Consider the following 111,444-nt stretch of genomic DNA (forward strand, 5'->3'; position numbering starts at 1 on the left):
GGGGGGGGGGGGGGGGGGGGCCCGGATCGCGGTGGGCGGCGTTGTGGCCACCGTGGTGGGGGGGGTGGGGCGCGTCGTGGACGGTGAGGGGCGGGGGGTGACGCGGGGGGGCGCGGACGGCGTGCGGGACCTCGGGGGCGGGACCGGGACGGCCGGGGCGCCGGACGGGGTGGCGCGGCGGCGGACGGCGACGGGGACCACGGCGTCGCCATGGCCGGCGGACGCAACGGGGGCGACGGGGGTCAGGGTCGGCCGGTTGGTGCCGGGGATGCCCGGACGGTGCCCGGCGCGGTCCGGGTCTCCCGCGGGACCGTCGGGGGCGCCGACGCGGGGCACGCCCGTGACGCCGTGGCCCGGGAGCGCGCCGGAGAGCGGGTCGGTGGCACCGCGGATCTCGTTGACGAGCACTAGGGCCGTGGTGACGATCGCGATCGCCGCCACAGCGCCCGCAAGTAGCCGAGGACGTCGCCGCGGCCCTTTGGCGTCCGGCATGGGAAACCCGTCGCCGTCCAGCAGACCGGCCCGGCGGGCCACGAACCGGCGGTACGGCACGAGCTCCGGGTCGATGAAGCAGCTCATGACCCGCACCCGCAGGGTCTCGGGCAGCACGGGCGCGGGCAGCAGCGCGAAGACCTTGGCCGCGGACACCTGCCGCTCCTCGTCCGGGGCGCAGTCGTCGCACTCGGCGACGTGGAGGAGCAGCAGGGCGCGCCTCTCGTCGTCCAGGTCGCCGCCGTCCTGCTCCTCCAGCAGCGCGTCACGGTCCGCGCAGACCCCCGCGGGCGCCCGAGCGAGGAGCTCGGCCGTGACAAGGTCCTGCAGGCGCAGGGAGGCGGTGTCACGCAGCTCCTCGGCGTGGTCGGGCGGGACGCCGAGCACCGCGGGGAGCTCGGCCTCGGGGATGCCGTGCCGGTTGAGCAGGTCGAGGACCTCACGCTCGTCCTCCGGCATGCCCTCGACCGCCGCGATGGCCACCTGCCGCAAATCGGTGTCGCCCCCCGCTGCGGACGCGGGCATGCCCGGCACCGTGGCGTCCCTGTCCGTCGCGGGCAGCACCTGCCGGCGGCGCACGCACTCGCCACGGGCCAGGGCGTACAGCCAGACGCGGAACCGGTCGTGGTCGGCGAGCGCGTGGACGTGCGCCTCCGCCGCGATCAGTGTGTCGCGCAGCGCGACCCCGGCACCGTCGATGTTCTGGAGCATGGCCCAGGCGTAGCGGTAGACGCCCTCGGCGTAGGTGTCGTAGAGGGTGGCGAGAGCACCGGGATCGCGGGCGCGCAGGGCCTCGACCAGGACGCTGTCATTCATGTCACCGACAGTAAATGCTCGGTAACTGCTCGCTCCAGCGTTTCCTGCCCGCCGGCCGATGTTGTGTTAATACCGTAATGAACGAGCGCCAAACAGCTCGTGGTGATTTTCTCCGCTACCGGCATCAGCGCGGCGAAACGGTGATTCCCCTTATGGCACGTGAGACCTGGCGGATGGTGATATCGCCATGTATGAACCCCGAATAGGGCATGGCTTTCCCCATGACATTGGTAATGAATATAATTCATGGTCTTACACCGTCACGGCAGCGCGTGCAACCCCGCGTCCGCGCATCCGCGCAGCAGCCGCTCCAGGCCGAACGCCTCCACCGGCCCCACCGCGCCCGGCCCGGCCACCCCTCCGGTCGTCGCGGCGATGGCGCCCCACGCGAGCACGCGGGCGGTCACGTCGTACGGATCGCCGCCGCTGAGCTCCACGGACGCCAGCCGGTTGCCCTCCCCGTCGTACGCCTCGGCCACCACCATGGTGGTGAGACCGGGCACGGCGGGCATGTCATCGCGGTCGGCCGATCGGATCACCCGGTCGGCCACCGCCTCGGTGACGCGCTTGGCGCCCGGGATGGCCGCGATGTACGGGGTGGCGCGGGCCATCACGCCGGCGGCGCGGGTGAGGCCGCCGAGCCAGCCCATATAGACGTTCACCTCGCGCAAACCCGAATGGGTGCGCGGGAGCGCGAAATGCTCCAGCGCGCCGATCGACAACCCCGGCCGCCTGCGGCCGTTCACGAGAAAAATTCGGGTACGCCCGTGCTGGTGCAGAATTCGGCCGTCCCTGAAGCTGTACATCGGCTCAAGCACCGCCCCGAGTGCTGACGCACGGGTTCCGGTGCTGGCCCGCCGGGCGATATTTCCCTGCACGAAATAGCCGATGTCCACCCGCACCGCGTCGTCCCCGGCCTTCTTCAGGGCCAGTGCGGCGGCGACGTTCCCCGGCACGTAGTCGTAGCCGAACGCGGTGATCAGCGTGGCGCCCGCCGCGGCGGCGGCCGGGCCGTACCGCTGGAAGACCCGCCGGATGAAGGTCGGCTCCCCGGTCGAGTCGAGGTACACCCCGCCGGCCGCGATGGCCGCCTCGACCGCGGGCTCCCCCCAGCGGGTGAACGGCCCCACGGTGGAGATGAGCACACCGCCGGGCCGCACCAGCCGCCGCACCGTGGCCGGCCGGTCGACGTCGGCCACCGCGGTGGGCAGTTCCACCGGAAGCGAGGACGCCAGCGCCTCCAGTCGCGCCGGGTCGCGGCCCGCCAGCACCGGCTGGGCGCCGTACGCCAGCAGGGCCCGCGCGGTGAGGCGCCCGGTGTACCCGGTGGCGCCGAAAAGGACAATCCGGGGGGACGTCATGTAAGTACCGTAACTCCCCAGGGATTTCAAGATCCATAGCGGGGCGGCAGGGTCGCCCCGCGAAGCCGCGACCGCCGGTCCGGCGCTCACGGCCGGTGATCCTCCGGCATGGCCTGATTCCCCCGGTCGTTGGCGAACGGCGGGGTCTTCGGTCTGGCCGTCACCACCGGGACCGTCCCGCTCAGCGCCAGTTCCTCGTACGGCCGGGCGCTGGACCCCCAGGTCCGCGCGGCGATCTCGGTGCGCGCCACCGGCCCCACGCCGTTCAGGCCCTCCACGGTGAGCACGAACCGCCGCGGCGCGCCCGCGCGCACGTCGTCCACGTAGGTGCTCGCCCCGCCGAGCAGCCTGCCGTCCTTGTCCCGCAGCAGCGCGGTCACCACCAGGCTGGTCGCGGCCTTCTGGTACGGGTTGGCCACCGCCCCGGTCACGAGGTAGGACCCGTTCCCGAGCTTCTCGGTGTTGGCCGCCGAGATCGGGAACGGCACGAACGCCGACGGGATGCGCGCCGCCCGCCGCCATCTGGCCTCGGTGAAGGTCAGCTTGACCTGCACCGGCCTGGCCGAGGCGACGGCCTGCCCGCTGAACTTCAGCGCGCCGGAGGGCGGTACGGCGTCGAGCGGCTGCTCGGTGCGCACGACCTCCTTGCCCGCGGCGTCCTTGCCGACCACGGTGGCCGCGACGTTCTCGCCGAAGTGCCACCGGTTGGGGTTGCTGACGACGCCCGCCCAGGTGACCACGAAACCGCCGGTCCCCTGGGTGACCGACGAGGTCTGCTCCTTGATCACGAGCGGTTTCAGGGCCTTCTTGGGCGCGGGCTCGTCCGCGCCGCACCCGGCGAGCAACGCCGCCACCGCGGCGAGCCCGAGCCCGAGTCCGCGTGCTGTCGTGTTTCGACTACGCTGGGTCACAAGGCCGTCATAACCCGGTTAGTCGGGCGTGACTCCTCCGACACGCGCGAGCCAGGCGAAGTTTTACGGTTCCAACCCGACTAAACCACCCAGCCTGGGTTCAGCGGTCAGCGGCGGCGCACCACCCGGGCCTCGTCCCACACCGGCTCCGGCGACTCGTACACCCGGCCGTCGGACCCGAACACCAGGTACCGGTCGAAGTCCGCGGCGAACCACCGGTCGTGCGTGACGGCGAGCACCGTGCCCGCGAACTGGTCCAGGCCCTCCTGCAGCGCCTCGGCGCTCGCGAGGTCGAGGTTGTCGGTCGGCTCGTCCAGCAGGAGCAGCGTCGCGCCGGACAGCTCCAGCAGCAGGATCTGCAGCCGGGCCTGCTGGCCGCCGGACAACGTCTCGAACCGCTGATCGGCCACGCCGCCGGCCAGCTCGTAGCGGGCCAGGGCCTTCATGGCCTCGTTCTTCAGCCGGGCGTGCTCGGTCATGACGATCTCGCACGGCGTGCGCCCGCGAAGGTCCGGCCGGGCGTGCGTCTGGGCGAAGTGGCCGGGCACGACCCGCGCGCCGAGCCGCATCGTGCCGTCGTGCGCGACCGGCTCGCCTCCGACCAGGCGCAGGAAGTGGGACTTGCCCGAGCCGTTGGACCCGAGCACCGCGACCCGCTCGCCGTACCAGATCTCCAGGTCGAACGGCCGCATCAGCCCGGTGAGCTCCAGGCCCTCGCAGATCACGGCCCGTTTGCCGGTACGGCCGCCGCGCAGCCGCATGCTGATCATCTGGTCCTTCGGCGCCAGCTCGGGCGGCCCGGCCTCCTCGAACTTGCGCAGCCGCGTCTGCGCCGCGTGGTAGGCGGGGGCCATGCCGTCGTTGTACGTCGCCTTCTGCTTGAGCATGGTGACGAGGCGCTTGAGCTTGGCGTGCTCCTCGTCCCAGCGGCGGCGCAGCTCGTCCAGGCGGGCGTTGCGCTCGCGGCGCGCCTCGGCGTACGTGGCGAAGCCGCCACCGTGGATCCACACCCCGCCGGACTCGACGGTGACGATGCGGTCGGCGGCGTTGGCGAGCAACTGCCGGTCGTGCGACACCAGCAGCACCGTCTTGTCGGTCTCGCGCAGCGCCTGCTCCAGCCACAGCTTGCCGGGCACGTCGAGGTAGTTGTCCGGCTCGTCGAGCAGCAGCGTGCGGTCCGGGCCGCGCAGCAGCGCCTCGAGCACCAGCCGCTTCTGCTCGCCGCCGGACAGCGTGTTCACCTCGCGGTACTTCACGTTCTCGTACGGCGCCCCGAGCGCGGCCATCGTGCAGGTGTCCCAGAGGACCTCGATGTCGTACCCGCCGGCGTCGGTGTAGTCGGTGATCGCCTGGGCGTAGCGCATCTGCGTCTTGACGTCGTCGCGCTCCATCATGGCCAGCTCGGCGTCCTCCAGGCGCCGCGCCGCCTCACGCACACGGTCCGGTGCCACCGACAGGAGCAACTGGTGCACGCTGCTGCCGTCGCGCAGACCGCCGATGAACTGGCGCATCACGCCGAGCCCGCCCGAGCTGGTGACGCTGCCCTCCACGGGGCGGATGTCGCCCGCGATCAGTCGCATCAGCGTGGTCTTGCCGGCGCCGTTCGGGCCGACCAGCGCGGCCTTCACCCCGTCGCCGATCCGGAAGGAGACCTCGTTCAGCAACGGGCGCCCGTCCGGCAGCACGTAGGTCAGGCGGCCCACCTCGACATGGCCCACGACGATCCCCTCCACTGCGTCCTCGCGGAGAGTACCTAGAGCGACCGGCTCAACGCACCTGGATATCCGCTGCGGGTGCGCGCAAACCGTCGAAGACGATCTCCGCCGCACGGGCCTGCACCTCGGGGCCCGCGTGCTCACCGGCCCTGGAGACGCCGACCATGAGCGCGAGCAGCTCGGCGACCCCCACGTCGGGCCGTACGGCGCCGTCGCGCTGCGCCCGGACCAGCAGCCGTTCCAGCGCGGCACGCATGCGGCCGCCGAACTCCGCGGTGGTGCCGCGGACGTCCACACCGGCCTCGCCCAGCGCGTCGGTGTAGGCGTTCTTGCCGGCCGCCTGCCGCACGACGTGGGTGAAGAAGCCGAAAAGCGCGGCCCCGGCGTCCCCTTCGTCCGCCAGCGTGTCGGCGTGCTCGGCGAGGCGGCGCAGATGGTCCACCAGGACGGCTTCGAGCAGCGCCTCCTTGGTGGGGAAGTGCCGGAACACCGTGCCGATGCCCACCCCGGCCGCGCGGGCGACCTCCTCGGTCGAGGCGCCCGTGCCCTTGTCCGCGAACACCTGCTCGGCCGCCGCGAGGACCCGCGCCCGGTTGCGCCGGGCGTCCGCGCGGAGCGGCCTGCCTTCCGACGTCATGTCCCGATCCTAAGCCGCGCCGCCCGCGGCCCTCCCGGCGCGGAAATTCCCTTTTCCTGCGCTCTCCCGCGCCGTAGGCTCGCGGGCATGCGCCGACGACGACGTTGATCCACACCTGAGGCGGGCCTCGCCCGCCGGTTGTACGCCTACACCTTTCTCAGCGAGTTCGTGCTGCTGTACCCGGTGTACGCGTTGCTGTTCGCCGAGCACGGGCTGTCCACGGCCGAGATCTCCTCGCTGTTCGCCATCTGGTCGATGACGTCGTTCATCGTGGAGATCCCCTCCGGCATGTGGGCCGACGTGTTCTCCCGCCGCCGCCTCGTGGTGGCCGGGCCGCTGCTGACCGGTGTGGGTTACGGGTTGTGGACGTTCCTGCCCTCCTACCCCGCGTTCGCGGCCGGGTTCGTGTTGTGGGGCGCGGGAGGCGCGCTGAGCTCCGGAGCGCTGGAGGCACTGGTCTACGAGGAGCTGGACCGCCTCGGCGCGGCGGACTCCTACGCGCGGCTCATCGGGCGCTCGACCGCCATCGGCACGACCGCCGTGCTGGTCGCGACCGCCGTCGCCGCGCCCGTCCTGGCGGTGGGCGGCTACGCCGCACTCGGCATCGCCAGTGTGGCGGCGCTGGTGGCGTGCGGGCTCATGGGGCTCACGCTGCCGGAGTCCAGGACGCCGGGCGAACGCGGCGAGAGCTACCTGGCGGTGCTGCGCGAGGGCCTGCGCGAGACACGGCGCAGCCCCGCCGCGGCCGGCGCTCTCGTGCTGGTGATGGTGCTCATGGGTGTCGGCTCGCTGGACGAGTACATCCCTCTGCTCGCCGCCGCGACCGGCGTGGGCGAGGCCACCGTGCCGCTGCTGATCCTGCTGGAGACCGCCGCGGTCACCGCCGGCGGGTGGTTCGCCGGCCGGGGCACCCGCTGGACGGCGCCCGCGCTCGCCGCCGCCGCGGTGTGCCTGGCCGCCGGGGCGTGGAGCGGGCATCCCGCCGGGCTGGCGCTTGTCGGGGTGGCGTACGGCGCCTTCCAGTGGGCGACGACCAACGCCGAGGCGCGGCTGCAGGACGCCATCGGCGACCGGGCGCGGGCCACCGTCACGTCGATCTCGGGCTTCGGCGCCGAGGTGCTCGCGGTGCTGGCGTTCGCGGCGTTCGCCCTCGGCTCCACGTGGAGCGGCCCTGGGCCGCTGTTCGCGCTGGCCGCCCTGCCGTACCTGCTCGTCGCGGCCACCCTGTGGCGCCGGCGCGGCCACGGGGCATGACAGGATTCCCCTCATCGAAAATCGCTGGGACGCGTGTCCCCTGGGGAGGCCACTGTGGATGACGATGACTACGTCCCCGTCGGTGAGGCCCTGAGCGGTCTGACGGTCGCCCCCCTGCCGGACGGCTGGACGGCGCTCGGCGCCATCGTCCTCGTCAAGTGCTTCGACGAGGAGGGGCGCTCGTCGTGGGCGTTCCGGCGTACCGACGGGCTGAACGACGAGGAACTGCTCGGCGCGCTCACCGTCCGCACCGACCTGCTGCGCCGCGAGCTGCTCGACGCCTACACCGGGGACGACGACGAGGACGAGGAGTGAACCCGGTCAGCGGGCCTCGGTGACCATGCGCAGGCCGAGGGCGATCAGCACGACGCCCGAGATCCGCTCCAGGCGCCGGCGCACCGAAGGGCGGTCGGCGACCAGGCGCACCCGGCCGATCAGCCAGATGACCGCGCCGTACCACAAGGTGTCGACCACCACCCAGACGACGGCGAGCAGGATCAGGGTGGCCGCGACGTCCGCGCCGGACGGCACGAACTGCGGCAGGAACGACATCGCGAACACCGCCGCCTTGGGGTTGGCCAGCACGGTGCCGAGGCCCAGCAGGTAGGACCGCCACCAGCCGTCCCTGCCCCCGGGGGCGGTGTCCGTGCCCTCGGCCTCGCCGGGCCCCTGTTCCGGCGAGGGACGGCGGGCGGCGCGCAGGGACCGCACGCCCATGACGAGCAGCGCCGCGGCCCCCGCGATCCTGATCACGTCGTAGGCCACCTCGGACGCGGCCACCAGCGCCGACAGGCCGGACGCCGCGGCGAGGGCCCACAGCAGCACTCCTGTCTCGTTCCCGAGCGTGGCGGCGAACCCCTCGGCGCGCCCCGAGCGCAGTGTCTGGCGCAGGATGACCGCGGTGCTGACCCCGGGGATCATGGCCACGAGCACGCACGACCCGACGAACGCGAGCAGGAACATGCGACCATCGTGCTGACCCGCTCCCGCGGCCGGCAACGGGTTTGTTGACGGCACGTCCACGGGTATCTATCTTTAGTAAAGTTTCCTAAGAATTAGCCATGCACGACGGCGACCTCGCCGGCTCCGCCGCGGCGGGCACGGGACCACCGGGCCCGCCCACGCCCCCAGGAGTCCCGCATGACCACGAGAAACACCAAGAGAGCGGTATCCGCCTCCGTGACCGCCCTCCTCGCCGCCGCGCTGGTGGCCGGCACGGGACCCGGCGCCGCCGCCGTACCCACCGGCTGCACCGTGCAGTACAGCGCGGCCGAACGCTGGGCGAGCAGCTTTTGCGCGTCCGGCACCGGCGAGCACCGCGTGCGTGTGCTGCAACGGCACTTCCTGCCCGAGGTCGGCCTCATCCCGATCATCGGCCCGTGGCAGTCCGCCGGCGTCGTGTCGTACACCACCATCTCGGCGCACACCATCGTCAACGTGTGGGCCGAGACCCGCTGACCTCGGCGTTCCGTCCCACGCGGGCGGCACGCCGTCCCGCCGAGGGCCGTCCCGGCTCCGCCGCGGACGCGGAGCCGGGACGGGGTTCTCAGCAGTAGCCGAGCATGGTGGTCAGGGCGGACTTCTCCGCGCTCTGCAGGCTCAGGCCGTAGTAGTACTTCACCTGGATCCAGGCGCGGGCGTAGGTGCACCAGAACGCGGTGCGCGACGGCTTCCAGGTGCTCGGGTCCTGGTCGCCCTTGGCCTGGTTGACGTCGTCGGTCACGGCCCACAGCTCGGGCCCGCCGAGGTCGTTGGCGTACGCCTGCCGCCGGGCGGTGGTCCAGTTCCACGCCCCCGAGCGCCAGGCCTCGGCCAGGGGCACCATGTGGTCGATGTCGACGTCGGAGGCCTGGCGCCACGTGGCGCCGTCGTACGGGCTGTACCAGCTACCGGACGTGGCGGCGCACGAGGAGTCGGTGACCACGCCGGTGCCGTCCCGCTTGAGCACGGTCTCGCGGGTGTTGCAGGCTCCGGAGATGGTGATCCAGTGCGGGAACAAGGCGCGGTCGTAGGTGGACTGGTGGGACTCGGCGGCGACGGTGAGCGTGGCCAGGCGCTGGGCGGCCGTGCTCGCGGAGGGGATGTTGGGCGGCGTCGCGGACGCCGGCCCCGCGGTCAGGGTGAGGGTGAGGACCAGGGTGGTGAGGGCGGCGACGACGCCGGTGAAGCCTCGCTTCACGAGCTTCTCCTTGCCGTCCGCCGTTCCGGCCGGTGGGGGGGACCGGCAGGGAACGGAACGGTCAGACAGCTCGGAGAGTCGCTAACTTCCTAAAGTGACGAAATATCAGACATTGATTGGTCAGAGATGTCAGATTTAGAGAAAATCGCCCTTAACCCGACGAACGGCACGCATGGCCTGCCACGATGCCCCTTCACCCCCCACCTCCCACCCGCGGCACCCCCAAGTACGGCACATGAAGATCTCGTAAACGCAGGTAGACCCCTCCCCTCTGGCCACCGCAGCCCCGATCGTTCATCGTAGAAACCCATACCAAGGCGGACGAGGAGGACGGCATGGACGACTACGGCGTCACCGGTTCACGCGTCGACCTGGAGATGACCGTCCCCCTGCCACTCACCCGCGTCTGGGACCTGATCACCGAAGTCCCCCGCATCAGCGACTGGAGCCCCGAGTGCCGCCACATCGGCTGGCTCGGCCCCACCCCCGCCGAACCCCGCGTGGGCACCCGCTTCCAGTGCCGCAACCTCCGCCAGGACGCCATCTGGACCACCACATCGACCATCACCGAACTGAACCCCCCACACACCTTCGCCTGGGTGGTCCTCGACGACCGCGACCACTCCCTCCCCTCCTCCACCTGGCGCTACGACCTCACCCCCACCGACTCCTCCGCCCAAACCCGAATCCGCCACTCCTTCGTCCACGGCCCCGGCCGCAGCCTCCTTCGCGACTACATAGAAGCCAGCCCCGAAATAGCGTCGGTAATCCTCGAGGTCCGCCTCACCGAACTCCACACCCACATGACCCAGACCCTCAAGGCGATGATCGCCTCCGCCTGAACCCGGACACCCGCCTCACGTCAGATCGCCGAGGTGGAACGACCGTCACGTCCGGCGGACACGTCCCCGAGGTCGGACAGCAGCCTGCGGGTCGTCTCGCGCAGGTCGCCGAGACCGGTGTAGGAACGCTCGTGGTCCGCCAGATCGGTGGTCATGTTCGGCCGCTCGGACACGTGCCAGAGCGCGAGGATGGGCTTGCCAAGCGCTTTGGCGTAACCGGCCTCGATGTTCAACCCCACCCGTTTCGAGCCCGCGCTGGTCGTCAGGTCGAGCAGGACGGCGTCGGCCAAGGCGATGCGCCTGAAAGCGGCCTCGAGCACTCGCTTGATGGACGCGCCCTCCGTGTTCCACTTCTGTTCGTCGCGGATGTGGGCGTACGTCGTGGCGCCGGCGTCGAGCGCCCCCAGGGTTATCAACTCCAGGCGTGTCCTTAATTGGGCGAGATGTTCGCCTTCCAATGCATAGCAGATGAACACCGACCTGGTCATCGAACCCTCTCGAACGCGTAGTGAGCCAGCGCCAACCCTACTCTTTTCTCCACCTCGGGCAGATCGAACTTCAGGCGACCGAGCAGAATGATGCCGAGGAGCGAGTAGAAGATTTCAGAAGAGCCGAGCGTTTTGATGTTCCCGGGCAGGGAATCGTATTCGAACAGAGATATCTCTCGTAGCGACCGGCGATCCCTGCCGAACCTGCCGCGGCCGTGCACGATGGACTCCTCCAGTCGCACCAGCGCGGGCAGGTCGAATCTGTCGGCGACGAAACGTGACTTGAGGTCCGCGAAGAGATAGGCCACGTCGTACAGCGCGGGGAAGCGCTCGCGCATCTTGCCGTAGTCGATGATGCCGAACCCGTCGCCGCCGAAGAGCACGTTGCCCGCGTGCAGGTCACCGTGGATCGGGGAGACCGTGAACGCATGGTGCTCACGTTCGAGGAACTCCTCGATGCGCCGTACAGGATCGGTCATCACACGGCGGTCGATCGCCATCATGCGGCCGTCCCTTGCCACGCTGAGCCTGGTGAGCAGCGCGTCGTAGTAGTCGTCCCGCACGGCGACCAGGCGGCCGTCCAGGTGCAGCACGCGGCCGGGCATCACCTCGTTCAGCAGCACCTCGTCGTCGCCGGCGAGCTCCACGTCGACCTTGGAATGCTCGGGGACGGTGTAGGCCCGCAGGACGCGCCGGCGCAGGTCCACCTCGGCGATGCGCACCTCGGCGCGCAGATGCCGGTCGGACGCCCCGCCCGAGCGGTAATGGATCGCAGAGTCCCCGGCGCTGTAATGGGAGACCTGTACGCGGTACTCGGCGGGCAGGAATTCGTTCGCGTACCTGCGCACGCTGCCCGCGTCCACCGGGCGGCCGTGTTTGTACAGCACCTCGTGAAGATGGGCGGCGAGCAGCCGCCCGAGCCTTTCGCGTACCTCGTCGAAATCGTAGTGCACAGGCCGGAAAAGGCTGGAGACATTGTCGATTGTGTCCTGTAATCGCATGCCGAGGTGGTGCTGCGCGTCCTGGTAGAGGATGCCCGCCATACCGTCGGCTCCCACCCCGCCGCGTTTTATCGTCATGAACGCCGCGGTGCCGCGCTGCCTCACGAACCTGTCGAAATTCTCCTGCTCGGTCTGCAGCTCGTGCTCCAGCCCGATCTTCAGCACCGACACGTTGGAGACCCGGAACTCCCCGGGGCTCTCGTGCTCACGCACCTCCAGCACCGTGGCGCCGGACTTTCCGGCCCTGAACACCCGGTGGAGGGATATGTACGTCGAGCCGTTCCCCTGGAAGAGCTTGCGCGCGATGCGCTCCACCCGCTGCCGCACCGGCTCGCTGAACGTGGCGGCGAGACTCCCGCCCCACACGATCTGCACGTCGCTCTCACCATCGTCCAGGGCGTACGGGATGAGGGCCCGCACGTTGGCGAGCAGCTTGGTGAGCGCGATCTCCTTCTCGGCCTCGGATCGGTAGACCCGGCTGATTCCGTTCTTCACCCGCTCCGGGGCGGCGTCGAAGATCGCGGCCATGAATTCCTGGAGCCACGCGCTCTTCTGCCCCGGCATGTCACGCAACAGGGACAGCTTGTGCAGCACGAAGTCGTCGTTGTCGTTGACGTCGATGTAGCTGTGCACGCTGTCCATGCGGTCCATCCCCGACTCCATGAACAGGTCGGGGAAGTCGTCGAAGGTGGTGAACGGAATGACGTGCCCCATGTCCCGCAGTACCTCGTCGAAGCACTGGGCGATCAACTGGTGCTTGTTCCCGCCGATCAGGTGGTCGGGTGCGACCTCTTCGATGGCCGCCAGGCACTTGGGGACGAACAGGATGTTCGGCGACGCCCACGCCCGGTTCTGCTGCTCGATGAGCTTCTTGACGGCCGGAGACCCCTCGTCGTAGAGCCGGGAGTACCGCGTCTGGATCTCGCGGAGCCGGGACTGCGGCAGGTCGAGCTCCGGAGTGCTGATGATCCGCAACCGCGGTTTCCCGAAGCCGAGGTAGTTGAGATAGAAGCCCTTGGTGAGCTCGGTCTCCTCTTCCAGCCTCGTGCGGATGGTGCGGTTGCGCCGCTCGTGCTCGTCGTACGGGATCAGGAGCAGCACGACATTGTGCCCGTCGAGCAGGATGCGGTACAGGACATTGAGCATCTTCAGATGCCCCAGATGGAACATCAGGCGCGGGCGGGCGTGCAGCAGATACGTGACCGGTTTGTTCCCTGCGGGGCTATTTATCGCGTTCATCTCAGCCGGTGGGTTCCCCGATTTCGGCGTAGAAGGCATCGATCATGGCGTGGATGGTTCTGGGGGCTACCTCTGAATAGCGTACGGCGGTGCCCCAGGCGTGCTTCTTGAAATAGTCGGGGGTCACGTGGAAGTCGGTGTAGTCGAGGAGCCGGTCCTCGGGGTGGCCTTCGGCAAGGAGGGTGGTCCACAGGGCGGAGCCTGGCATGGGTTTGAACATGAAGAGGCGGGGGCGGAACAGGGGGGCGGTGGCGTGGAGGTGTTTGGCGAGGGTGAGGGTGGAACGGATCTCGGCGCGGGTCTCGCCGGGGAAACCGATGATGAAGTAGGCCTTGACGGATATTCCGGCGGCGGACAGGGTCGCGACCAGGCGGAACAGGTCTTCGTCCTTGGCGGCTTTTCCCATCGTGCGGCGCAGGGCGGGGGTGCCGGATTCTATGCCGAAGGAGAGTCTTCTGATTCCGGAGCGGGCCATGCGGGTGATCTGGGCCGTGGAGAGGGAGCGGAGGAACTGCAGGGGGAAGTTGACCTCCCACTGGAGGCCTGGGTGGTGGTGGTCGATGAGGTCGAGGAACTCCTCCAGGTCGGGGTGGCCGTTGAAGGGGAGGTCGTCGACGATCTGGATGCCGCCGAGGGTGTGGCGGGGGATCAGGTCGCGTAGTTCGCGGTGGATGGAGGGGATGGAGCGGCGGCGGTAGACGGTGCCGTTGCTCTTGCAGCTGCCGGCGCAGAACTTGCAGGTGAAGACGCAGCCGCGGCTGATGGAGATGTCCATCCACCGCAGGCCGTCGCGGAGGTACGGCTCGGTGGTGAGGAAGCCGCGGTCGGGGACGGGGAGGTCGTCGAGGTCGAGGGGGCGGGCGCGGCCGGTGTCGACGACGGCGCCCAGGGCGTCGCGGAAGTACACGCCGGGGACGGTGACCGGGTGGGCGCCTTTCAGGATCTGGATGATTTTGTCCTCGCCGTCGTCGCGGACGAAGATGTCCACGCCGCGCAGGCGGGCGGAGAAATGTGACGGGCGCATGGTGGAGATGTGCGGGCCGCCCGCGATGACGGTGATCGGGCCTTCGATCATCGCGGTTATGGTCTCGACGATCGAGAAGTTGATGGAGAACACGTTGAACCCGACCGCGCGCGGGCTTTCCGCGTTGATCAGGGCCGCCGTCCCCGCGGGGGTCAGCTGCCTTTCCTCCGCGTCCAGCACCGTCACGTCGAAGCCGGCGTCGCGGGCCGCGGTGGCGACGTACAGGAGGCCGACGGGCGTGGAATAGGACGAGGTGTACCGGGGATATCTGGAGTAATCGTGGATCGGGCTGTTGACCAGAACGAGATCCGGCATCCGTGGCCTCGACGTCAATAGGCGGAAGATCGCGGCACGTTCGTTTTCCACTTTCGGCGGGAAATGCTACACCAGCGCATCCGGCGCCCTCCATGATGGGACGCCGGATGTCACCGGTGCGGGACAGGCTATTTCTCGGTCATTCCTTGACGAGCAGGCTCCGCAACCGCGCGACCGCGGCGGTCTCCGCCTCCCAGACGGCCGTGAGCCGGGGGGCCAGGTCGGCGAACAGCGCTCCGGGGTCGGCGAGCGGTGGCTTGTGGTCCACGGCGGCGCGTATCTCCCACAGTTCCGCGGCGTCGGCGGGGCTCGCGGTGCCGTCCTCGGCCAGGGACTCGCGCAGGGCGGCGGTGAGCTCCCGCATGCGGGCGAACTCGGGCACGTCGGCGGGGAGCGCGGTCTCGGCGAGGTCGTGCCAGAGGGTGTGGGCGTGCCGGAAGTCCTCGGCGACGGGGGCGAGCGGCAGGCCGGTCAGGGGTGCCGCCTCGTCGAGGGCGTCGGCGAACAGGTCGCGCAGGTTGCCGCCGTCCATGCCGACCGGTTCCACGCCCTCCCACAGCGACAGCAGTGCCCCGGCCAGCCCGCGGCCGTCGGCGAAGACGTTCGGCCAGCCCTTGGCGGCCCGCCGGTCGGTGAGCATGCGCGACCACTTGCGCCACGCGGGCAGCGAGAAGGAGTCGGAGGTGGCGCTCAGGTGCTCGGCGCAGTCGCGCAGGCCCGCGAGCGCCGCCGCGGCGAGACGTCCGTGGTCGATCTCGGCGGGCCGCAGGACGTGCGTGATGTTCTTGTACGAGGACACCCGGGCGCGGGCGGCGTCCATGCGTTCCCGGGGGACGCGGATCGGGGCCTGCCCGCGGTCGTCCACGTAGACGCCGGTGTCGTCCCGGCGGTAGACGATCACCGGGTGCCCGCCGTACCCGTCGAGGTGCGCGGGCAGGTGCCAGTACCCCACGTGGTACCGGTCGGGCACCACGAGGCACGGGTGCCCGGCGTCCAGTTCGGCGGTGAGGCGGGCGGCGGCGCCCTTGGCCCCGGACGTGGTGTGGACGTCGAAGCCGACGCCGAGGCGGTCCAGGGTCTTGGCCGTCCAGCGGTCGGGGTACTGCCACTGGTTGCGGAAGCCGAGCACCAGGTGGCGGGCGCCGTCGTGCTTGAACTCCCACAGGATGTACCCGGCGCCGAGGCCACCCCCGGCGAGGAAGACCAGCGGCTCGCTGATCGCGACGCCCTGGTTGGCGAGCACGCCGGTGATGACCGCGCTGTTCGGGTGGCGCCCGCTGTGGAAGGTCCAGTTCCCGTCGGCGCGCCGCGCGGGACGGCCGGCGATGTGGCGCAGGGCGGCGGTGTAACTTTCACCCGTCTTGGCCATGCGTGCCCTGACGCGGGCCTTGAGTTGCTTCTTTCCGGTCATGGTGACTCCGCTCGCGGCCGTCGCCGACCCAGCCCACGCCTGCCGGTCGGCTCGCCGCGACGATGGTCGGCATGCCGGTGCAGCAGCGCTCCCGAGGCGCGTTCGTCCCCTTTGCCTCCGCGGACGGCGGGCCGCGTGGGTGCCCGCTGAAGGAGGTTCGGCGTGGGAGTCCGCCGCCGGAAAGTCTAGGGACGGGCGCGGCCTCGTGACAAGGAGCCGGGCGTCCGGCGGATCGGGCATCACACCCTTTCAACACCGAATGTGCTGAAATTTTCACATGAGGACAAAGGTCTATTCTCGTCTCGCCTGCAGCGATAAGGTTCGAGCACGAGAAGCCACGTGACCGGCCCTTCTGAGACCCGGTGATGGCTACCTACCATCCGGGGAAGTGGGAGCGCTCCCATCCCTCCCCCCGGACGGAGTATTCATGTCTCGCAGAAGGTCCCTGGTCGCCGCCATCGTGACCGCGGCCGCCACGGCCGTGGCAGGGGCGGCGATCTTCACCTCCGCCGCCCAGGCCGCCGACTCGGTGTTCTACGTCGACCCCAACACGGGCGCCGCCCGGTGGGTGGCCGCCAACCCCAACGACAGCAAGACCGCCGTGATCCGGGACCGGATCGCCGCCGTCCCGCAGGGCCGCTGGTTCGCCAGCTACAACCCGAGCGCCGTGCGCAGCCAGGTGGACTCCTACGTCGGCGCGGCCGCCGCGGCCGGCAAGATCCCGATCGTGGTCATCTACGAGATGCCGAACCGCGACTGCGGCGGCCCGAGCGCGGGCGGTGCCCCGGACCACGCGTCCTACCGCGCCTGGATCGACCAGGTGGCCCTCGGCCTCGGCGGCCGTCCCGCGACGATCATCCTGGAGCCTGACGCTCTGGCGATCATGACCAACTGCATGAACGCCTCCGAGCAGAACGAGGTCAAGGCCTCGATGGCGTACGCCGGCAAGAAGTTCCGGGCCACGTCGTCCCAGGTCAAGGTGTACTACGACATCGGCAACGAAGCGTGGCTCAACGCCGGTGAGGCCGCGAACCGTCTCAACGGCGCGGACATCGCCAACAGCGCCGACGGCATCGCTTTGAACGTCTCGAACTACCGCACCACCTCCGCCAGCGTGTCGTACGCCAAGAGCATCATCTCCGCGACCGGCGTCTCCCGGCTGAAGGCCGTCATCGACACCAGCCGCAACGGCAACGGCCCCCAGGGCAGCGAGTGGTGCGACCCGCCCGGCCGCGCCACCGGTATCTGGAGCACCAACCAGACCGGCGACTCCGCGATCGACGCCTTCCTCTGGGTGAAGCCCCCGGGTGAGGCCGACGGCTGCATCGCCGCCGCCGGGCAGTTCGTGCCGCAGCGGGCCTACGACCTGGCCATGGCCGCGCCGTCGCCCACCGTCACCCCGACGCGCACGCCGACCGTGACGCCCACTGTGACACCGACCGTGACACCGACCGTGACGCCCACCCCGACCGGGGGCGTCGGCTGCTCCGCCGCCTTCCGGATGACCAACTACTGGTCGGGCGGCTTCCAGGCCGAGGTCACGGTGCGCAACGGCAGCCAGGCCATCCGCGGCTGGCGGGTGCAGTGGACGTTCCCGAGCGGCCAGACCATCACGCAGGTCTGGAACGGCACCAACACCGGCAGCGGCAGCAACGTCTCCGTCACCAACGCGAGCTACAACGGCAACCTCGGCGCCAACGCCACGACCACGTTCGGGTTCCTCGCCAACGGCAACGGCCAGAACGCGACGCCGGCCACGATCACCTGCACCGGCACCACCTGATCCCGTCCCTCACGTCCCGGGCCCTCGCGCACCGCGCGGGGGCCCGGCCCATGCGCAGCGATTCGACGGCAAAGCGGCCCCCATGGACCGGTAAGACACCGACCTGGTTTTGGCGTGGGGATGGGCCTGCGATTGCAGCCGCACCAAATTGGCGGATACCGTCAAATGGTACGTGACCTGCTCTTTTGCCATCGGAGGGAGTCGCCTTGAGGGGCCGGCGGGTGTCGCTTCTTCCGGATTCCATACGGACGCGCACCACTGTCGCCGTGGCCGCGTTGTCGTTGCTCTTCCTCTCCGTGATCGGCGCCAGTCTCGACTTCCTGGCGCTCGACCGCGGCGAGGCCGCCGTCTTCCAGGAGGCGCAGCGCGCCGCCACCAACTGGCTCGGCACCTTCCAGCCGGGCAGCACCCCGCCGCCCACCGCGGAGGGCCGCATCAACCTGCTGCAGCTCGTCGACTCCCAGGGCCACGTCGAGCTCGCCACCCCGGCGGCGGCCGGGCGCCCGCGGCTGGCCACCGTGCAGCCGCCTGTGGACAACCGAGTCGAGGACCGCGTCGTGTGCCCCCGGCACGGCCCGTGCCTCATGATCGCCGCCATCCGCGTGCCGCCGCTGGAGACCCGTGAGATCTGGCACGGCGACCCCCACTTCATCTACGCCGGGATGGTCCAGCCGCCCCTGCTGGCCTCGCACCTGCTGGAGTCGCTCACCGCCGCCGGGGTGCTGCTGCTCACCGCCCTGATCGCCTGGGGGAACTGGTGGGTGGGCGGGCGCACGCTGCGCACCGTGGAGGGCATCCGCTCGACGATGGCCGAGATCACGGTGAGCGACCTCAGCATGCGGGTGCCCCAGCCCCCCGGCCGCAGCGAGTTCGCCCATCTCGCCTGCACCGCCAACCAGACCCTCGACCGGTTGGAGGAAGCGGTGAAGCAGCAGCGCCGGTTCGCCTCCACCACCTCGCACGAGCTGCGGACCCCGTTGACGGGCCTGCGCACCAGCTTGGAGGAGGCAATGCTCTACCCCCGTGAGGTCGACCCCCGTCAGACCATCAGGGACGCCCTGTCGGTGACGCAGCGGCTGGAGATGATCGTCGACGACCTGCTGGTGCTGGCCCGGCTGCGGGCCGGCGACCCGGCGGCGCACGAGCCGCTGGACCTCGGTGCGCTGGTCAGGGACGAGGCGGCGGCGCAGACCGGGGGCCTGCCGGTGGAGGCCCACGTCACCCGCGACCTGGTGGTGCGGGGCAGCAGGATCCAACTGATCCGCGTCGTCGGCAACCTGCTGGCCAACGCCCGTCGGCACGCCGAGAGCCTGATCGAGGTGACCGCCGAGCGCGTGGACGGGTACGCCGTGGTCACGGTGACCGACGACGGCGCGGGCATCGCGCCGGCCGACCGGGAACGGGTCTTCGAGCGCTTCGTCCGCCTGGACGAGGGACGGCGCCGCGAGCCGGGCGGCAGCGGGCTCGGCCTCGCCATCTCCCGCGACATCGCCCACGCCCACGACGGGACGCTGCGGATCGAGGACTCCCCGCGCGGCGCCCGGTTCGTGCTGCGGCTGCCGCTGATGGATCCCCCGCCCGGCCGGCCGCTCTCCCCGGGCGTCCCCGCGTGGCGGGCCTGAGATGGGCGAGGACGTGTTCGGCGAGCAGGACGTGACGGACGAGCTGATCTCCGCGTTCAACGCGCGGGACTTCGAGCGGGCCGCGAGCTTCTTCGCCCCGCGGGCGAGCTACGTGTGCCCCGGCGGCGTCGCCGAGGGCCGCGCGGAGATCGCCTCCTTCCTCGCGCTGTACCCCGTGGGACTGCCCGACATCATGGTGACCCCGCACGCCAAGACCACCTGCGGCGACCTGGTCGTCCTGGAGTGGACCGTCACCAGCACCCACACCGGCCCGTTCCTCCTCCCCACCGGCGACCACGTCCCCCCGACGGGCCGCCGCGTCGCCGTCCGCGGCTGCGACATCCGCACCATGGAGAACGGCCTGATCAGCAGCCAGCGCGTCTACTACGACCAGCTGGAGATGCTCACCCAGCTCGGCGTGTCCCTGCCCGTCCCGGAGGACCCCGCTACGGCGCCGGCCGAACGGCGACGGTGACCGAACCGCCCTCCAGGGCGCCGAGCCCCGTGAAGGTGAACCTCCCGCCCGCGACCGTCACCCCGGCCGGCGGCTCCCCCGCGACCCCGGCCACCGGGCGGTCCCAGGTCACGGTCAGTTCGGCCAGGTCGCGCCGCGGGTCCGCCACGGTCACGGTCGCCGTTCCCTCGCCGCTCTCCCGCACCAGGACGGCGCAGGGACCGGAGGCGGTGAGGGCTCCCGCCGTCCCGGCGTTCCAGAAGTTGACCGCGGTGATCCCGAGGGACGGCACGTGGACGGCTTGCGCTCGGGAGGTGTTGGCGAGCACACGCATCCACCCGGAGTCGGCGGCGCGGGCCCGGGTGTCCTCCAGGCTCGCGCCGGGCAGGAGCACGTAGACGTAGCCGGCGCCGCTCGGATCCTCGCCGTGGTCGAGCAGGCAGGTCACGTAGTGGCGGGTCACCCCGCCGCCGGTGCGCGGCTCGCGCAGCGTGCGCAGCGGTGGGCGTCCCGGCAGGACATAACCGCCGTGCCCCTCGACGTGTGCCCAGCCCTCGCCCACGGTGAGCGCGGCGGCGGTGCGGCGGTTGTCCACGACGGTCTCGACGCGGGTCCCGTCCCGCGAGGTGATGCCGGCGCCGAGGCAGATCACGGCGTCGTCGAGGAACACCCAGGACTTGAACGCCTCCAGCGTGCTCTCCAGGCCGTACAGGTGCTGGCCGGCCGTCGCGTACACGCCGTCGGTGGCGCCGCCCACCCAGCGGGCGGGTGGGCAGGTGTCACCCCAGGCCGCGCCGGCGCCGTCGGGCAGCCGCCGGGTGGAGACGGTGGTGCCGGGCAGGCGGTAGGGGTCGGCGGTGGTCCAGAAGGAGTCGGAGTACTGGTCGCCGTGGCCGGCGGCCCACCAGTAGAGCATGCCCGAGCCGGTGTGCCAGCCGCGCAGGTTCTCGCCGTTGCCGTGCTCGTAGTGGCCGACCCGGTCGGACGCCATGCTCAGCGCCGCGCACCAGCCCGGGCGGCGGTGCACGGCGCGGGCACTCATCGGGAACAGCCGGTGCCCGGCGGGCTCGGCCGCGGCGGGGATCGTCCTGTCGGCCAGGATCGCGGCGAGGCGCGCGTGGAAGGCCAGGTCGTCGCGCTCGGCGGCCCGGAGCATCGGCCGGACGGTGTCCCGCGCCGCCCACCCCTTGACCATGGCCTGCCAGCGGGCCCGCTCGGCGGGGGAGGCCGCGTCGCCGAGCAGCAGGATCGCGGCGGCGATCTGCCGTCCCCTGCGGTGGTCGCCGTACGGCTCCCTGGCCACGCCGCGCCCGCGCACCAGGTCCATGCAGAAGCCGTCGTGCACGAACGGCGCGAACGACCGCTCCACCATGGCGAGCACCCGCTGGTCGGCGATCTCCCACGGCGAACCGCGCAGCACCGCGAACAGCGTCGCGACGCCCGACAGCAGCGACGCGCCGTAGGCGCCCTGGTAGGGGATGGTCGTGTGCTGGATGAAGGACCCGTCCCGGTAGAACCCGTCGCCCTCGCTGGTGACGGGGAACACCGGGGCGAGCGCCGCGACGGCCAGCGCCGCCTTGCCGTGGTCGTCGCCGAGCATGGCGCGCAGCAGCGTCACGAGACACAGGTCCACCCGGTTGGCGGCGGTGCTGGTGCCGCTGTAGGAGGAGAGGCGGCGTTCCGGGACGAAGTGATCCACCGCGTCCCGCAGCTCCGCGGCGGGCCCGGCGGCGAGGTGCGGCCCGATGAGCAGCGCCGCGTCAAGCAGCTTCCTCGGCACCCCTATCTGCCAGTGCCACCAGTTCCCCTCCTGCTCGGCGCCGGCGCGGTACACCCGCCGCCGGTAATGGTCGACGCCCGCCGCCACCGCCGCCCCGAGCCCCGCGTCCCCGGTCAGCCCCGTCCCCGGCAGCACGTACGCCCGCGCCATGACCAGCAGCCGCGCCGGGGCGGCGACGAACGCGGGGGAGCCGAGATCGGGCCACAACGCCGCGCCGTCCGGCACCATGGTGTCCCGGTACGAGGCGGCCCGCCGCCCGAGGTCCGCCAGCCGCCGCCGGTACGGCTCGGCCGCGGCGTCGAACGGCGCTCCCGCGGTGACCTCCCGCCAGCGCCGCCGCAGCCGGACGAAGGAGTCGTCCGGCGTGTGCGCCGCCTCCGCCGGCACCACCGCCCCGAGCGCGCCCGCCGCCGCCACCACGCCGGCCCGCAGGAACCACCGCCGGGGACGTGCCTGTTCCGTCACCGGTCCACGGTAGGAGATCAGCCGTGGCGGAGCACCGCGATCCCGTACCGCTTGCCCTGGTCGATGCCGCGTTCACGATGAACAGACCTGTCTGCTCATATCGAGTTCCTTATCGGATCGAGCAGGTGAATCCATAGTTCACGGGCTTCACCTCGTTTGACACCAGCAGATCATCACCTTACGGTACTGAGACGTACTAGACAGATCGGTCTATAGGAGTCGCGGTCATGACCACCACAGCGCCCGGCGTCGTCACGAGTGCCGGATCGAGGGCGGCGCACCGCAAGCCGCCGGGGTCCACCGCTCCCTTGCTGTTGCTGGCGTCGGTCACGGTGTCGCTGCTGGCGGCGTCCAGCGCGCCGACGCCGTTGTACGCGGTGTACCAGGCGGCGTGGGGATTCACGCCGATCACCACCACCGTGGTGTTCGGGGTGTACGCCGTGGCGGTGTTGTCGGCGTTGCTGGTGTTCGGGCGGGTGTCCGACCACGTCGGGCGGCGGCCGGTGCTGCTGGGGGCGCTCGCGGTGCAGGCCGTGGCGATGATCGTGTTCACCACCGCGGACGGGGTCACGGCGCTGCTGGTCGCCCGGGTGGTGCAGGGGCTGTCCACCGGGGCCGCCATGGGCGCGATCGGGGCGGGCATGCTGGACGTGGACCGGGCCCGCGGCACGATCACCAACGCGGTGGCGCCGGGCATCGGCACCGCGACCGGGGCGCTGGCCTCGGCGCTGCTCGTGCAGTACGCGCCCGCGCCGACCCACCTGGTGTACCTCGTCCTGCTCGCGGTGTTCGCCCTCCAGGCGGTGGGCGTGCTGCTGCTGCGCGAGACGGCTTCACGTGAAGCGGGCGCGCTCGCCAGCCTGAAGCCGCAGATCTCGCTGCCCCGCCAGGTGCGCGGCCCCGTGCTGATCGCCGCACCGGTGTTGTTCGCCGTGTGGTCCCTGGCCGGCTTCTACGGCTCGCTCGGGCCCGCGCTCACCGGCACGATGATCCACTCCCACCCGGCGGTGTACGGCGCGCTCGGCCTGTTCGTGCTCGCCGGCGTCGCGGCGCTCGCCGTGCTGCTGCTGCGGAACGCGCCGACCCGGGCCGTGCTGTACGCCGGCATCGTCACCCTGATCGTGGGCGTGGGGGTCACGCTCGTCTCCATCCAGGTGGGCTCGCCGGTCGGCTTCTTCGCGGGCAGCGCGATCTCGGGCGTCGGCTTCGGCAGCGGCTTCCAGGGCGGGATCCGGCTGGTGATGCCGCTGGCCCGCACCCACGAGCGCGCCGGGGTGCTCTCCCTGCTGTACGTCGTGTCCTACCTCGGCATGGGCCTGCCCGCGGTGGTGGCCGGGGTGCTGGTCGTGCACGCCGGCGGGCTGCTCGGCACGGCCCGCGAGTACGGGGCCGCGGTCATCGTGCTCGCCGCCGCGGCGCTGCTCGGCCTGCTGTCCACCCGCCGCGCGACCGGACCGGCGCCCGCGCCCGCCGGCTCCTGACGTAGCGTTCGTAAAGCAGAACCTCGTTCGTGAGAAAGGAATCCGGTCATGACCCGTCAGGTGCTGATCCCGGGCCCCGATCACCCCATCACCGTCGAGCCCGGCAAGACCCGCGTCGTCGCCCGCGTCGGTGACACGGTCGTCGCCGACACGACGTCCGCGCTGGTGCTGCGCGAGTCGACCTACCCCCCCGTCCAGTACATCCCGCTGGAGGACGTGGACCCGGACCTGCTGCGTCCGAGCGACACGCAGACCTACTGCCCGTACAAGGGCGAGGCGTCCTACTACCACCTGGCCGTCGGCGGCCGGGAGCTCACCGACGCCGTGTGGACGTACCGCACGCCGTACGACGCGGTGAGCGAGATCGCCGGTCACGTCGCGTTCTACCCCGACCGGGTGAGCGTGACGGAAGAATAGTGTGAACAGATCTGCCTGAAGGAGCCGAGCCATGCCAAGGACCGCCGTCAAGCCTTCGGCACGCGAGCGCATCCTGGCCGCCGCCAATGAGCTCTTCTACCGCGAGGGTGTGCAGACCGTCGGCATCGACCGCATCATCGAGCACGCGGGCGTCGCCAAGGCCTCCCTCTACAACACCTTCGGCAGCAAGGACGAGCTGGTCCGCGCGTACCTGGAGTCCCGCCACGCGAACGTCAGCGAGCGCGTGACCCGCGCGCTGACCCGCTTCCGCACCCCCCGCGAACGCCTGCTCGGCGTGTTCGACGCGCAGGGCGAGCTGTTCACCGAGCCCACCTACAACGGCTGCGCGTTCGTCACGGCGAGTGCGGAGGCCGCGCTCGGCAGTTCCGCGCGGCAGGCCGCCGAGAAGTACCGCGGGTGGGTCCGCGGCCTGTTCACCAGGCTCGCCGAGGAGGCGGGGGCGGCGGACCCGGACGACCTCGCCCGCCGCCTCCACCTCCTTTACGACGGCGCGAGCCTGTCGGCCCGCATGGACCGCGACCCGTCCGCCTCGACCACGGCCCGCGCCGCCGCGGCGGTGCTGCTGGACGAGGCCCTCAGGCGCCCGCCGTCGTCTGGATCGACTTGATCTCCAGGAACTCCTCGAGGCCCTGGCGGCCGAACTCGCGGCCGTTGCCCGACTGCTTGTAGCCGCCGAACGGCGCCAGCGGGTTCCAGTGGCCGCCGTTGACGTCCACCTGGCCGGTGCGCATCCGCCGGGCGATGCCGAGGGCCCGCTCCTCGCTGCCGAACACGGCGCCGGTGAGGCCGTACATGGTGCCGTTCGCGATCTCCACGGCCTCGTCGTCGCCGGTGTACGGGATGATCGTCAGCACCGGCCCGAAGATCTCCTCCTGGGCGATCACGGAGTCGGGCGCGACACCGGTGAAGATCGTGGGCCGCACGTACGCGCCCCTGGTGAGGCCCTCGGGGCGGCCGGGCCCGCCGTACGCCACGGTGGCGCCGTCCGCGACGCCCCGCCGGATGTAGCCGTCCACCCTCTGCCGGTGCTCCTCCGAGGCCATCGGGCCGACGCGGATCGCCTCGTCGGACGGGTCGCCGACGGTGTACGCGGCGGCGGCCGCCACGGCCATCTCGGCGATCTCGTCGTGCCGGGAGGCGGGGACGAGCATGCGCGGCCACCCTCCGCACACCTGGCCGCCGTTGGTGAAGGCGAAGGCCACCCCGGCCTCGACGGCCTGGGAGAGGTCAGCGTCGTCGAGGATCACGTTGGCGGACTTGCCGCCGAGCTCCAGCGCGACCCGCTTGACGGTGCCCGCCGCGACGGCCCCGATCCGCCGTCCCGCCCGGGTGGAGCCGGTGAACGACACCATGTCGACGCCGGGATGCGCCGTGATCGCCTCGCCCACCACAGGGCCCGTGCCGTACACGACGTTGAACACGCCCGGGGGCAGGCCCGCCTCGGCGGTGATCTCGGCGAGGATGCCCGCCGTCAGCGGGGCGATCTCCGACGGCTTGAGCACGACGGTGTCGCCCGCCAGCAGCGCGGGCGCCACCTTCGAGACGATCTGCTGCAGGGGGAAGTTCCACGGCGTGATGGCGCCGACGACGCCGATCGGCTCCCGCACGACCAGGGAGTGGCCGACCCGCTCGGTCCAGGCGAAGTCGTCCGCGAGCCCGGCGAAGGCCTCGGCCACCAGGACGGGGAAGTTCGCCTGAGCCATGCGGGAGAGGGAGATGGGGGCGCCCATCTCACGGGTGATCGTGGTGGCGATCTCCTCGGCGCGGCTCCGCAGCCCCTCGGCGACACGCCGGACCGTCGCGGCACGGCCGGCCGGGGCGGTGGCGGCCCAGCCGGGGAAGGCCGCCGTCGCCGCGGCCACGGCGGCGTCGACCTCCTTGGCGGTGCCCGCGGGCACCTGGGCCACGACCTCGTCGGTGGCGGGGTCGATCACGTCGATCACGCCGGTGGACCCTGTGATGGCTTCGCCGCCGATCCAGTGGACCGGGGCGTCAAGTGCTGTCTTGCTCATGGAATCGACTGTGGCGGCAGGGCGCGGCGGGAGGAATGTCGCGCGTCGCCAGGGGTCGCCGATCCAGGGACCGGGAGGGCATGGCTATGGGGAGCGGGGGCGGGAAGCATCCGTGACCAGGCATTTGTTGGGAGAGGCGAGAGGGGGACACGTGGACAGGGCACGGCTCGCCGACTTCCTGCGCAGCCGCCGCGAGGCGCTGCGGCCCGAGGACGTCGGCCTGCCCGGCGGCGGGCGGCGGCGCACCGCCGGGCTGCGCCGTGAGGAGGTGGCCGTCCTGTCGGACATGTCCGTCGATTACTACAGCCGGCTGGAGCAGCGGCGCGGCCCCCACCCGTCCGAGCAGATGCTCGCCGCCCTCGCCCGCGGCCTGCGCCTCTCCATGGAGGAGCGCGACCACCTGTTCCGCCTGGCGGGACACGCCGTCCCCGGCCGGGTCGCGCGCGGCGACCACATCAACCCCGGCATGATGCGCATCCTCGACGGCCTGGAGGACGCCGCGGCCCAGGTGGTGAACCACCTCGGGGAGACGTTGCGGCAGACCCGCCTGTCGAAGGCGCTGATCGGCGACCAGAGGGTGTACACCGGGCTCGCCCGCAGCGCGCACTACCGCTGGTTCACCGACCCCGCCGCACGGGCCCTCCACCTCGAGGAGGACCACCCCGCGCACAGCCGCCTGGTCGCGGCGAACCTGCACCACGTGTACACCCGCGACCCCGGTGACCGCCGCGCGGCGGCGATCGTCGAGGCCCTGCTCGCCGCCAGCCCCGAGTTCGCCGCCCTGTGGCGCGACCACCCCGTCGCCGGGCCGTACTGCCCGCCCGAACGTGTGCGGCACCCGCAGGTCGGGGTGCTGGAGCTGCACTGCCAGATCCTGGTGGACCCCGACCAGTCCCAGCTACTCGTGGTCCACACCGCGTCGCCGGGCACCGAGAGCCACGAGAAGCTCCGGCTGCTTTCCGTCATCGGCGCGGACCACCGCTGAGAAAAACGGTTGCCCGTTGCTGGGAGCATGAACGGCATGGACCGCCAGTCGCTCAGTGCCATCGCCCACCACGATCACCCGATCGCCGCCCCCGTCTTCCCGGAGAACCTCGACCGGCTGCTGCGCCGCGCGGCGCTGCCCGAAGGCGCCCGCGTCCTCGACCTCGGCTGCGGCGAGGCCGAGTGGTCGCTGCGTGCGCTGGAGCTGTACCCCACGGCCGTCGCGGACGGCGTGGACGTCTCCGCCGAGGCCATCGCGTCCGCCGGGCGGGCGGCGGGTGCCCGTGACCTGTACCACCGGCTCGGCCTGCACCACACCCCGGCCGAGAAGTTCACCGCCGCCGAGCCGTACGACCTGGTGCTCTGCGTCGGCGCCACCCACGCCTTCGGCGGGCTGGCCAAGACCATGGAGGCCGTCGCCGGCTTCCTGCGCCCCGGCGGGCTCGCCGTGGTCGGCGAGGCCTTCTGGGAACGCCCGCCCGGCGCCGAGCTCGTCGAGACCATCGGCGACTACCCGGACCTGCCCGCCACCGTGGAGACCGTCGAGGACCTCGGCTGGCTGACCGTCTACGCCCACACGAGCACCCTCGCCGAGTGGGACGACTACGAGTGGTCCTGGACCGGCACCCTCGCCCGGTGGGGCGCGGACAACCCGGGGCCGGACGGCGACCAGGCGCTGGCCGCCGCCAAGGAACACCGCGACCTGTGGCTCACCGGGTACCGGGGACAGCTCGGCTTCGTCACCCTGTTGCTGCGGCGGCGGTGATCCCGCCGAAGATCTAACCGTCCTTGGGTTAACCGCGCCGCCGTCCGCGGCATCACGCGGCTATGGCCGTGACCCGGGACTGGAACCGGCGGCGGGCGGCGAAACGGGAACGGCTGGCGGCGGTCCGGCCGTACACCGAGGGCGGCGTGCTGGACGCCGCCCGGACGCGTGACGCCCTCCAGGCGCTGCTGCGGCCGGGCGACCGGGTCGCGCTGGAGGGCGACAACCAGAAGCAGGCGGACTTCCTCGCCGAGGCGCTCGCGAGCTGCGACCCGGACGTGGTGCACGACCTGCACCTGCTGATCTCGTCGATCAGCCTGCGCGAGCACCTGGACGTGTTCGAGCGCGGCGTGGCCCGCCGCCTGGACTTCTCCTACGCGGGCCCGCAGAGCGTCCGCATGGCGCAGTTGCTCGCCGACGGCCGGGTGGAGGTCGGGGCGATCCACACCTACGTCGAGCTGTACGCCCGGATGTTCGTCGACCTCACCCCGGACGTCGCGCTGCTCTGCGCGGAGCGGGCCGACCACGCGGGCAACCTTTACACCGGCCCCGCCACCGAGGACACGCCGACCATCGCCGAGGCGGCGGCGTTCCGCGAAGGCGTCGTCGTGGTCCAGGTGAACGCGCTGGTGGACGAGCTGCCCCGGGTGGACATCCCGGGCGACTGGGTCGATCTCATCGTGGTGAGCCCCCGGCCGTTCGCGCTGGAGCCGCTGTTCACCCGCGACCCGCGCGCCATCGGCCAGGTCGACGTCCTGATGGCCATGCTGGCGCTACGCGGGGTGTACGAACGGCACGGGGTGGCGACGCTCAACCACGGGATCGGCTACGACACCGCGGCGATCGAGCTCATCCTGCCCACCTACGGCGAGGAACTCGGCCTGCGCGGCCGGATCTGCCGGCACTGGACGCTGAACCCGCACCCGACGCTCATCCCCGCCATCGAGAGCGGCTGGGTGGAGTCGGTGCACTGCTTCGGCGGGGAGCCCGGCATGGAGCGCTACGTCTCCGCCCGCCCGGACGTGTTCTTCACCGGCCGCGACGGGTCGCTGCGGTCCAACCGGGTGCTCTGCCAGCTCGCCGGGCAGTACGCGGTGGACATGTTCATCGGGTCGTCGCTGCAGATCGACGCTTCGGGCAACTCCTCGACGGTCACCGAAGGACGCCTCACCGGCTTCGGCGGCGCGCCCAACATGGGACACGACCCGCACGGCCGCAGGCACCCCAGCCCGGCGTGGCTGAGCCTCCCGGCCGGGGAGCCCCCGGCGCGGCGCGGGCGCAAGCTGGTCGTGCAGATCACGGAGACGTTCCGTGCCGGCGGCACCCCGGCGTTCGTCGAGACCCTGGACGCGGTGCAGGTGGGCGAGGACACCGGGATGCCGATCCCGCCGGTCATGATCTACGGCGAGGACGTGAGCCACGTGGTGACCGAGGAGGGCGTGGCCTACCTGTACCTGGCCACGAGCCTCGCCGAACGGCGCGACGCGCTGGCCGCGGTCGCCGGCGCCACCCCGGTCGGGCGGACCGTGGACGAACGGCGGGTCGAGGCGCTGCGCCGCGACGGCCTGGTCGCGCTGCCCGAGGACCTCGGGGTGGACGTCCGGCGGGCCGGACGCGCCCTGCTCGCGGCCCGCAGCGTCGAGGACCTCGTCGCGTGGTCCGGCGGCCTGTACGACCCGCCCGGCCGCTTCAGGAGCTGGTGATGGTCGCCGGGGGGCCGGAGACGGTGGCGGGGCTCCTGCCTCCCGCCGCAGGCCCGCCGTCGCGCGCGGACCTGCTCGCCGGTCTCGCGGTGCGCGCCCTGCGGGAGGAGGCCCGCCTCGGGCCGAAGCCGGGCCTGGTCGACGGCCAGGACAACGGCGCGCACGACGACATGGACCTGCCGCTGCTCCTGGCGTCCGCCGAGGCGCTGCGCCCCGCCTTCCGTGCCCTCGCCTCGGCCCGGTCGCGCGCGGAGGTGGGCCGCATCGGGCGGGCCGGTGAGCGGGCGATGTTGCGGGCCACCGGCGGGGTGAACACCCACCGGGGGGCGTTGTGGGCGCTCGGGCTGCTGGTCGCCACCGCCTCGCGGTCCCGCGGCGAGCAGGAGGCCGCCCGCCGCGCGGGCCGGCTGGCCGCCCTGCCCGACCCCTGCCCTCCCGAGGGGCCGGTGTCCCACGGGGAACAGGTGTGGCGCCGGTACGGGGCACGCGGCGCCCGCGGGGAGGCCGCGAAGGGGTTCCCGCACGTCGTCGGGGTCGCCCTGCCGTGCCTGCGCCGGGCCAGGGCGGCGGGGCTGCCCGAGGAGACCGCACGGCTCGACGCGTTGCTGGCGGTGATGAGCCGGCTGCCCGACACCTGCGTGCTCCACCGCGGCGGCCTCGCCGGGCTGCGGGCCGTCCGGCTCGGCGCGGCACGGGTGCTGGCGGAAGGGGGCGCGGGCTGCGGGCCCCTCACCGAGTTCGGCGAGCTGCTGCGGGCACGGCGGCTGTCGCCGGGCGGCAGCGGGGACCTGCTCGCGGCGGCGTTGTTCCTCGATCTGGTGCCGTGGGAGGTGTCCGCGTGCGGACCATGAGCTTCGAGTTCCCCGGAGGCCCGGCACCCGCCCGGCGCGCCCACGTCGGGGTGGTCGGCTCGGGTGACCTGGAGGTGCTGATGACACCCGCGGCCGGAGCTGCCCGGGTACGGGTGCGGACCAGCGTCGACGGGTTCGACGAGGTGTGGCGGGTGGTGCTGGGGCGCTTCTTCGCCCGGCATCCGGTCGCCGCCGTGTTCGAGCTGAACGACGCCGGGGCGACCCCGGGTGTCGTGGCGCTGCGGCTGCGGCAGGCCGTCGAGGAGGGCCGGTCGTGACGGCCGCCGACTGGGCCGCCATGCTCACCCGGACCAGCTTCATCGAGCTGGACGCCCGTGCGCGGGCCGCCGGGCTGCTGGACGCCGGGACGGCGCGGGAGCTGTGCGGCCCCTTCGACCGCGTCGAGTCGCCGTGGCTGGAACCCCAGGGCCTGGTCCCGCAGGCCGACGACGGCGTGGTGGTGACGAAGGGGGAGCTCGGCGGCGGGCCCGCGGTCGTGATCGGCGTCGAGCAGGCCTTCCAGGGAGGCGGGATCGGTGAGGTCTCCGGCATGAAGATCACCGAGGCGCTGTCGCTGGCCGCCGAGGACAACCGGGCGGGCGTGCCGACGGCCGCGGTGCTGCTGCTGGAGACCGGGGGCGTGCGGCTGCAGGAGGCGAACCTCGGGCTGACGGCGGTGGCGGAGGTGTGCTCGGCCGTGCTGGAGCTGCGTGCCCTGCGGCCCGTCGTCGGGGTCGTCGCCGGGGCGCTCGGGTGTTTCGGCGGCATGAGCATCGCGGCCGGGCTGTGCACCTCGCTGATCATGACGAGGGAGGGGCGGCTGGGGCTCGACGGTCCCCAGGTGATCGAGTCCGAGGCCGGCGTCGAGGAGTTCGACGCCTCCGACCACGCGCTGATCTGGGCGATCAACGGCGGCGGCCAGCGCACCGCGACCGGGCTTGCGGACGTCCTGGTCCTCGACGACCTCGGCGCCGTCCGCACCGCCGTGATCGACGCCGTACGGCGAGGCGTGCCGGAGGTCCACCGGTCCGCGCGGCTCGGCGAGCTGCGCGCCCGGCTCGCGGCCGTCGACCCGGAGCGCCCCCCGGAGCCCGCGGACCTCGCGAGGGTGTGGGGCCACGACCGCCCGCCCGCCGGTGCCCGCGAGGACATGGCGGCCATGACCGGCCCACCCTCCGGTGGCCCCCGCGGGGGAGCGGGGAGCCGCGGGCTCGCCTGGACGCGTGCGCTCGCCGACGGCGACGTGCGCGCCGTGGTGCCGTCCGTGGTCATCGCGGACGTCGTGCTGGGCGGCGACACGGCCCGCCTCGTCGCCGTCGTCCCCGACCCCGCGAGCCCCTACCACCGGGCCCGGCGGGGCGAGGTGGGGCTGCGCGAAGGGCTCGCCCTCGCCGAGACGGTGACCGGCGTCCGCACCGAGGACGCGCACCTGCCCGAGGAACGGCGCCGGCCGGTCGTCGCCGTCGTGGACGTGCCCAGCCAGGCGTACGGCCGGGTCGAGGAACTGCTCGGCCTGCACCACGCGCTGGCCGCCGCCGTGGACGCCTACGCCACGGCACGCGCCGCCGGGCACCCCGTGATCACGCTCGTCGTGGGCACGGCGCTGTCGGGCGGGCTGCTCGCGCACGGCTACCAGGCCGGGCGGGTGCTCGCCCTCGACGACCCCGGGGTGACGATCCACGCCATGCACAAGGAGGCCGCGGCACGGGTGACCCTGCGCACCGTGGCCGAGCTGGACGAGCTGGCGCGGCGGGTGCCGCCGCTGTCGTACGACGTGGCCGGCTGGGCGGGGCTCGGGGTGTGCGACGGCCTGCTGGACGTCGAGGACGCCGGGCACCCGGGCGCCGGGGACGTCCGCACGGTGAAGGACGCGCTCACCGCCGCCGTCGCGGACGCCCGCCGCGGGCCCCGCGACCTGAGCCGCCGTCGCTCGGCACCCGCCCGTGCCGCCTCCCGCCGGGCCTGCGAGACCCTCGCGGGGCAGTGGCGATGACCGCCCGCCCGCACGACCTGCCGAGGTTCACCGGGAGCACCGCCCTCGGCTGGGCCGTCGTGACCGTCGGGCGGCAGTGGCGATGACGGCCCGCCCGCACGACCTGCCGCGGTTCACCGGGAGCACCGCGCTCGGCTGGGCCGTCGTGACCGTCGGGGAGCAGTGGCGATGACGGCCCGCCCGCACGACCTGCTGCGGTTCACCGGGTGCGCCGCTCTCGACGGGCCGGTCCCGGGCTGGGCCGCCACGATCCTCGCCACCTGCCCCTGGGCGGTGGTCCGGCGGGCGCCGCACCCTCCCGGTTTCGTGCCCGTGGGCGTGCGCGGCCCCGAGCGCCGGCAGCGGCACGCCGCCCTGGTCCCCGTGGACGCGATCACGAGCCTCGTCCCGCCCGAGGAGCTGACCGGGCGGCGCCCCCGCTACGCCCTGCTCGGGCTGATCCTCACCGCCGCCGCCCACGTGCTCGCCTTCGAACTGGACGGCGCCGCCTGGGGGCCCATCGGCGGCGTCGGATTCGAACTGGCCACCGGCCGGCCGGCCACCCACCCCGGCAGCGACCTCGACCTGCTGATCCGCTCCCCACACCGGCTGGACCGCGACCAGGCCGCCCGGCTGGTGGCGGCCTTCACCGCCCTGCCCGGCCGCGTCGACTGCCAGGTCGAGACCCCGTCCGGCGGCGTCGCCCTCACCGAATGGGCCCGCCCCCACGGTCCCGTCCTCACCCGCACCACCCACGGCCCCCGCCTGCTGGACGACCCATGGGCACCCGCGTAAGGGTCGCGTTCCTGTACCCCGGTCAGGGCGCCCAGCGTCCCGGGATGCTCCACGACCTGCCGCGCCACCCGGCCGTCGCCGGGACACTCGCCGAGGCCGAGCGTGTCCTGCCCGGCTCGTCGCGGCGGGACGGCGCGGAGGAGCTGGCGTCCACCGTCGGCGCCCAGGTCGCCCTCTGCGTCGCGGGGGTCGCCGCGACCAGGGCCCTGGCCGCCGAAGGCGCCACCCCTGACGTCGTGGCCGGCCACTCGGCGGGCGGCTTCCCCGCCGCCGTCGCCGCCGGCGTCCTGACCTTTCCCGAAGCGCTCCGGGCCGTGCACCACCGCGCCACGCTGATGCGCGACGCCCACCCCACCGGGTACGGCATGACCGCCGTCCTCGGCCCGACCGTCCCCCAGGTCCGCCGCCTGATCGCCGCCGTCTCCACCGCCGCCGACCCGCTGTACCTCGCCGTCGTCGACTCCGGCCACCAGACCGTCGTCACCGGCACCCTCGGCGCCCTGGCCCGCCTCACCCGGGCCGCCCCGGGCTACGGCGCCCACCGCGTCCAGCGCCTGCCGATCCCCGTGCCCTCGCACTGCCCCCTGCTCACCCCGGTCGCCACCGCCATGGCCACCCACCTGGCCTCCGTCCCCCACCGTCCTCTGACCACGCCGTTCATCGCCAACTCCACCGCCCGCGTCCTCACCACCCCGGGCGCCGTCCTGCACGACCTGGCCTGGGGTGTCGCCACCACCCTCCGGTGGCACGACGCGACGGCCCTCCTCGGTGAACTGGGCATCACGTTGTTCCTCCAGTCACCCCCCGGCCACGTCCTCACCCACCTGCTTCCCTCCTCCCGCACCGTCGCCCTGGCGGACACCCCACTCCGTGACGCGGCCCTGGCCGTACGCCGGGCCAGGGACGCTAACCCGTGGCACGGACGCGGACATCCCTGAGCACGCGCCGCACGAAGTCCTCGTCGCCCGCGGCGGCCAGGTAGAAGCCGTCGCGGCAGGTGCTCGCCACGATCGGATGGCGCGTGTCGAGCACGACCCGGGTCCTCGGCGGTCGTTCACAGCCGGGGATCGGGGCCACCACCAGCATGCGGGGGCTCAGCCCGCCGAGCCACAACTGCGGGCCCACGAGCACGCCGTCGCGGACCTCGCCGGGCCGGGACAGCCGCAGCGGGCCGCCTCCGGACAGGGTGAGGAAGCCGTCCGCGGTGACCGTGCCCCGGAGGTTGCCCGCCCATGCCTTGCGCTGCTCGAACGCCATGCCGGCCCGCTCGTCCTGCAGGGCGAGCCGCCAGTCGCCGAACGCGAAGAGCAGGACCGGCCCCGCGGTGCGCACCCCGGGCGGGCCGGGCCACAGCGTCACGTTGGGGGCCAGGTGCCGCAGCATGGGGCGTCCGGCGGCGGTCTCGGCCTCGCCGTACAGCGGGGCGGTGAGGGAGCGGAACTCGCCGTCCACGGTGCCGCCGACGGACGGCCGTACCCCCATCGAGGCCAGGTTCAGGCGGGCCGGGTACACGAGCTCCGCGCGGGCGCCGTGCGGGAACGTGACACGCGACGTCCTGAAGCCACCCGCGCCGTCCGCCTCAGGGTAGACGGCGTTGGGGGTCACACTGATCGCGTTCCGCACGGACTTCGGGGTGGCGACGGGGGCGGGACGACTCGTCTCCCTGCCGTTGAGCACGCCGATGAGCGACACCGCCACGAGGGCGGCGAGCCCTACCAGTCCCACCCAGCGGGGTCCGCCCGGCCCCTGCTCGATGACGTCGGCGTCGGCATGCTCGGCGGTCAATCGGGCCCACCTTCGTCGTACGGCACTCGCCACCAGTCCAGACCACCGGCCGCCGCCCGCGCAAGACCGCGCGCACCCGGGTGAGGCGGCGCACCGGAATGTGGGGCAGCGCACCGCCGCCGTTAACTTTCCTGACAGCCGGACGACCGTCTCCCCCATTTACCGTCGGCGAGGCTGCACTCCCTCCAAGGAGGTCTCGTCGATGGAACGTCGTCATTTCCTTCGTGCCTCGGTGCTCGGTGCGAGCACAGTGGCCTTCTCCGGCAGTCTCTGGCAGGGCGCCGCCCTCGCCGCCCCCGCCCAGAACGCCACCGGTCCTTACGGCGCGCTCCTCGCCGCCGACTCCAACGGAATCCAACTGCCGGCCGGCTTCACCAGCCAGGTGATCGCCCGCTCCGGCCGGACCGTCCCCGGCACCTCCTACACCTGGCACAACGCCCCCGACGGCGGCGCGTGCTTCGCCGACGGCACGGGCTGGATCTACGTCTCCAACTCCGAGATCAACCCGGGCGGCGGCGCCTCCGCCCTCCGGTTCAACTCCAGCGGCACCGTCACGTCGGCGTACCGCATCCTGTCCGGCACCCGCACCAACTGCGCGGGCGGGAAGACGCCGTGGAACACCTGGCTGTCCTGCGAGGAGGTCAGCCTGGGCTTGGTCTACGAGACCTATCCCTTCGGCGGCACCGCCGCCGTGCAACGCCCCGCCATGGGCCGCTTCAAGCACGAGGCCGCCGCCGCCGACCCGGTCCGCAAGGTGATCTACCTCACCGAGGACGAGAGCAACGGCCGTTTCTACCGCTTCATCCCCACCACGTGGGGCAACCTCTCCTCCGGCACCCTCCAGGTGCTCGTCGCGGGCTCGGGAACCTCAGGTTCCTTCAGCTGGGCGAACGTCCCCGACCCCGACGGCTCCCCCACCGCGACCCGCAGCCAGGTCTCCGGCTCCAAGTCCTTCAACGGCGGCGAGGGGTGCCACTACGCCAACGACACGGTCTGGTTCACCACCAAGGGCGACAACCGCGTCTGGCAACTGAACCTCAACAACAACACCTACGAACTCGCCTACGACGACAGCCTTGTCTCCCCCGGCACCGCCCCCCTGACCGGCGTCGACAACGTCACCGGTTCCGCCTCCGGCGACCTCTACGTCGCCGAGGACGGCGGCAACATGGAGATCTGCCTGATCACCCCCGACGACAAGATCTCTCCCTTCCTGAGAATCACCGGCCAGAGCTCCTCCGAGATCACCGGCCCCGCCTTCAACCCCGCCGGCAACCGCCTGTACTTCTCCTCCCAGCGCGGCACCTCGGGCTCCTCCTCGGGCGGCATCACGTACTGCGTCACCGGCCCCTTCCGCTGATCCCCGCCGCACGGCGAAGGCCCGTCACCGGCGACGGGCCTTCCCGCTCACAAAACCATTGGACAATCCAAATGTCGCACGACAATGGTGGAGGACATGCGACAGGAGGAAATCTGGGACGTCGAAGCCGCCCAAAACTATGACACCCCCGGCACCGGAATGTTCGCCCCCGAAGTCCTCGGCCCCGCCGTGGACCGCCTCGCCGAACTGGCCGCAGGCGGAAACGCACTGGAATTCGCCATCGGCACCGGCCGCGTGGCCATCCCGCTCGCCGGACGCGGAATTCCCGTCACCGGCATCGAACTGTCCCCCGCGATGATCGCCCAACTGAGAACAAAGGCCGACGAGCAAACGATCCCTGTGATTACCGGCGACATGGCCACCGCCACGGCCCCCGGCCGGTACACCCTGGTCTACCTGGTCTTCAACACCATCTCCAACCTGCTCGCCCAATCAGAACAGGTGGCCTGCTTCCGCAACGCGGCCCGCCACCTGACCCCCGGCGGCCGCTTCGTCATAGAACTCTGGGTCCCGGAACTTCGCAAACTCCCTCCCGGCGTACAAGCGTCTGTCTGGCGCTGCGACCCCGGCTACATAGGCCTCGACACCTACGACTTCCTCAACCAGCACGTCGTCTCCCACCACTTCAAGTTCGACGCCACCCAACAAGCCCGCTTGTTCCGCACCCCCCACCGCTACATCTGGCCCTCGGAACTCGACCTCATGGCCGAGCTGGCCGGCTTCGAACTGGAATCCAGGCACGCCGACTGGACCGGCTCCCCTTTCACCGCCGAATCGCGTTCCCACGTGTCCGTCTATCGCATTCCGACGGACCACTAGCGGCTCAGCCGCGCCGGGAGGCGTGAGGCGTCGGGGTGACCGGCGTCTAGTCGAGCCAGATCACGATGCCGGTGAGGCCGTTGAGTACCGCCGCGACCCCGGCCCGGACGGCGCGGGCGGCGCGCTCGGGGGTGAAGGTGGCGGGGTCGTACGCCGATGACATGCCGAGGCCCTCGCCGCGGAAGGAGGCGCCGGTCCAGTCGGCGGCGGTGACGTTGGCCGTGGGCTCGGCCAGTTCGGCGCCGACCACGAGGAACTGCTGGTCGAGGTGGCTGGGGGTGACGAGGGCCAAGGGGTCCACGAGGTCGTTGCCCGCGGTGATGACGAGGTCGGGCGCCAGGCCGATCGCTTCGCTGATGCGTTGGACGTACTGGTCCGGCGACGTGGCGGTGAGGGTCCTGAGGCGGACGTGCTCGGACTCGGCCCACTCGGTCACGGCACCCGCCAGTGTCCTGGTCTGGGCGTCCTTCCCCGCGGTGAGCAGCACCACGCGGTAACCCTCCGACGGGCGGACGCCGTCCCAGGAGCGGGGGCGCGGCGTGATCGTCGCCTCGGGGGCGGGCGGTGCGGCGGGGTCGGAGAAGCCCGCGCCGAGGGTGCCGACGGCGCTCGGCTCGGCGTGCGGCTCCGACCAGTCGTCGCCTGAGCAGCCGCCGGCCAGCACGGCGGCCGCGACCGCCGCCAGCACGGCGGGCAGAAGCCGTGAGCGCATAGGGATCGTCCTTCGGGGTGTGCGTGAAGTGCGCCTACTTCCTACCGCATCGCCGGTGGTCATCGACGCGACGGCCGTCTTCGCCGGGTGCGCTTCTTCGCCGCTTAACAGGCGAGCCACTGTTCGTTCATCTGGGCCGAGCAGATTTGTCCGCCGACCGAACAGGAGCTATATGTCCCGCTTTGTCCGCTACGGTGCGGCGGTCGCAGCCGTGGCCGCGGCCGTTCTGCTCAGCGCCGCGCCCAGCCTGGCCCACGGCTTCACCTCGACCGTGTACGTCGGCCTCACCTCGCCCGGGACCGGACACGTCCGCACCGAGCTCGGGCTGGAGTACGACCTGCTGGTCGTCTCCGCCGCCGACGCCGAGAAGGACGACCCGCTGTTCCGGGCGGGTACCGCGGCGTTCGAGGCCGGTGACTCGGCGGCGCAGGCCGCGGCACTCGGCGCCCACGCCGGCTCGGTGGTCGCGTACGTGACCGACCGCTTCGGCGTCACGGCCGGGGGCGAGCCCTGCACCCCGGCCCGGGCCGGCGGCTTCACGATCGAGCGGCGGGAGGACGTCCCGTACGCGCGGTTCGCCCTCGACTACCGGTGCCCGGAGGCCGACGCGCACGAGGTGCGCAGCGGGTTGTTCCCCGACGCCGAGCGCTATGTGCGCGACACCAAGACGGTGGTCACCTACGACCTCGACTTGACGTCAGGAAGCGCCGCCCTCGACGCCGGGCATCCGTCGTTCTCCACGCGGCAGTCGTGGGCCGAGCGGTTCTGGGAGTTCTTCCGGCTCGGCGCCGAGCACCTGCTCACCGGGCTCGACCACATCCTGTTCCTGCTGGCGCTCATCGCGGGGTCACGCCGCCTGCGCGAGATCGTGCTGGCGGCGACGACCTTCACGCTGGCGCACTCGGTCACCTTCGTCCTCGCCGCCCTCGGCCTCGTGCGGGCGCCCGCGTCGTTCGTGGAGCCGGTCATCGCCCTCTCGATCGCGGTCGTCGCGGGCTGGCACCTGTGGCGGATCTGGCGGCGCCGGTCGCACGCCACGGATCTCGAGGACGCCGGCCGCCGGCACCTCGGCCTGGATCGCGCGGGCTGGACGCGGCTCGCGGTGGTGTTCTGCTTCGGCCTCGTGCACGGCCTCGGCTTCGCCGCGGCGCTCGGGATCGACCAGGCCTGGTCGTGGACGCTCCTGTGGTCGCTGCTCGTCTTCAACGTGGGCATCGAGGCCGTCCAGCTCGCCGTCATCCTGGCCGTCTTCCCGCTGCTCGCCGTGCTGCGCCACCGCCGTCCCGTCCCGGGGTTGTGGGCGACGGGAGCGCTCGCCGCGGGTGTGGCCGTGATGGGCCTGGTGTGGTTCGCGCAGCGGATTCCCGGCCTTTGAGACGCCTCACAACTTCCGGCAGGCGCCATGGCACGCCCGCCACGAGTTCATCTGCAGGACACGAACCTCCGAAACCGTTGCAAAGCTCATTTTTCCCTCAAATGGACGGAAACGTAATGAAGTTCGATATTCGCCCACAGAACGCCGGAGGGCTCCGGCGGCGGGTGGCTGTGGGCGCCACGGCGGCGGTCATGGGGATCTCCGCGGTGGTGGGCAGCAGCCTGATGACGGCGGTCCACGCCGACGCCGGCACGACGGCCACCGGCATCATCCTCGGTGTGGGGGCCACCGAGGCGCAGCGCGTGGTGTCCTGGTACTCCTCGGCCGACACCGCGCAGGTAGTCCAGGTCGCGCCGACGTCCAAGCTCTCCCACGGGCAGTTCGGCAAGCACACCGTCACGTACCCGGCCACCAAGGCCGCGAACACCGTCAACGGCGGCTACAACGCGCACGTCACCCTCGACGGGCTGAAGAAGAACACCTCGTACTCCTACCGCGTCGGCACCGAGGGCGCCTGGTCCCCGACCTACACCTTCAGGACGCAGGACTTCAAGGGCGACTTCGACTTCCTGTTCTTCGGCGACCCGCAGATCGGCTCGTCGGGCGACACCGCCAAGGACGGCGCCGGGTGGCAGGACACGCTGGACGTCGCCCTCGCCGCCAACCCGAAGGCCGAACTGCTGGTCTCCGGCGGCGACCAGGTCGAGAGCGCCAACAACGAGCCGCAGTGGAACGCGTTCCTCGCGCCCGACAAGCTGCGCCAGTACCCGTGGGCCGCCACCATCGGCAACCACGACGTGGGCGGCAAGTCGTACGAGCAGCACTTCTGGACGCCGAACACCGACCGTTCCGCGCCGTACTACAACGGCGACGCGGCCACCCGGTCCGGCGGCGACTACTGGTACGTCTACAAGGACGTGCTGTTCATCGACATCAACAGCAACGCCTACGCCGCCGGCGCCGACGCCGCGCACATCGGCTACATCACCGATGTCGTGAAGGAGCACGGGGACGACGCCAAGTACACCGTCCTCGTGTACCACCACTCGATCTACTCGCCGGCCAGCCACGCGAACGACAACGACGCCAAGCTGCGCCGCCAGGACTTCCCGACCGCCTTCTCGAACCTCGGCGTCGACCTGGTCCTGCAGGGGCACGACCACAGCTACTCCCGCAGCTACGTGATCAAGAACGGCCAGAAGGCGAACAAGGACGAGCAGCCCGGCGCCGCCCAGGTGGCGCAGGGTCCGGGTGGCGTCATCTACGTGACGGCGAACTCCGCGTCGGGTTCGAAGTACTACGACATCACCGCTCCGGACACCACCAAGGACCCGAACTACGGTCCCGACCCGCTGAACCCCAAGAGCCACTGGGCCAACTCGGTCGAGAACCAGGAGCACGTCCGCACCTACGTCAAGATCCAGGTGCGGGGCGACAAGCTCGTCGTGGAGAACCTCCGCAGCGGCACCTGCGCCGCCCCCAACGCCGCGGTGGAACTGGGCCAGGAGTCCTGGTGCGGTCCGGACAGCGGCGCCGGCCCGGCTCAGCCGGTCGGCTCCACGGTCGACAAGGTGGTGATCCGTCCCTACGACGACAAGCACCACGGTCACGGCAAGGGTGACGACCGCGTCCCGGCCGAGTCCGCGTCCTGGCTGCGATAGACGAGCGCCGGGGACGCCGACCAGGCCCCGTCCTCCCTGGTGGGGTGGGCACCGCCCCGGTGCCCACCCCGCCGCACGTTCCGTCACCTCAGAGGATCACCAGATGCGCCCGACCAGATCACGTACGACCACAGCCGCCGCGGCCACCGTCGTGGCGCTGCTCGCCGCGCTCGGCTTCCTCGCGGCCGGGGCCGGTCCCGCCGCGGCGGACGGCGAGCCCTCCTGGGAGGTCACGACGTCCTCCAACGACTTCGGGTCCGGCCGGCGGAACTACACCTACGCCCTCGACCCGGGCGGCCGGATCAGCGACGGTCTCGTGGTCGCCAACCACGGCACCGCGCCGCTGCGCCTCACCGTGTACGCCGCCGACGGCTTCACCGGCGAGGACGGCCGGCTCGACCTGGTCGCCGAGGACACACGGTCCACACGCGTGGGGGCGTGGGTCCACCCGGAGCGCCCCGACGTGACGGTCCCGCCCGGCGAGTCGGCCGAGGTGCCGTTCACGGTCGTGCTTCCGGACGACGCCGCGCCCGGTGAGTACATGGGCGGCATCGTCACCTCGGCCGGCGGGGACCGGCGACTCGGGATCCGCGTCCGCCTGCGTGTGGGCGGAGAGCTCAAGCCGGGCCTCACGGTCGAGGACCTGCGTGTGGGCTACGCGGGCACGTCGTTCGGCACGGGCGACGCCACCGTCACGTACAGGATCCGCAACACCGGGAACACGATCCTCGCCGCCCGGCAGGCGGTGTCCCTCTCCGGCCCCTTCGGCCGCTTCGCCGTGCGGGCCGGCCAGGTCGGCGACTCGCCCCGGCTGCTTCCCGGCGAGACGTGGGACGTCTCCGTGCCGGTGCGCGGAGTGGTCCCCGCGCTGAGACTGACGGGCACCGCCACCGTCGTCCCGCTGCTCACCGACGCGGCCAACTCGGTCACCCCGCTCGCCGCCGTCGAGACCACGGCACAGACCTGGACCATCCCCTGGGCGCCGCTCGTCGTCCTCGTCGTCCTGTGCGCGCTCGTCGTCGCGGGCCTGGTCGCCCGCCGCCGTGCTCCGCGTTGACATGTGACCAATAGGTCACATATCTTCTCGTCGTGGCTGACGACGATCTGGTGTTCAAGGCACTGGCCGATCCGACGCGCCGTTTCCTGCTCGACCTGCTCTTCGCGCGTGACGGCCGCACGCTCACCGAGCTGGAGTCAGGGCTGGAGATGTCGCGCTTCGGCGTGATGAAACACCTCCGGGTGCTGGAGGAAGCGGGTCTCGTCGTCACCCGCCGGTCGGGCCGGGAGAAGCTGCACTTCCTCAACCCCGTGCCGATCCGGCTGATCCACGACCGGTGGATCGGCAAGTACACCGAACGCCAGGCGTCCGCCCTGGCGGACTTGAAGGCGGAGCTGGAGAGCACAGATGAGTGACGACGACACGACCGTGCAGGTCTACCGCGTGTACATCAAGGCCCCCGCGCACACGATCTGGGACGCCATCACCAAGCCGGAGTGGACCGCACGGTACGGCTACGGCGGCCTGAGCGAGTACGACCCGCGCTCCGGCGGCGGGTACGTGGGCCGTGCCAACGCGGGCATGATCGCCCATGGCGCCCCTGAGGTGGCGGCCGACGGAGAGGTCATCGAGTTCGACCCGCCCCGCAAGCTGGTACAGACGTTCCGCCTGCTGATGGACCCGTCCCTCGCCGCCGAGGGCTTCACCCGCCTCACCTACGAGATCACCGAGAGCCCCGGCGGCGTGTGCGCGCTGACCGTCGTCCACGACGTCACCGGCGCCCCCGGCATGGCCGCCCTGATGCGCGGCGACTTCGACGCGACGGGCGCCGGCGGCGGCTGGGCCTGGACCCTCAGCGGCCTCAAGACCCTGCTGGAGACCGGCAAGGAAATGGCGTCGTGAGCACCGCCGCCACGGCACGATCGACCTCGGCCGGTCCGCTGCTCGTGGCAGGCGCCGTCGCCGGCCCGCTCTTCGTGGCCGCCGTGCTGGCCCAGGTCCACACCCGGGCGGGATTCGACCCGGCACGACACCCGTTGAGCTCGTTGGCGCTCGGCGACCACGGCTGGCTGCAGACCCTCAACTTCATCGTCAGCGGTGTCCTGACCCTGGCCGGCGCCGCCGGCCTGCGACGGTCGATGGCACCAGGCCGGGCCGCCACCTGGGGGCCCCGTCTCATCGGTGTCGGGGGCGCGACGCAGATCGTGGCGGCCGTCTTCCTCGCCGACCCGGTCAACGGCTACCCGGCCGGCACCCCTGACACGGTGACCTGGCACGGCGCGGTCCACTCGCTGGCCCCGGCCGTCGCCGGCGTCGCCGGCCTGGTCGCCTACGTGATGTTCGCCAGGCGCTTCCGCGGCGACCGTGAACACGGCTGGCTGACGTGGACCGTCGTCGCTCCCCTGGCCATACTCACCGCCAACGCGGCCTCCATCGCCGCGGCCGACTTCCGTCCCCTGCTGGTGGCCCAGACCGTCGGCGCGGCATGGGCCACCTCGATCTACCTGAAGTACCGCCGGGCCCTCCCCTGAGGGAGACCGGGTCGCGCGGGCTCAGCCTGCCTCTGCTCCCTCCGGCGCAGAGGTAGGGGCGGGCCAGGACCAGCGCGACGGCCGTCAGCAGGATCCCGGCGTAGACCGGCGCCAGGTGCCAGAAGTCGGTGTAGCCGATGTGCCAGTGCACCAGTACGGGAGGCACGTACCCGGCGAGCGCGGCCGTCGTCAGTGACCACCAGACCCAGGCGTGGCCGCGGCGCCAGCCCCAGGCGGTCAGCAGTGTCACGGCCGTACCCGTCGCCGCCAGCGCGCCGCCGAAACCGGCGCGGTCGTGGGCGACGAACGCCGGCAGGCGGGGGTTGACGGCGTGCAGGCCGGTGAGCGTGGTGCGGAGAAAGGCCAGGTCGCTGGGGACGAACACGTAGGTGAGACCCACGACGGAGATCGCCACCCCGCCGGCGAACAGGCCCGTTCCCGTGACGATCATGAGGAGCTGGCCGAGAAGCGCCCGTCGCCGCTGAGACTCCGGGCCCTCCGGCGCCGAGGTCCACCGGTGACGGGCGGGGGCCCGGCGGGTGGCGAGGACGAACATGGGGAAGAGCACGACGGTGACCGCGACGTGCAGGGGCTCCACGAAACCTGACGCGAGGAAGTAGAACACCGAGAGGAACCCGATGAGGCCGGAGGCGAGACAGGCGTGGCGCGCCCACGGCCGGCCGGCCCTGATCCCGCCGACGGACAGGCCGGCGTAGAGGACACCGAGCGCCACCATCGTGCCGGCCATGGTGAGCCTGTCGTGCCGCAGGAAACCCACCAGGTCGTGACCGGCGGCGCGCAGGCCGTCGACGTCCATGCCGAGGAAGTCCTGGTCGTACCAGAGCAGGACCGGGCCGAGGGTGATGGCGGCCGCGCCGAGCCCCGCGCACACCATGCCGACGCCCATCCACATCCCCCACCACCAGGCGGGCCGGCGCCGGAGATCGCGGCCGGTCTCGGCTCGGGCCGGGAACTCCGGCGTCGCCGCCTCGGCCACCCGCTGGAACCAGCCCGGCCCCGCCTCGATCAACACCGCCGGCGTCGCCAGCACGGCCTTGCTCTCGTCCCGCAGCGCGGCCAGTGCGGCGGAGATCTCAGGACGGTCCAGGCGGATGAGGTCCGCGTCGTCGCGCAGGACCGCGTCGACGTGGGGAACGAGCTCCGCCGCCACCACGGGATCGTCCGTCCGCGCGAGTACCGGGCACCGCCGGCCGCCGGCCGCCCGGCGCACGAGGCCGGTCTCGTGCCGGCGCACCGGTGCCACCACGACCAGACCGGCGCCCTGCGTCGCCAGCGCGCGAACGGCGTCATGGGCGATCACCGGTGACACCGTCGCACCGACCCGTGTCCGCACGTGGACACCCGCGACGGTCCCGGCCAGCACCTCAGGAGGCTCCGTGTGGCCGAACGCTCCCCTTATGGCCCGGTGGCCCCCCGGCAGCGCACTCAGCACGGCCAGGGTCCGCAGCGCGGCGCGCTGGGATCGCCGTACACCCAGAAGCACCCCGGCGAGACGGCGCAACGGGTGGTAGGTCCAGTCGGGCATCAGGGCCTCCAGCCGAGAGTCGGTGTCATCGACCTCAGGACCGCTGGTCCGCGGCCTGTCGGCCATGGCGCGGCGGAGGTCACCTGTCGGTCCCCTGAAATCCGCATTTCCGGCTGAACGACCGGCAGACGTCCACGGCGTCGAGGAACACGAAGCAATATCTCCGCAATGACTGCTGAACGTCGCGGCGGCGTACCGGCCCCTGATGTACCGGGTGTGATTGCATTCCTTCCCGTCCGCCGGGTGAACAGTACGCGGCCCCCATGTGGCACCCGGCGTTTTCATCCGGCACAAGAAGGAGTTCGCCCATGTTCGTGAAAGCATCGCGACTGCTGCTCGCGGGTTTCGCCGCGAGTGCGGTGATGACGGCCACAGCACTTTCCACCCCGGCGTCCGCGTTCGCTTCCGACACGGGGGGCGCGCGTCAGGTCGTCGTCACCGCGCTCGACTACAACAGCACAGGCTGGGCATACCTGCAGGTCCCGCCGGCGGGCAATGTGCCCCTGTTCTACGAGCCCGGCTTCGACGACAGCACCTGGAAAAGAGGGCAGGCAGGGTTCGGGACCCCGGTGGGCTGCCCCGTCAACAACCCCGCCAACGTCAAGACACCCTGGGCCGTGAACACCGACATTCTGGTGCGGCACTGGGTCCACATTCCGCGGGACGCTCAGCGGGTCCGTATTCAGGGCACGATCGACAACGACGCGCAGGTCTATTTCAACGGGCATCTCGTGCAGTCCGCCAAGAGCGGTCACTGCAACGCCGGCGCGATCGACGTCGTCGTTCCGGCCCGTTATCTGGGCTGTTGCAACCTGCTCGCCATCCGCGGGCACGACTACGGCGGCGCGACCTACCTGAACGTCAAGGTGACCTACGAAATGCCGTGACGTCCCGCTGATCGCCTCATCGGCAGGTGGCGCCGTTGAGCTGGAAGACCGTCGGGGAGGGGTTGGCGCCCTGGTGCGTGCCGTTGAAGCCGATGCTGACGCTGCGGCCTGGGGCGATGTCCCGGTTCCACGAGAGGGCCGCGGCCGTCACCACTGATCCGCTCTGCGACCACTCCGCTCCCCAGCCGTTGGTCACCCGCTGTCCCGGATCGGCGTAGGCGAAGGTGAGCCTCCACCCGGCGACCGCGGTCGTGCCGGTGTTGGTGATCGACACCGACGCCGTCATGCCGCCGGACCAGCCGTACGCGCTGTACGTCACGCGGCAGTCGCCCGGCGGCGTGGGGGTGGGGGTGGGAGTGGGGCTCGGCCAGATGATGTCGTTGTAGACGGTGACCTGGATCGACCCCGACGGCGGGCTGTCCGCGCCCCACCGGTCGACGGCCACGACGTACAGGGTGGCGACGCGCGTCCTCTGGTTGTACGGCGGCCAGTCCACGTAGAACGCGCCCTCGAGGACGTCGGGACCGAACGTGGCGACCTTGATCTTGGTGCCGTTGCGGTCCTCGTACACCTGGTAGCAGGCGAGCCCGTCGGGGTCGGTGGCGGCGGCCCAGCGCAGGCGCACGTAGTTGTTGACCACCTGCACCATCTCCGGCGTGCCTGGCGCGGTCGGCGGTGTCCGCGGCGGGCTGCTCGGCGGGTAGGTCCGCGGGTCGTAGCACGGCCACCCCAGCGACGGAGTGGCCCCCGGCGAGGAAGGAGGCGGCGGCGGCGTCGTACTGACCATGCCTCCGCCGGAGGAGGCGCTCGCCACCGCCGGGATCAGGAAGGCCGCGGCGATCAGTAACGCCACCGCCCAGGACACGGTCAGTCGTACCTTCATGGATTCGCCCTCCTGTGGCCCGGATGCCCGCCGAACACGAGCATGCGAGCGGCGCGTGGCCAGGTCAACGGGGCGGACAGGACGGTCGAAAGGTGGGCAGGTAGAGGGCACGACGAGGACGCCGAGCCCAGCGCCGTCATGAATTTTTCACCGTCCGGCGCCAGGCTCAGGCGAGATCAGCCCCGATGATCTTCCCGACGTCGCGCTCCGCCGCCGCCGTCATCGCGGCGAACGGGGTGACGCCGAGCCCGCCGGGAACCGTCGAGCCGTCCAGCTCCACCCCACCGACGTCACGCCGGACTCATGTGGCCGGCTTCCTCGGGCTCGCCGGAGGAGCTGTGCGCCCGGGCCGGGAGGAGCAGGGCGGTGACGACCACGACCACGGACAGGACCGCGCCGATGATGAAGGCCAGGCGCATGCCGTCGAGGAGGGCGAGCATGTCGGTGGCTCCGGCGGACTTCGCGGCGTCGGCCCGCGCGCTCATCACGGTGATCACGAGGGCGGTGCCGAAGGCCGCGGCGACCTGCTGCAGCGTGCTCAGGATCGAACTGCCGTGGGAGTAGAGGTGGGCGGGGACCGCTCCGAGGGCGAGGGTGAAGACGGGGGTGAAGGTGACGGCCAGGCAGATCATCAGCAGGGCGTGCAGGGCGAGGAGCTGCCAGTACGGCATGGTCATCGTGACCTGGGTGAACCCGGTGAGGGCGAGCGTGATCCCGATCGCGCCGGGGATGACCAGGACCCGGCCGCCGAACCGGTCGAACAGACGGCCCACGGTCGGGCCGAGCAGCCCCATCGCCAGGCCGCCGGGCATCACGAGCAGGCCGGTCTCCAGGGCGCTGAGCCCGCGGACGTTCTGCAGGTACAGCGGCAGCAAGATCATCGAGCCGAGCATCGCCATGAAGGCCACCGACATCAGGATGAGCGAGACGGTGTAGGTGCGGTGGCGCAGGGTGCGCAGGTCCATCAGCGGCACGCCGTGCTTCTGCAACCACAACTGGCGGAAGACGAAGATCGCGATGGCGGCCAGGCCGGCCGCCACGATCGCGGCGGCGACGCGCAGGTCACCGCCCTCGAACCGGCTGAGCCCGTAGACCAGGCCGCCGAAGCCCGCGGCCGCGGTCACCACGCTCAGCCAGTCGATGGTGCCGGGCTTGGGCTCGCCGACGTTCTTGAGCTGCCTCAGCCCGCCCCAGGTGATCAAAGCGGCGATGGGGAGCACCACGGCGAACAGCAGGCGCCAGGACCCGAACTGGAGGATCAGCCCCGAGACCGCCGGCCCCATCGCGGGCGCGACCGAGATGGCCAGGCTGAGGTTGCCCATCACCCGCCCCCGGTCCCCTTCCGGCACCACCTGCATCAACGTGGTCATCAGCAGCGGCATCATCACCGCCGTACCGGACGCCTGGATGATGCGGGCGCCCAGCAGCACCTCGAACGACGGCGCGACCATGGCCGCCGCCGTGCCGAGCAGGAACAACCCCATCGCGGTGGCGTACGCATGGCGCGTGGACACCCGCTGCAGGAACCACCCGGTGATCGGGATGACAGCGGCCATGGTCAACATGAAGGCGGTCGAGAGCCACTGCGCGGTCTGCTCGGTGATGTGCAGCGCCTCCATCAGCGGCGGGATCGCATTGATCATGATCGTCTCATTGAGAATGACCACGAACGTGGCAAGCACCAGCAGCCGGATCACGGCAGGCGTGCGACCTGGGACGACGGCCTCGGCCTTGGCAGGCGAGTCAAGCTGAGGGATGGACACGGCACCTCAATCTGAGTTGTCGGACATATGTGATCACGGCCGGCGTCCCAGCCTTGGGACCCACAAGAAGTTGTGGTCATGTTCAGAATGACCGACACCACCGACAAAAACTCAGCGCCCCCACCCCCCACCCTCCAACAAACGCCACGAAATGGCACGCGATTTTCAGCGACCAGTCCGAACCGGCCCAGCGGACGAACAAGGACCGCGCCCGGTGGAGTGCCGGACGCGCGAACCCGAGACGGGAGTCCGCATGAAGCTGGTCATCAAGGTCGCGGCGCCGCTCGCCGCTCTGCTCCTCGCAGCGGGAGGGGCGGGCGCATCGGTGGCGGTGGCCGCCCCCTTACCGCCGAAAGATCCCTACCCGGCCGTCAAGATCGACACCACGATCTGCAAGCTTGAGGCGCTTCGGGTGAAGAAGGCCCAGATCAGGCGCGACTTCGCCGCCAAGAGATACGACCGGGCCGCGGACGCCCTCGCCAAGGGCGTGGGTTCCCGCGACGATTTCCGCAAGGCCGAGACGGACCTGGCGAAGCTGGACATCGAACTGACCGACGCGAAGTACGCCGAGGCGAGTTGCCAGCTCAACAAGGGCGTCAAGCCGAAGCAGTCCTGCGAGGCGATGTCCCTGGAGCTGAACCGGCTCCTCGACCAACTGGCGAACCGCAAGAAACTGGAGGAAGCCGCCAAGGACGCCTACGAGAGGGCCAAGACGGTACCGAAGCCCGTCGTCGAGCAGCTGGAGATACTGGACGAGGCGGCGCGGATCGCCGAGATCGAGCGCCAGGAGACCGAGCAGGCCGTTCAGGACCAGCGCGACCTGATCAAGGCCGACCCCGCGTGCAAGGACTTCCGCAGCGAGCGCCCGGAGGTCCTGCCGTCACCGCGGGAGGTCCCGCCGGGGAATGACGGGCCTCCTGCCCCGGCGCCCACGACGCAGCCGACGGTCACCGCCGCCCCGACCGTCAGCCCCGGCCCGGTGGACACGCTGACCCGTTGAGACTCTGAATGAGCGAAAGGCGGCGCACCCCTGTGAGGGACGGCGTGGGAATGAACTGCACGGGGTCGTCCGGGTCGGTACGCAGAACGGCGAACCGGTCGAGCAGGATGTTCAGCGCCACCCGTCCCTCCAGCCGGGCCAAGGGGGCCCCCAGGCAGAAGTGGACGCCGCGGCCGAAGCCGAGGTGGGGGTTGGGGTCACGGCCGGGGTCGAAGACGCCGGGGTCGGGGAACTGGCGTGGATCCCGGTTGGCCGCCGCGAGCCAGACCATGACCATCTGGTCGGCCGGGATCGTCACGCCGCCGAGCCGGGCCTCGCGAGTCGTGGCGCGGCCGAGGAGGGCGAACGGCGTCAGGAACCGGATGGACTCCTCGATGACGGCCGGCACCGAGGAGCGGTCGGCGCGCACCTTGTCCTGCTGCTCGGGGAAGGCGTCCAGGCACAGCACCGTGTTGCCGAGAAGCATCGTCGTGGTGATGTGTCCCGCGAGCAGCAGGACGATCGCGAAGTTGACCACCTGCTCGTCGGGCAGCCGTTCACCGTCCACCTCCGCCTCCACCAGCCTGGTGAGCAGGTCGGCGCGCGGCTGCCGCCGGCGTTCGGCGGCGTGGGCGGCGAGGTAGGCGGACATCTCCTTCCACGGTTTCATCGTGGCCTTCAGGTCCGCGCTGCGCTCCTCGGCGGTCCCCTTGAGCGAGATGTCGGCGTCACGCTGGAACAGCGCGTCGGCCCACTCCTTGAACAGGGCCCGGTCGCCGCTCGGCACCCCGAGCAACTCGGCGATGACGATGACCGGCAGCGGATAAGCCAGGTCACTCACGAGCTCGAACCGGTCGCGCTCACGCGCCGCGTCGAGCAGCTCATGGGTGAGCGCGGCGATCCTCGGTTCGAGATCCGCCACCACCTTGCGGGTGAAGGCGCTGCTCACCAGCTTGCGGAGCTTGCCGTGCTCCGGCGGGTCGATCTGGGTGATGAACCCCTTCAGCGAGAAGTCGTCCTCGCTGGGCAGCAGTTCCTTGGGAACCACGCGCATGGTGTCGGAGGAGAACGTCGCGGGGTCACCGAGGACCTCGACCAGCTCGGGGTACCCGTACACGTTCCACAGCCCGGTGCCGGCGTCGAACTCGACCGCGGGGCCCGACCGGGGCCCGTGCAGCCAGAAGAGCCGTTCGGGGATGTCGTACCGCTCGATGACGTCGGACATCGCCTCTCCTTGGTCGAGGACCCCTCTACTGGTATACGTCAGAGCCGCGCATCTCAGTAGTACCTCTCGGCGTTCCTCCCCCGAGCCGCCTGCCGGCGATCCGGGGACGCGCGGTGTCGCGCGGCCACGCTCGTCGTCGGGTCCGGGCAGCAGGCGTGATCACGCCGTGAGGCTTCGCCGCAACCGGTGAAACCTGGTCGAGGGTGCCGTGAAACCGGCGCCGTCGAGAGTGAAGCCATGAGCATCACAGAACTCAGACGTACCGGGGGCGGCCCGGGCCCTGACACGGGCAGCGATCTGGCCGTACGTGCGGAAGGGCTCGTGAAGACGTTCGGCGGGCATCGTGCCGTCGACGGGATCGACCTGGCAGTACGCCCGGGTGAGATCTTCGGCGTCCTCGGCCCGAACGGCGCCGGCAAGACCACCATGCTTCGCATGCTGGCCACCCTCTTGAAGATCGACGCGGGCCGTGCCGAGATCTTCGGGGTCGACGTGGCCGGCAACCCGCACGTCATCCGCCAGCTCGTCGGCGTCACAGGACAGTACGCGTCGGTCGACGAGAACCTGACCGCCCGCGAGAACCTTTGGCTCTTCAGTCGCCTCCAGGGCATCGCCGCGTCGCGCGCCCGGCGCATCGCCACCGAACTGCTGGCCCAGTTCGGCCTGGAGGACGCCGCCGGCAAACCGATCGCGCAGTTCTCCGGCGGCATGCGCCGGCGCCTCGACCTGGCGGCCAGCCTGATCACCAGGCCACCGCTGATCTTCCTCGACGAGCCGACCACCGGTCTCGATCCGCGTACGCGCGGCCAGATGTGGGACACCATCCGCGGTCTGGTCACCGACGGCTGCACGGTGCTGCTGACCACGCAGTATCTGGACGAGGCCGACCAGCTCGCCGACCGCGTCGCCGTCATCGACCAGGGCCGCAAAGTCGCCGAGGGCACCCCGGACGAGTTGAAGACCGCGGTCGGGAACTCCACCCTCCAGTTGCTGCTCGCCGAGCCGGGCCAGGTGCGCGCCGCCGTGGAGGTCGTGCGGGGCGTCCTCGGCTCCGAGCCGGTACTCAGCCCGGAGCAGGGCCGCCTCAACGTCGCCCTCGACCAGGCCGATCTGGCCGCGGACGTACTGATCGCGCTGCGCACCGCCGGGGTGTCGATCTCCTCGGTGAGTGTGGCCAAGCCCAGCCTCGACGAGGTGTTCCTCGCCCTCACCGGCCACGGGACGGACGGGGACGACAGGACCGGCACGGAGGAGAACCGATGAGCACCATGATCACACCCGTGCGTGAGGTGGTCAGGGCCGCCGACCGCGTGGCGGCCGCCCGGCGGCGCGTCTCCCCGGGGGAGACACTCGGGCAGACCCTGATGATGGCGTGGCGGGCGGTCAAGAAGATGCGCCGCAACCCGGAGCAGTTCTTCGACGTGGCACTGCAGCCGATCCTGTTCACCGCGATGTTCGCCTTCATCTTCGGCGGCGCCATCGCCGGCGACGTGCAGAGCTACCTCCCGTTGATGGTCCCCGGCATCCTGGCCCAGACCGTGCTGACGACGTGCATGGCCACGGGCACGCAACTCCGCGAGGACATGGAGAAGGGGGTCTTCGACCGGTTCAAGTCGTTGCCGATCGCCCGGATCGCGCCGCTCGCCGGCCCGATGGTGGCGGACCTGCTCCGCTACACGATCGCGGCCACCTTGACCTTCGGCATGGGCCTGGTACTGGGCTACCGCCCGGGCGGCGGAGCGGGTGGCGTGCTCGCCGCGATCCTGCTGTCGATCTTCACGGGCTGGTCCCTGGCGTGGATCTTCACCTGGGTCGGCACGATCGCCAGGAGCACCCAGGCCGTGCAGGGCATCTCCCTGATGATCCTCTTCCCGCTGACGTTCCTGTCGAACGCGTTCGTCCCCATCGAGACCCTGCCCGGCTGGCTGGCCGCGTTCGTACGGATCAACCCGGTCTCACACCTGGTCACGGCCGCCCGTGACCTCGCCAACGACGCCCTGGTCAGCAGTCAGGTGGCCTGGACGCTCCTGGCGAGCCTGGCCGTCATCGCGATCTTCGCTCCGTTGTCGGTGCGCAGCTACAAACGGCACATGTGACCGCGGGCCGTCACGGCCGGAGACCCGCTCGACGAGGCTGCGCGCCTCGTCGAGCAGGTCGGCGCCACGCCGGTCGCCGTACCCGGCCCGCACGGCGGCGATCATGCCGGGCGCGGCCCGCTCCGCGTACGGTTCGATCCGCTCGAAGGTCATGCTGGGCATGCCGCTCTGGTACGCGAACCGCTCGGCCAGCACCAGGAACCTGATCGCCTCGCCGGGAGCCATGGCTTCCCGCAGCAACCCCCAGGCGCCGAGCGCGAAGAGCACCGAGCCGCACAGGGGGTAGTCGGGGGCGGGGGTTCCCACGCTCAGCACGTCGAAGCTCCGGACGGCGGAGAACAAATCCTCGCCGTACCGGACGTCCTCCGCCGGGGCGTGGTACGCGTACGCCGTGAGAGCGACCGACACCGCGGCGATCGTCCACGGCGTGAACTCCGTGGGTGGCATCCCGGGCAGGCGCAGATCACGTGCCCGCTGGACGGCCACGCGGTACTCCGCGAGCGCGGCGGCCGTCTCGCCGCGGGCGAGGGCGAGCTCGGCCGCGCACAACGAGACGATCGCCATCCCTCCCAGCACCGCCTCGTTGTCGTTCATCCCTTTGATCTCGGCGAGCTCGGCCGCCGCGGTGCCGAGGTCGCCGTCGGCGAGCGCGGAGATCAGCAGCACCGCGCGTAGCTGTGTCTCGTCCTCGGTCGCGCCGAGCCGGCGCAGCACCGGGATGGCGGTCCGCGCGTGCCCCACCGCCCGCCGGCGATCGCCGTGCTTCACGAGCAGGTGGGCCAGCACGGCGCGCGTGATCGCGGTGGCCCACGGACCGTCGTCCTCACGCAGCATCGCCAGGGCCTGCTCGGCGGCCTCCGCCGCCCCGGTCACGTCGCCCGAGTTCTCCAGGAAGTGGACGTTCATCTGCGTCGCCGCCACGGCGACGTCACGGTCGGTGCTCCGGCACAACATCGCCAGCCGGCGGCCCACCTCGGTGGCGTCGGGCGCGTCGCACGCGTGCAACACCCTGGCCATCGCCGCCACGCGAGAATCCGTCGCGTCACTCAGGGGCAGCGTCCAGAGGAGATCGCGCAGCGGATCGCCGCGCCGATCGCTGAGGATCACGGCGTTCATGAGCGTGATCAACAGGGCGGCCCTGGTCACCTCGACGAGATCCGGGGGCGGCATCCAGCCGCCGACCACCTCGATGATCGCGTCCCAGTGCACGAGGATCCGGGTGTGGTCCCCACGGATCGACCACAGCGTGCCGACGCCCACCAGCAACTGGACCGCCGTGGCGGGATCGGACTCGCCGAGTGCCCGCCGGAGCAGATCGGCGAGGTTGCCCTCCTCGGCGCGCAACGCGTCGGCCGCCGCGAACTGCGCCGGGCCGAACACCTCGTAGGCGTGTTCGCGTGCGTACCCCGTCGCCCAGGCCCGCTGCGCCGTCCGGGCGAGTTCCTCCTCGCCGGCCTGCCTCAACCGCATCTGCCCGAACTCCCTGACGGTCTCCAGCATCCGGTACCGGAGGCCGAACGCCGTCTCACGGACGCTCAGCATCGACTGCTCGGCCAGCGCGCCCACGACGTGCAAGGCGTCCGGGCCGAGCACATGCTCGGCCGCGGCCAGCGTGAACCCGTCGCCGAACAACGACAACCACCGCAACGCCCGCCGTTCCGGCTCGTCCAGCAGATTCCACGACCAGTCGATGACCGCGAGCAGCGTCTGGTGCCGGTCGGGTGCCGTACGGTTCCCGCCGCGCAGCAGGGCGAACCGGTCCGCCAGGCGCCGCGCGATCTCCTCCACCGACATGACCCGCACCCTGGCGGCGGCCAGCTCGATCGCGAGCGGCAGGCCGTCGAGGCGGGCGACGACCTCCTCGACCACCGCCTCGTCGATCCGCACACCTGGGCGGGCGGCCGTGGCGCGCTGGCGGAACAACTCCACCGCGTCGTCCGTGGGCAGGTCGCCGAGCAGGTAGACGCGTTCGGCCGGGATCGACAAAGGGGCGCGCGAAGTGGTCAGCACCCGCAGGTCGCGGGTCGTCACGGTCAGGAACGCCACCAGATCGGCGACCGCCTCGATCACATGCTCGCAGTTGTCGAGGATCAGCAGCGACGGAGCCTGGTCGAGATGCTGAGCGATCCGTGCCCGGACGTCGGAGCGCTGCTCGGTGTTCAGGACACGCCGCCCGCTGACCGAGTCCCGCACGCCGAGCGCCGACCCCACCTCGCCCACCACGCCCTCCGGCGAGGAGACACCGACCAGCTCGACGAAGTGAGCGACAGGCTGCGCGGCGTTCCTGCCAAGGACATGAGCCAGCCGCGTCTTGCCCAGCCCACCAGGCCCGATGATGGACACCACCCGGTTGGTCTGCAACATGGCGTGCACCGCACGGATGTCGCCGTCGCGACCGAGCAGCGAGGACCCGTCGAACAGGATGCCCTCACGCACCGGCCGATCGGCGGCGAGGAGCTCGGCGTACACACGGGTCAGCTCAGGCCCCGGATCGGTGCCGAGCCGCGCGGCCAGACCCGTGCGGTACCGCTCGTACCTCTCCAGAGCCGCGGCGGCGCCACGTACAGCGGCCTCGCTGCGCAGCAGGCAGGCGAGCACCTCCTCGTCGTACGGCCGATCGGCCGCGGCCTCCTCCAGCAGCGGCAGCGCGCCCTCGTGCGCGCCGCTCCGGCCACGCGCGATCGCCGCGACCCGCCGCGCCTCCGCCACCCATCCCGCCGCGACCCCCCTCAGCTCGGCGAGTGCCCCCGTGGCCCCGTCCACCCCCCCACCCAGGAGCCCCATGGCCTCATCGGCCCGCCGCCCCGCGAGCACCATGTCGTCCGCCCCCAGCGCGGCTCGTGCCTGCTCCACCAGCACGCCGAGCATCAGCACGTCCACCTGGCCGTCGGCCAGCCCGAGCCGGTACCCGCGCGGCATCCGCACCACGGCATCGGCACACGTCGCCGCCCGCGTACGCGAGACCACCACCTGCAGCGCCTTCGCCGGGTTGGCCGGCGCCCCCGCGGGCCACAGCTCCTCGACCAGGCGCTCGTCACCGACCCCCGCACGCCCGTGCATGGCGAGCACGGCCAGCAGGGTCTGCGCGCGATCACCGACCACGGGCACACCCTGCCACCGAACGCCGTCGAGCAGGACCAGTGCGGGGGACACACCCTCAGCTTACGGACGAGACACCCTTGAGGAGCATGACCGCGTGCGGTCCTGAGGTCAGGAGGTGAGCAAGGTCAGGCCGTACCCCCGCAGGATCTCGTTGAGGGGGACGTAGTAGGACCGGCCTCCTGTGGCGCAACTCCCCGAGGCGCCGAGGAGGATTCCCTGCAGGTGACCGCCGGCGATGAGAGGGGAACCCGGCCTGCTGCCCGGCTCGGCGCAGACGCTGGTCATGATCAGGCCGTACACGGTGCCTTCCGGATAGGTCACCGAGGCGTTCCTGCTCAGCACGGTGCCGCACCGCCACCCTGTCGTGCCGCTGTACCCGCAGACCGAGGAACCGACAGGGGCCGGGGTGCTGCCGCGAACCGGGATGTCGGAGCCGCCGGGGACTCTGAGCACACCGAGCGGTTGCCAGTCGGAGGTCACGCCGACCCAGGCCCTGGAGGAGCTGGGGTAGGTCGAGGCCCGGACGGTCCCCACGACCGTCCCGTCCTGGGTGCGCACGACCTCCCCCACAGGACCGCAGATCCCGGAGGTGACGAACCCGCCCTGAACGGTGGCCCCGACCATGCAGCGGCCGTTGGTCCCGAAGGAGTCCCCGACGCGGATGGGAGAAGCCTGGAGCCGGGCCGTCCCGGCGGACGCCACGCCAGGACTCAGGAGAAGCAGGCTGGTGATCAACAGGAAAGAAATCCGCCGCATCATCAATCAACAGTAAATTTCACAAGGACAACTGCCAACGGTCATCCTGCCGTTCCCGGAGGCGTCAGGAGCGGGCGTCGATCAACCGGGCCGCGAGGGCGGACGCGGCGAGAGCGTCGGGGTCGCCGGTCCTGGCGAAGGAGTCGACGGCGGTGTCGGTGAGCTTGATGACATGCTCGTCCCCGTGCTCGACCGCTCGGTGCAGCGTCTCACCGGCCGGGTCACCCACGTCCGGCGCCTCCGGCAGCAGTTCCCGGGGTACGGCCCGGGCGGGCTCGTACATCGCCACGATCGCGGCGCTCGCCGCCCAGACCGCGGACAGGCTCGGCGCCCACAACGCGCGGGGCAGCACGGGCAGCGTGTGCAGGACGGCGTTGGGCGCGGTGGCCGTGTGGACCAGCAGCACCGGGCTGCCCTTGCCGTACGCCAGGTAGCGGACGGTGGCGGCGTCGATGAGGTCCATGAGGCGCGCGGGCACGTCGTCGTCATCGGCCGGCGGGCGCAGCGCCGCCAGGGCCGCCGGCCAGCCCGGTACACCGGCCAGGCGCGGGATGCGGAAGGCGATCAGGCCGGACTGCTCCGGCAGGTACGGTATCCCGGCGAGTGCCCGCGCGGCGTCCTGCTCCCCGGCCGGCTCGGTGAGGCCGGGCAGTGTCCGCCACCGTCCCGCCCAGAACGCCAGGCCGTGGGCGAGCTCGTCCCGCGCCACCTCGGTCTCGGCGGCCAGCAGCGCACGTACGGCATGGCCCACCCGGATCACACCGTGCGTGGACCCGGCCGCGATGCCGGGCAGCAGGCGCGGCCACCAGGTGGCGAGCACCTCCTGCCACGGCCGCTCGGCCAGGCTCCTTGAGAAGAACCGGGTCCAGTCCGGGATACGCCGGCCGTCGCCGAGTGCGTCGCGCCAGTTCTCATGGCCGATCGGCTGTGCGCCGACCGGGAGCTCCATGAGCCGGGGGACGTAGCCGTCCACCCAGTGCGGCACGTCGTCCCCGTAGCCTCGCCGTACCAGGACCTCCGCGACCATCGGGCCGTGGTTGGTCAGCCCGTGGTTGCCCTCTTCGTCACCGCCGAACTCCGGGCCCATGCGGTGGAGCCGGTCATACGCCTCATTCAGCACATCCCTTACCGTCACGCTCTCTCAGCCCCCGAAAGCCGCCGCTCTGGATCATCACCCGCATGCCCACCCTGCCAACCGTTCAGCACAGTGGCAACCGCCTATGCCGCGCCGGAGTCGTCGTCCTCATGACGGCGGCGGCCTCGCTCGGGACCGCGCTGCTGATCCGGACGCACGAGTCCCCGCTGCCGTTCACCCTGGCCGGGGCGATCTGGCTGGTGTGGTCCGGCTCCGGACCGTTCACCGGCTGGCCTACCTGGTGGTACGCGCACCGCTGCGCGAACCCGTACTGGTCGAGGCGTCCTACTGGGAGACTCCGGCGAGCGGGTTGCGCCAGGATCTCCGCGGTTACACGCTGGTCGGCGTTCAGCTCGTGATCGCCGCGGCCGCCGTGCTCGCGCTAACGCCACGGTACGGACATGGGATCTCACGACACTCACCCGACGCGGCGAACCGCTGGCGATGCATCGCACCGATGTCACGCACGTAGCGCTGGCCGGCGCGTGGGGAGCTCTGCGCGTCCTCAGTGCCGAACGCGCCGGAATCGTCCGGACCTGCGATCTCGCCACCCGGCAGCCGCACGGAACGTTGGTGATCGGCCCGCGTCAGGCGCTGGCGTTCGGCCACCTCGACGAGAAGCCGACCGTGGTGGCCGCCACATTCCAAGCGTTACGATTCTGGGCGATTCCCTCCCCTTAGCTACCGCTTAGCTACCGCAGCCACCGCAGGGCCGCGTCGACGCAGTCCTCGGGCCTGCTGTTGAAGGCGATGGCCGCGTCGGGCGCGTGCCGCCGGACCAGGTTGACCACCTTCTCGAAGAGTTCGAGCAACGGCTCGTCCTTGCGGAGACCGCCCCCGATCACCACGCAGACATAGTCGTCGCCCGTCAGCGCCTTCTCGATCGCCCCCTCAGGGTCCTGGTCGAGCGCCACCAGGCACCAGTCGGCCTCGACACCATGATCGTCGAAGGCGGCCCGGCCACGTGCGATCGCCGCCTGGACCGGCTCGGGGTCCCAGCCCTCGATCTTCGCGGGATCAAGACCGACCACCAGCACTCGCCCCATTGTCACGCGTCCTCCTCTACGGCGACGAGATCCCCACCCTTGCGATAGTTGTACGCCATCCTTCGCCCCGTATCGTCCCCACCAGTGATCCCCGGCGGCGCGAAAGAGGACCGGCATGACCGACGATGCGGTGCGACGCGTTTTCCAGGCAGTCGATTCGTTCGACGCCGACGAGTTCACGCGACTGCTGGCCGAGGACGCCACGCTGGTGTTCGGCAACGCCGAGCCGCTGGCGGGACGCGAGGCCATCACCGCCGGGTTGAAGGCGTTCTACTCCACCATCGGCGGCCTGCGGCACCGAATCGTCAGGCACTGGCAGGTGGACGCCGACATCATCGCCGAGACCGAGGTGACCTACCAGCGGCTCGACGGCAAGGAAGCCCGCGTCGTGGCCGTGTCCATCTGGCGCACCCGCGACGACGGCCTGATCTCGGACTACCGCATATTCGTCGACCTCGCACCCGCCTACGCGGCCCAGGTCCCGGTGAGACCGTAGGACCTCCCGGCTGCCCAGAGGCTCACGCCGACCAGTGCCGGTGGGCACCGTCCAGGACCGGCACTCCTGCCCATTCCGCACGCCGGACCGGTGTACGGCGGCTACCGGTGCGGACGATCTTTCTTGAGAATGGGGGCATGAGTCCCGACATCACCCCCTTTCGTATAGAAATCCCCCAGGCGGATCTGGACGACCTGCGGACGCGACTGAACCTCGCCCGTTTCACCGATGAGGTGCCCGACGCCTACGGCGTGAGCGTCAAGCGGGTCCGGCGGCTGGTCGAGTACTGGCGCGACGGTTACGACTGGCGTGCCTGGGAGGCCCGGCTCAACGCTTATCCGCAGTTCACCACCGACATCGACGGGCAGCGGATCCACTACCTCCATGTACGATCCGCCAAGCCGGACGCGCTGCCGCTGATCCTCACGCACGGCTGGCCCGGTTCTTTCGTGGAGTTCCTCGACGTCATCGAGCCGCTGTCGAAGGACTTCCACCTGGTCATCCCGTCACTTCCTGGGTTCTGCTTCTCCAGTCCGATCACGGAGAGCGGCTGGGGAACCGTACGCACCGCCCGGGCCTGGGCAGAGCTCATGGCACGCCTGGGATATGAACGATACGGTGCCGTCGGCAATGACGGCGGCTCCATGGTGTCGCCGGAGATCGGCCGCATCGCCACACCCAACGTGGTGGGCGTGCACGTCACACAGATCTTCTCCTTCCCCTCCGGCGACCCCGCCGAGCTCGCGGACCTGACCGAGGAGGAACAAGCCGCGATGCGGGTGCTGCAGTGGTTCTGGGAGGAAGCCGGCGCCTTCAACATCCTGCACTCGCAGCAACCGCAGACACTGGCCCACGCCCTCGCCGACTCACCGGCCGGGCTACTGGCCTGGAACGCCCAGCTCTTCGACCACGACCTCGACGACGACTTCGTGCTGACCAACGTCACCCTCTACTGGCTCACCGGCACGGCAGGCTCATCGATCCGCTTCTACTACGAAAACGCCAAAGCCACCCCACCCCCGACCGAGCCGACCACGACCCCGCTCGGCCTCGCCTCCGCGAAGGGCGACTTCCAGTCCATCCGACGCTTCGCCGACCGTGACCACAGAAACATCGTGCAGTGGCACACATACGACACCGGCGGACACTACGCGGCCCACGTAGCCCCCGCCGTCTACGCGAATGACGTCCGAGCCTTCTTCTCCACCCTCCTCCAGAAGTAACGGCCCCCCGCCCCGACCAGGGCGAACGTGCCGTCGCCCTGGTCGCCCGTCGTGAAACACCACCCGGAGCCGTGCAGCACGGCCGCCACCACGATGCCGAACAGGTGCCCGGCCCCACCAGGGTCGTTCTCCCCGTCCGGATACTCGATCTTCCCCATCCATCAATGCTCACCATGGGCCTAGCGCCACAGACAAGCCGTCACCACAGGCATACCGTCCTCGTCACAGAACGCGGGCTCCTCCACCAAGTGACGGAAGACGTCGGGCACCGAGTCGAGCACCCCCGGCCACGGCCCGTCGTCCACATACGGGCTCATCGCCGCCTCGTGGTCGAAGCCGCAGCAGCGGTCCGCTCAGACCCACCTCGAGGACCAGCTCCCAGGGTGGCTCCCACAGAGGTGGAAGGCGCCGCGTGAACACAGACCGGCCTCAGTACAGTGAAGGCAGAACTCGCGCGACCGCGTCGTTGAAGCGGTTGGTCTGCTCGACCCGTCCTGCGCGAGGCGACGGGACGCCAGGTCAAAACTCAACCGATCTCAGTCGACCAGGCCGGCGCGGTAGGCGGCGATGGCCACCTGTACGCGGTTCGTGACGGCGAGCTTGTCGAACAGGTGGGAGATGTGGCTTTTGACGGTGGCCTCGCTCATGTTCAGGCGGGCTGCGATCTCGGTGTTGGAGCGGCCGAGCCCGACCTCAGTGAGCACCTCGCGCTCGCGGCCGGTCAGGGCCTCCAGCCGGGCGAGCGCGTCACGGCGGCGCCGAATGGGCTGGTCGGTGGTGAGCCGATGGATCAGCCGCCGAGTGACCCGCGGGGACAGCATCGAGTCGCCGCCGTGCGCGAGACGGATCGCCCGGATCAGGTCGTGCGGCGAGGTGTCCTTGAGCAGGAACCCGCAGGCTCCCGCCTCCAGGGCGGTGAAGATGTGCTCGTCGCTGTCGAACGTGGTAAGGATGATCACCGCGGGTGCCCGGGTGAGCCGGCGGATGGCCCGGGTGGCGGCCAGGCCGTCGTACCCGGGCATCCTGACGTCCATCAGGACGACGTCGGGCCCCAAGCGGCGGACCGCGTCGACGGCCCGGTTGCCGTCCTCGGCCTCGCCCACGACCTCCACGTCGGGTGCGGACTCGATGATGAACCGCAGCCCCGCGCGGATCAGCGATTCGTCGTCAACCAGCAGTGTCCTGATCATGTGATTCCCTTGGGGATGCGTCCGCGGCGTGCCACGGCAGCCGACCCTCAAGACGCCAGCCTCCCGCATCGTCCGGCCCGCCGCGCACCGTTCCGCCGATCAGCCGGAAACGCTCCGCCAGGCCCACCAGACCGACCCCGGCACCGGTCTCCGGACTCGGCTGGAGCGATCGTCCGTTGGCGACCGCGATCGTGACGCCGTCTTCCCTGCTCCCGGTCACCGTGACCGTGACCGGGGCCCCGTGGGCGTGCTTGTGCGCATTGGTCAGGCCCTCCTGGACGAGGCGATGCGCGGCTCTGGCCGTTTCCGGTGGCCACCCGCCGATATCGCCGTGCAGGGTGACGTTCCCGCCGGCCGATGCCCAGGAGTCCACCAGCCGCCGCAGGTCGGGGAAGCCGTCGTCGTCATCGTCGGGGCCGGCGCGCAGCACGCCAAGGATCTTGCGCAGCTCTTCGAGCGCCTCCTGCGCGCTGACCCTGATCAGCGCCGCCTTCCGCTCGACGCGCTCCGGTCCTGCGCTCGCGTTCACCTCCAGGCCGCCGGCGTGCAGCGAGATGAGCGCGACCTTGTGCGCGAGCACGTCGTGCATCTCCCGGGCGATCCGGTCGCGCTCAGCGGACCTTGCCTGCTCGTTGCGCAGACGCTGCTCGGTCTCGGCGCGTTCGGCGCGCTCGCGCAGCGATCGGGTCAGCTCGCGGCGGGTGGTGGCGTACGCCCCTGCTGCCAGCGTGATCCCGGTGGCGATCACCGCCGAGATCAGCGCGTCCGTGCCCAACCGGCCGCCGTCCACCCACTGCTGGGCCAGGAACCCCGCCATGCCGATCGCCGCCAGCGCCAGGAAACGTGTGCCCGCGCCGGAGAACAGGCTGATCAGCAACGGCCCCGGATTGCCCGACAGCACGTACGCGCCGGCCCCGACGACGGCCACCGCTACCGGCCACCGGCACCGGAACCACACCGCACCAGTGCCTGCCAGCCCGGCGGCGGCGATGACGGGTCGCGGCAGCGGCGCCCACGGCGTCTTGACCGCCAGGACGGTGAGGAACAGGCAGAGCGCCACGGATGCCGCGCTGATCGCGCGCGGCCCGAGCGCGGCCACCCGCCGCAGCGCCGCGCGGTACGACAGCATCGGTCCAGCGTAGCCAGGGCGGCGGCGCACCACCTCATACCGGGGTCGGTGCCGGACACAGGGTGGTCTCCGACTTTCGTCGAAGACGCCTATGGCCGCGATGGCGATGCGGCCGCACCATCGCCGGCCGCATCGTGGATGGCCTCGACAAGGTCAGGAGTCGTCCTGTGTATGTCTTCCGTCCGATGCTCGTCGCGGCGTGCGCGGCGCTGATGATCCTCGTCCCGCGTCCCGCCGCGGCAGCTACCGATATTCCCGATGAACGTGCTCTGGCAGATTTCTTCGACGCCGCGATGGCGGACGGGCTGGCGGCCAACCACGTGCCGGGCGCGGTCGTCTCGGTGGTGGGCGGTGGGAAGATGCTCTTCAGCAAGGGGTACGGACTGGCCGACGTCGAGAACCGCAGGCCCTTTGACCCGGACACCTCAATGGTCCGGATCGCCTCGATCACCAAGCTGTTCACCTGGACCGCGGTGATGCAGCAGGTTCAGCAGGGCAAGCTGGACCTGAAAGCGGACGTGAACCGCTACCTCACCGCGTTCCGGATCCCCGCGACCTACCCGCAGCCGATCACGCTGCAGGACCTGATGGACCACACGGCCGGGTTCGAGGACCGCACGATCGGTGCGGGGGCGCGGAGCAAGGACGACGTGCCGCCCTTGGGGGACCATCTCGCCGACAACATGCCCGCGCGGGTACGCCCGCCCGGCGAGGTGTCGGCGTACTCGAACTATGGGGCGGCGCTGGCCGGATACATCGTGTCGCGGGTGAGCGGGCAGCCGTATGACGAGTACGTGCGCGACCACATCCTCGACCCGCTCGCGATGCGGCACAGCACGGCCGCCGAACCCGTCCCCGCCCCCTTGGCCGCGGATCTGGCGCGCAGCTACGACTACGAGGGCGGGGCGTATCGGCGCAAGCCGTTCGTCTTCGACAACCTCGCCCCCGACGGGTCGATCAGTGCCACCGCGAACGACATGGCCAACTTCATGATCGCTCACCTGCGGGACGGACGCTTCGGCGATCAGCGCATCCTCGACGAGCCGACGGCCCGGCTCATGCACCGGCGGACGTTCGCGGCCGATCCGCGCATCGACGGGTACGCCCACGGGTTCAAGGAGCAGACGCTCAACGGGCATCGTGTGCTCATGCACGACGGCGGCTGGGAGGGCTTCCAGAGCGCGTTGCTGCTGGTGCCCGACGCCGACCTCGGCCTGTTCGTCTCCACGAACAGTCCAGGCGGGGCCGACGCCGCCACCAAGATCATTCCTGCCTTCTTCGACCGCTTCCTGCCCGGAAAACGTGCCGTGCCCGACGGCGGTGCTTCCGTCACGCCTGTTGAAGGCTTCTACAAGCTCACCCGGTCCGCCGAGTCCAGCATCGAGAAGGTGGTCGCCCTGACCGGTTCCACCCGGCTGCGGGTGAAGGACGGGAAGCTCACCTTCAGGGGCTCGACGTGGAGCCCGCTGGGGCCCGGGCTGTATCAGCAGAACGGCGGCACGCAGCGGCTGGCGCTGGTGACCGGCGGGAGCGGTGTCGCGTACGTGGCCACGGACGGCCCCGCCTACCAGCGCGTCCCCTGGTGGGACACCCCGCCGGTCAATGTCGTCATCGTCCTGCTGTTCGCCGTCACCGCCCTGACCGCCGTACTCGGCCTGCCGGTGGCCGCTGTGGTCCGCCGGGCCAAGAAGCGTCCCGTTCGGCGTGTCTGGCGCGCCGGCCGTGTCCTGGCCGGGCTGGCCGCCGCGGTCGGACTGGTGTTCGTCGTCCTGTTCACGCTGGTCCTGACCGGCGACACGAGCATCCTGTACGGCGTGCCGACCAACGTCCAGGTCCTCCTGGTGCTGCCGCTGCTGGTCCTCGCACTCACCGTCGCCGCGATCGCCACCACCGTGAGGGCCTGGCGGCACGCAGGCGTCCTGGCCCGCGGCCACCAGGTGGTCGTGCTGGCGGGGCTGCTCACCCTCCTCTGGTTCTGCCGGCACTGGAACCTGCTCGGTTGGCACCTGTGATCACTCGACCGCCCGGCTCAGCAGCCGGACAGGTGCCGCGTGGCTGACGGTTGATCTACCAGCGGCCAGGTACTTCCCGAAGGCCGAGGATGTGCCGAGGCGGAGGTGTTGCGCTGCGGCAGATCCTCAATCGGTCGCGAGATCAGCTTCGGCAGCCTGCTTGATGTGCCGGTTCCGGATCAGGATCAACTTGGGCATGTAGTGACGGAGAGCCAGCATTTCAGCGACCCTCCCAAGAGGACCGAGAGGTGCGGCGAATTCAACGACGTCGCTCATTACCGTACCGCCGTGGCCGTCAGGTCGAAAACAGTGAGCGTGGTACCAGCGTTCGAAAGGGCCTGACACCTGCTCATCGACGAAATATCCAGGGCGATCGTAAGCGCTGATCGTAGACGTCATCCGCCAACGGATACCGAAGTGTCGCGCCTGCCACGTAACGATATCGCCCAGCTTCAAGCTGCCGGTGGTCACACCTCCGACCGCTTTCTCGGAAGATCCTGCCATTGATGCTGTGTGAACGTCCACGTCCAGCGAGATATCGAAGACTCGTTCCGGAGGGGCCGTGACATGCGTGACAATCTCAAAGCTCGGCATGCGTCAAGCCTAAGGCAGCGCACTCTAGTGGAACCTCCTGGGTTGCTTCCTGCCTTCCCGACAGATGCCGCGCGGGAAGCATAAACCGCATTAGCAGCTCGGATCCGGCCCGTCCCGATCGGTTCAACCTGGACCAAGGACGCGGCCATTCCGTCTGGAACGGCATGGACGGCGGTGAACTGCAACCGGGAGCCGGAATCATGGTCGAGACGTTGAGAGCAGAGCCTGGGTGAATGAATTAAGAGGCCTGTTCGTATGGCTGGGTGGGTGCTTTCGTGGACGTCTACGGCCACTTGCTGGAGGGCGACGAGCGGGCGGCGCCGGAGGCGATCTCCGGAGCCCCCGGAAAGATCCACGCGGGTGGCTCCAGGGTGGCCCCCACAGAGGTGGAGGGCACCACGTGAAGGTGGAAAGCAAGAAGGCCCGTCCCCAGTTTGCCTGGTGACGGACCTTCGTGGCTGGCGCGGCCGAGAGGACTCGAACCCTGAACTTCTGATCCGTAAGGAAGGGCAGACGCACCTCGTCCTCAGCTTCCCGGCCTGCCAGGCGGCGTTTATGAGCTGGTGGAGTGTGATCGAGTGAGGCGGTGTGCTGTACGGACTGCTGTACAACACTCAAGCCCAAGACGCGCCGGCCCTCGAGGCACTCCACCCAGCGCCGACGGAGGAATCACTCAGCCGGCTCCGGGTCCCAGCCCTCGATCTTCACAGGATCGAGGCCGATCACCAGTACTCGTGCCGACGTCACATGTCCTCCCCTTCGCGACGGCTGTACCGTCTTGTCCCGCTCCGCTCGCGAAGTACATCCGCCGGACACCCTCCAGCGCTGCCGCGGCGGTCTCGGGCCGGGTCAGATCGCCGAGGACCACCCATCACTGGCAACCAGCGGTCGGACTCCTTCGCATGACTGAGTCGGGCAGGGTCACGCCGCTTGGCGGCGTTGTGGGCAGGTGACGTGAGGTCAGCGGCCGGGGGCCCGCTTCTTGACCTCCTGCAACACCCAGCCGTTGCCGTCCGGGTCGCTGAAGGTGGCGTAGGAGCCGTAGTCGTTTCGGTCTGGGTGCGGGCCGGTCAGCCGTCCCTGGCCGTTGAGCCGGTGGGTGAAGTCTCCGGCATCGTGGCCGTGGTAGTAGAGCCCGCTCGCGTCGTGAAAGATCTCGCTGATTTCGACGCCGCGGCCGGCCAGCTCCGCGCGGGCCTTCTCGATGTCGGAGACGATGAGGTAGAGCCCCTGGACCGAACCTGGCGCGGCGGAGGTGATCCCGTTGCCGAAAATGATCGAACACTCCGAGCCGGGTGGCGTGAAGTGGACCGCGCGCCAGTCCTCACTGACGGTCTTGTCGAGATCAAAACGGAATCCCGCCGCCTCGTAGAAGGACTTGGCCCGGTCGACGTCGGACACAGGCAGCACGATGAGTTCGAGTTTCAGATCCATCTGGGTTCATCTTTCTTGACGACGGTGGATCGCACGACGTACGTCCCCCGTTCAGTGAATGGTTGCGGTCGGCGGCACGGCACACGCCAGAGCGGCGCATACCGCCCGCCGAGCGGTTTCCCCTGTTCACAGCCGCATCCCCGTGGACGGCTGTGCTACTGGTCGCCGGACGCGCCCCGGACCGGCGCACCGTCCCCGGCATCGGGGTCACGGCCCTTGCCGGTCATCTGCGTCACGGCGGCTATCCGGCCTCCGTTCATTCGGGCCGACCGGCAGAATCTAGATATTTTTTAACCAGGTCTGCCCTCCGAAAAGATCGCGCGGAGATGCCGCACGAGAGGAATCAGTCGCGTCCGAACGCATGGCGAACATGCGCCGCGACGCCGGGAGCGTGCCCTTCGGCCGCGGCCCTCACGTCGGCGAGGCTCTGTTCGGCCAACGCCTTCCGCCAGGCCGCTTCTGCCCGCCCCATGGCCGCCTTCACCGCACATGGGTCGGCGAACAGGGAGTCGGGGCACCGCTCCCCGATGGTGCCGCACCGGCGGATCTCGGTGCACCGGAAAAGGGGTGCATCCCCCTCGATGGCAACGACCACGTCCAGCACCGACACCGCCTCCAGGGAACGAGCCAGGCGAAACCCACCCCGCGCCCCCGGTACCGATTCGAGCAGACCGGCCTTGGCCAGCTGCTGCAGTTGCTTGTTCAGGTAAGACACCGACAGGTCGTGACCGGCGGCCAGTTGCGCGGTGGTCACCGGCTCACCGTCCTCCGACCATGCGAGGTTGAGCAGCACATGCATCGCCCACTCGACACCCTTACCTGTCCGCACAACCTGGACATTAAGCATCCAGGTTCACTTTTGTCAAGAAACGCCTGGTCAACGGCCACGGTGCGCCACCCGGGCCGTATGGATCACGTCGAGATGCTTGTCCGTCCAGCGCGCGCCCCCCGCGAGGACGGCGACCCGCGCCGGTCAGGTCGTCCTCGACCTGAGGCGGGACGGTCGAGTGCACCGTCCGCGAGATCAGCCCGTCACGCTCCAGGTGCCGCGATGCCACCGTGAGCATGCGCTGAGTATGGGGTCAGGCGCCGCCGCGACTCGTTGAGGCACCGAGGCCCGGAGCGCTGCGATCGTCCTGGCCGGCCACCGCGGCCCGCAGACGTCGTGGACGGAGCAGCACCGGCCTCCCCGCTCAGGTCACGGACGCGGCGCTCGGCGGTCCCTGCGCTCCTCGAGTTCTTCCGCACTCACCGGGATGAGCATCGGCTGCCCTGCCACACCGAACATCGTGACGACGAACTCGGTCTCCGCATCGGGAAGATTGTTGGCATCCTGGTAGTGGATGAGGTCACCACCGGGCTCCCAGAACGTCTCACCTGTTCTGACGACCCGTTCCGGTTCCCCTTCCAACTCGAAGAGCATCTCCCCTTTGATCATGTACCCGAACGCAGGACCTGTGTGGCGGTGCGGCGGATTGCCCTCACTGCCCGGCGGCAGAGTCACCCGGATCGTCATCGCCTCAGCGTTGTCGGGCATCGGCGGCGGTGACGGCACCGAAGAGATGAGTTCGATTTTCGGCGGCGGAGTGGTGGCGCCGGGATTCTCCAGGTGATGCACATGCTCCGTACTCATGGGTTCACTCAGTCCCCCTCTGATCGTTCCTGTCCCCGGCCAACAGCCCGGCATCCCACGGCGGCGAGCCAGTAAACGAACCATCGCGGGTACCGACCGATCTCGCCGAGTTCACCGCGCGCACCCCCGAACCGAGCATCACGCTCAGCCAAGTCCTCGCCCGCCTGGAAGGTACGCACCCCTCCACACCACCGACAGCCTCCCCGGCTCCCACCATGGCATCTTGGCCAAGCGGCATGGTGTTCCTCGAAAGCTACCCGGCGAATTCGAGTAGCTGCCCAAAGCGAATCCAAGCCTTGGTACCGGTCTGCCCAGACCACAGGACGACGTCCACGTCACCGGCCGTTCAGCTCCCCCACCAGGCGGGCCGAGTCCCCTCCGCGAGCCTGCCGAACCATGGCGATAACCGACCGGCCCCCGCCGCACACGCTCAGGGTGATACCCCGGCCGCAGAGCATGGTCGATCATCTCCGTCAAGTACGGCAACTCCTTCACCGGCAGTGAGCCCGAGAGTTGCCCGCGCCGCACGGCCCGGCAGCGGGCCAAGTACGGCGGCGCGCCGCGCCGCCGCTTGAACGGCTGAGGTTGTTCGCCAGGGCGGCCGGCGATCAGGTGGGAGCCACCGATGGCTCCCAGCCGGCAAGCTCCAGAAATCGTCCGGACAAAGCGAAAGGCCCGTCCCAGGTTTCCCTGGTGACGGGCCCTTCTGGCTGGCGCGGCCGAGAGGACTCGAACCCCTAACCTTCTGATCCGTAGTCAGATGCTCTATCCATTGAGCTACGGCCGCTTGACTCGGGACAAGCATAGCGGGTCTTGGGGGGTGTGCCGAACCGGTATGGGGAGCGGCGGGGTGGGGGGGCGGGGTCAGGTGGTTACGTGGATGGCGAAGTGTTGGCCGCTTACTGTTTGGCCGGGGCGGATCTTGGCGCGTTTGCGGAGTTCTACCTCGCCGTCTACCAGGATCTCGCCGTCGGCGATCAGGAGTTTGGCGGAGCCTCCGGTTTCCGTTATGTCGCAGGCCTTGAGTAGGTCGCACAGCGGGATGTACTCGGTGCGGAGGCGGAAGGTGCCCTCCAGGAAGCTCTCGTCCACGGGGACCAGCATAGGCAGGCGGTGGTGGGGGGGCTCAAATGGTGTGGATGGGGATAATCCCTCTGCAAAGGTTCGGGGTGGGCGGCGTGGCGTTCGGATCGTCCGGCTATGTCTTGAGATGACTGCCGGGGGGTGTGGTCAGGCCGGGGGCGCGGGGGATGGATCGGCTAGCGTTGTTCGTCATCGGCGGGGTGCCGCCTCACGTCGTCATGGCGGCTGGACTCGGCTTGCTCGGTGTCGCGGTGATCGTCGCGGTGCTGGTGGGCAGGCGTCGGCGTCGGGTGGCGGCTGTGCAGGACTCCCATGCGCGGCGGGTGCTGGAGTTGGTGCGGTTGTTGTTGCGGGTGCAGTACGACTATCCGCGGCCGACGATCGCCGATCTGGTGCAGTGCTCTCGCAGGGGTGGGCTCACGGTGCGGTTGCATGTGTCCGGTGCGCCGCGGATGTTGCCCGATGTCGTCGATCTGGCGGCGATGAGGATCGTGCATGAGGCGCTGGTGAACGTGTACCAGCACGGGACGGCCAGTGCCACGGTCATCCTGGGGTATCGGGCGGATCGGCTGACGATCACGGTGGACAGTCCGCTGAGTGCCCAGGCGAGTCCGTCGCGGGGGCCGCGCACGGGGGTCGCGGCGATGCGCCGCCGGGCCGGCAGGCTCGGGGGCACGGTGTCGGCGGGGCCGCACGAAGGAGGGTGGCGGGTGCACGCCGATCTGCCGCTCGGGGCGCAGGCCGCGTTCCGGTAGATCAGTCCGCTATGTACAGGGACAGGGTCTCGGCGACGCACGCGGGGCGGGGCTGGTCGCGTACCTCGACGGTGACCCGCAGGCTGGACAGCTTGCCTGCGGGGGTGTTCTTCAGGTCGAGCAGTTCGGCGCCGGCGCGGATGTCGGCGCCGACCGGCACCGGCGACGGGAAGCGGACCTTGTTCAGGCCGTAGTTGACGGCCATCTTCAGGCCCTCGATGCGGAACAGTTCCGTCATGAGGGACGGCAGGAGGGCGAGGCTGAGGTAGCCGTGGGCGATCGTCGTGCCGAACGGCCCCCGTGCGGCTCGCTCGGCATCGACGTGGATCCACTGGTGGTCGCCGGTGGCGTCGGCGAACAGGTTGACCTGGTCCTGGGTGACCCGGCGCCACGGGGTGTACCCCAGGTGTTCGCCGGTGGCGGCTTTCAGCTCGTTGAGGTTCGCGAAGACGCGCATGGCCAGAATCTTATTCTGTGGGCGGCACCGCGGCCAGGTTGAGAACCCAGTATTCGTCCGGCTTCTCCGAGTTGTCGGCACCCCAGTAGAACACCAGGCTGGCGGACGACGAGACTCCCCTGCCGTAGGATCCGCCGCCTCTGCCGTCACTCGCCCCGACGCCGCCGACCGCCCCGGTGACCCGGTCGTAGACGGCGGCGACCGGCCGGTACGTCCCCTCCGCGGAAGGGCCGGCCATGTGGGTCGCGACGAACCGGTCGGCGATCGGTGCTTCCGGCCCGAAGCCGCTCAGCCCGGGAAGCTCCCGTCGTCCGGAACCGTCGAGTCGCTGCACCACGGCCACCGGCTTCCCGTCCTTCACCGTGTCGCCGAAGCAGAAGCTCGGACCGCAGCGCACGTTCCGGAGGCTCTCCGTGGCCCTGATGATCTTGCGCGCCTGGGTCTCCAGGTTCACCAGCACGGTCTGCCTGCCCTTTCCCCGCTCGTCCACGATCGGCTTCTGCGTCGCCCACGGCCAGGTCAGCAACTGGTAACCGGACGTCTCCGGCACCTCCTGCACGAGGGTGCCGCCGCCGAGCGGCATGCTGAAGACCCCGCCCCGCCCCAGGGACCAGACCAGGCGGCCGTTCACCACGGTGGCTTCCTCCACCGTGCCATCGGTGAGCGTGGTGATCATGCGTGGGGTGCCCCCGTCCCGGCCCACGACCCAGAACTCCGTCACCGGCGTGCCGTCCCGCCGTGTCCCGGTGGCGTACCAGATGATGTGCTCGGCGTCGGCGTCGGCGCCCTGCACGTAATACCGCTGCAGATCAGGACGTTCCGGCAGGGTGGCGAGCACCGTGCCGGTCCCGAGCGCGATGTCGTACACCCCGATCCTCTCGAACCTGTCGAGTGATCGCTCGAAGTACACGAGCAGGTGGCGCGGGCCGAGCGCCGTGATCGGGCGATAACGCCACCCGTCCCCCGCGTCGGCCGGCATCCGGAAGACGGCGCCCGGCCAGACGTCCTGCGCCGGCCGCACGGGGAGCGGCGGCGCCAGTGGGCTCTGTACCGGGGTGAAGACCGGTCTGGTGGGTGCGGCCGTGGCGGGCCTCATGACCTCCCTGTGCCCGCCGGCCTTCCGGACGGCCACCGTCCCGCCGCCGGCCACGATCACGACGGCCACCACCGCCAGCACCGTCCGGACCCGGGCCCGGGTCCGGACGGCCCGGCGGGCCGCCACGGCCTCGGCGAGGTCGCCGATCGGCTCGGGCGCGACCCCTGCGGCGGCCCGCAGCGTGCGGGCCAGGTCCTCGGTGTTCATCATGACCACCCCGGCTCGGCGACCAGGTCCTCGTGGTCGACCCTGAGCTTGCCGAGGGCGCGGGACGCCTGGCTGCGCACCGTGCCGCGGGAGATGCCGAGGACGCCGGCGATCTCCTCGTCCGTCAGGTCCTCGTAGTACCGCAGCACCAGCACGGCCCGCTGCCTGCGCGGCAGGGTGCCGAGCGCCGTCCACATGCCGGAGTCGCCGCCGAGGCGGTCGATGTCCTTGTCGGTGTATCCCCCCTCGGGGATGACGGCCATCAGATGTTCCCTCCTCCTGCGGCGCCACCAGCTCACATGGAGCCGGGCCATCGCCGTGCGCACGTACCCTTCGGGGTTCTCCTTGTTGCGCACCCGCGGCCATGCGTCGCCGAGACGCATCAGCGCCTCCTGCACGAGGTCCCCCGCGTCGTCGGCGTTACCGGTCAGCACGAAGCCGTACCGGTACAACGCACTGCCGCGGCTGCGGACGAACTCCACGAAATCGGTGGCCTGCTCCACGCTCCAAGGACGCACGACCCCCCGCCGCTGTTGCACGGGTCAGAGACGACCTGAGTACGCCCAGCCCACGTACCGGGTGACCTCGACGGCGATCACCGGGCCCTCGGGCGGACGGGCGGCGTACTGGGGGTACTTGGCGACGAGCGGCGCGAGGGGGCGGTCGTCGCCGTGGAGGATGGACGCGCGGCCGTCGGCGCGCACCCACCACAGGCGGGTCCAGTCGTCCTCGTAGTGGTCGACGAGCAGGGAGACGCGGGGGTCGTGCTGGATGTTGCGCAGGCGGCGCAGGGCGGTGGTGGTCTTGGGTTTGTGATCGACGGCGGTCACGACGAGGTCCCCGTGCGTCGCGAACGTCACGGGGACCAGGTGCGGGGCGCCGTCCGGCCCGACGGTGGCGAGCCTCGCCACCCGGGCGCTACGGAACCGGGCGCGCTCGGCGTCCTCCATGAGGGCATCCAAGCACGCCGGACCGTCATCCGGCCGCAGCGTGCGCCGGGACGGGCGTGACGGTGTCGCCCGCCGGGGGGACGTGGCGCGGCGCCACCCAGAGACCCACCGCGGCCAGGAGCAGCGCGACCGCGAAGACCGTCCAGTACCCGGAGCCGGTGGCGGTGAAAAGGGCGCCGGTGAGGGCGACCGCCACCACCGAGAAGACCATCTCGCCGACCTGCAGGGCGGAGCTGTTCACGCCCTGCTCGCCGGGCCGGGACAGCTCCAGGATGAGCACCGACAACGTCGGGTAGACCAGGCCCATGCCGAACCCGGCGACGATCCAGGACGGGTACGCGAGCGCCACGGGGACGGCGTCGAGCGTCACGGCGCTCATCAGCAGGATGCCGAGGCCGATGGCACCGGTACCCATGATCAGGTTGGTGGTCCGGCCGAACACCTCACGGCCCTGGAGCCAGGAGGCGAACGACCAGGTCAGCGCGCCGCCGGTGAGGGCGAGGCCGGCCGCGAGGGGGGACATGTCGCGCTTGCTGATCAGCATCAGGGGCACGATGACCTCGGCGGCGAAGAACGCCCCCGCGGTCAGGCCGCGCAGCCCCACCACGGCGGGCAGCCCGCGGGCGGCGCGCAGCGTGCCGGTGGGGAGCAGTTTCGGCAGCGCGAGCGACAGCACCACCAGGCCCGCCACCAGCAGCGCCGGGTTGGCCGCGCCGCCGTACTGCATCAGGCCCGCGCCGACGGCGGTGACCGCGGCCCACGCGACCTTGCCGGCCAGCCTGCCGGGTGCGGCACTCGTGGTCTGGGGCGCGAGTTGGCGACCGGCCAGCCCGCGGACCAGCAGCGCGACGGCGACCGCGGTGAGCACGGGCACGGCGAGGAACACCCAGCGCCAGCCGAGGACGTCCACGGTGGCCCCCACCAGCGCCGGGCCGACCATGGACGGCACCACCCACGCCGTGGCGAACAGCGAGAAGATCTTCGGGTGCGTCTCCTCGGGGTACGCCCGCCCCACCACCACGTACAACGCGACCCCGACCAGCCCGCCGCCGACGCCCTGCAGCATCCGCCCCGCGATCAGCACTTCCATGGACGGCGCCGCCCCCGCCAGCGCCAGCCCACCCGCGAACCCAGCCGTCCCCACCCAAAGCGGCGCCTTCGGCCCCCGCAGGTCCGCCCACCGCCCCCCGAGCACCGTCCCCACGACCCCGGCCGCCATCGCCCCGCTGAACGCCAGCCCGTACAGCCGCACCCCGCCGAGCTCCCGCGCCACCACAGGCATGGCCACCGCGACCGCCATGTACTCGAACGCGACCAGCGACATCAACGCCACCAGCCCCACCGTCAACGCCCGATTCGTCCTGCTCGTCTGTGCCATACCTCGTACGTTATGACCGACTTCGCCCGTTTACATCGGGCGAAAGCCCTAGGCCCGGCCGTCCGCAGGGCTTAGGCGGCGGCGTTCCCGGGCCACCTCCTCCCGCAGCGCCGGGGCCACCTCCTCGCCGAAGGTTCGGATCATCGCCGGGTCGTCGCGGCCGATGAAGAAAGAGCTGAAGCCGTGCTCCAGGACCAGGGAGAGCAGGTCGTCCACCCATTGCTCCGGGGGGCCGTGAAGGAAGGACCGGCCTACCGGGGTGAAGCCGATGTCGAACAGGTTGAGGTGCCGGCGGATCTCGCGGGGGTCGCGGCCCGCCTCGGTGGCGGCGGCGTCGATGAGTTCGCTGGACGTCGCGATGTCCGGGTCCTTGATGTAGTCGAGCGTGGGCAGCCAGCCGTCGGCCTTGCGGCCGACCAGGCGGAGCATGCGCGGCTTGTAGGCGCCCAGCGAGATCGCGATGTCGTGCGCGGGTCTCGGTCCTCGTCTCATCTGCGGGATCTCGTAGTGCTGACCGTGATGGCGCAGCGGGCCGTCCGCGGCCACGTCCCAGACGCCGCGCAGGATGTCGATCGCCTCCTCCAGCGCGTCGACCGACTCCCCCGCGCTCAGTTGCCGTCCCGTCATCCTGCTCGCCGCTGTGGGCACCCCGGCACCCAGCCCCATCTCGAAGCGGCCCCCGGACAGGATGTCCAGACTCGCGGCCGTCCGCGCCAGCACCGCCGGCGGCCGCAGCGGGAGGCTCGTCACGTTCGCCGACACCCGCAGCCGTGAGGTCCGCGCCGCGATCCAGGTGAGAAGGGTGTAGGTGTCCAGGAACTCCGCGTTGTACGGGTGGTCCTGGATCGTCACCATGTCCAGCCCCACCGCCTCGGTGAGCTCCGCCAGCCCCACGACGTCCTCCGCCGCCCCCGCGTCCGGAGTGATGAACGTCCCCAGCACCAGCTCGTGCCCGTAGTCAGGCATCTCCCCGCCCTCCTCACCAGGTCATGTCGTCCGTAGTGGATAACCGCCCGATGCCCGCGCTATTCCGGGGACCCCGATCGGCCCGTGCCGATCGCGTCCTCCGCCCGCGTGGACCATGGGAGTAGGGGACGGGGCGGTCTGTCTCCGCTGGTGAAGGGGCCGGGGCCGCCCTCGCTGTACGGGGGGCGACATGCACTACCGCTGTTACTCGTGGGTGGGGCAAGGGAGCGATCAAGGACGGGAGGGGGAACGCCGGCCGGGGCATCCGGAGTTCGGGGCGTCGGGGCTGCCGCCGATGCGGACGTGCGACTGGTTGCTGAAGCCACGGAGGGTGATCGAGGTGTCCACGGCGAACGCGGCGGAGGCGGTGGAGTGGCTCGGCCGGAGGTACAAGGCCGTTGAGGCGTCGTTCCTGCGTCCCGCGGGGGAGGCGCGTGTGCCGGTGGAGCTCCGCTTGGAGGAGGCGAGGCGGTCGCTCAGCGCAGGTGTGGACGTGCAGTGGGGGTTCTGGCTGACGGCCGGGCGATTCGCCACCATCGCCGTCGTCTGCTGCTCGCCGAACCGGCACGCGCGGTATCCCTGCCCGGCGGGATGACGGGTGGCCGGGCGCCGTCGCGGGGCTCGTGTCGCCTGTCTGGTCATGGGCCGGCGTTCTGGCGGGCCGCCAGTTCGTGCACGGCCGCCTGCTCCAGCTTCACCTCGTGCTGCCATGTTCCCACGTGGTGCGGCACGACGGGGTCGGAGCCGATGCCTTCTGCCCGGGCCCGTACACCCCCCCGTCCGGGAGTGAGGGAGGGCATGGAAACCGGGGGTCGTTCCGGCGTCGTGGAGCGCCGGACGCCCCGGGGTGGCAGGGTGAGGGGCGGGGGACTGTGTCGCGGGGAAAGTCCATCCTCCGAATGGTCGGCGTTCGGGACATTTGGCTCCGGGAGGAGTGGAATGGTGTCGGTACGGTCCTCGTGACGGCTCGGGGGAGTCGAGGGGACTCGGGGTGGATGTGAAGTGAAGCGGGGGAGGTGATGGGACGTGTGACGGCGGGCGGCCGGTTCGGGGAAGCAGAAAGGCCCTCCCCCGGGTCGGGTGAGGGCCTCTGGAGCGGAGCGGAGGCTCGGGGATTTGAACCCCGGATGGGCGATGAACCCAAACCGCATTAGCAGTGCGGCGCCATAGACCTGACTAGGCGAAGCCTCCTGATGGCCGAGTGGCTCAGGACAGCGTACCGGCGTTCTCGCCGGGCGGCAAAGTGGATTGCGGAGGTGATCGGTAGTGCCTTGGACGAAGGCCGAACAGCGGTCCGGTAGGGCCGGACCGCGGGGGGGCACACCTTGTGTCCACAGGGTGTGGACACAAGGTGTGGGTGACCCCTGGAGTAGCTATGACCGTTTTGATGGCCACAATCTCCGTCGCGGTGGCGACGGGACGATCAGCGGGGGAGGTCAGGCGGCGCGGCGAGTGGCCTCGCCCTCGACCTCGATCTTGACCTTCTTGCTCACCAGCACGCCGCCGGTCTCGAGGGCGACGTTCCAGGTGAGGCCGAACTCCTCGCGGTCGATCTCGGTCGAGATGGAGAAGCCGAAGACCTCGGCGCCCCACGGGTTGGTGCCGGCGCCGCCGTACTCGACCTTGAGGGTGACCTCCTTGGTGACCTCGCGGATGGTGAGGTCGCCGCGGACGACGAAGTCCTCGTCGGAGTGGCTGACGACGCGGGTGGAGCGGAAGGTGATCTCGGGGAACTTCTCCACCGACAGGAAGTCGTCGCTGCGCAGGTGGCCGTCACGGTCGACGTTGCCGGTCTCGATGCTGGCGGTCTTGATGGCCAGCTCGGCGGACGACTGCAGCGGGTCCTCGGCGATGGTGACGCTGCCGGAGAACTCGGTGAATGACCCGCGGACCTTGGTGACCATCATGTGCTTGGCGACGAAACCGACGTGGGTGTGCGAAGCGTCGAGGTCGAACGTGCCGGCCTCGGGGATGGTGAGGCCTTCCCAGGCGCGAGTGCCCATGGTGTTACTCCTGAGGATCAGTGGTTGCCGTGCGGATGTTTGCGACAACAAACATCTACAGGAGGAATATTCCCCACGTCAACTATATGTGGCGTAGACTATGAACGTGATCCCACTCGACGACCCCAGACTGACCGCGATGGGGTTGCTCGCCGAAGTGCACACCGGTCTGATGGCCAAGATGGCGGGCGCCTTCGCGGAGTCGAAGCTGTCCGACATCGACTTCGAGACACTGATCCGTCTCGGACGTTCCCCCGGCCACCGCCTGCGCATGAGCGACCTGGCCGCGCAGACCTCGTTGTCCACCAGCGGCGTGACCCGCGTCGTGGACCGCCTCGAACGTGACGGCCTCGTGCAGCGCGTCGCGTGCGCCAGCGACCGCAGGGCGTCCTACGCGACCTTGACGGGCGAGGGCCTGTCGCGCCTGGAGTCCGTGATCCCCAAGCACATCGAGGACATCGACCGGTGGTTCACCGGCCTGCTCGCCCCGGACCAGCTCGACACGCTGCTCGACGCGCTGCGGGTCATCCGGGACGTGGTACGGCCCTGCGCCACCGCCGGCGCCGAAGGGGAGGTCAGCCTTCCACGATCGTGATGTCGCCTCTGGCGTGCATCTCGCGCAAGGTGCGCTTGGCGAACTTCCCGACGCTGGTCTTCGGAACGGCGTCGACGAAGGCCCAGCGTTCGGGCACCTGCCAGCGCGCGACCTTGCCTGAGAGGTAGTCCCGTAGCTCCGCCACGGTGGCGAGGCCGTCCAGGACCACGCAGGCGAGCGGCCGTTCACCCCACCGCTCGTCCGGCACCCCGATGACGGCGGCCTCGACCACCGACGGATGTCCCATCAGCGCGTTCTCCAGCTCCACCGACGAGATCCACTCCCCGCCCGACTTGATGACGTCCTTGGCGCGGTCGGTCAGCGTCACGTAGCCGCGCGCGTCGAGCCGCCCGACGTCCCCGGTGCGCAGCCACCCGTCGTGGAACCGCGAGCCGTCCTCGTCGAGGTAGTACGCCGCGGTGACCCACGGCCCGCGTACCTCCAGCTCGCCGACCGCCTGCCCGTCCGCCGGCAGCACGGTGTCGCCCGGCCCGACCAGGCGGCCCTCGACGCCGGGCAGCAGCCGTCCCTGGGTGACGCGCAGGTCCCAGGTGTCGCCGTGCGCGACGGTGGCGAGCGGGGACGTCTCGGTCATGCCCCACGCCTGCACGATGTGGACGCCGAACTCCTCCTCGAAGCCCCGCATGAGCGACTCGGGCACCGCCGAGCCTCCGCACGGCACGAGCCGCAGGGACGACAGGTCCGCGCCGTGCTGCCGGGCGTGCCGCAGCAGGTCGCCCCAGATGGTCGGCACGGCGCCGGACGACGTCGGGCGCTCCTCGGCGATGATCCTCGCCAGGTGCTCGGCCTGCAGGTAGCGGTCCGGCATGATCAGCGAGGCGCCGGCCATCAGCGCGGCGTACGGCATGCCCCAGGCGTTGGCGTGGAACATCGGCACGATCGGCAGCACGCGGTCGTCGGCCCGCAGGCCCATCGCGTTGCCGGTGCACACGCTCATGGAGTGCAGGTACGTCGAGCGGTGGCTGTACACGACGCCCTTGGGGTTGCCGGTGGTGCCGCTGGTGTAGCACATGGACGCGCCGGCCCGTTCGTCCAGCTCGGGCCAGTCGAACGTGCCGGGCTGCGCGTCGAGCAGCGTGCGGTAGTCGTGCACCTGCTTGCCGGCCGCGCCGAGTGCCGAGGTGTCCGCCGGGCCGATGACGACGACGTGCCGCACGGTCTTCATCTCCGGCAACATCGGCGCGAGCAGCGGCGCCAGGGAGCCGTCCACCAGCACCACGTCGTCCTCGGCGTGGTTGGCGATGTAGACGACCTGCTCGGGGAAGAGGCGGATGTTCAGCGTGTGCAGCACCGCCCCCATGGCGGGCACCGCGAGGTACGCGGCCAGGTGCTCGGTGTTGTTCCAGCAGAACGTGGCGACCCGCCGGCCGGCGTCCACCCCGAGGCCGCGCAGCGCGCCGGCCAGCCGGGCGGTCTCGCGGGCGAGCTCGTGGTACGGGGTGCGCCGGTACCCGTCCCCGGTGTAGGTGACGACCTCGTGGTCACCGAAGAGACCGGTGCCGTGCCGCATGATCGAGGTGATGGTGAGCGGGTGGTCGGGCATCGTGCTGCGCATCAGGCGCCACCTCCGCTTCCCGAGTCTCCCCCCGTGCCCGGGGCTTGGACAAGCGTCCGGCCGGTTCACTGGGGTAACGGGTCGCGGCGGGCCCGCACGAGGACGACGTCGCCGCGCAGCTTGGCCATGCCCCGGGACACCGTGCTCTTCACCGTGCCGACGCTGACGCCGAGGGCCCTCGCGATCTCCGGCTCGCTCATGTCCTCGTAGTAGCGCAGCACGATGGCCGTGCGCTGCCGGACAGGCAGGCGGGCGAGGGCCTCCTCCAGCAGTTCGTGGATCTCGCCGCGGCTCGGCACGTCCCGCGCCGGCAGGTCGGGCAGGTGCTCGGCGGGGTACTCCTCCAGCTTCCGCCGCCGCCACCAGGAGATGTTGATGTTGACCATGGCGCGGCGCACGTACCCGTCGAGTGCGGCGCGGTCGTTGATCCGTTCCCAGGCCAGGTAGGTCTTGGCCAGTGCCGCCTGGAGCAGGTCCTCGGCGTCGGCGGGCTGACCGGTCAACTGGTGGGCGGCGCGCAGCAGCGCGGGACCGCGGGCGACGACGTACTCGCGGAACTCCTCGTCTTTACCGCTCATTCGGTTCACCGGTACCGGGGCGAAGGGGCAGGAGTCATTCGGATCTCGGGGTCAGAATCGCAGTCCGGTGCTCTCGGGGGGCTGAACCTTCGTCCTGGTTTCGCCCCGCCAACGGCAAAGATCGTTTACAGCCCGGTGGCACCCTCGGGCGGTGAGTAATTCACCCAGGTATGAGGGATTTGCTACGCACGCCGGGACGGGTGTGATTCTTTGCCCCGCCCGATTACCGGCCGCCCGGAAAACATGTGACGCTATCCCCGGACCAGTAGCTCATGACGGCGACCGGGAGGGGCCGATGGGTGTCGAGCGCCGCCACGCCCTGTCGTCCGCGGTGCTCGGCCGCGACACGGCGCCGCGTCCCCTGCCGGAGACCGGGACGGGCCCGCTGACCGGCATCACCGGAGAGATCCGCGACGTCAGCCCCCACCTGCTCATCGTGGAGACGCCGGAGGGCGGCGAGGAACGGCTGGTCATCGCGCCGTGGGCCGTCGCGTGGCGCGGCAGGGCCGTGGCGCCCGCCGATCTGCCGGTCGGGTCCCGGGTGGTGATCCGCGCGCGGCAGTCCGGCCGGGTGGCCGAGCGCATCTGGGCGGACATCACACGGGTCACCGGGGTGATCCGCTCCGTCGGCACCGACGGCAAGGACGTCACGGTGGAGCTGGACTGCGGTCCTCACCGCGGCACCCGCACCGTCGTGGTCCCCTACGCCGCCTCCGGCCGCATCCGGGTGCGGCACCCGCAGTTCGATCCGGGGTTCCTGTTCGACGCCATCGGCACCCGCACCGGCGGCACGAGCCGCGCCTGGCTGCCGGCCACCTCGCAGCCCCCCTACCGAGCCCCCGCCGTGCCGCGGCCCCCGGCCGGGTACGGCGGGGTGCAGTCACGCGTCTCCGGTCCGGCCACGTGGTCGGACGCCTTCGACGACGGTGAGGCGGGAGCCGCGTACCCCAAGCTGGAGCGGGCCGACGCCGACTGCGAGGACACCGGGGTCTCCTGCACCGGTCTGCCCTATCTGGCGCTCGGCTCGATGTTGTACGTCGGCAACGTGTGCGAGGGACGGTCGGCGGTGCTGCCGATCGTGGCCTGCGGGTGCGTGGCCGGGCGGTTCTGCGACCGGTGCGTGGAGTGCGGCACCTCGCCGCGCGGAAGGGTGGCCGAGTTGTCCCCGGTGTCGTTCGTCGAGCTCGGCGGCGACCTCACCACGGGGTGTTTCAACGCCCGCGTGGGGCTGGGGTGAGCGCACGGGAACGGTGGTACGGCCACGCCGCTCGTGGCGGTGCCGCGGCCGTGGAGGGGAGTACGGCATGACCGCGCAGGCGACGCTCGCCACCGTGGCGCTGGAACTTCTGGTGCTGATGTTGCTGCTCGGCGGCCTGGCCAAGCTCGCCACCGCCGGGGGGCACGGGCAACCCGGCAACCTGTCGCGGCTCGGGCCCGGGGTGCTGGTGCCCGACCGATGGCGCCGGCCGTTCATGATCTTCTGCGCGACGGGAGAGGTCGTGCTCGCGGCGGCGCTGCTGTGCACGACCTGGCCACTGGTGCGCTGGGGGGCCGTCGCGTTCTTCGCCGTGGCGACGTACGTGTTGTGGGAGCTGCGCCGCCGCCGCCCGGACGTCGGGTGCGGCTGCTTCGGGGAGGCCAGCTCCGCTCCGGTGGGACTGCGGTCCATCGCCCGGGCCGCGTCGCTCGCCGGCCTGGCGGTGGTGGTCCTCCTGGTGCCGGTGTCCGGGGCGGACATCGTGTCCGGGTTCTCGGCCGAGCTGGTGGTCGCGACCGCCGCGGGCCTGGCGATTCTGGCGCTGCTGTCCCCCGAGATGGGCGAGGGTATCGCCAGGGTGCGCCACCGCGCGCCGTGCGAGCAGCGCCCCATGGCGGCCGGCAAGGCGCTGCACCGCCTGCGCGCCAGCGGCGAGTGGCGCGCACACGCGCCGCTGCTGGTCTCCGGCGAGCCGTCCGACACGTGGCGCGAGCTGTGCTGGCGTTTCTTCGTCTACTCCGGCCGCACGGCCGAGGGCGCCCCCGCCGAGGTGGTCTTCGCGGTCTACCTGACGGGACGGCGGGCGCCGGTGCGGGTGGGCGTGATGGAGCTGCGGGACGAGGCTATGCGGGAATCTATCGAAGTATCGGCTGTGCACTAGACAGCGTTAGATATACGTAGCGCTCATTGTTCCCCCTGCTCAGGTCATGCATCGGTGAACAGCAGGGCGTCGCCCATCAGGGGATGATCGACTCTCGTGGTGCCGGCCGCCCCACCCCCGATCGGGCGGCCGGCACCACGAATCCAGCTCTCTACGGCTCTCTAGCTTCCCCTCTAGAAAGCCGTAGAGAGGTCAATGAGGCTCTGGGTGGCCCGCGCTACACCGGCTGCGCACGGAGGAACCGGCCGAAGTGCGGGACGGTGAACGCGATCAGGCCGCGCTCGGCGCTGTAGATCAGTCCTTTCTTGATGAGGCTGTCGCGGGCCGGGGACAGGCTGGACGGCTTGCGGCCGAGCAGCTCGGCGACGTCGGCCGTCGGGACGGGCTCGTCGCCCACCGAGGCCATGGCGTGCATGTAGTCGCGCTCGGCGGGGGTGGCCCGTTCGTACCGGCTGCCGAAGAAGCCCACGGCGAGCTCTTCCTCGGCCTCGGGAGCGGCCACCCGGACGTCGTCGGCGGTGATGGGGCTGCGGGGCGCGAAGTCCCAGGCGACCTTGCCGTACGCCTGGACGAAGTAGGGGTAGCCGTCGGCCGCTTCGTACAGCGCGTCGAGGGCCTCGGGGGTGAACTCGACCTGCTCGCGCTCGGCGGGGGCGATGAGCGCGAGGTCGGCGGCATCGCGGTCCAGGCGGTCGATGCGGGCGTAGCGGAAGAGGCGCTCGGAGTAGCTCTTGCTGGCGCTGAGCACGCCGGGCAGGTGAGGCAGGCCGGCCCCTACGACGATCAGCGGGCCGCCGCTCTGGGACAGCTCGTGACAGGCGGCGCACACGGCCGAGATGTCGGCGGCCTGGATGTCCTGCATCTCGTCGATGAAGAGCGCGATGCCGACGCCGAGGTCGGTGGCCACCGAGGCGGCGTCCACGAACAGCTCGGTGAGGTCGATCTCGAGGTCGCCGGAATCGGCGCGGCCCCGGCCGGCCGGGACGTCGATGGCGGGCGACCAGTGGGAGGTGCCCTTGGCGGCGCCCGGGTCGCGCATCGCGAACGCCTTGAGCACGCCGAGGAACTCCTCGATGCGCTCGGGCGCGCGGTGGCGAGGGGCGAGCTCGCGGATGGCCATGTGGAGGGCGGCGGCGACCGGGCGGCGGATCGACTGCTCCGGCCGGGCCTCGATCTTGCCGGTGCCCCACAGCCGCTGCATGGCCATGGACTTGAAGGTGTTGAGCAGCACGGTCTTGCCCACTCCGCGCAGCCCGGTGAGGACCAAGCTGCGCTCGGGACGGCCTCGGGCCACCCGCTCCAGCACGACCTCGAACTGCCGCAGCTCACGATCGCGCCCGGCGAGCTCGGGGGGGCGCTGCCCCGCACCCGGGGCGTAGGGATTGCGCACGGGGTCCACGCTCTCGGACTGTATGGCCGGATATACCGGCCGTCCTAGATTTCCGTAGAAAGAGCTACGGCGTGTCGTGGAGGAGCGCGGCGCGGGAACGAGGCCGGTGGCCGTCCGCGCGGGTGCAGCGAGCGCCGCCATGGCACACCACCCCTCATCTGGAACCCCTCGGCCCGAACCGGTGTTCGATCCGATGGGCAGAACTGTAGCGCTTCCTCGAACACGTGCGCGAGCACTGTCCGGTAAAAGGCGCGACACGGACCGGGTACGTCCCCGGTCGGACACCCGGCGCCTCACCATCACGATTGCGTCACGACCAGTCACAGGACGGCCTTAGGCTGGCGTATGCCCGAGATTCGAAAGCCTCGCCACCTGGGTGTTCTCGCCCTGGCCTGTGTCGCGGCGGCCGTCACCGCCTGCGGCGGCGCGGGCACCCCCGCGGCCGTCGTCACGCCCGTACCCACCTCCGCCGATCCCACGACCCCGCCCGCGCCTTCGCCGACCCCGACGCCGGCACCCACCCCCTCGGGCCCGCCGGAGTTCTCCGCCAAGGTCTCCCCCGTCACGGCCAAGGAGCTCGGCTCGTCGTGGCGCCCCGGCTGTCCCGTCGCGCCGTCCGGCCTGCGCAAGGTCACCATGACCTTCTGGGGCTTCGACAAGAAGGCGCACACCGGAGAGCTCATCGTGCACCGCTCGGTGACCGACGACGTGGCGGACATCTTCGGCAAGCTGTACGAATGGCGCTTCCCCATCACCCGCATGGAGAACATCGACGCCTACAACGCCAGCGACTTCGACTCCATCGACGCCGACAACACCTCGGCCTTCAACTGCCGCCAGGTCACCGGCGGAAGCGGCTGGTCCAAGCACTCCTACGGCAAGGCCATCGACCTCAATCCCCGCGAGAACCCCTGGGTCGAGCCGGACGGCTCGGTGGCCCACCCCAACGCCGAACGTTTCGCCACCCGCCCCCTGCGCAAGCCGGGCGTCGTCAACGCGGGCGACCGCGTGGTGGACCTGTTCGCCGAGCACGGCTGGGAGTGGGGCGGTTACTTCAACGGCGCCAAGGACTACCAGCACTTCGCGAAGGGCGGCGGCTGAGCCCGGAAGATAGAGGATTCGCCCCTATTTGTGGTGATGCGAGGGCTATGATCGCTGGCCGTGACGTCTCGGGAGCTGGTTCTCCGGCGGGATGCGCCGCCGCGGAAGGCACCCGGGCCGTGGATGGTGGTCACGGCCCTGCTGTTCGTGCTGGGCACGGTGCTGGCCCTGGCCTGGCCGGCCGGCGGGCTTGAGGAGGCGCCGCAGGAGATCGCCCACCGGCGGCTCGGGGAGACCACCACGGGGCAGCGGTTCGCGATCACGCCGCAGAAGCTGGCGTACGTGGAGGTGGACCCGGCGCCGATGTTCGGGGACCCCAAGCCGGGGCGGTTCCTCGCGCTGGAGCTGCGGGTGGAGAACGTCAGCCGCGAGACCGCCACGGCGCAGGATCTGGCGCAGCGGCTCTCCCTGGTCCTCTCGCCCAGCGGCGCCGGCCTCACCTGGTTCAAGAACGGCACCGCGAAGTTCGTGGTCAGGGACGGCGGGTCCGACCGCGACCAACTGCAGCCGGGGCTGCCCGAGCGGGTCATGATCGTCTACCGGGTCCCGGTCCCGCTGCCCGACCCCACGCACGCCACGGTCACCTTCGAGGACTCCGAGTACCGGGGCGGGTTCCAGTCGTCCCTGTCGCAGTGGTGGGCCGGGGAGAAGCTGGCGGTGTACGACCTGGAGGTGGCACGGTGAGACGCGCGGTCCTCGGGGCGCTGACCGCCGCGGCGCTGCTCGCGGCGATCATCGTGGTCCAGCGCGCCACCCCGTCCGTCGACCAGCGGTACGCCCCCATCGTCTCGCGGGGCAGGCTGGGCGAGCAGGTGAACACCACCGCGTTCCAGTTCCGCGTGGACCGCCTGCAGCTCGCGAGGTCGGTGCGGATGACCGACGACTACGGACTGGTCGGCAGGCCCCGGAGCACCCCGGGGGTCTGGCTGGTGGTCTGGGCCACGGTGGCGGCGACCCGCGAGGCGGTGATCGTGCAGGGCACGCGGCTGCGTACGGCGGACGGCACCGAGTACATGGCGAACACCTCGATCCTCCACACCCTGGAGAAGACACCGCTGCAGCCGGGCATGCCGGTGTACGGCCCGATGCTGTTCGAGATCCCGGAGGACCGGCTGGCGGGGGCGTGGCTCGCCGTCCGGCAGCACAGCGGCGGCGCGAACGCCCTGGACACGCTCGGCCCCGCGGTGGATGTCGATCTCGGCGTGTCCCCCGGGCACGCCGCGCGCCTGGCGGCCGAGGTGCCGCCGTCCCTGACCGTGGGCCCGGTGCAGGCCCTGTGAGCGCCCGGAGGAACCTGCTGTACGGCCTCGGCCTGCTCGTGCTGATCCCCGCGGTGCTCGCCGCCTCGGTGCTGCCGTGGCGCGAGAAGTACGTCGCCCGCACCGGGGAGGGCGCCCCGGAGATCGTGGCCGCGCGAGGGCAGGCGGCCCGGCACGCCGGGGTGGAGTGGCGGCTGACCGAGATCAAGGAGAGCCCGGTCGCCGACCAGGCCCGCCCGCTGCCGCCGCGCACGAAGGTCGCCGTCATGCTGATCTCGGCGCGTCCCCTGACGGAGGCGGCGAGCAGGTGGTTCGGCCAGGAGACCGGCTCCTGCAAGTTCTTCGCCACCGACGCGGCGGGGCGCGTCTGGGACCGCACGATCCGCAGTGATCTGGTCGAGCGCTCGGAGCACTCGATCACCTGCCGCGCGTTCGACGAGAACTACGACATGGTCCCGCTGCCCGTCGGGCGAGTACTCACGATCCAGGTCGTGTACGTCGTGCCCGCTGACGCGTTCCCGACCCTGTCGGCCGAGATCCGGCTGGCGCCGGACCCGGTCACGATACGGCTGGCGCGGTAGCGGGAGGCGGCGCCAGGGCGGGAGGACCGGCCGGGGCCTCGTCGGACACCGGCGAGGTGCCGGGCGGGCCCGCCGGAGCGGGAGCGCCGTCCGGCGCGGGCCCGGCGCGGCGCAGGGCGAGGTCGAACGCCGCGGCGAGCAGGCAGATGCGCAGCACCTCGTGCAGCACGTCCACCGGGAACATGACCGCGCCCTCCCACATCTGCCACCAGTAGGGCTCGTGCGGGCCGAGGAGCCGGGTGACGGCCATGAACCCGACGGCGGCGAGGGCCTCCAGGGCGACGTAGATCAGGCAGAACATGAAGTAGAAGACCACGCCGCCGCGCAGGGCGAAACGCAGGCCGTTGGCCACGGGGACGTACTTGTCGCGGAAGCCGCGGGAGAAGAACTCGGCGGCGAGCTGGACCGGGGCGGGGAGGCGGCGCCAGAAGCCGGACAGGCGCGGTTCCAGCCGGGTGCCTTCGATGACCTTGGTCTCGTCGGTCACCGAGGAGCTGTACACGACGGCCGCCATGGCCAGCCACACCAGCGGCTGCAGCAGGCCGTCCCCGAGCTCGGCCCGGTAGGGGGCGAGGAGGGCCCAGGTCTCCTTCACCTGGGACGCCAGCGGGACCAGGTCGGCGAGGCCCATGAGGTCGGCCCAGACGACCCGGCTGGTCAGCCAGTCGACGCCGCGGCCGATCCAGTTGCCGAGCGAGATGATGCCGAAGTACATCCACATGCACTCCAGCGCGCTGTTGGCGATCCCGAGCGGGCGACTGCCGGATTTCCCGTACAGCCGCTCGCAGCCGGCTTTCAGCCCATAGATGCCGAGGGTGATGACCACGATCAGCACGTTGATGTCGAACAGGTCCAGCAGCACCGTGCCGGCCTCGACGTCGATCGCCGGGCGCAGTTCGGTGAACAGGCGCGTGAAGGCGCGCACGTCCTCGGTGAACAGGCCCCACGCGCTGTAGAAGACCAGGAACGGCAGCAGCGTGTGGGCGATGGCGTCCACGAGGCGCCGCTCTCGTTCGTCCTGGGTGATCGCCGTGGTCGTGAGGGTGCCGAGTTCCCGGCCCACGGTGTTGAGCATCGCGATGTAGGCGGTCAGGGTGACAAGGACACCGAGGCTGAGGACGGCGAAGGCGGCGTAGGCGTGCCAGCCTCGGGGCTCGGCGAGGCGGACGGCCAGGAGGAGGACGCCCTGGTGGGCGAGCCTGCCGAGCGTGTAGTAGAAGGCGAGGGGCAGGAACAGGCGCGTGGCCAGCCGCACCGTGTCGTACGGCAGGCGGACCGGGGAGAGGGAACCGTCCATCGCCTGTCGGATGCTAGCGCTTCCGCACGGGTGGGTGCGGCAGGATGGAAGGGTGGTGGCCAGGGACGGGGACGGGTGGGCGCTCTGCGCGCAGGGGCACAGGCACTGGGGGCTGCACGGCGCCTCGGGGTTGCTCGCCGTCCATTTCGACAAGGACGGCGTGCCGCACGTGCTGATGCAGCAGCGGGCGTTGTGGAGCCACCACGGGGGCACGTGGGGGTTGCCGGGCGGGGCGCTGGACAGCCATGAGGACGCGGTGACGGGGGCTCTGCGCGAGGCCCTCGAGGAGGCGGCGCTGCTGGCGGACGGGCTGCGGGTGCTCGGGGTGTACACCGACGACCACGGCGGCTGGTCGTTCCAGACCGTGATCGCCGAGGCGGCCACGCTGCTGCCGGCCGTGCCGGCCAACGGCGAGAGCATCGAGTTGCGGTGGTTGCCGGCCGACGAGATCGGCGGGGAGCAGTTGCACCCGGGGTTCGCGGAGACCTGGCCGATGATCCGCCCCGCGCTGCCGCCGTCCGTCGTGGTGCTGGACGCCGCCAACATCATCGGCGCGCGGGCCGAGCACGGCTGGTGGCGGGACCGCGCGGCCGCGGCGCGGCGGCTGCGGGACGCGGTGGAGACGACCGCCAAGGACGGCCTGCGCCCGCCGGAGGGGTTCCCCGCGCCGGCCACGTGGTTCCCGCGCATCGTGATGGTGGTCGAGGGACGGGCCCGTGGCCTGGATCCGGCCGCGCACGTGGAGGTGGTGGAGGCTCCGGGCGACGGGGACGACGCGATCGTCGGCCTGGTGCGGGAGATCCGGGAGAGCAGGCCCCACGAGCAGGTGCTGGTGGTCACGGCGGACCGTGAGTTGCGCCGCCGGGTGTCCGGGCTGGGTGCCCAGGTGGCGGGGCCGGGTTGGCTACTTGGGCAACTGCGACCAACGTGACGGGTGTAGCGTCGGGGGACGCCGAACGGATACCAAGGCGGTCCTCTTGCCGGTAGATTCCCCAAATACCGTTATTTTCAATAGAAAATCGTAAATGAGCGACCGAAGTACCCTCGACTGGGCCGCCGAGCCGGACAGCCCCGTCCCCCCGCCGACATGGGGCCGGCGCGCCCCGGAGGCGCAGGTCCTCCCATGGGTTTTCGCGGCCCTGGTCGGCTTCCTGCTGATGGGCAACCTGCTCCTCGCCCCCCACCTGACCGCCCCCGCACTGCGCACCTGGTCCACGATCTTCGTGGCGATCTGCGTGCAGGCCGTGCCGTTCCTGGTGTTCGGGGTGGCGCTGTCCGCCGCGATCACGACGTTCGTGCCCCGGTCGTTGTGGACGCGGGTGCTGCCCGCCAAGCCGTACGCCGCGGTGCCGGTCGCGGGCGCCGCGGGCGTGGTGCTGCCCGGGTGCGAGTGCGCCTCGGTGCCGGTGGCCGCGGGGCTGATGGCCCGCGGGGTGACCCCGGCGGCGGCTTTGGCGTTCCTGCTGTCGTCGCCGGCCGTCAACCCGGTCGTGCTGGTGGCGACCGCGGTGGCGTTCCCCGGCCAGCCGGGCATGGTGGTGGCCAGGTTCGCCGCCTCGCTCGCCGTCGCCGTGCTCGCCGGCTGGGTGTGGCAGTTGCTCGGCCGGCCCGGCCTGCTGCGGATCCCGGCGCGCCCGGAGGCGGAGGGGACGTCCCGGCGGGCGTCGTTCGTGGCGGCCATGCGGCACGACCTGCTGCACGCGGGCGGGTTCCTGGTCGTCGGCGGCCTGACCGCCGCCACACTCAACGTCGTCGTGCCCCGCTCGTGGCTGGACTCGGTCGCGGGCGACTTCTGGCTGTCGGTGCTGGTGCTCGCGGTGCTCGCCGTCGTGCTTTCCATCTGCTCCGAGGCGGACGCCTTCGTGGCGGCCTCGCTGACGGCGTTCTCCCCCACCGCCAAGCTGGCGTTCCTCGTGGTGGGGCCCATGGTCGATCTGAAGCTGATCGCGCTCCAGGCGGGGACGTTCGGCCGGGCGTTCGCGGTGCGGTTCGTCCCCCTGACGTTCACCCTGGCCGTCGCGATGAGCCTGCTGGCGGGATGGTTGCTGCTGTGAACCGCATGGCCCAGGGCCTCGTGCTCACCCTTCTCGGCGGCGCCCTGCTGCGGGTGTCCGCGCTGTCGACCATCTACCTGAACTACGTCAAGCCGGGCTTCCGGCCGTTCCTGATCGCCGCCGGGCTGGTCGTCTTCCTGCTCGGCGTGCACGGCCTGGTGCAGGAGTGGCGGCGGCCGTACGCGCCTCGCGACAAGGGCCACGACGACCACGGGCCGCGGGTGGCGTGGCTGCTCTGCCTGCCGGTGGTCGCCATCTTCCTCATCGCCCCGCCCGCGCTCGGGGCGTTCGCCGCCGGCCGGGACGAGGCGCCGCAGCCCCGCCCCACGGTCGCCTCCGGCTCCTACGCGGCCCTCACGACCGCGGGGCCGGCGGCCATGCCGCTCGGCGAGTTCATCGGCCGGGCCTGGGGGGACCAGCACGCCTCGCTCAAGGACCGGCAGGTGAAGCTTGTCGGGTTCGTCACCGCCTCGAAGAAACGCGGCCAGTGGTACCTCACCCGCATGCAGTTGCGGTGCTGCGCCGCGGACGCGTTCCCGCTGCGGGTCAGCGTGCTCGGCGCCCCCGCGCCGCGGGTGGACACCTGGGTGGAGGTCACCGGCACATGGGTGCCCACGCCGTACGACCGGGTCCCCAAGGGCACCGTCGCCCCGGAGATCCGCGCCGACGCGGTGATCAAGGTGGCGCAGCCGGACGAGCCCTACGAGTGACGGTCCCGGCCGGGGCCGCCTGGCGCGCGGAAGCCCGTCCGGCACCGCTATCGTTGGTGTCGCACGGGGAGGGTTCGCATAGTGGACGAGTGCAGCCGCCTTGAAAGCGGCCAGGCCGGCGACGGTCTCGTGGGTTCGAATCCCACACCCTCCGCCACCGCCCGGGCGTGTCAGCCGGAGGCGCCGCCGAAACCGTCGCCCACCGAGGCGGCCAGCAGCAGGTAGGACTCCCGCGTCGCGGGCTGCAGCCGGTCCAGGTCGATCTCGGCGCCTTCCTCCAGGTGCGGGTCGTAGGGCACGCGGATCACCGCGCGGCAGCGGGCCGCGAAGTGCGCCTCCAGCTTGTCCAGATCGATGGCCGACTTCGAGCGCGGCCGCACGCTGCACAACACCACGGTGGCGGCCTTCACCAGGTCGCCGTAGTGGTGGGCCTCCAGCCAGTCCAGGGTCGCCGACGCGGCCCGCGCGCCGTCCACCGAGGGGGAGCTGACCAGCACGAGCTGGTCGGCGAGGCCGAGCACGCCGGACATCGCCGAGTGGAGCAGGCCGGTGCCGCAGTCGGTGATGCAGATGGAGTAGAAGTTCTCCAGCACCTGGGCGACGCTCTGGTAGTCGGAGGCGCTGAACGCCTCGGAGACCGACGGGTCGCGGTCGGAGGCCAGGATCTCCAGCCGGGACGACGCCTGCGACGTGAACGCCCGGATGTCGACGTACCTCTTGATCTGCTGCCGCTCGTTGAGCAGGTCGCGGACCGTCGCCGAGGTCTCCAGCTCGACCTTGTCCGACAGGGTGCCGCGGTCGGGGTTGGCGTCCACCGCGATCACACGGTCGCCGCGCACGGACGCCAGGGTGGCGCCGAGGCCGACGGTGGTGGTGGTCTTGCCGACGCCGCCCTTCAGGCTGAGCACCGCGACGCGGTGGTGGCCGGTGGCGACGGGGGTGCGCGCCCGGGTGAGCAGCTCGCGGCGGCGGCGGACCTCCGGCGACTCCCCCGGCTTGATCAGGCCGGCGGAGGCCTTGAAGACGAGCCGGCGCCAGCCGCCGGCCGGGGCGTTCCTGCGGCCGCGCAGCAGGGAGACCGGGTCGAGGCTGTCGGCGCTCGGCCGGGGCTCGACGCCCGTCTTGGCGGCGCCGCGGCGGGCGGGCGTGCCGAAGGAGGGCTGCGGGGCGGCGGGGGCGGGGCGGCCGCGGCGGGGGCGGTACGGCTCGCGCTCCTCCTTCTCGCCGGGGGGCTCCTCGTGGACGGACGGCTTCTCGCGGGCGGGCGCGGGCGCCTCGGCGGCCGGGGCTACCGGGGGCTCCGGAGAGGCCTGGGGGGCGGTCTGGGGGGCCGGTGCGGGCTTGGGCGGCTCCGCGGCGGGGGGTGACGTGGCGGGGGGCGCGGTGAAGGGGTCCGCCGGACGTTCGGAACGGGTCGCCGCCCGGCCGGGGAGGGGCTCGCGGGGCACGACGACGGCCTCGGTGTCCGTGCCGCCGGCCGCGAACTTGTTGAAACGTTCCTGTTCCGGGTCGAGGTCGGGCACCTGCGCCGTCTCCTCGGCCGGGGCCGGCTTCTCGGCGGGCGACTCCAGAGGGCGGGTCTCGTCCGGCCGGGTCTCGCCGGGCCGGGTGGCGGGCAGCGCGGCCTCTAGCCAGCCGCGTACCGGCTGGTCAGTGCCCTGAGCCTCCGGCGGGCGGTGCGTGCCGGTGTCGGTGCCCGGCGTGAGGGGGCCGGGCGGCAGCCAGTTGGTGCCGGTCTCGACCGGAGGGTCCTCGAAGGAGCCGAAGGTGAAGCTGTCGGTGTCGTCGCTGACGGCCTGCTCGGCGGCGGCCTGCGGCGACGGCTCGCCGAACGCCCCGCCGCCCGGAGAGCCGCTCGACGGGCCTCCCGGCGAGTCTCCCGAGGAGCCGAACGCGCCGCCGCCGGAGGGCGCGGGCCGGTCGGCGAACGCGCCGAGGCCGCGGGACGGCTCGCCGAACGCCCCGCCGGACGGCCGCTCCTGCGTGCCGCGCTCCCCGAAGGCGCCACCGGACGTGGACGGCCGCTCGCCGAACGCGCCGCTGGACCGATCCCCGAAAGGACCGCCGGAGGGGGACGGCCGCTCTCCGAAGCCACCACCGGAGGACGGCCGTTCGCCGAACGTGCCGCCGGCCGGGCGCTCGCCCGCGGCGGGCCTCTCGTCGGTGCCCGCCCGCGACAGCGGCTCGGACGCCGAGGTGATCGGCGCCGAGAACGGCTCGGGCTCGGCGGGCTGCGGGCTGTTCGCGGTGTCGGCGGCCGCGCGCAGCAGCGGCGACGACGGCGCGGGCGGCTCGCTCGGGATGTGGGCCCAGGGGTCCTTGGGGTACGGCGAGGCGGCGGCCTCCTCCGCGGTGACGCTCACAGGGAGGGGGTCGTCCTCGTTCTCCTTGATGGCGTCCAGCCAGGCGAGTTGCTCCTCCAGGGAATGAGGATCCTCGCGATCGTGTCTTGCCACCGTGTTCCCCCTCGGGACTGGACTAAAGGGGCAGCAAATAGAATGAAGATTACCGCCCGCTATCACGGGCAACGCGGTCAACCGCCGATCTGGCTACCCGGATAGTTTGGTCACATGCACGCGATCGTCGTCACAGAGCCGGGCGGACCAGAGGTGCTGGAGTGGCGTGAGGTGCCCGATCCCCGCCCCGGACCTGGCGAACTGGTCATCGAAGTGGCCGCCGCCGGGCTCAACCGCGCCGACCTGTTGCAGCGCAAGGGGCACTATCCGCCACCTCCTGGCGCGTCGCCCGTCCTCGGGCTCGAATGCTCCGGGGTGGTCGGCGAGGTCGGCGAGAACGTCGTGGGGTTCGCCCCCGGCGACGAGGTGTGCGCGCTGCTCGCGGGCGGCGGTTACGCCGAGAAGGTGGCCGTCCCCTGGGAGCAGGTGCTGCCGGTGCCCGAAGGCGTATCGCCGGTCGACGCGGCGGCGCTGCCGGAGGTCGCGTGCACCGTGTGGTCCAACGTCTTCATGGCGGCGCGGCTGCGCCGGGGCGAGACACTGCTCGTGCACGGCGGCGGGGGCGGCATCGGCACGTTCGCCATCCAGCTCGCCAAGGCCCTCGGCTCGCGGGTGGCGGCCACGACGGGCGGCCCCGAGAAGGTCGCGCGGTGCCGTGAGCTCGGCGCCGACCAGGTGATCGACTACCGCGAGGAGGACTTCGCCACGCTGGTCACCGCGGACGTGATCCTCGACGTGATGGGCGCGAAGTACCTCGGCGCCAACCTGTCCGCGCTGAACACCGGCGGGCGGCTGGCGGTCATCGGCCTGCAGGGCGGCACCCGGGGGGAGCTCGACCTCGGCATGCTGACCGCCAAGCGGGCCACGGTCCTCGGCACCCGGCTGCGTGACCGGCCGGTCGCGGAGAAGGGGGCGATCGTGCGCGGTGTCCGCGACAACGTGTGGCCTCTGGTGGCCGGCGGGGCGGTCCGCCCGGTGGTCCACACGATCGTCCCGATGGAGGATGCGGCGCGGGCCCACCGCCTGATGGAATCCGGTTCGCACATCGGGAAAGTGCTCTTGGCGAGGTGAGCTAGGTTGAGTTTCATGAATGCTGAGGAGAGCAAGCCGCACATCGTGGTCGTGGGCCCGCAGGGCCTCACGGTCGACGGGCAGAACGAGCCCGAGGAGCGGCCGGTCGCCGAGCTGGTGGAGCAGCCCGCCAAAGTGATGCGGATCGGCAGCATGATCCGTCAGCTCCTCGAAGAGGTGCGGGCGGCCCCTCTGGACGAGGCGAGCCGCAAACGGCTCAAGGACATCCACGCCAGCTCCATCAAGGAGCTTGAGGACGGCCTCGCGCCCGAGCTGGTGGAGGAGCTCGAACGGCTCTCCCTGCCGTTCGCCGACAGCGACGACAGCCCCCCGCCGAGCGACGCCGAGCTGCGCGTGGCGCACGCCCAGCTTGTCGGGTGGCTCGAAGGGCTCTTCCACGGCATACAGACCACACTCTTCGCCCAGCAGATGGCCGCGCGGGCGCAGCTCGAGCAGATGCGGCGCGCGTTGCCGGGCGGCGTGTCGCAGGGCGAGGAGCAGCCGCACCGCTCCTCCGGCCCCTACCTGTAAGGCGCCGCCTGAAGGCGCCGCCGCCCGCCGGGGGGCTCAGGTGAAGAGCCGCTCCAGGACGGCCGCCACGCCGTCCTCGTCGTTGGCCGCCGTCACGTGGGTGACGGCGGCCAGCACGTCCGGGTGGGCGTTGGCCACGGCGTAGGCCGTGCCGGCCCAGGTGAGCATGGGCAGGTCGTTCGGCATGTCGCCGAACGCCACCACGTCCGCCTGGCCGATCATGTGGCGGCCCGCCAGCCGGGCGAGTGCCGTCGCCTTGGTCACCCCGTGTGCGCTCATCTCGATCAGTGCCCGGCCGCTGGAGTGGGTCGCGGTGAGCAGGTCGCCGACGACCTCCTCGACCCGCAGGTGCAGCAGGTCGGGGTCCATGTCGTGGTGGAACGCCAGCAGCTTGGCACAGGGGCGGGAGATGAGGGTCGAGACCCCGACCCGCAGCCCGGAGGTCTCGTGCCGGTCCCAGCGGTCCAGCCCGAAACTGCTCTCGTGCGCGAAACCGCCCTCGTACTCCACCGAGAAGCTCAGCTCGGGCAGCCGCTCACGCAGCCGCCCCACCGCCTCGGAGAGCACCTCGGCCTCGATGAGATGCGACTCGACGATGCTCTCGGTGTGCAGGTCGTAGACGAGCGCCCCGTTGGCGCAGATCGCGAGACCGCGGTGACGCACCGCGCCCGCCACACCCGCCATCCAGCGGGGTGGCCTTCCTGTGACGAAGACGAGCATCGCGCCCGCGTCCTCGACACGGGCGAACGCCGCCGCGGTGCGGGGGGAGACGCTGCCGTCCGAGCGCAGGGCGGTGCCGTCCAGGTCGGTGGCGATGAGTCTGGGGCTGACCATAACAAGCTCCAGTTTGCCTCGCCCCGGCGGCGCGGCCACCACCGGAGGACCGGAAAAGAATCTCGCGTGCGTGGGAACAAAGGCTCTCCGATAGTGTTAGATGTGGTGGCGTTGTATTAGCTGAACCCGATGTGCAGAACCAGCTTGACTGTCTGAGCGGCCCCGGGAAGCTGTGCGACACAACCCGGGGTTCGCGAGGTGTGAACCCCCAGATCAATCGCAGGGAGAGCTTTAATGGCTCAGGGAACCGTCAAGTGGTTCAACGCCGAGAAGGGCTACGGCTTCATCGCTCCGGACGATGACGCTCCGGATGTCTTCGTGCACTTCTCCGAGATCGTCGGCAGCGGCTACCGTAGCCTCGAGGACGGCCAGCGTGTCGAGTTCGAGGTCACGCAAGGACAGAAGGGCCCGCAGGCTTCGCAGGTCCGCGCCGTCTGACCACTGACACACAGCAGGCGGAGTTCGCGTAACGCGAACTCCGCCTTTGTGTTACATATGGCATATTAACTACGGAAAGTGGACATAGGTCAACATACATCTCAAGGTTCGCCGCTTACCGCGGATGGCCTGGATAAGCGGCGGAACCTCAGCCGGCTGACCGGCCGGTCGAACCGCTACTTGACCGGTTCCAGAACGTCAAGCCCGACGTACGGCCGCAGCGCCTCCGGCACCACCACCGAGCCGTCGGCCCGCTGGTGGTTCTCCAGAATCGCGACGATCCACCGCGTGGTCGCGAGCGTGCCGTTGAGGGTGGCGACGTGCCGCGGCTTCTCCTCGCTGTCCCGGTAGCGCACCGACAGCCGGCGGGCCTGGAACTCCGTGCAGTTGGACGTCGAGGTGAGCTCCAGGTAGCGGTTCTGCGTGGGCAGCCACGCCTCGCAGTCGAACTTGCGGGCCGCGGACGAGCCGAGGTCGCCCGCCGCGACGTCGATCACCCGGTACGGCAGCTCCACCTTGGCGAGCATCTCGCGCTCCCAGGCCAGCAGGCGGGCGTGCTCCTCCTGCGCCTCCTCGGGGCGGCAGTAGGAGAACATCTCGACCTTGTCGAACTGGTGCACCCGGATGATGCCCCGGGTGTCCTTGCCGTACGAACCCGCCTCACGGCGGAAGCACGAGGACCAGCCGGCGTACCGCAGCGGCAGCGACCGGCCGTCCAGGATCTCGTTCCAGTGGTACGCCGCCAGCGGGGCCTCGGACGTGCCGACGAGGTAGAGATCGTCGGCCTCCAGGCGGTACACCTCGGAGGCGTGCGAGCCGAGGAAGCCGGTGCCCGCCATCGCCTCGGGCCTCAGCAGCACCGGAGTGATCATGGGGGTGAAGCCGGCCGCGACGGCCTGCTGCATCGCCATGTTGAGCAGGCCGAGCTGCAGCCGGGCGCCCACACCCTTCAGGAAGAAGAAGCGCGCGCCGGAGACCTTGGCGCCGCGCTCGGTGTCGATGGCGTCGAGCATCTCGCCGAGCTCCAGGTGGTCGCGCGGCGTGAAGTCGAAGCTCGGACGCTCGCCGACCTCCTCCAGCACGACGTAGTCGTCCTCACCGCCGACCGGGGCGCCCTCCTCGACGAGGTTCGGCACGGCCATCGTCAGCGCGTCCAGCTCGCGGGCGAGACGCTCGGACTCGGCCTCGGCACCCTTCACGCCGGCGGCGAGCTCCTTGGCCCTGGCCAGCAGCGCGGCGCGCTCGTCGCCGGAGGACGTCGACACCGACTTGCCGACACTCTTCTGCTCGGCGCGCAGCGCCTCGTAGCCGGTCAGGGCGGCACGACGGCGTTCGTCCAGGTCGAGCAGCGTGTCGACGACCGAGTCGTCCTCACCGCGGGCACGCTGCGACGCCCGTAGCCGGTCCGGGTCCTCACGAAGGGTACGCAGGTCAATCACACGACAAAGGCTACCGAGGTTCGTGGCGCGCTCGCGCGGTGAAACCCGGCGCCGGGGTCACATGCGGCCGGAGCGGACCCAGGCCAGCCAGTCGGCGGCCTCGGTGAACTCGGCGTTCGACGTGCCCTTCTTCGGCTCCGGGGCCAGACGGTCGGCCCTCGGGTAGCTGCCGAGGAATCGGACGTCCGCCGACATGCGGTGCAGGCCGGACAGCGCCTCGCCGACCCGGGCGTCCGCGATGTGGCCTTCGGCGTCGAAATGGAAGAAATAGTGGCCGATGCCGTCGCCGGTGGGGCGGGACTCGATGCGGGTCAGGTTGACGCCGCGCACCGCGAACTCGCTCAGCATCTCGAGCAGGGCGCCCGGGTGGTCGTCGTTGAGGAACGCGACCAGGGACGTGCGGTCAGCGCCGGTCGGCTCGGGCAGCGGGCCGGGCCGGGCGACCTTCACGAACCGGGTCACCGTGTCGTCCCGGTCGCCGATGCGGGAGGCCAGCTCCACCAGGCCGTAGTGCTCGCCCGCGATGGCCGGGCCGATCGCCGCGTCGTACGGCGAACCCGGCATGGAGACCTCCATCGCCGCGGCGGCGGTGGACGGCGCCGCGATGACCACCGTGTCGGGCAGCTCACGGGCCAGGAAGCCGCGGCACTGGGTGATCGCGGCGGGGTGGGTGTACAGGCGCTTGATGTGGGGCATGCCGGTGCCCGGGCGCACGAGCAGGGAGAACTCGACCGGCAGGAGGACCTCCGCCGTGATCAGCAGCGGCTCCCCCCAGGCCAGCTCGTCGAGGGTCACCGTGATCGCGCCCTCGACGGAGTTCTCCAGCGGGACGACCGCCGCCGCGGCCTCGCCCCCCCGAGCGGCCTCCAGGGCCGCCGTGACGTTGGCGCAGGGCATGCGCTCGGCGTCCGGCGCGAGGATGCGCAGTGCCGCCTCGCAGAATGTGCCCTCCGGGCCGAGGTAGGCGAGTTTCTGCATATCAGCAGGCTACCGGGCGGTGGCACCGTTACACCCGGGAAATTTACCGGTCAACCCGCGACCTGTGGCCGCGCCGGGGTCCGCTCGCGTGACGCCTCGGCGTGTCGCACCGGGTCAGGGGTGCGGCGGGCGAGCAGCCACAACAGGACGAGGGCGCCGAGGCCGAAGGCGTCCTGCACGATCCTGCCCGCCACCGGGCTGAGCACCGGGATCTCGGCCGCGCGCAGCGCCACCCCCCACCACGGGATCGGCACCACGTAGTAGAGCCAGATCCCCGCCGCCGGCCACACCCGCCCCGGCCGCACCGTGCCGTCCCACGGCCCCGCCAGCGCGGCCAGCACGACCACCACCCAGGCGAAGTGGTGGATCCACGCCACCGGCGAGATCAGCACCGCCATCAGCCCCGTCAGCGCCACCGCTGTCAGACGGTCACCCGCGAGCAGGGCCCGGCGGGCGTGCCGGAACCCGTACCAGGCGACCACGGCGGCCAGGACGAGCCACAGCCCCGCCGTGACCCCGTCCGGCAGGTAGAGACGCAGCAGCATGCCCCGGATCGATTGGTTCGTCGTGGCGTTGTTGGCCCCCAGCCGCTCGGAGTCCAGCAACGCCCCGAACCAGAACCCCGTCGCGTCCCGCGGGATCACCAGGAACGGCAGAACCGTCAGCGACGCCGCCGTGAACGCCGCCATGAAGAAGGCTTTGCGCTGCTCGTCCCGCCCCCCCGGCCCGAAACCGGTGATCAGCAGGTAGATCAGAAACACCCCCGGCGTCAGCTTGACCGCCGTGGCGAGCCCGATCAGCAACCCCCGCGGCCACCAGGGCCGCCGCGCCATGCAGTCGACCACACACAACATCACCAGCAGGACGTCCACCTGCCCGAACCGCACCTGGTCCCGCACAGGCATGAGATAAGCCGCCAGGACCACGACCCCCGCCACCCCCAGCGGCACCCCCCACCCGAGCCGCGTGAGCATCTCCCGGCAGCAGTACCACACCGTCACCGCCAGGCAGACGAACACCCCGACGACCCACCCCCACTGCGCCACCGGCCACGACACCATCGCCAACGGCACCGCCAGCATCGCCCCGATCGGGGGATACGTGAACGGCAGCAACTGCGGCGCCGGCGTCACCACCTCGTAAACCGGCACCCCCTGCAGCAGCGCCAGCCCCCCCATCCGATAAACATCAAGATCGACGACCCGCTGATCCCCAGGATTGGACAGCCAGTACCAGACCACCGGCCAGACAGCCACCCCGACCCCCAGCACCCCTCCGGCGAAGGATGCCCACCACCGCCCACCATGTCTCACGACGACGCAGGCTACCCTGCCCCCGCCGCGGACGCCCCTCGCCGCCCTGTCCACAGGCGTGCACCGGGCGGCCTTCGGTGAGCTCGGCTCTGGCTATCGTTACCGGGACAAGGAGCAGTGGTCCCACGTCGACGATCACGAGGGGGAGGTTCCCTTGAGCACGCGAGCACCCGGCGGCCCTCGGTGGGCACGGCTCGCGCGTGTGCTCGTCGGCCTGGGGGTTCTCGTCCTCGCTCTGCTGTCCCTGACGCCGGCGCACGCCGAGGGGCGGCCGGGCGGTGGGCAGGTCGTGGTGATCGGTGTGCCGGGGTTGCGGTGGGAGGACGTCGATCGCGTCCGTACGCCGGCGCTGTGGAGGTTGGCGGGGGAGGCGGGGGCGGCTTCGATGTCCACGCGGGCCTATCCCCGGCCGGAGCGTACGGGGACGTGTCCTGTCGCCGGGTGGCTCACGGTCTCCGCGGGGCAGAGGGCAGGGTCCGCGGCGCAGGAGTGCGCGTCGCCCGCGCCGCCGGTCCCCGCTGCGGGCGGGGGCGTGAGCGTGCCGGGGTGGGGCGAGCTGGTGGCGTACAACGGGGCCACTTCCTACCGGGCGCGGGTCGGGCTGCTCGGGCAGGCCGTTCGTGACGCGGGGGGGAGCGTGGCGGCGGCGGGGCCAGGTGCGGCGCTCGCGGCGGCCGACAGCGGCGGGAAAGTGGGCGCTTACGCGTCCGATGTCGCGGGGCTGGGAGATCTGAGCCGTTTCTCGCTCGTCGTCGTGGACATCGACGATCTCGCTCGCGCCTGGCTCGCCGCGGCGGCTCCAGGCGTCACGGCGCCCGACCTGTCCCCGGGGGCACGTGCCCGTGCGGCGACGGCCGCCGACCGGCGGGTCGGGGAGGTGCTCGGCCGCGTGGCACCGGGCACGACCGTGCTGCTCGCGGGGCTGTCGGACACCTCCACCAGGGCTGACCTGCACGTGGCCATGGCCAGGGGGCAGGGGTACGCGCGGGGGTATCTGACGGCGTCGTCCACACGGCAGCACGGGCTGGTCACGATCACCGACGTCACGGCGACCGTGCTGGAACGGCTCGGGGTGGCCGCGCCGCCGGGGACGGTGGGGCGGCCGTGGGTACCGGGCGGCGGGGCGCCGGCAGGGGTGGCGGAGACCGTCCGGCGGCTCGGGGACGCCGACCTGGCCAGCCGGGTGCTGGTCCAGGTGCGGGCGCCGTTCTTCGCGGTGCTGGTCGTCGTGCAACTGCTGTTCTACGGTCTGGCGGCGGTCGTGGTGCGCCGCCACGGCGGCGGGGCGGCCCGGCGGCTCCTCGGCTGGACGCGCGGGCTGGCGGTGGCCAGCGGCGCGGTGCCGGTGTCGACCTTCCTCGCGCAGTTGGTGCCGTGGTGGACGGCGGGGCATCCCATGGTCTCCCTCATCGCCACGATCGCGGGGTTCACGGCGCTCATGGCCGGGGCGGCGTTCGCGGGCCCCTGGCGCCGCCACGTGCTGGGGCCGTTGACGGTCGTGGCGGGAGTCACGTCCCTCGCGCTGCTGCTTGACGTGGTCACCGGCTCCCGGCTCCAGGTGAACGCGGTCACCGGCTACGAGCCCGTCACCGGAGGCCGCTTCTACGGGTTCGGCAACATCGCCTTCGCCGTCTACGCCACCGGCACCGTCCTCGTGCTCGCCGGAGTGGCACAGGCCCTCATCGACCGGGGACGCCGCGGGCTCGCGCTGGCGCTCTGCCTCGCGTACGGGCTGCTCGCCGTCTTCGCGGACGGCTGGCCGGGGTGGGGCGCCGACTTCGGCGGGGTGCCCGCGTTCGTCCTCGGTCTCGCCGTCTTCGTGATGTTGTTGTCCGGCCGCCGCGTCACCGTGGGCAAGCTGGCCACGGTGGCGGCCGGCGGCGTCGTGCTGATCGCCGCGATCGCCGTGGCCGACTGGACCAGGCCGCCCGGCAGCCGCACCCACCTCGGCGCCTTCGTGGAACAGGTCGCCTCAGGCGAGGCGCTCCCCGTGGTGGGCCGCAAACTCGGCGCGATGCTCGGCACCCTCGGCAACTGGCAGCTCACCGCGCTCTCCGTGGCCGCCCTGGCGTTCCTGTTCCTGGTGCTGGCCCGCCCGTCCCGCTGGGGCGTCTCCGCCCTCGGCGAGGCCTACTCCACGGCGCCCGCCCTGCGCGCCGGCCTGTTCGGGGTCCTCACCACCGCCGTGGCCGGGTTCCTGATCAACGACTCCGGCATCGCCATCCCCGCCATGGCCCTCACCGTGGCCGTCCCCCTCACCCTCGCGGCCTCGATCGCCGCCGTCCGGCGGCCCGCACCGCCCACCCCGCCAGCGCGATCGTCAGCCCCAGCAGGATCCACGGCACCACCTGGCCACGCACCACGGTGACCAGCCACCCGAGGTCCGGCGGCTGCCCTTGCTGGCGCGCCGGGAGGTAGGCCAGCGACAACACGGTGACCCGCGCGACGAGGAACCCGTCCAGCGCCGTCGCGGGGACGGTCGCCAGGAGCGCGAAGGCCAGCCCGTCGTACCACGGCAACGCGTACGGCGTGGCGAAGAGCCACGCCACCACGACCACCGCGGCCACCACACCCCCGGCGCGAGGGTCCGCCACCACACCCGCGGTACCGCCACCCGCCACCATGCCCCCGATGGGGGTGCCGGCGACCATCGCCTCCGTACGACCGTCCCCTCTCCGGGCGGTCGGACTGTGGGAGAGGTGCGGCCGGAGGGCTCGGAACAGGACGACGGCGAGGGCCACGAGAGTCAGGAGCGACGCGGCCTGGATCCAGGAGCGGTAGGCGCCGGAGCCGAAGGCGAGCTGGAGGGCGCGCTGGGCCAGGTGCCAGGGGGTGGCCCAGGAGATGGACTTGCTGGCGTGGAGGATCTGGTCCAGTGAGTTGGGGCCGGCCAGCAGGTACGCGGCCACCACCGTCGCCAGGGCCGTGCCGGCCACCACGGCCAGTCTGCGGGGGGAACGGCGCAGTTCCCAGGCGGTGCCCAGGGCGACGAGGCCCGCGTTGGCCTTGGTGGCGATGCCCAGGCCGAGCAGAGGGCCTGCGGTCCACCAGCGGTCGCCGCGCCCGGCGAGGAGGGCGGCGGTCACGAAGACGATGGCTTGGGTGTCGACGTGCATGCCGGCGACGAGCTGGTACAGGACGAGGGGGTTCACCGTCCAGAGCAGGGCCGCGCGGGCCTGGCGTGTCCGGTCACCGCTCGCCAGGCGGTGCAGGAGCAGTGCCGTCACCAGGAAGGCGATGACGTTCGCCAGCGCCAGGGCGAACACGGTGAGGCGTACGGACTCGCCCCCGACCAGGCTCGCCACGGCTTGCACGGCGGTCGCCAGCGGGCCGTAGAGACTCGGCTCCTCACGCCATGGCAGCTCCACCGCGCCGGCGACGGGATCCGCGGGCAGGTCGGCGGCCCCGGTCGCGTAAGGATCGTGACCGAGCACCACCATGCGGCCGTACGCCGCGTAGTTGAGGTGGTCGGCCGAGCCGGAAGGAGGCAGGAACGCCAGCAGGCCCGCGGCGAGGCAACCGCAGACCAGCAGAACGCGGGGGTCCGGCGCCCAGCCGCGGCGCAGCGCGAGCAGCCCCGCACCGAGACCGGCGCCCCCGAGGAGGATCGCCGCGGCCTCCATGGCGATGACCAGGTGCCCGCCCGGCCGGATCGCCAGCGAGAACGGCGGGTGCCACCACGCCCCGGCCAGCCCCGGCACCACGGCCGAGGCCCCGAGCACGCCGATGGCCGCGGTGAGGACGATCGCCGCCCCGATGCCCAGAACGGCCACCCGGGCCGCCGTCCCGCCGCCCTCAGGGGCGCGGAGGGACCCGTCACCGGCCGTGACCGTCGTCTGCCGTCTCGCGGTGTCCCCGTTCACGGCACGATTCCAGCACACCCGCGCGGGGTGACGGGCCGGGGAGTGTGGCCTGTCAGTGGCGGGAGGCGGGAAGGAGGGTGGTCACGGGGGTGCGGCGGGCCAGGGCGAGACCGACGTCGCGGAACTGGCGGGCGCGGTGGAGCTGGGCGCGCCAGTCGGTGCCGGTGGCGCGGTGGGCCATCTCGACCTCGACCTCGACGACCCGGAACCCCTTGCGCAGCAGGTCGATCGTCATGGCGGTCTCGACGCCGAAGCCGCGGGCGAGCGGGCGGGCCGCCTCGAAGGCGGCGCGGGTCAGGCAGCGCTGACCGTTGAGCGGCTGCGTGGCCTCCCAGCCGGCGGCCCTGCGGATGCCTTCCTTGGCCAGCCGGACGACGAAGCCGTGGCCGCCCAGCTTGACCCGGGTGACGAACGTCGCGATGGTCATGTCCGCCTCCCCCGCGACCACCGGCTCGACCAACGGCGCCGCGGCCGCCGCGGTCTCGGCGAGGTCGGCGTCCAGGAAGAGCAGATGCCGCGGCTCTCCCTCGTCGAACAGCCGCACCGCCTCGGCGCCGCTCTCCATGGCCCCGGCCTTCCCGCGGTTCCGCCCATGCCGGACGACCCGCGCACCCGCCGCCTTGGCGACCTTCCCCGTGGTGTCCGCCGACCCGTCGTCCACCACCACGACCAGGTCGACCCCCGGAATCGTGAACGCGGCCCTGACCGTGGCCTCGACCCGATCCTCTTCGTCCTTGGCCGGAATGACCACCGCAACCCCGTTCCGCCCCTGCGGACCGCCCATGACCCCTTCCTCCTCATTCCCTGGGACACCGCCCCGCCTCAACCGCGAAGCCCGCCCTCACCGTACCGGCCACCACCGGCTTCCAGCCCCTGAAACACCGTCACCCGGACATCGAAGCCGAGCCACCACCAGGGAGCTCCGGCGTGGGTCCGGCCCCGTGAAGACCCGTCCGAGCCGGAGGCACGAGAAGCACGCCGTGAGACGGCGAGTACCACACGTGCACGGCCCCGGCTGTACACCGTATGACGGCGCCGAACTCACCGCACCACGTCCCACCGCGTCGGCGCCGGTTCTGGGCCTGCCCGGGGCGCGCGGCACAGCACGTGCGGGCCGTCGTGCGCGACATGCGGCGGGCAGGTGGCACGGGCCCGGCCGCCCGGTGTGCCTGCCGCTGTGGACGGCCCGTCCGTGGACGACCCGTCGTGGGCGGCCTGTCGGCCTGTCGTGGGCGGCCCGCCGTGGGCGGCCCGTCGTGGACGACCCGCCGTGGACGACCCGCCGTGGACGGCCGGTCACCCGTGCGGCTTCATCGCCGTACCACTTCCCGCTGTGCCGGCGCCGGGACTGGGTCTGCTCGGGGCCGGGGGTCGCACGGGGTGCCGTTCGCCGTGGGGGGACGGTTGGCGGGTGTGGGGCGGGGCCGGGAGCGCCGTACCGCTTCCCGTCGCGCCGGTGGCGGTCGGGACGGTCAGGGCGTTCGACGGGGCGCCGGTGGGGTGCGTGGTGCGGTCGGGATGTGTCGGTGGCGTCGGTGAGGGCCAGGGGTGCGGGCGTGACGGTGGCGTCGATCAGGGGGTGGTGGGGGTTGCCGGAAGGCGGGGTGGTCGGGGGCGCCGGGGCGGGGCGGCGCCGGGTGGGTGGGGGGACTGGACGGGTCAGTCGGGGGTGGTGGGGAGGGTGTCGTGGACGGTGAAGACCGAGTCCAGGCCGGTTACTTGGAGGATCTTTCGCACGGCGGGGCGGGGGGCGGCCACCTCCAGGGTGCCGCCGCGTTCTCGCATTCGCTTGAGGGCGGACAGGAGGACGTTCATGCCGGTGGAGTCGCAGAACTCCACGCCGGACATGTCGATGACCACACGGTCGGGGCCGGTCTCCAGCAGGCGGGTGAATTCCGCCTGGAGACGAGGCGCGGTATATAGGTCGATTTCGCCGACGACCGTCAAGATAGCGTGGCCGGCATGTGATCGAGTCGAGACCTTGAGCTCCACAGCGGGCACACTAGCGCCGTACTGCCGCCGGGTCACGTTCTACCGCGATAACCGAAGAGTCGTCCGCCTGTTGTCCCCGGTTCTGGGCACGCCGAAACGCTGCGTACGCAAAGCTTGACGCTATGCGACACCGGCTCGGCCGGAAGGGGAGAAGACCCGGAACCTCCGCATCCGGTCGTTATGTGGAGAAGGAGGGGCGGGCGTGGATTGCGACGGGCCCGATACCGCTGATGAACACTGAACTGCCCGAGGATCCCCGGCGGCACGGCATGCGGCGGCGATTGGAGGCCATACTCGGCCGGTCGGAGCGGGCACGCGCCTGGGGGGACGCCGCCCTTCCGCTCCGGCCGCTGCTCAACCGGGACGGCTACGTCCCGATCAGAACCCGGCTCACCGTGGACGACCTGGACCTGCTGGCCGGGGCGCGCACGGAGCTGAAGTGCTTCTCCGAGCTCGGCCTGCGGCTGCTCGACCTGCACCAGCCGCGGGACGCCGGCGGCATCACCAGTGACGCGGCACACCCGATCCTGCGGTGCCGCAGTTGTATGTGGCGCTGGCCGTGCCCGACGTTCCGCGCCATGTGCGAGGCGCTGGACACCCTGCCGGAGAAGGCCGGCGAGAACGGCTCAGGCGGACGGGGCGGCGCGGGGGAGGCTGATCTCGAAACGGCACCCCGGGCCCTCGTTGACGACGGCGATGGCGCCTTCGTGCGCTTCGACGATGCCCCGGGCGATGGCGAGCCCGAGCCCCGCGCCCCGATCGGGGCCTGGGGTCCGCGCGGTCTCGCCGCGGAAGGCCACGTCGAACACCCGTGGTAGGTCGTCCTCGGGGATGCCGCCGCAGGCGTCGGCCACCGACAGCCGCACGGTGCCGTCGTCGGCGGTGGCCCGCACCACGACGGCGCCGTCCTGCGGTGTGTGGCGGATGGCGTTGACGACCAGGTTGCGCAGCGCCCGCCCGAGTTCGGCGGCGTCGGCGTACACCGGGAGCACCGGCGGCGTGTCGCCGGTGAGCCGCACGCCCTTGGCCCTGGCCAGGGCCTCGACGCCCGCGAGCGCGTCGGCCACGAGATCGCCGAGGCCGACGCGGCGCGGGCTGAGCCGCAGCGCGCCCGCGTGGATGCGGGACAGTTCGAACAGGTCGTCCACCATGTGGGCGAGCCGGTCCACTTCGAGCCTGATCTGGTTGTGGTACCGGCGCACGGTCGCGGTGTCGTCCACCACGCCGTCCTCGAGCGCCTCCGCCATGGCCCGCATGCCGGCGAGCGGGGTGCGCAGGTCGTGGCTGACCCAGGCCACCAGTTCGCGCCGCGCGCCCTCCAGCGCCCTCTCCCGTTCGCGCCCCTCACGCAGCCGCTCGTACGCCTGGTCCAGGGCCTGCGCGATGGTGCGCAGCTCGGCGGGCAGCGGCCCCTGCGGCGGCGTGAAGTCCAGGCTGGGCGGCACGGCCTCGACGGCGGTGACGAGCCTCCTGCTGGCCGCCACCACCTGACGCGCCACGACCAGCGCGACGCCGAGCCCGACGAGGCCGGCGATGGCGACCACGGTGAGCACGACGTCCTTCGGATGCCCGTCGATGATCATTTCCATGGTGATCGCCACCACCCCCGCGAGCGTCGCCGCGACGGTCACCACCGCGACGACGGCCAGCATCACCCCGATGGACCGTCCCCGCAGCAGCCACAACCCGGTGAGCCCGAGCGCCGCGATCACCAGTCCCAGGCCCGTGGTGACCGCGATGATCTGGAGGATCACGGCGCCACCGGCTCGTAGCGGTACCCGACGCCCCACACGGTGACGATGCGCCGTGGCGCGGTGGGATCGGGTTCGATCTTCTCGCGCAGCCGCCGCACGTGGACGGTCACGGTGGAGGAGTCGCCGAACGACCACCCCCACACCTGGTTGAGCAGCGCGGCCCGGCTGAACGCCTGCCGGGGGTTGCGCATCAGGTGGGCCAGCAGGTCGTACTCCCGCGCGGTCAACGTGATCTCGTGCCCGCCGAGCCGCACCTCGTGGGCCCCGACGTCCACCACGAGGTCGGCGTCCCGCAGCACGCCCGTGCCGGTGGTGACCAGGGCGCCGCGGGCCCTGCGCAGCACGGACTGCACGCGAAGTGCCAGCTCACGGGGGCTGAACGGCTTGGTGACGTAGTCGTCGGCGCCGGTCTCCAGGCCGACGACGCGGTCCATCTCCTCGCCGAGCGCGGTGAGCATGATGACCGGCACCGGCCAGCGTTCCCTCAGCTTCTTGCAGACCTGGAGGCCGTCCATGCCGGGCAGCATCAGGTCGAGCACGAGCAGGTCGGGCGGGTCGGCGAGGGCGCGGCGCAGCGCCTCGGCGCCGTCGCCGACGCTCTCGACCTTGTGCCCGTCACGTTCCAGGTACTTCACGACGACCTCGGCCACGGTGGGGTCGTCGTCCACCACCAGGATCCGGGTCGGCGGCGCCACGCTCATCGTTCCCCCATCTCACCGAGACGATCCCGCACACCACCGGCCGGCCGGGCCTCGTGAAGAACTGTGGCTTGGGCCATGGAAAGCGGCCCTCCCTCCGCTCGCCGGACCGGTCCCCCTACCCGGATATCCACCGTAGAGCCGATCTGGTGCGTTCCACGAACTCCGTCACCACTTCGTAAGGCGGCACGTGACCGGCACAGGACGGCACAGGACCGGCACGGTCAAGGTCACGATCTCGCCGATGGCTCGCGGCGGGGCCCGCCGCGACGTACCTTCTGCTTATGGCCCGCATCGTGTTGTCCGTACTCGGCGTCCTGCTCGCGATCTACGTGGTGTTCGGACTGCTGATCCCCGCTCTGTTCGGCATCTTCAAGGTGCTGCTCATCATCGCCGTCATCGCCTTCGTCGCGGTCGCCGCCGTCACGGTGCTCGGCAAGCTCTCCAAGTAGCCCGGAGAACCCTTTGACGACCCTCCTCGACGCGACCGTCGCGCTGCTCGCGCAGCTCGTCGCGGGGCAGTCCGGCCCCGCGACGCTGGCGGCGGTCGGCCTGGTGGGGGTCACCCTTCTCCTGCTCGCGTGGGCGGTACGGCCGGTCGCCCCGGTCGCGGCGGCCCCGGCGGCGTGGTCGCGCCGACGTGCCGAGCACGTCCCGTTCGTACGGCTGCGGCATCCCGCCGCGGCGGGCCGTCCCCGCCCGAGGGCTCCGTCCGCCGGTCCCGCGCCCGCCGCGCGTCCCGGCACGGCGTCGGCCCGCCCACTGGGCGGCTGAGGCCCGGCGGCTGTTCGTCTCTCCCCCGCGCCGGTTCCCGGCGGGTGCTTTCGTCGCGTCCATCCCCACGACGAAGGGACCTTCCGTCATGTTCGACCTCGTACTGGAAACCGCCTACCGCCTGATCACCGGCCTCGGCTCCCTGACCGGCCCGGCCCTCGCGATCGTCCTGTTCACCCTGGCCGTGCGCGCGCTGCTCCTGCCGCTCACCCTGCGCCAGGTCGCCGCCGCCAAGGCCAGGCTGCGCCTCGCGCCGAAGGTGGCGGCGCTGCGCGAGCGTCACGCCCGCGACCCCGAGCGCATGATCAGGGAGACCTCCGCGTTGTACCGCGCGGAGGGCACGTCGATGTTCGCGGGCCTCGGCCCCGCGCTCGCCCAGGCGCCGTTCTTCCTGGTCGCCTACCGCGTGTTCGTGTCCGCGTCCATCGCGGGGCACCCCAACCTGCTGCTCGCGCAGAGCGCGCTCGGCGTGCCGCTCGGCGAGCACTTCGCCGCGGCGGTGGCGGGCGGCGGCCTGCTCGGCGCGCCCGCGCTGGTCTTCCTCGGCCTGTTCGCGCTGCTGGCCGTGGTGGCGTGGGTGGTCTCCCGCCGGATGGGCGAGGTGCAGCCGCGGGCACTGCGGCTGATGCCGTACGGCACCGTTGTCCTCGCGGCGTTCGTGCCTTTGGCCGCGGTGCTGTATCTGCTGGTCAGCTCGGCGTGGACGGCGGCCGAGCGGGTCCTGCTGTACCCGCGCCCCGCCTAGACCCATTTTCCGCACATCGCCCTCGACAACATGAACCGATCACTCACCGTGCCGGATGACACTTGACACCCGGCCAGGGACTTTCGGGCTCGTGCGGAAAACAGGCCTAGACCGCCGCCCCGGTCCCCCGCCGGGAGGCGCCGCCCCACTACCGTGGATTGTCGGAAAAGCGGCCCGGCGGGGAGGATCCAACCATGAACGGAGCCGACAGCGAGGTCGGACGGCTGGCCACGGTGATGTTGCACCGCCCGGGCGCCGAGCTCAAACGGCTCACCCCGCGCAACAACGACAAACTGCTGTTCGACGCGATCCCCTGGGTCGGCCGGGCCCAGGAGGAGCACGACGCGTTCGCCGACGCGCTGCGCGACCACGGCGTCGAGGTGCTGTACCTGACCGAGCTGCTCCAGGACACCCTGGAGTACGAGGAGGCCCGCGAGGAGATCATCCCGGCGGTGCTGGCGGACCGGCAGCTCGGCGACCGGCTGTCGCAGCTCACCCGGCGGCATCTCGAGGGGCTCGACCCCGAGGACCTCTCGCAGACGCTGATCGCCGGGCTGGCCCGCGAGGAGCTGCAGACCGGCCGGGGCCTGGTGTACGACCTGATGGACCGGCACGACTTCGTCATCGACCCGCTGCCCAACCTGCTGTTCACCCGGGACTCCAGCGTGTGGATCGGCGACCGGGTGGCGGTGACGAGCCTGGCCATGCCGGCCCGTGCCCGCGAGAGCCTGCTCACCCGGCTGATCTACACCCACCACCCGCGGTTCTCCGGCATCGAGCACCTGTACGAGCCGTGGCTGGAGCACCTGGAGGGCGGCGACGTGCTGCTGATGGCGCCGGGTGTCATCGCGGTGGGCACGGGCGAGCGCACGACCCCGGCGGGCGTGGAGCGGCTGTGCCGCCGGGTGTTCGCCACCGGGCTCGCGCACACCGTGCTGGCCGTGCCGATCGCGCAGCAGCGGGCGACCATGCACCTCGACACCATCTGCACGATGGTGGACGTGGACACCGTGGTGATGTACCCGCCGGTGGCGTACTCGCTGCAGGCCCACACGGTGACCATGACCGCCGACGACGAGCTGCGCGTCGCAGAGCCGCGGCCCTTCCTGGAGGCGGCGGCCCACGCGATGGGCGTGGAGCGGGTGAAGGTGATCGACACCGGCCTCGACCCGGTGACCGCGGAGCGGGAGCAGTGGGACGACGGCAACAACACGCTGGCGCTGGCCCCGCGGGTCGCGGTGGCGTACGAGCGTAACGTGGAGACCAACGCGCGCCTGGAGGCGGCCGGGATCAAGGTGATCAGGATCGCGGGCAGCGAACTCGGCAGCGGCCGGGGCGGGCCGCGGTGCATGTCGTGCCCGATCAGCCGGGAACGGCTATCCGCACTCGCGTAGAATTCCCATTTCGGGCGCCCGCATTTGGGCTTCAAGGACCGCGGCCGGGGCCGGCAATACCGCCCATACAGTGGTGACTTCTCCGTCGTGCCGCACACCCCACCGGGTGGCGAGAAATTCCACGATGCCGAGCCCGCGCCCGCCGAGTGAGGACAATGTGGGACGTCCGGCGCGGGGTTCGGTGGCGGCGCCGCCGTCACTGACCGTCACCTCAAGGTGATCGTCCGACCAGTCCCAGGTGGCCATGATCTGCCCGGACGGCAGCGGATGCGCGTGCCGCAGGGCGTTGCTGAGCAGTTCGCTGACCACCAGGACGGCGTCCTCGACCGCGGTGTCGTAGACGCCGCGTTCCGCGAGATCGGCGCTGAGCTTCCTCCGGGCTATCGCGACGCTGGTCGGCGCATACGGCAACAGCACGACGCCCTCACTTCCCCGATCCCTGCATTCCCCCGGAGGAAACACATCCCAGTAAGACCGAAATGCCCCGATGGCTGGTCAGGGAAACCGCGCCGCGATCACACCTTGTGCAGAAACGAGAGTACGCGAATACAACTGTGACCGGCTCGTTACCGCTTCGGTGTGTCGGATTCGATATAGGCCTGAGCGGCGGCCAGCACGAAACGCATTCGTGTTCCCCCACCGGGCCGCGGGTGTGCCGTCACGTCCCCGCCCTGCGCCCGGGCGAGGCTCCGCGCGATGTAGAGCCCGAGCCCCACCCCGCCGAACCGGCGCCGGTCGCCGCTGTCGGCCTGGACGAACCGCTCGAACACGCGGTCACGGTCGTCCGGCGCGATGCCGACGCCCTCGT

The 111,444-nt window shown here is 71.4% G+C and carries 110 protein-coding genes, 3 tRNA genes and 2 pseudogenes (1 of these 115 only partly in view); 56 read left to right on the forward strand and 59 right to left on the reverse strand.

Features of this window, described 5'->3' with window-relative positions; translation table 11 throughout:
- The 5 genes and pseudogenes from ABGB17_RS14940 to ABGB17_RS14960 all read right to left on the reverse strand — a co-directional run.
- Positions 1–1,308 (reverse strand): annotated as a pseudogene (locus tag ABGB17_RS14940) (hypothetical protein); the annotation flags it as partial.
- 260 nt (positions 1,309–1,568) lie between these two features.
- Complete coding sequence (locus tag ABGB17_RS14945; RefSeq protein WP_347629672.1) at positions 1,569–2,669, reverse strand: saccharopine dehydrogenase; 1,101 nt, start codon at positions 2,667–2,669, stop codon at positions 1,569–1,571.
- An 86-nt stretch (positions 2,670–2,755) separates the two neighbouring features.
- Positions 2,756–3,580 (reverse strand): FxLYD domain-containing protein, encoded by an 825-nt coding sequence (locus ABGB17_RS14950; protein WP_347629674.1) that lies wholly within the window; start codon positions 3,578–3,580, stop codon positions 2,756–2,758.
- Positions 3,581–3,687: 107 nt separating this feature from the next.
- A complete protein-coding gene (locus ABGB17_RS14955; RefSeq protein ID WP_347629676.1) occupies positions 3,688–5,298 on the reverse strand; it encodes an ATP-binding cassette domain-containing protein in 1,611 nt (536 codons plus the stop codon).
- A gap of 49 nt (positions 5,299–5,347) precedes the next feature.
- Positions 5,348–5,932: a helix-turn-helix domain-containing protein gene (locus ABGB17_RS14960; RefSeq protein WP_347629678.1), complete on the reverse strand. Its 585-nt coding sequence runs from the start codon at positions 5,930–5,932 to the stop codon at positions 5,348–5,350.
- Positions 5,933–6,070: 138 nt separating this feature from the next.
- On the opposite strand from ABGB17_RS14960, the gene ABGB17_RS14965 reads away from it, so the two are divergent.
- Both ABGB17_RS14965 and ABGB17_RS14970 read left to right on the forward strand, forming a co-directional pair.
- Positions 6,071–7,186 (forward strand): MFS transporter, encoded by a 1,116-nt coding sequence (locus ABGB17_RS14965; protein ID WP_347629680.1) that lies wholly within the window; start codon positions 6,071–6,073, stop codon positions 7,184–7,186.
- Positions 7,187–7,240: 54 nt separating this feature from the next.
- Positions 7,241–7,501 carry a hypothetical protein gene (locus ABGB17_RS14970; protein ID WP_347629682.1) on the forward strand — a complete coding sequence of 87 codons (261 nt, stop codon included), beginning with the start codon at positions 7,241–7,243 and terminating at the stop codon, positions 7,499–7,501.
- Positions 7,502–7,507: 6 nt separating this feature from the next.
- On the opposite strand, the gene ABGB17_RS14975 is transcribed toward ABGB17_RS14970, so the two are convergent.
- A complete protein-coding gene (locus ABGB17_RS14975) occupies positions 7,508–8,149 on the reverse strand; it encodes a LysE family translocator (RefSeq protein WP_347629684.1) in 642 nt (213 codons plus the stop codon).
- Positions 8,150–8,326: 177 nt separating this feature from the next.
- Here ABGB17_RS14975 and ABGB17_RS14980 point away from each other — a divergent pair, with 177 nt between their 5' ends.
- Positions 8,327–8,644 (forward strand): hypothetical protein, encoded by a 318-nt coding sequence (locus ABGB17_RS14980; protein WP_347629685.1) that lies wholly within the window; start codon positions 8,327–8,329, stop codon positions 8,642–8,644.
- An 88-nt stretch (positions 8,645–8,732) separates the two neighbouring features.
- Here ABGB17_RS14980 and ABGB17_RS14985 read toward each other — a convergent pair whose 3' ends face one another.
- On the reverse strand, positions 8,733–9,365 hold the full coding sequence (locus ABGB17_RS14985) for an HNH endonuclease family protein (RefSeq protein ID WP_347629687.1): 633 nt from the start codon (positions 9,363–9,365) through the stop codon (positions 8,733–8,735).
- A 335-nt stretch (positions 9,366–9,700) separates the two neighbouring features.
- Between ABGB17_RS14985 and ABGB17_RS14990 the strand changes: the two genes are divergently transcribed.
- Positions 9,701–10,207: an SRPBCC family protein gene (locus ABGB17_RS14990; RefSeq protein ID WP_347629689.1), complete on the forward strand. Its 507-nt coding sequence runs from the start codon at positions 9,701–9,703 to the stop codon at positions 10,205–10,207.
- Positions 10,208–10,227: 20 nt separating this feature from the next.
- Here ABGB17_RS14990 and ABGB17_RS14995 read toward each other — a convergent pair whose 3' ends face one another.
- The 4 genes from ABGB17_RS14995 to ABGB17_RS15010 form a co-directional block, all read right to left on the reverse strand.
- The gene (locus ABGB17_RS14995) at positions 10,228–10,695 is read right to left on the reverse strand and encodes a hypothetical protein (RefSeq protein WP_347629691.1); all 468 of its coding nucleotides are present in this window, start codon (positions 10,693–10,695) and stop codon (positions 10,228–10,230) included.
- Positions 10,692–12,935, reverse strand: a complete 2,244-nt coding sequence (locus ABGB17_RS15000; protein WP_347629693.1) for a phosphotransferase — start codon at positions 12,933–12,935, stop codon at positions 10,692–10,694. Before ABGB17_RS15000 ends, ABGB17_RS14995 begins: the two co-directional genes overlap by 4 nt.
- A 1-nt stretch (position 12,936) precedes the next feature.
- Entirely contained in the window at positions 12,937–14,274 is a 1,338-nt protein-coding gene (locus ABGB17_RS15005) for a radical SAM protein (RefSeq protein WP_347629695.1), read from the reverse strand.
- Positions 14,275–14,413: 139 nt separating this feature from the next.
- A complete protein-coding gene (locus ABGB17_RS15010) occupies positions 14,414–15,685 on the reverse strand; it encodes a BtrH N-terminal domain-containing protein (protein ID WP_347629697.1) in 1,272 nt (423 codons plus the stop codon).
- Positions 15,686–16,112: 427 nt separating this feature from the next.
- On the opposite strand from ABGB17_RS15010, the gene ABGB17_RS15015 reads away from it, so the two are divergent.
- The 3 genes from ABGB17_RS15015 to ABGB17_RS15025 all read left to right on the forward strand — a co-directional run bounded on the left by ABGB17_RS15015 (position 16,113) and on the right by ABGB17_RS15025 (position 19,565).
- On the forward strand, positions 16,113–17,468 hold the full coding sequence (locus ABGB17_RS15015) for a glycoside hydrolase family 6 protein (protein ID WP_347629699.1): 1,356 nt from the start codon (positions 16,113–16,115) through the stop codon (positions 17,466–17,468).
- Positions 17,469–17,689: 221 nt separating this feature from the next.
- Complete coding sequence (locus ABGB17_RS15020) at positions 17,690–19,090, forward strand: HAMP domain-containing sensor histidine kinase (protein ID WP_347629701.1); 1,401 nt, start codon at positions 17,690–17,692, stop codon at positions 19,088–19,090.
- 1 nt (position 19,091) lies between these two features.
- Positions 19,092–19,565 (forward strand): nuclear transport factor 2 family protein, encoded by a 474-nt coding sequence (locus ABGB17_RS15025; protein ID WP_347629703.1) that lies wholly within the window; start codon positions 19,092–19,094, stop codon positions 19,563–19,565.
- Here the strand turns inward: ABGB17_RS15025 and ABGB17_RS15030 are convergent.
- Entirely contained in the window at positions 19,537–21,789 is a 2,253-nt protein-coding gene (locus ABGB17_RS15030) for a polysaccharide lyase 8 family protein (RefSeq protein ID WP_347629705.1), read from the reverse strand. The genes ABGB17_RS15025 and ABGB17_RS15030 overlap by 29 nt on opposite strands.
- A 227-nt stretch (positions 21,790–22,016) precedes the next feature.
- On the opposite strand from ABGB17_RS15030, the gene ABGB17_RS15035 reads away from it, so the two are divergent.
- The 3 genes from ABGB17_RS15035 to ABGB17_RS15045 are packed head-to-tail and all read left to right on the forward strand — an operon-like array spanning position 22,017 to position 24,315.
- Positions 22,017–23,270, forward strand: coding sequence for an MFS transporter (locus ABGB17_RS15035; RefSeq protein WP_347629707.1), 1,254 nt, complete (start codon positions 22,017–22,019; stop codon positions 23,268–23,270).
- Between the two features lie 48 nt (positions 23,271–23,318).
- Entirely contained in the window at positions 23,319–23,687 is a 369-nt protein-coding gene (locus ABGB17_RS15040; protein WP_347629709.1) for a DUF427 domain-containing protein, read from the forward strand.
- A gap of 31 nt (positions 23,688–23,718) precedes the next feature.
- Positions 23,719–24,315, forward strand: a complete 597-nt coding sequence (locus tag ABGB17_RS15045; protein ID WP_347629711.1) for a TetR/AcrR family transcriptional regulator — start codon at positions 23,719–23,721, stop codon at positions 24,313–24,315.
- Here ABGB17_RS15045 and ABGB17_RS15050 read toward each other — a convergent pair.
- On the reverse strand, positions 24,284–25,720 hold the full coding sequence (locus tag ABGB17_RS15050) for an aldehyde dehydrogenase family protein (protein ID WP_347629713.1): 1,437 nt from the start codon (positions 25,718–25,720) through the stop codon (positions 24,284–24,286). The genes ABGB17_RS15045 and ABGB17_RS15050 overlap by 32 nt on opposite strands.
- A gap of 151 nt (positions 25,721–25,871) precedes the next feature.
- On the opposite strand from ABGB17_RS15050, the gene ABGB17_RS15055 reads away from it, so the two are divergent.
- The 8 genes from ABGB17_RS15055 (at position 25,872) to ABGB17_RS15090 (ending at position 33,729) form a co-directional block, all read left to right on the forward strand.
- The gene (locus tag ABGB17_RS15055) at positions 25,872–26,705 is read left to right on the forward strand and encodes a helix-turn-helix transcriptional regulator (RefSeq protein WP_347629715.1); all 834 of its coding nucleotides are present in this window, start codon (positions 25,872–25,874) and stop codon (positions 26,703–26,705) included.
- Positions 26,706–26,732: 27 nt separating this feature from the next.
- On the forward strand, positions 26,733–27,470 hold the full coding sequence (locus tag ABGB17_RS15060; protein WP_347629717.1) for a class I SAM-dependent methyltransferase: 738 nt from the start codon (positions 26,733–26,735) through the stop codon (positions 27,468–27,470).
- A gap of 62 nt (positions 27,471–27,532) precedes the next feature.
- A complete protein-coding gene (gene mdcA, locus ABGB17_RS15065; RefSeq protein ID WP_347629719.1) occupies positions 27,533–29,173 on the forward strand; it encodes a malonate decarboxylase subunit alpha in 1,641 nt (546 codons plus the stop codon).
- Entirely contained in the window at positions 29,173–30,024 is an 852-nt protein-coding gene (locus ABGB17_RS15070) for a triphosphoribosyl-dephospho-CoA synthase (RefSeq protein WP_347629721.1), read from the forward strand. Before mdcA ends, ABGB17_RS15070 begins: the two co-directional genes overlap by 1 nt.
- The gene (gene mdcC, locus ABGB17_RS15075) at positions 30,021–30,302 is read left to right on the forward strand and encodes a malonate decarboxylase acyl carrier protein (protein ID WP_347629977.1); all 282 of its coding nucleotides are present in this window, start codon (positions 30,021–30,023) and stop codon (positions 30,300–30,302) included. Before ABGB17_RS15070 ends, mdcC begins: the two co-directional genes overlap by 4 nt.
- On the forward strand, positions 30,299–32,017 hold the full coding sequence (locus ABGB17_RS15080; RefSeq protein ID WP_347629724.1) for a biotin-independent malonate decarboxylase subunit beta: 1,719 nt from the start codon (positions 30,299–30,301) through the stop codon (positions 32,015–32,017). Before mdcC ends, ABGB17_RS15080 begins: the two co-directional genes overlap by 4 nt.
- A gap of 168 nt (positions 32,018–32,185) precedes the next feature.
- A complete protein-coding gene (locus ABGB17_RS15085) occupies positions 32,186–32,791 on the forward strand; it encodes a malonate decarboxylase holo-ACP synthase (protein ID WP_347629726.1) in 606 nt (201 codons plus the stop codon).
- A complete protein-coding gene (locus ABGB17_RS15090; RefSeq protein ID WP_347629728.1) occupies positions 32,776–33,729 on the forward strand; it encodes an acyltransferase domain-containing protein in 954 nt (317 codons plus the stop codon). Before ABGB17_RS15085 ends, ABGB17_RS15090 begins: the two co-directional genes overlap by 16 nt.
- On the opposite strand, the gene ABGB17_RS15095 is transcribed toward ABGB17_RS15090, so the two are convergent.
- A complete protein-coding gene (locus ABGB17_RS15095) occupies positions 33,698–34,576 on the reverse strand; it encodes a hypothetical protein (RefSeq protein ID WP_347629730.1) in 879 nt (292 codons plus the stop codon). The genes ABGB17_RS15090 and ABGB17_RS15095 overlap by 32 nt on opposite strands.
- A 202-nt stretch (positions 34,577–34,778) precedes the next feature.
- On the opposite strand from ABGB17_RS15095, the gene ABGB17_RS15100 reads away from it, so the two are divergent.
- A complete protein-coding gene (locus ABGB17_RS15100; protein ID WP_347629732.1) occupies positions 34,779–35,936 on the forward strand; it encodes an alkaline phosphatase PhoX in 1,158 nt (385 codons plus the stop codon).
- 96 nt (positions 35,937–36,032) lie between these two features.
- Positions 36,033–36,776, forward strand: coding sequence for a class I SAM-dependent methyltransferase (locus ABGB17_RS15105; protein WP_347629734.1), 744 nt, complete (start codon positions 36,033–36,035; stop codon positions 36,774–36,776).
- A gap of 46 nt (positions 36,777–36,822) precedes the next feature.
- Here the strand turns inward: ABGB17_RS15105 and ABGB17_RS15110 are convergent, their stop codons facing one another.
- Entirely contained in the window at positions 36,823–37,488 is a 666-nt protein-coding gene (locus tag ABGB17_RS15110; RefSeq protein ID WP_347629736.1) for a hypothetical protein, read from the reverse strand.
- Between the two features lie 172 nt (positions 37,489–37,660).
- Here ABGB17_RS15110 and ABGB17_RS15115 point away from each other — a divergent pair, with 172 nt between their 5' ends.
- The 6 genes from ABGB17_RS15115 (at position 37,661) to ABGB17_RS15140 (ending at position 43,053) form a co-directional block, all read left to right on the forward strand.
- A complete protein-coding gene (locus ABGB17_RS15115; RefSeq protein ID WP_347629738.1) occupies positions 37,661–38,863 on the forward strand; it encodes a HupE/UreJ family protein in 1,203 nt (400 codons plus the stop codon).
- A gap of 116 nt (positions 38,864–38,979) precedes the next feature.
- Entirely contained in the window at positions 38,980–40,524 is a 1,545-nt protein-coding gene (locus ABGB17_RS15120; protein WP_347629740.1) for a metallophosphoesterase family protein, read from the forward strand.
- 103 nt (positions 40,525–40,627) lie between these two features.
- Positions 40,628–41,581 (forward strand): DUF916 domain-containing protein, encoded by a 954-nt coding sequence (locus ABGB17_RS15125; protein WP_347629742.1) that lies wholly within the window; start codon positions 40,628–40,630, stop codon positions 41,579–41,581.
- Positions 41,582–41,613: 32 nt separating this feature from the next.
- Positions 41,614–41,937, forward strand: coding sequence for a metalloregulator ArsR/SmtB family transcription factor (locus tag ABGB17_RS15130; protein ID WP_347629744.1), 324 nt, complete (start codon positions 41,614–41,616; stop codon positions 41,935–41,937).
- Entirely contained in the window at positions 41,930–42,424 is a 495-nt protein-coding gene (locus ABGB17_RS15135; protein ID WP_347629746.1) for an SRPBCC domain-containing protein, read from the forward strand. Before ABGB17_RS15130 ends, ABGB17_RS15135 begins: the two co-directional genes overlap by 8 nt.
- A complete protein-coding gene (locus ABGB17_RS15140; RefSeq protein WP_347629748.1) occupies positions 42,421–43,053 on the forward strand; it encodes a DUF998 domain-containing protein in 633 nt (210 codons plus the stop codon). Before ABGB17_RS15135 ends, ABGB17_RS15140 begins: the two co-directional genes overlap by 4 nt.
- Here the strand turns inward: ABGB17_RS15140 and ABGB17_RS15145 are convergent.
- Entirely contained in the window at positions 42,935–44,665 is a 1,731-nt protein-coding gene (locus ABGB17_RS15145; protein ID WP_347629750.1) for a hypothetical protein, read from the reverse strand. The genes ABGB17_RS15140 and ABGB17_RS15145 overlap by 119 nt on opposite strands.
- Before the next feature lie 242 nt (positions 44,666–44,907).
- On the opposite strand from ABGB17_RS15145, the gene ABGB17_RS15150 reads away from it, so the two are divergent.
- Positions 44,908–45,486, forward strand: coding sequence for a hypothetical protein (locus ABGB17_RS15150; RefSeq protein ID WP_347629752.1), 579 nt, complete (start codon positions 44,908–44,910; stop codon positions 45,484–45,486).
- A 16-nt stretch (positions 45,487–45,502) separates the two neighbouring features.
- Here the strand turns inward: ABGB17_RS15150 and ABGB17_RS15155 are convergent, their stop codons facing one another.
- On the reverse strand, positions 45,503–46,369 hold the full coding sequence (locus ABGB17_RS15155; protein WP_347629754.1) for a cellulose-binding domain-containing protein: 867 nt from the start codon (positions 46,367–46,369) through the stop codon (positions 45,503–45,505).
- Between the two features lie 290 nt (positions 46,370–46,659).
- Positions 46,660–48,132, reverse strand: a complete 1,473-nt coding sequence (locus ABGB17_RS15160) for an MDR family MFS transporter (protein WP_347629756.1) — start codon at positions 48,130–48,132, stop codon at positions 46,660–46,662.
- 253 nt (positions 48,133–48,385) lie between these two features.
- Between ABGB17_RS15160 and ABGB17_RS15165 the strand changes: the two genes are divergently transcribed.
- Complete coding sequence (locus ABGB17_RS15165; RefSeq protein ID WP_347629758.1) at positions 48,386–49,132, forward strand: hypothetical protein; 747 nt, start codon at positions 48,386–48,388, stop codon at positions 49,130–49,132.
- Here ABGB17_RS15165 and ABGB17_RS15170 read toward each other — a convergent pair.
- On the reverse strand, positions 49,098–50,336 hold the full coding sequence (locus ABGB17_RS15170; protein ID WP_347629760.1) for a cytochrome P450: 1,239 nt from the start codon (positions 50,334–50,336) through the stop codon (positions 49,098–49,100). The two genes, ABGB17_RS15165 and ABGB17_RS15170, sit on opposite strands and share 35 nt — an antisense overlap.
- Before the next feature lie 237 nt (positions 50,337–50,573).
- On the opposite strand from ABGB17_RS15170, the gene ABGB17_RS15175 reads away from it, so the two are divergent.
- Entirely contained in the window at positions 50,574–51,599 is a 1,026-nt protein-coding gene (locus tag ABGB17_RS15175) for an ATP-binding cassette domain-containing protein (RefSeq protein WP_347629762.1), read from the forward strand.
- Positions 51,596–52,432: an ABC transporter permease gene (locus ABGB17_RS15180; protein WP_347629764.1), complete on the forward strand. Its 837-nt coding sequence runs from the start codon at positions 51,596–51,598 to the stop codon at positions 52,430–52,432. Before ABGB17_RS15175 ends, ABGB17_RS15180 begins: the two co-directional genes overlap by 4 nt.
- 1,689 nt (positions 52,433–54,121) lie before the next feature.
- Here ABGB17_RS15180 and ABGB17_RS15185 read toward each other — a convergent pair.
- From ABGB17_RS15185 to ABGB17_RS15195, 3 genes and pseudogenes are all read right to left on the reverse strand, one after another.
- Positions 54,122–55,492: pseudogene (locus ABGB17_RS15185) on the reverse strand (BTAD domain-containing putative transcriptional regulator); the annotation flags it as partial.
- 150 nt (positions 55,493–55,642) lie between these two features.
- Entirely contained in the window at positions 55,643–56,293 is a 651-nt protein-coding gene (locus ABGB17_RS15190; RefSeq protein ID WP_347629766.1) for a S1 family peptidase, read from the reverse strand.
- Positions 56,294–56,354: 61 nt separating this feature from the next.
- Complete coding sequence (locus ABGB17_RS15195; RefSeq protein ID WP_347629768.1) at positions 56,355–57,410, reverse strand: questin oxidase family protein; 1,056 nt, start codon at positions 57,408–57,410, stop codon at positions 56,355–56,357.
- A 459-nt stretch (positions 57,411–57,869) separates the two neighbouring features.
- On the opposite strand from ABGB17_RS15195, the gene ABGB17_RS15200 reads away from it, so the two are divergent.
- Positions 57,870–58,106: a hypothetical protein gene (locus tag ABGB17_RS15200; protein WP_347629770.1), complete on the forward strand. Its 237-nt coding sequence runs from the start codon at positions 57,870–57,872 to the stop codon at positions 58,104–58,106.
- Between the two features lie 11 nt (positions 58,107–58,117).
- Here the strand turns inward: ABGB17_RS15200 and ABGB17_RS15205 are convergent, their stop codons facing one another.
- Complete coding sequence (locus ABGB17_RS15205) at positions 58,118–58,471, reverse strand: hypothetical protein (protein WP_347629979.1); 354 nt, start codon at positions 58,469–58,471, stop codon at positions 58,118–58,120.
- A gap of 115 nt (positions 58,472–58,586) precedes the next feature.
- Here ABGB17_RS15205 and ABGB17_RS15210 point away from each other — a divergent pair, with 115 nt between their 5' ends.
- Both ABGB17_RS15210 and ABGB17_RS15215 read left to right on the forward strand, forming a co-directional pair.
- Positions 58,587–58,967 (forward strand): nuclear transport factor 2 family protein, encoded by a 381-nt coding sequence (locus tag ABGB17_RS15210; RefSeq protein WP_347629772.1) that lies wholly within the window; start codon positions 58,587–58,589, stop codon positions 58,965–58,967.
- A gap of 137 nt (positions 58,968–59,104) precedes the next feature.
- A complete protein-coding gene (locus ABGB17_RS15215) occupies positions 59,105–60,190 on the forward strand; it encodes an epoxide hydrolase family protein (RefSeq protein ID WP_347629774.1) in 1,086 nt (361 codons plus the stop codon).
- Here ABGB17_RS15215 and ABGB17_RS15220 read toward each other — a convergent pair.
- From ABGB17_RS15220 to ABGB17_RS15235, 4 genes are all read right to left on the reverse strand, one after another.
- Entirely contained in the window at positions 60,142–60,348 is a 207-nt protein-coding gene (locus ABGB17_RS15220; RefSeq protein WP_347629776.1) for a hypothetical protein, read from the reverse strand. The genes ABGB17_RS15215 and ABGB17_RS15220 overlap by 49 nt on opposite strands.
- A gap of 21 nt (positions 60,349–60,369) precedes the next feature.
- A complete protein-coding gene (locus ABGB17_RS15225; protein WP_347629778.1) occupies positions 60,370–60,507 on the reverse strand; it encodes a hypothetical protein in 138 nt (45 codons plus the stop codon).
- Positions 60,508–60,726: 219 nt separating this feature from the next.
- The gene (locus tag ABGB17_RS15230; protein WP_347629780.1) at positions 60,727–61,380 is read right to left on the reverse strand and encodes a response regulator transcription factor; all 654 of its coding nucleotides are present in this window, start codon (positions 61,378–61,380) and stop codon (positions 60,727–60,729) included.
- A complete protein-coding gene (locus ABGB17_RS15235; RefSeq protein ID WP_347629782.1) occupies positions 61,358–62,509 on the reverse strand; it encodes a histidine kinase in 1,152 nt (383 codons plus the stop codon). Before ABGB17_RS15235 ends, ABGB17_RS15230 begins: the two co-directional genes overlap by 23 nt.
- 167 nt (positions 62,510–62,676) lie before the next feature.
- Between ABGB17_RS15235 and ABGB17_RS15240 the strand changes: the two genes are divergently transcribed.
- A complete protein-coding gene (locus ABGB17_RS15240) occupies positions 62,677–64,521 on the forward strand; it encodes a serine hydrolase domain-containing protein (protein WP_347629784.1) in 1,845 nt (614 codons plus the stop codon).
- Between the two features lie 126 nt (positions 64,522–64,647).
- On the opposite strand, the gene ABGB17_RS15245 is transcribed toward ABGB17_RS15240, so the two are convergent.
- The gene (locus ABGB17_RS15245) at positions 64,648–65,115 is read right to left on the reverse strand and encodes an SRPBCC family protein (protein ID WP_347629786.1); all 468 of its coding nucleotides are present in this window, start codon (positions 65,113–65,115) and stop codon (positions 64,648–64,650) included.
- Positions 65,116–65,378: 263 nt separating this feature from the next.
- Between ABGB17_RS15245 and ABGB17_RS15250 the strand changes: the two genes are divergently transcribed.
- Complete coding sequence (locus ABGB17_RS15250) at positions 65,379–65,519, forward strand: hypothetical protein (protein WP_347629788.1); 141 nt, start codon at positions 65,379–65,381, stop codon at positions 65,517–65,519.
- Between the two features lie 556 nt (positions 65,520–66,075).
- Here ABGB17_RS15250 and ABGB17_RS15255 read toward each other — a convergent pair.
- From ABGB17_RS15255 to ABGB17_RS15280, 6 genes are all read right to left on the reverse strand, one after another.
- Positions 66,076–66,549: a VOC family protein gene (locus tag ABGB17_RS15255; RefSeq protein WP_347629790.1), complete on the reverse strand. Its 474-nt coding sequence runs from the start codon at positions 66,547–66,549 to the stop codon at positions 66,076–66,078.
- A gap of 343 nt (positions 66,550–66,892) precedes the next feature.
- Entirely contained in the window at positions 66,893–67,396 is a 504-nt protein-coding gene (locus ABGB17_RS15260) for an Rrf2 family transcriptional regulator (RefSeq protein ID WP_347629792.1), read from the reverse strand.
- A complete protein-coding gene (locus tag ABGB17_RS15265) occupies positions 67,389–67,616 on the reverse strand; it encodes a winged helix-turn-helix transcriptional regulator (protein WP_347629794.1) in 228 nt (75 codons plus the stop codon). Before ABGB17_RS15265 ends, ABGB17_RS15260 begins: the two co-directional genes overlap by 8 nt.
- A 131-nt stretch (positions 67,617–67,747) precedes the next feature.
- A complete protein-coding gene (locus ABGB17_RS15270; RefSeq protein ID WP_347629796.1) occupies positions 67,748–68,182 on the reverse strand; it encodes a cupin domain-containing protein in 435 nt (144 codons plus the stop codon).
- Between the two features lie 711 nt (positions 68,183–68,893).
- A tRNA-Arg gene (locus tag ABGB17_RS15275) sits at positions 68,894–68,969 on the reverse strand.
- A gap of 77 nt (positions 68,970–69,046) precedes the next feature.
- On the reverse strand, positions 69,047–69,274 hold the full coding sequence (locus ABGB17_RS15280; RefSeq protein ID WP_347629798.1) for an RNA-binding S4 domain-containing protein: 228 nt from the start codon (positions 69,272–69,274) through the stop codon (positions 69,047–69,049).
- A gap of 158 nt (positions 69,275–69,432) precedes the next feature.
- Here ABGB17_RS15280 and ABGB17_RS15285 point away from each other — a divergent pair, with 158 nt between their 5' ends.
- Positions 69,433–70,020 carry a hypothetical protein gene (locus tag ABGB17_RS15285; protein WP_347629800.1) on the forward strand — a complete coding sequence of 196 codons (588 nt, stop codon included), beginning with the start codon at positions 69,433–69,435 and terminating at the stop codon, positions 70,018–70,020.
- 1 nt (position 70,021) lies between these two features.
- Here ABGB17_RS15285 and ABGB17_RS15290 read toward each other — a convergent pair whose 3' ends face one another.
- The 6 genes from ABGB17_RS15290 to ABGB17_RS15315 are packed head-to-tail and all read right to left on the reverse strand — an operon-like array spanning position 70,022 to position 75,074.
- Positions 70,022–70,477, reverse strand: coding sequence for a MaoC family dehydratase (locus tag ABGB17_RS15290; protein ID WP_347629802.1), 456 nt, complete (start codon positions 70,475–70,477; stop codon positions 70,022–70,024).
- Positions 70,478–70,487: 10 nt separating this feature from the next.
- A complete protein-coding gene (locus tag ABGB17_RS15295; protein WP_347629804.1) occupies positions 70,488–71,780 on the reverse strand; it encodes a hypothetical protein in 1,293 nt (430 codons plus the stop codon).
- Positions 71,780–72,319 carry a SigE family RNA polymerase sigma factor gene (locus tag ABGB17_RS15300; RefSeq protein ID WP_347629806.1) on the reverse strand — a complete coding sequence of 180 codons (540 nt, stop codon included), beginning with the start codon at positions 72,317–72,319 and terminating at the stop codon, positions 71,780–71,782. Before ABGB17_RS15300 ends, ABGB17_RS15295 begins: the two co-directional genes overlap by 1 nt.
- A gap of 3 nt (positions 72,320–72,322) precedes the next feature.
- Positions 72,323–72,730: a TIGR03668 family PPOX class F420-dependent oxidoreductase gene (locus tag ABGB17_RS15305; protein WP_347629808.1), complete on the reverse strand. Its 408-nt coding sequence runs from the start codon at positions 72,728–72,730 to the stop codon at positions 72,323–72,325.
- 25 nt (positions 72,731–72,755) lie between these two features.
- On the reverse strand, positions 72,756–74,108 hold the full coding sequence (locus ABGB17_RS15310; protein ID WP_347629810.1) for an MFS transporter: 1,353 nt from the start codon (positions 74,106–74,108) through the stop codon (positions 72,756–72,758).
- A 48-nt stretch (positions 74,109–74,156) separates the two neighbouring features.
- Positions 74,157–75,074: an LLM class flavin-dependent oxidoreductase gene (locus ABGB17_RS15315; RefSeq protein WP_347629812.1), complete on the reverse strand. Its 918-nt coding sequence runs from the start codon at positions 75,072–75,074 to the stop codon at positions 74,157–74,159.
- Between the two features lie 340 nt (positions 75,075–75,414).
- On the opposite strand from ABGB17_RS15315, the gene ABGB17_RS15320 reads away from it, so the two are divergent.
- The gene (locus ABGB17_RS15320) at positions 75,415–75,669 is read left to right on the forward strand and encodes a hypothetical protein (RefSeq protein ID WP_347629814.1); all 255 of its coding nucleotides are present in this window, start codon (positions 75,415–75,417) and stop codon (positions 75,667–75,669) included.
- A 43-nt stretch (positions 75,670–75,712) separates the two neighbouring features.
- Here the strand turns inward: ABGB17_RS15320 and ABGB17_RS15325 are convergent, their stop codons facing one another.
- The 3 genes from ABGB17_RS15325 to ABGB17_RS15335 all read right to left on the reverse strand — a co-directional run bounded on the left by ABGB17_RS15325 (position 75,713) and on the right by ABGB17_RS15335 (position 77,077).
- Positions 75,713–75,874: a hypothetical protein gene (locus tag ABGB17_RS15325; RefSeq protein WP_347629816.1), complete on the reverse strand. Its 162-nt coding sequence runs from the start codon at positions 75,872–75,874 to the stop codon at positions 75,713–75,715.
- Positions 75,875–76,175: 301 nt separating this feature from the next.
- Positions 76,176–76,265 (reverse strand) — tRNA-Ser (locus tag ABGB17_RS15330).
- A gap of 245 nt (positions 76,266–76,510) precedes the next feature.
- Positions 76,511–77,077 carry a YceI family protein gene (locus tag ABGB17_RS15335; RefSeq protein WP_347629818.1) on the reverse strand — a complete coding sequence of 189 codons (567 nt, stop codon included), beginning with the start codon at positions 77,075–77,077 and terminating at the stop codon, positions 76,511–76,513.
- Between the two features lie 100 nt (positions 77,078–77,177).
- Here ABGB17_RS15335 and ABGB17_RS15340 point away from each other — a divergent pair, with 100 nt between their 5' ends.
- Positions 77,178–77,672 carry a MarR family transcriptional regulator gene (locus tag ABGB17_RS15340; protein WP_347629820.1) on the forward strand — a complete coding sequence of 165 codons (495 nt, stop codon included), beginning with the start codon at positions 77,178–77,180 and terminating at the stop codon, positions 77,670–77,672.
- Here the strand turns inward: ABGB17_RS15340 and ABGB17_RS15345 are convergent.
- Both ABGB17_RS15345 and ABGB17_RS15350 read right to left on the reverse strand, forming a co-directional pair.
- A complete protein-coding gene (locus ABGB17_RS15345) occupies positions 77,653–79,248 on the reverse strand; it encodes a long-chain fatty acid--CoA ligase (protein WP_347629822.1) in 1,596 nt (531 codons plus the stop codon). The genes ABGB17_RS15340 and ABGB17_RS15345 overlap by 20 nt on opposite strands.
- A gap of 65 nt (positions 79,249–79,313) precedes the next feature.
- Entirely contained in the window at positions 79,314–79,826 is a 513-nt protein-coding gene (locus tag ABGB17_RS15350) for a SigE family RNA polymerase sigma factor (protein ID WP_347629824.1), read from the reverse strand.
- A gap of 295 nt (positions 79,827–80,121) precedes the next feature.
- Here ABGB17_RS15350 and ABGB17_RS15355 point away from each other — a divergent pair, with 295 nt between their 5' ends.
- Together ABGB17_RS15355 and ABGB17_RS15360 are read left to right on the forward strand one after the other, a co-directional pair.
- Positions 80,122–81,063 (forward strand): hypothetical protein, encoded by a 942-nt coding sequence (locus ABGB17_RS15355; protein ID WP_347629826.1) that lies wholly within the window; start codon positions 80,122–80,124, stop codon positions 81,061–81,063.
- Positions 81,064–81,130: 67 nt separating this feature from the next.
- Positions 81,131–81,964 (forward strand): MauE/DoxX family redox-associated membrane protein, encoded by an 834-nt coding sequence (locus tag ABGB17_RS15360; RefSeq protein WP_347629828.1) that lies wholly within the window; start codon positions 81,131–81,133, stop codon positions 81,962–81,964.
- 217 nt (positions 81,965–82,181) lie between these two features.
- Here the strand turns inward: ABGB17_RS15360 and ABGB17_RS15365 are convergent, their stop codons facing one another.
- Positions 82,182–83,363 carry an ATP-binding protein gene (locus ABGB17_RS15365; protein ID WP_347629830.1) on the reverse strand — a complete coding sequence of 394 codons (1,182 nt, stop codon included), beginning with the start codon at positions 83,361–83,363 and terminating at the stop codon, positions 82,182–82,184.
- A 336-nt stretch (positions 83,364–83,699) separates the two neighbouring features.
- Here ABGB17_RS15365 and ABGB17_RS15370 point away from each other — a divergent pair, with 336 nt between their 5' ends.
- The 4 genes from ABGB17_RS15370 to ABGB17_RS15385 are packed head-to-tail and all read left to right on the forward strand — an operon-like array spanning position 83,700 to position 86,295.
- The gene (locus ABGB17_RS15370) at positions 83,700–84,455 is read left to right on the forward strand and encodes a M15 family metallopeptidase (protein WP_347629832.1); all 756 of its coding nucleotides are present in this window, start codon (positions 83,700–83,702) and stop codon (positions 84,453–84,455) included.
- A 60-nt stretch (positions 84,456–84,515) separates the two neighbouring features.
- Entirely contained in the window at positions 84,516–85,139 is a 624-nt protein-coding gene (locus ABGB17_RS15375; protein ID WP_347629834.1) for a hypothetical protein, read from the forward strand.
- Positions 85,136–85,735 carry a hypothetical protein gene (locus ABGB17_RS15380; protein ID WP_347629836.1) on the forward strand — a complete coding sequence of 200 codons (600 nt, stop codon included), beginning with the start codon at positions 85,136–85,138 and terminating at the stop codon, positions 85,733–85,735. Before ABGB17_RS15375 ends, ABGB17_RS15380 begins: the two co-directional genes overlap by 4 nt.
- Complete coding sequence (locus ABGB17_RS15385) at positions 85,732–86,295, forward strand: hypothetical protein (RefSeq protein ID WP_347629838.1); 564 nt, start codon at positions 85,732–85,734, stop codon at positions 86,293–86,295. Before ABGB17_RS15380 ends, ABGB17_RS15385 begins: the two co-directional genes overlap by 4 nt.
- Here the strand turns inward: ABGB17_RS15385 and ABGB17_RS15390 are convergent.
- Positions 86,273–87,592: a hypothetical protein gene (locus tag ABGB17_RS15390; protein ID WP_347629840.1), complete on the reverse strand. Its 1,320-nt coding sequence runs from the start codon at positions 87,590–87,592 to the stop codon at positions 86,273–86,275. The genes ABGB17_RS15385 and ABGB17_RS15390 overlap by 23 nt on opposite strands.
- A 55-nt stretch (positions 87,593–87,647) precedes the next feature.
- On the opposite strand from ABGB17_RS15390, the gene ABGB17_RS15395 reads away from it, so the two are divergent.
- From ABGB17_RS15395 to ABGB17_RS15410, 4 genes are all read left to right on the forward strand, one after another.
- Positions 87,648–88,523, forward strand: a complete 876-nt coding sequence (locus ABGB17_RS15395) for an NUDIX domain-containing protein (RefSeq protein ID WP_347629842.1) — start codon at positions 87,648–87,650, stop codon at positions 88,521–88,523.
- A gap of 94 nt (positions 88,524–88,617) precedes the next feature.
- Positions 88,618–89,646, forward strand: a complete 1,029-nt coding sequence (locus ABGB17_RS15400) for a permease (RefSeq protein WP_347629844.1) — start codon at positions 88,618–88,620, stop codon at positions 89,644–89,646.
- A 5-nt stretch (positions 89,647–89,651) separates the two neighbouring features.
- Complete coding sequence (locus ABGB17_RS15405; RefSeq protein WP_347629981.1) at positions 89,652–90,356, forward strand: TIGR03943 family protein; 705 nt, start codon at positions 89,652–89,654, stop codon at positions 90,354–90,356.
- A gap of 67 nt (positions 90,357–90,423) precedes the next feature.
- Positions 90,424–90,513: transfer RNA gene (locus ABGB17_RS15410), tRNA-Ser, on the forward strand.
- Positions 90,514–90,526: 13 nt separating this feature from the next.
- On the opposite strand, the gene ABGB17_RS15415 is transcribed toward ABGB17_RS15410, so the two are convergent.
- Positions 90,527–92,812 (reverse strand): AAA family ATPase, encoded by a 2,286-nt coding sequence (locus ABGB17_RS15415; protein WP_347629846.1) that lies wholly within the window; start codon positions 92,810–92,812, stop codon positions 90,527–90,529.
- A gap of 114 nt (positions 92,813–92,926) precedes the next feature.
- On the opposite strand from ABGB17_RS15415, the gene ABGB17_RS15420 reads away from it, so the two are divergent.
- Positions 92,927–93,883 (forward strand): NAD(P)H-quinone oxidoreductase, encoded by a 957-nt coding sequence (locus tag ABGB17_RS15420; RefSeq protein ID WP_347629848.1) that lies wholly within the window; start codon positions 92,927–92,929, stop codon positions 93,881–93,883.
- Positions 93,884–93,898: 15 nt separating this feature from the next.
- Positions 93,899–94,414 (forward strand): bacterial proteasome activator family protein, encoded by a 516-nt coding sequence (locus tag ABGB17_RS15425; protein ID WP_347629850.1) that lies wholly within the window; start codon positions 93,899–93,901, stop codon positions 94,412–94,414.
- 36 nt (positions 94,415–94,450) lie between these two features.
- On the opposite strand, the gene ABGB17_RS15430 is transcribed toward ABGB17_RS15425, so the two are convergent.
- The gene (locus ABGB17_RS15430) at positions 94,451–95,248 is read right to left on the reverse strand and encodes an HAD family hydrolase (protein WP_347629852.1); all 798 of its coding nucleotides are present in this window, start codon (positions 95,246–95,248) and stop codon (positions 94,451–94,453) included.
- Between the two features lie 234 nt (positions 95,249–95,482).
- Between ABGB17_RS15430 and ABGB17_RS15435 the strand changes: the two genes are divergently transcribed.
- A complete protein-coding gene (locus tag ABGB17_RS15435; RefSeq protein ID WP_184987267.1) occupies positions 95,483–95,686 on the forward strand; it encodes a cold-shock protein in 204 nt (67 codons plus the stop codon).
- Positions 95,687–95,862: 176 nt separating this feature from the next.
- Here ABGB17_RS15435 and serS read toward each other — a convergent pair whose 3' ends face one another.
- From serS to ABGB17_RS15450, 3 genes are read right to left on the reverse strand one after another with little or no spacing between them, the layout of a single operon-like run.
- A complete protein-coding gene (gene serS / locus ABGB17_RS15440) occupies positions 95,863–97,125 on the reverse strand; it encodes a serine--tRNA ligase (protein WP_347629855.1) in 1,263 nt (420 codons plus the stop codon).
- Between the two features lie 57 nt (positions 97,126–97,182).
- Positions 97,183–98,103 carry a prephenate dehydratase gene (gene pheA, locus ABGB17_RS15445; protein ID WP_347629857.1) on the reverse strand — a complete coding sequence of 307 codons (921 nt, stop codon included), beginning with the start codon at positions 98,101–98,103 and terminating at the stop codon, positions 97,183–97,185.
- A 50-nt stretch (positions 98,104–98,153) separates the two neighbouring features.
- A complete protein-coding gene (locus tag ABGB17_RS15450) occupies positions 98,154–99,359 on the reverse strand; it encodes a glycosyltransferase 87 family protein (protein WP_347629859.1) in 1,206 nt (401 codons plus the stop codon).
- Between the two features lie 211 nt (positions 99,360–99,570).
- On the opposite strand from ABGB17_RS15450, the gene ABGB17_RS15455 reads away from it, so the two are divergent.
- Positions 99,571–101,784: a hypothetical protein gene (locus ABGB17_RS15455; RefSeq protein WP_347629861.1), complete on the forward strand. Its 2,214-nt coding sequence runs from the start codon at positions 99,571–99,573 to the stop codon at positions 101,782–101,784.
- On the opposite strand, the gene mptB is transcribed toward ABGB17_RS15455, so the two are convergent.
- From mptB to ABGB17_RS15480, 5 genes are all read right to left on the reverse strand, one after another.
- A complete protein-coding gene (gene mptB / locus ABGB17_RS15460) occupies positions 101,672–103,279 on the reverse strand; it encodes a polyprenol phosphomannose-dependent alpha 1,6 mannosyltransferase MptB (RefSeq protein WP_347629863.1) in 1,608 nt (535 codons plus the stop codon). The two genes, ABGB17_RS15455 and mptB, sit on opposite strands and share 113 nt — an antisense overlap.
- Positions 103,280–103,331: 52 nt before the next feature.
- Positions 103,332–104,063: a glycosyltransferase gene (locus tag ABGB17_RS15465; RefSeq protein WP_347629865.1), complete on the reverse strand. Its 732-nt coding sequence runs from the start codon at positions 104,061–104,063 to the stop codon at positions 103,332–103,334.
- A gap of 875 nt (positions 104,064–104,938) precedes the next feature.
- A complete protein-coding gene (locus tag ABGB17_RS15470) occupies positions 104,939–105,271 on the reverse strand; it encodes an STAS domain-containing protein (RefSeq protein WP_347629867.1) in 333 nt (110 codons plus the stop codon).
- 626 nt (positions 105,272–105,897) lie between these two features.
- Positions 105,898–107,025 carry a HAMP domain-containing sensor histidine kinase gene (locus ABGB17_RS15475; RefSeq protein ID WP_347629869.1) on the reverse strand — a complete coding sequence of 376 codons (1,128 nt, stop codon included), beginning with the start codon at positions 107,023–107,025 and terminating at the stop codon, positions 105,898–105,900.
- Positions 107,022–107,726 carry a response regulator transcription factor gene (locus tag ABGB17_RS15480; protein WP_347629871.1) on the reverse strand — a complete coding sequence of 235 codons (705 nt, stop codon included), beginning with the start codon at positions 107,724–107,726 and terminating at the stop codon, positions 107,022–107,024. The genes ABGB17_RS15475 and ABGB17_RS15480 overlap by 4 nt, the downstream gene beginning before the upstream one ends.
- 281 nt (positions 107,727–108,007) lie before the next feature.
- On the opposite strand from ABGB17_RS15480, the gene ABGB17_RS15485 reads away from it, so the two are divergent.
- The 4 genes from ABGB17_RS15485 (at position 108,008) to ABGB17_RS15500 (ending at position 110,636) form a co-directional block, all read left to right on the forward strand.
- A complete protein-coding gene (locus tag ABGB17_RS15485; RefSeq protein ID WP_347629873.1) occupies positions 108,008–108,175 on the forward strand; it encodes a hypothetical protein in 168 nt (55 codons plus the stop codon).
- Between the two features lie 13 nt (positions 108,176–108,188).
- Positions 108,189–108,497 carry a DUF6412 domain-containing protein gene (locus tag ABGB17_RS15490; RefSeq protein ID WP_347629874.1) on the forward strand — a complete coding sequence of 103 codons (309 nt, stop codon included), beginning with the start codon at positions 108,189–108,191 and terminating at the stop codon, positions 108,495–108,497.
- Between the two features lie 88 nt (positions 108,498–108,585).
- Positions 108,586–109,242: a membrane protein insertase YidC gene (gene yidC, locus ABGB17_RS15495; RefSeq protein ID WP_347629876.1), complete on the forward strand. Its 657-nt coding sequence runs from the start codon at positions 108,586–108,588 to the stop codon at positions 109,240–109,242.
- Between the two features lie 194 nt (positions 109,243–109,436).
- Positions 109,437–110,636 carry an arginine deiminase gene (locus tag ABGB17_RS15500; RefSeq protein WP_347629878.1) on the forward strand — a complete coding sequence of 400 codons (1,200 nt, stop codon included), beginning with the start codon at positions 109,437–109,439 and terminating at the stop codon, positions 110,634–110,636.
- On the opposite strand, the gene ABGB17_RS15505 is transcribed toward ABGB17_RS15500, so the two are convergent.
- Positions 110,619–111,053 carry an ATP-binding protein gene (locus ABGB17_RS15505; protein WP_347629880.1) on the reverse strand — a complete coding sequence of 145 codons (435 nt, stop codon included), beginning with the start codon at positions 111,051–111,053 and terminating at the stop codon, positions 110,619–110,621. The genes ABGB17_RS15500 and ABGB17_RS15505 overlap by 18 nt on opposite strands.
- 149 nt (positions 111,054–111,202) lie before the next feature.
- Positions 111,203–111,444, reverse strand: partial view of a PAS domain S-box protein gene (locus ABGB17_RS15510; RefSeq protein ID WP_347629882.1) — the final stretch only. It continues 1,654 nt past the right edge of the window; the window shows 242 of its 1,896 coding nt (coding positions 1,655–1,896); the start codon falls outside the window, past its right edge; it ends in the stop codon at positions 111,203–111,205.

Source organism: Sphaerisporangium sp. B11E5, from assembly GCF_039871875.1.
GTDB lineage: Bacteria > Actinomycetota > Actinomycetes > Streptosporangiales > Streptosporangiaceae > Sphaerisporangium.

What these genes read in the sequence shown, in the direction of transcription:
- ABGB17_RS15110 (WP_347629736.1), bottom strand. Translation starts at nt 37,488, where the DNA reads ATGCGCTCACGGCTTCTGCCCGCCGTGCTGGCGGCGGTCGCGGCCGCC.
- ABGB17_RS15400 (WP_347629844.1), top strand. Translation starts at nt 88,618, where the DNA reads ATGAGCGACCGAAGTACCCTCGACTGGGCCGCCGAGCCGGACAGCCCC.
- ABGB17_RS14945 (WP_347629672.1), bottom strand. Translation starts at nt 2,669, where the DNA reads ATGACGTCCCCCCGGATTGTCCTTTTCGGCGCCACCGGGTACACCGGG.
- ABGB17_RS14990 (WP_347629689.1), top strand. Translation starts at nt 9,701, where the DNA reads ATGGACGACTACGGCGTCACCGGTTCACGCGTCGACCTGGAGATGACC.
- ABGB17_RS15050 (WP_347629713.1), bottom strand. Translation starts at nt 25,720, where the DNA reads ATGAGCAAGACAGCACTTGACGCCCCGGTCCACTGGATCGGCGGCGAA.
- ABGB17_RS15170 (WP_347629760.1), bottom strand. Translation starts at nt 50,336, where the DNA reads ATGTCCGACGTCATCGAGCGGTACGACATCCCCGAACGGCTCTTCTGG.
- ABGB17_RS15225 (WP_347629778.1), bottom strand. Translation starts at nt 60,507, where the DNA reads ATGAGCCCGTATGTGGACGACGGGCCGTGGCCGGGGGTGCTCGACTCG.
- ABGB17_RS15235 (WP_347629782.1), bottom strand. Translation starts at nt 62,509, where the DNA reads ATGCTGTCGTACCGCGCGGCGCTGCGGCGGGTGGCCGCGCTCGGGCCG.
- ABGB17_RS15230 (WP_347629780.1), bottom strand. Translation starts at nt 61,380, where the DNA reads ATGATCAGGACACTGCTGGTTGACGACGAATCGCTGATCCGCGCGGGG.
- ABGB17_RS15270 (WP_347629796.1), bottom strand. Translation starts at nt 68,182, where the DNA reads ATGAGTACGGAGCATGTGCATCACCTGGAGAATCCCGGCGCCACCACT.
- ABGB17_RS15005 (WP_347629695.1), bottom strand. Translation starts at nt 14,274, where the DNA reads ATGCCGGATCTCGTTCTGGTCAACAGCCCGATCCACGATTACTCCAGA.
- ABGB17_RS15045 (WP_347629711.1), top strand. Translation starts at nt 23,719, where the DNA reads ATGCCAAGGACCGCCGTCAAGCCTTCGGCACGCGAGCGCATCCTGGCC.
- ABGB17_RS15190 (WP_347629766.1), bottom strand. Translation starts at nt 56,293, where the DNA reads ATGATGCGGCGGATTTCTTTCCTGTTGATCACCAGCCTGCTTCTCCTG.
- ABGB17_RS15255 (WP_347629790.1), bottom strand. Translation starts at nt 66,549, where the DNA reads ATGGATCTGAAACTCGAACTCATCGTGCTGCCTGTGTCCGACGTCGAC.
- ABGB17_RS15420 (WP_347629848.1), top strand. Translation starts at nt 92,927, where the DNA reads ATGCACGCGATCGTCGTCACAGAGCCGGGCGGACCAGAGGTGCTGGAG.
- ABGB17_RS15135 (WP_347629746.1), top strand. Translation starts at nt 41,930, where the DNA reads ATGAGTGACGACGACACGACCGTGCAGGTCTACCGCGTGTACATCAAG.
- ABGB17_RS15035 (WP_347629707.1), top strand. Translation starts at nt 22,017, where the DNA reads ATGACCACCACAGCGCCCGGCGTCGTCACGAGTGCCGGATCGAGGGCG.
- ABGB17_RS14960 (WP_347629678.1), bottom strand. Translation starts at nt 5,932, where the DNA reads ATGACGTCGGAAGGCAGGCCGCTCCGCGCGGACGCCCGGCGCAACCGG.
- ABGB17_RS14980 (WP_347629685.1), top strand. Translation starts at nt 8,327, where the DNA reads ATGACCACGAGAAACACCAAGAGAGCGGTATCCGCCTCCGTGACCGCC.
- ABGB17_RS15145 (WP_347629750.1), bottom strand. Translation starts at nt 44,665, where the DNA reads ATGGCCGACAGGCCGCGGACCAGCGGTCCTGAGGTCGATGACACCGAC.
- ABGB17_RS15120 (WP_347629740.1), top strand. Translation starts at nt 38,980, where the DNA reads ATGAAGTTCGATATTCGCCCACAGAACGCCGGAGGGCTCCGGCGGCGG.
- ABGB17_RS15245 (WP_347629786.1), bottom strand. Translation starts at nt 65,115, where the DNA reads ATGCCGAGCTTTGAGATTGTCACGCATGTCACGGCCCCTCCGGAACGA.
- ABGB17_RS14995 (WP_347629691.1), bottom strand. Translation starts at nt 10,695, where the DNA reads ATGACCAGGTCGGTGTTCATCTGCTATGCATTGGAAGGCGAACATCTC.
- ABGB17_RS14975 (WP_347629684.1), bottom strand. Translation starts at nt 8,149, where the DNA reads ATGTTCCTGCTCGCGTTCGTCGGGTCGTGCGTGCTCGTGGCCATGATC.
- ABGB17_RS15430 (WP_347629852.1), bottom strand. Translation starts at nt 95,248, where the DNA reads ATGGTCAGCCCCAGACTCATCGCCACCGACCTGGACGGCACCGCCCTG.
- ABGB17_RS15335 (WP_347629818.1), bottom strand. Translation starts at nt 77,077, where the DNA reads ATGGGCACTCGCGCCTGGGAAGGCCTCACCATCCCCGAGGCCGGCACG.
- ABGB17_RS15500 (WP_347629878.1), top strand. Translation starts at nt 109,437, where the DNA reads ATGAACGGAGCCGACAGCGAGGTCGGACGGCTGGCCACGGTGATGTTG.
- ABGB17_RS15310 (WP_347629810.1), bottom strand. Translation starts at nt 74,108, where the DNA reads ATGGCACAGACGAGCAGGACGAATCGGGCGTTGACGGTGGGGCTGGTG.
- ABGB17_RS15060 (WP_347629717.1), top strand. Translation starts at nt 26,733, where the DNA reads ATGAACGGCATGGACCGCCAGTCGCTCAGTGCCATCGCCCACCACGAT.
- ABGB17_RS15260 (WP_347629792.1), bottom strand. Translation starts at nt 67,396, where the DNA reads ATGCTTAATGTCCAGGTTGTGCGGACAGGTAAGGGTGTCGAGTGGGCG.
- yidC (WP_347629876.1), top strand. Translation starts at nt 108,586, where the DNA reads ATGTTCGACCTCGTACTGGAAACCGCCTACCGCCTGATCACCGGCCTC.
- mdcC (WP_347629977.1), top strand. Translation starts at nt 30,021, where the DNA reads ATGAGCTTCGAGTTCCCCGGAGGCCCGGCACCCGCCCGGCGCGCCCAC.
- ABGB17_RS15040 (WP_347629709.1), top strand. Translation starts at nt 23,319, where the DNA reads ATGACCCGTCAGGTGCTGATCCCGGGCCCCGATCACCCCATCACCGTC.
- ABGB17_RS15180 (WP_347629764.1), top strand. Translation starts at nt 51,596, where the DNA reads ATGAGCACCATGATCACACCCGTGCGTGAGGTGGTCAGGGCCGCCGAC.
- ABGB17_RS15390 (WP_347629840.1), bottom strand. Translation starts at nt 87,592, where the DNA reads ATGGACGGTTCCCTCTCCCCGGTCCGCCTGCCGTACGACACGGTGCGG.
- ABGB17_RS15115 (WP_347629738.1), top strand. Translation starts at nt 37,661, where the DNA reads ATGTCCCGCTTTGTCCGCTACGGTGCGGCGGTCGCAGCCGTGGCCGCG.
- ABGB17_RS15340 (WP_347629820.1), top strand. Translation starts at nt 77,178, where the DNA reads ATGAACGTGATCCCACTCGACGACCCCAGACTGACCGCGATGGGGTTG.
- ABGB17_RS15360 (WP_347629828.1), top strand. Translation starts at nt 81,131, where the DNA reads ATGACCGCGCAGGCGACGCTCGCCACCGTGGCGCTGGAACTTCTGGTG.
- ABGB17_RS15480 (WP_347629871.1), bottom strand. Translation starts at nt 107,726, where the DNA reads ATGAGCGTGGCGCCGCCGACCCGGATCCTGGTGGTGGACGACGACCCC.
- ABGB17_RS15465 (WP_347629865.1), bottom strand. Translation starts at nt 104,063, where the DNA reads ATGGGCGGTCCGCAGGGGCGGAACGGGGTTGCGGTGGTCATTCCGGCC.
- ABGB17_RS15345 (WP_347629822.1), bottom strand. Translation starts at nt 79,248, where the DNA reads ATGCGCAGCACGATGCCCGACCACCCGCTCACCATCACCTCGATCATG.
- ABGB17_RS15325 (WP_347629816.1), bottom strand. Translation starts at nt 75,874, where the DNA reads ATGCCCTCCCTCACTCCCGGACGGGGGGGTGTACGGGCCCGGGCAGAA.
- ABGB17_RS15175 (WP_347629762.1), top strand. Translation starts at nt 50,574, where the DNA reads ATGAGCATCACAGAACTCAGACGTACCGGGGGCGGCCCGGGCCCTGAC.
- ABGB17_RS15370 (WP_347629832.1), top strand. Translation starts at nt 83,700, where the DNA reads ATGCCCGAGATTCGAAAGCCTCGCCACCTGGGTGTTCTCGCCCTGGCC.
- ABGB17_RS15010 (WP_347629697.1), bottom strand. Translation starts at nt 15,685, where the DNA reads ATGACCGGAAAGAAGCAACTCAAGGCCCGCGTCAGGGCACGCATGGCC.
- ABGB17_RS15200 (WP_347629770.1), top strand. Translation starts at nt 57,870, where the DNA reads ATGCATCGCACCGATGTCACGCACGTAGCGCTGGCCGGCGCGTGGGGA.
- ABGB17_RS15290 (WP_347629802.1), bottom strand. Translation starts at nt 70,477, where the DNA reads ATGCGCGTCTTCGCGAACCTCAACGAGCTGAAAGCCGCCACCGGCGAA.
- ABGB17_RS15210 (WP_347629772.1), top strand. Translation starts at nt 58,587, where the DNA reads ATGACCGACGATGCGGTGCGACGCGTTTTCCAGGCAGTCGATTCGTTC.
- ABGB17_RS15125 (WP_347629742.1), top strand. Translation starts at nt 40,628, where the DNA reads ATGCGCCCGACCAGATCACGTACGACCACAGCCGCCGCGGCCACCGTC.
- ABGB17_RS15295 (WP_347629804.1), bottom strand. Translation starts at nt 71,780, where the DNA reads ATGAACACCGAGGACCTGGCCCGCACGCTGCGGGCCGCCGCAGGGGTC.
- ABGB17_RS15435 (WP_184987267.1), top strand. Translation starts at nt 95,483, where the DNA reads ATGGCTCAGGGAACCGTCAAGTGGTTCAACGCCGAGAAGGGCTACGGC.
- ABGB17_RS15315 (WP_347629812.1), bottom strand. Translation starts at nt 75,074, where the DNA reads ATGCCTGACTACGGGCACGAGCTGGTGCTGGGGACGTTCATCACTCCG.
- ABGB17_RS15485 (WP_347629873.1), top strand. Translation starts at nt 108,008, where the DNA reads ATGGCCCGCATCGTGTTGTCCGTACTCGGCGTCCTGCTCGCGATCTAC.
- ABGB17_RS15085 (WP_347629726.1), top strand. Translation starts at nt 32,186, where the DNA reads ATGACGGCCCGCCCGCACGACCTGCTGCGGTTCACCGGGTGCGCCGCT.
- ABGB17_RS15355 (WP_347629826.1), top strand. Translation starts at nt 80,122, where the DNA reads ATGGGTGTCGAGCGCCGCCACGCCCTGTCGTCCGCGGTGCTCGGCCGC.
- ABGB17_RS15070 (WP_347629721.1), top strand. Translation starts at nt 29,173, where the DNA reads ATGGTCGCCGGGGGGCCGGAGACGGTGGCGGGGCTCCTGCCTCCCGCC.
- ABGB17_RS15405 (WP_347629981.1), top strand. Translation starts at nt 89,652, where the DNA reads ATGGCCCAGGGCCTCGTGCTCACCCTTCTCGGCGGCGCCCTGCTGCGG.
- pheA (WP_347629857.1), bottom strand. Translation starts at nt 98,103, where the DNA reads ATGCAGAAACTCGCCTACCTCGGCCCGGAGGGCACATTCTGCGAGGCG.
- ABGB17_RS15285 (WP_347629800.1), top strand. Translation starts at nt 69,433, where the DNA reads ATGGATCGGCTAGCGTTGTTCGTCATCGGCGGGGTGCCGCCTCACGTC.
- ABGB17_RS15105 (WP_347629734.1), top strand. Translation starts at nt 36,033, where the DNA reads ATGCGACAGGAGGAAATCTGGGACGTCGAAGCCGCCCAAAACTATGAC.
- ABGB17_RS15090 (WP_347629728.1), top strand. Translation starts at nt 32,776, where the DNA reads ATGGGCACCCGCGTAAGGGTCGCGTTCCTGTACCCCGGTCAGGGCGCC.
- ABGB17_RS15100 (WP_347629732.1), top strand. Translation starts at nt 34,779, where the DNA reads ATGGAACGTCGTCATTTCCTTCGTGCCTCGGTGCTCGGTGCGAGCACA.
- ABGB17_RS15000 (WP_347629693.1), bottom strand. Translation starts at nt 12,935, where the DNA reads ATGAACGCGATAAATAGCCCCGCAGGGAACAAACCGGTCACGTATCTG.
- ABGB17_RS15425 (WP_347629850.1), top strand. Translation starts at nt 93,899, where the DNA reads ATGAATGCTGAGGAGAGCAAGCCGCACATCGTGGTCGTGGGCCCGCAG.
- ABGB17_RS15205 (WP_347629979.1), bottom strand. Translation starts at nt 58,471, where the DNA reads ATGGGGCGAGTGCTGGTGGTCGGTCTTGATCCCGCGAAGATCGAGGGC.
- ABGB17_RS15155 (WP_347629754.1), bottom strand. Translation starts at nt 46,369, where the DNA reads ATGAAGGTACGACTGACCGTGTCCTGGGCGGTGGCGTTACTGATCGCC.
- ABGB17_RS15220 (WP_347629776.1), bottom strand. Translation starts at nt 60,348, where the DNA reads ATGGGGAAGATCGAGTATCCGGACGGGGAGAACGACCCTGGTGGGGCC.
- mdcA (WP_347629719.1), top strand. Translation starts at nt 27,533, where the DNA reads ATGGCCGTGACCCGGGACTGGAACCGGCGGCGGGCGGCGAAACGGGAA.
- ABGB17_RS15265 (WP_347629794.1), bottom strand. Translation starts at nt 67,616, where the DNA reads ATGCTCACGGTGGCATCGCGGCACCTGGAGCGTGACGGGCTGATCTCG.
- ABGB17_RS15350 (WP_347629824.1), bottom strand. Translation starts at nt 79,826, where the DNA reads ATGAGCGGTAAAGACGAGGAGTTCCGCGAGTACGTCGTCGCCCGCGGT.
- ABGB17_RS15165 (WP_347629758.1), top strand. Translation starts at nt 48,386, where the DNA reads ATGAAGCTGGTCATCAAGGTCGCGGCGCCGCTCGCCGCTCTGCTCCTC.
- ABGB17_RS15150 (WP_347629752.1), top strand. Translation starts at nt 44,908, where the DNA reads ATGTTCGTGAAAGCATCGCGACTGCTGCTCGCGGGTTTCGCCGCGAGT.
- ABGB17_RS15015 (WP_347629699.1), top strand. Translation starts at nt 16,113, where the DNA reads ATGTCTCGCAGAAGGTCCCTGGTCGCCGCCATCGTGACCGCGGCCGCC.
- ABGB17_RS15305 (WP_347629808.1), bottom strand. Translation starts at nt 72,730, where the DNA reads ATGGAGGACGCCGAGCGCGCCCGGTTCCGTAGCGCCCGGGTGGCGAGG.
- ABGB17_RS15025 (WP_347629703.1), top strand. Translation starts at nt 19,092, where the DNA reads ATGGGCGAGGACGTGTTCGGCGAGCAGGACGTGACGGACGAGCTGATC.
- ABGB17_RS15215 (WP_347629774.1), top strand. Translation starts at nt 59,105, where the DNA reads ATGAGTCCCGACATCACCCCCTTTCGTATAGAAATCCCCCAGGCGGAT.